This is a genomic window from Streptomyces sp. S07_1.15 (assembly GCF_020739505.1).
Classification (GTDB): Bacteria; Actinomycetota; Actinomycetes; order Streptomycetales; family Streptomycetaceae; genus Streptomyces; species Streptomyces xinghaiensis.
Window position 1 is genome coordinate 2,531,102 of sequence record NZ_JAJBZK010000001.1, and the last position, 113,699, is coordinate 2,644,800.

106 protein-coding genes and 5 pseudogenes (2 of these 111 running past the window's edge) are annotated in these 113,699 nt (G+C 72.0%); 50 read left to right on the top strand and 61 right to left on the bottom strand.

Annotated features, from left to right (window positions below; genetic code table 11):
- The 9 genes from LIX60_RS10685 to LIX60_RS10725 form a co-directional block, all read left to right on the top strand.
- Positions 1-1,354: the 3' portion of an aspartate aminotransferase family protein gene (locus tag LIX60_RS10685; RefSeq protein WP_227958224.1), read on the top strand. Its footprint begins 32 nt before the window's first position; only the last 1,354 of its 1,386 coding nucleotides appear in the window; its start codon lies beyond the left edge, outside the window; the stop codon is at positions 1,352-1,354.
- 167 nt (positions 1,355-1,521) lie between these two features.
- Positions 1,522-3,078 carry a gamma-aminobutyraldehyde dehydrogenase gene (locus LIX60_RS10690; RefSeq protein WP_227958225.1) on the top strand — a complete coding sequence of 519 codons (1,557 nt, stop codon included), beginning with the start codon at positions 1,522-1,524 and terminating at the stop codon, positions 3,076-3,078.
- A 68-nt stretch (positions 3,079-3,146) separates the two neighbouring features.
- Positions 3,147-4,367: a spermidine/putrescine ABC transporter substrate-binding protein gene (locus LIX60_RS10695; RefSeq protein WP_227962707.1), complete on the top strand. Its 1,221-nt coding sequence runs from the start codon at positions 3,147-3,149 to the stop codon at positions 4,365-4,367.
- A 21-nt stretch (positions 4,368-4,388) separates the two neighbouring features.
- Complete coding sequence (locus LIX60_RS10700; protein ID WP_227958226.1) at positions 4,389-5,525, top strand: ABC transporter ATP-binding protein; 1,137 nt, start codon at positions 4,389-4,391, stop codon at positions 5,523-5,525.
- A complete protein-coding gene (locus LIX60_RS10705) occupies positions 5,522-6,460 on the top strand; it encodes an ABC transporter permease (RefSeq protein WP_227958227.1) in 939 nt (312 codons plus the stop codon). Before LIX60_RS10700 ends, LIX60_RS10705 begins: the two co-directional genes overlap by 4 nt.
- Entirely contained in the window at positions 6,460-7,281 is an 822-nt protein-coding gene (locus tag LIX60_RS10710; RefSeq protein WP_227958228.1) for an ABC transporter permease, read from the top strand. Before LIX60_RS10705 ends, LIX60_RS10710 begins: the two co-directional genes overlap by 1 nt.
- Positions 7,278-8,705, top strand: a complete 1,428-nt coding sequence (locus tag LIX60_RS10715; RefSeq protein ID WP_227958229.1) for an FAD-binding oxidoreductase — start codon at positions 7,278-7,280, stop codon at positions 8,703-8,705. The genes LIX60_RS10710 and LIX60_RS10715 overlap by 4 nt, the downstream gene beginning before the upstream one ends.
- Before the next feature lie 155 nt (positions 8,706-8,860).
- Complete coding sequence (locus LIX60_RS10720; RefSeq protein ID WP_019710244.1) at positions 8,861-9,340, top strand: Lrp/AsnC family transcriptional regulator; 480 nt, start codon at positions 8,861-8,863, stop codon at positions 9,338-9,340.
- Complete coding sequence (locus tag LIX60_RS10725) at positions 9,325-10,704, top strand: aspartate aminotransferase family protein (protein WP_227962708.1); 1,380 nt, start codon at positions 9,325-9,327, stop codon at positions 10,702-10,704. The genes LIX60_RS10720 and LIX60_RS10725 overlap by 16 nt, the downstream gene beginning before the upstream one ends.
- Before the next feature lie 43 nt (positions 10,705-10,747).
- Here the strand turns inward: LIX60_RS10725 and LIX60_RS10730 are convergent, their stop codons facing one another.
- The 4 genes from LIX60_RS10730 to LIX60_RS10745 form a co-directional block, all read right to left on the bottom strand.
- Complete coding sequence (locus LIX60_RS10730) at positions 10,748-10,981, bottom strand: hypothetical protein (protein ID WP_227958230.1); 234 nt, start codon at positions 10,979-10,981, stop codon at positions 10,748-10,750.
- The gene (locus LIX60_RS10735; RefSeq protein ID WP_227958231.1) at positions 10,978-11,241 is read right to left on the bottom strand and encodes a hypothetical protein; all 264 of its coding nucleotides are present in this window, start codon (positions 11,239-11,241) and stop codon (positions 10,978-10,980) included. Before LIX60_RS10735 ends, LIX60_RS10730 begins: the two co-directional genes overlap by 4 nt.
- Positions 11,242-11,261: 20 nt before the next feature.
- The gene (locus LIX60_RS10740; protein WP_227958232.1) at positions 11,262-13,148 is read right to left on the bottom strand and encodes a long-chain fatty acid--CoA ligase; all 1,887 of its coding nucleotides are present in this window, start codon (positions 13,146-13,148) and stop codon (positions 11,262-11,264) included.
- Between the two features lie 269 nt (positions 13,149-13,417).
- Positions 13,418-14,398 (bottom strand): helix-turn-helix transcriptional regulator, encoded by a 981-nt coding sequence (locus LIX60_RS10745; RefSeq protein ID WP_227958233.1) that lies wholly within the window; start codon positions 14,396-14,398, stop codon positions 13,418-13,420.
- Positions 14,399-14,620: 222 nt separating this feature from the next.
- On the opposite strand from LIX60_RS10745, the gene LIX60_RS10750 reads away from it, so the two are divergent.
- Positions 14,621-15,526 carry an NADP-dependent oxidoreductase gene (locus tag LIX60_RS10750; protein ID WP_227958234.1) on the top strand — a complete coding sequence of 302 codons (906 nt, stop codon included), beginning with the start codon at positions 14,621-14,623 and terminating at the stop codon, positions 15,524-15,526.
- Positions 15,527-15,711: 185 nt separating this feature from the next.
- Here LIX60_RS10750 and LIX60_RS10755 read toward each other — a convergent pair whose 3' ends face one another.
- The 8 genes from LIX60_RS10755 to LIX60_RS10790 form a co-directional block, all read right to left on the bottom strand.
- On the bottom strand, positions 15,712-15,945 hold the full coding sequence (locus LIX60_RS10755) for a hypothetical protein (protein WP_227958235.1): 234 nt from the start codon (positions 15,943-15,945) through the stop codon (positions 15,712-15,714).
- A 96-nt stretch (positions 15,946-16,041) separates the two neighbouring features.
- A complete protein-coding gene (locus tag LIX60_RS10760; protein ID WP_227958236.1) occupies positions 16,042-17,040 on the bottom strand; it encodes a serine protease in 999 nt (332 codons plus the stop codon).
- Between the two features lie 168 nt (positions 17,041-17,208).
- Complete coding sequence (locus LIX60_RS10765) at positions 17,209-17,784, bottom strand: hypothetical protein (RefSeq protein WP_227958237.1); 576 nt, start codon at positions 17,782-17,784, stop codon at positions 17,209-17,211.
- Positions 17,781-19,178 carry a hypothetical protein gene (locus LIX60_RS10770; protein WP_227958238.1) on the bottom strand — a complete coding sequence of 466 codons (1,398 nt, stop codon included), beginning with the start codon at positions 19,176-19,178 and terminating at the stop codon, positions 17,781-17,783. The genes LIX60_RS10765 and LIX60_RS10770 overlap by 4 nt, the downstream gene beginning before the upstream one ends.
- Positions 19,175-20,008 (bottom strand): ABC transporter ATP-binding protein, encoded by an 834-nt coding sequence (locus tag LIX60_RS10775; protein ID WP_227958239.1) that lies wholly within the window; start codon positions 20,006-20,008, stop codon positions 19,175-19,177. Before LIX60_RS10775 ends, LIX60_RS10770 begins: the two co-directional genes overlap by 4 nt.
- Entirely contained in the window at positions 20,005-20,829 is an 825-nt protein-coding gene (locus tag LIX60_RS10780) for a zf-HC2 domain-containing protein (protein ID WP_227958240.1), read from the bottom strand. The genes LIX60_RS10775 and LIX60_RS10780 overlap by 4 nt, the downstream gene beginning before the upstream one ends.
- Entirely contained in the window at positions 20,826-21,329 is a 504-nt protein-coding gene (locus LIX60_RS10785; protein ID WP_227962709.1) for an RNA polymerase sigma factor, read from the bottom strand. The genes LIX60_RS10780 and LIX60_RS10785 overlap by 4 nt, the downstream gene beginning before the upstream one ends.
- 358 nt (positions 21,330-21,687) lie before the next feature.
- Entirely contained in the window at positions 21,688-22,095 is a 408-nt protein-coding gene (locus LIX60_RS10790) for a hypothetical protein (protein ID WP_227958241.1), read from the bottom strand.
- A gap of 379 nt (positions 22,096-22,474) precedes the next feature.
- Between LIX60_RS10790 and LIX60_RS10795 the strand changes: the two genes are divergently transcribed.
- Both LIX60_RS10795 and LIX60_RS10800 read left to right on the top strand, forming a co-directional pair.
- Complete coding sequence (locus LIX60_RS10795) at positions 22,475-23,056, top strand: Uma2 family endonuclease (protein WP_227958242.1); 582 nt, start codon at positions 22,475-22,477, stop codon at positions 23,054-23,056.
- A gap of 153 nt (positions 23,057-23,209) precedes the next feature.
- Positions 23,210-23,473, top strand: a complete 264-nt coding sequence (locus LIX60_RS10800; protein WP_227958243.1) for a type II toxin-antitoxin system RelE/ParE family toxin — start codon at positions 23,210-23,212, stop codon at positions 23,471-23,473.
- Positions 23,474-23,665: 192 nt separating this feature from the next.
- On the opposite strand, the gene ychF is transcribed toward LIX60_RS10800, so the two are convergent.
- Entirely contained in the window at positions 23,666-24,754 is a 1,089-nt protein-coding gene (gene ychF / locus LIX60_RS10805; RefSeq protein WP_019710263.1) for a redox-regulated ATPase YchF, read from the bottom strand.
- 180 nt (positions 24,755-24,934) lie between these two features.
- Here ychF and LIX60_RS10810 point away from each other — a divergent pair, with 180 nt between their 5' ends.
- Positions 24,935-25,729 (top strand): DUF6542 domain-containing protein, encoded by a 795-nt coding sequence (locus tag LIX60_RS10810; RefSeq protein WP_227958244.1) that lies wholly within the window; start codon positions 24,935-24,937, stop codon positions 25,727-25,729.
- Between the two features lie 88 nt (positions 25,730-25,817).
- Here LIX60_RS10810 and ppgK read toward each other — a convergent pair whose 3' ends face one another.
- Positions 25,818-26,621: a polyphosphate--glucose phosphotransferase gene (gene ppgK, locus LIX60_RS10815; RefSeq protein ID WP_227958245.1), complete on the bottom strand. Its 804-nt coding sequence runs from the start codon at positions 26,619-26,621 to the stop codon at positions 25,818-25,820.
- A 151-nt stretch (positions 26,622-26,772) separates the two neighbouring features.
- Positions 26,773-27,834, bottom strand: a complete 1,062-nt coding sequence (locus LIX60_RS10820; protein WP_095756917.1) for a 4-hydroxy-3-methylbut-2-enyl diphosphate reductase — start codon at positions 27,832-27,834, stop codon at positions 26,773-26,775.
- Between the two features lie 144 nt (positions 27,835-27,978).
- Between LIX60_RS10820 and xseA the strand changes: the two genes are divergently transcribed.
- From xseA to LIX60_RS10835, 3 genes are all read left to right on the top strand, one after another.
- Positions 27,979-29,301 (top strand): exodeoxyribonuclease VII large subunit, encoded by a 1,323-nt coding sequence (gene xseA / locus LIX60_RS10825; protein WP_227958246.1) that lies wholly within the window; start codon positions 27,979-27,981, stop codon positions 29,299-29,301.
- Positions 29,302-29,433: 132 nt separating this feature from the next.
- Entirely contained in the window at positions 29,434-29,706 is a 273-nt protein-coding gene (locus LIX60_RS10830) for an exodeoxyribonuclease VII small subunit (protein WP_227958247.1), read from the top strand.
- A gap of 194 nt (positions 29,707-29,900) precedes the next feature.
- Positions 29,901-30,497 (top strand): malonic semialdehyde reductase, encoded by a 597-nt coding sequence (locus LIX60_RS10835; protein ID WP_227958248.1) that lies wholly within the window; start codon positions 29,901-29,903, stop codon positions 30,495-30,497.
- A gap of 80 nt (positions 30,498-30,577) precedes the next feature.
- Here LIX60_RS10835 and LIX60_RS10840 read toward each other — a convergent pair whose 3' ends face one another.
- Entirely contained in the window at positions 30,578-31,102 is a 525-nt protein-coding gene (locus LIX60_RS10840) for a DUF4245 domain-containing protein (protein WP_227958249.1), read from the bottom strand.
- Between the two features lie 208 nt (positions 31,103-31,310).
- On the opposite strand from LIX60_RS10840, the gene glpX reads away from it, so the two are divergent.
- On the top strand, positions 31,311-32,345 hold the full coding sequence (glpX, locus tag LIX60_RS10845) for a class II fructose-bisphosphatase (protein WP_019710269.1): 1,035 nt from the start codon (positions 31,311-31,313) through the stop codon (positions 32,343-32,345).
- 122 nt (positions 32,346-32,467) lie between these two features.
- Here the strand turns inward: glpX and LIX60_RS10850 are convergent, their stop codons facing one another.
- Complete coding sequence (locus LIX60_RS10850) at positions 32,468-32,842, bottom strand: WhiB family transcriptional regulator (protein ID WP_043473664.1); 375 nt, start codon at positions 32,840-32,842, stop codon at positions 32,468-32,470.
- A gap of 156 nt (positions 32,843-32,998) precedes the next feature.
- Complete coding sequence (locus LIX60_RS10855; RefSeq protein ID WP_374117970.1) at positions 32,999-33,706, bottom strand: DUF1707 domain-containing protein; 708 nt, start codon at positions 33,704-33,706, stop codon at positions 32,999-33,001.
- A gap of 505 nt (positions 33,707-34,211) precedes the next feature.
- On the opposite strand from LIX60_RS10855, the gene LIX60_RS10860 reads away from it, so the two are divergent.
- The 4 genes from LIX60_RS10860 to LIX60_RS10875 all read left to right on the top strand — a co-directional run bounded on the left by LIX60_RS10860 (position 34,212) and on the right by LIX60_RS10875 (position 41,182).
- A complete protein-coding gene (locus tag LIX60_RS10860; RefSeq protein ID WP_227958251.1) occupies positions 34,212-35,885 on the top strand; it encodes a fumarate hydratase in 1,674 nt (557 codons plus the stop codon).
- A 339-nt stretch (positions 35,886-36,224) separates the two neighbouring features.
- Positions 36,225-37,682 carry an aspartate ammonia-lyase gene (locus tag LIX60_RS10865; RefSeq protein ID WP_227958252.1) on the top strand — a complete coding sequence of 486 codons (1,458 nt, stop codon included), beginning with the start codon at positions 36,225-36,227 and terminating at the stop codon, positions 37,680-37,682.
- Positions 37,683-37,917: 235 nt separating this feature from the next.
- Complete coding sequence (locus tag LIX60_RS10870; RefSeq protein ID WP_227958253.1) at positions 37,918-38,625, top strand: bifunctional 2-polyprenyl-6-hydroxyphenol methylase/3-demethylubiquinol 3-O-methyltransferase UbiG; 708 nt, start codon at positions 37,918-37,920, stop codon at positions 38,623-38,625.
- A 46-nt stretch (positions 38,626-38,671) separates the two neighbouring features.
- Complete coding sequence (locus LIX60_RS10875; protein ID WP_227958254.1) at positions 38,672-41,182, top strand: ATP-binding SpoIIE family protein phosphatase; 2,511 nt, start codon at positions 38,672-38,674, stop codon at positions 41,180-41,182.
- A 95-nt stretch (positions 41,183-41,277) separates the two neighbouring features.
- Here LIX60_RS10875 and LIX60_RS10880 read toward each other — a convergent pair whose 3' ends face one another.
- Positions 41,278-41,742 carry an SRPBCC family protein gene (locus LIX60_RS10880; protein WP_227958255.1) on the bottom strand — a complete coding sequence of 155 codons (465 nt, stop codon included), beginning with the start codon at positions 41,740-41,742 and terminating at the stop codon, positions 41,278-41,280.
- Between the two features lie 80 nt (positions 41,743-41,822).
- Entirely contained in the window at positions 41,823-44,060 is a 2,238-nt protein-coding gene (locus LIX60_RS10885; RefSeq protein ID WP_227958256.1) for a transglycosylase domain-containing protein, read from the bottom strand.
- Positions 44,061-44,288: 228 nt separating this feature from the next.
- Between LIX60_RS10885 and LIX60_RS10890 the strand changes: the two genes are divergently transcribed.
- Positions 44,289-45,281, top strand: a complete 993-nt coding sequence (locus LIX60_RS10890; protein WP_374117839.1) for an SPFH domain-containing protein — start codon at positions 44,289-44,291, stop codon at positions 45,279-45,281.
- Between the two features lie 299 nt (positions 45,282-45,580).
- Entirely contained in the window at positions 45,581-45,805 is a 225-nt protein-coding gene (locus LIX60_RS10895) for a hypothetical protein (RefSeq protein WP_227962710.1), read from the top strand.
- A gap of 13 nt (positions 45,806-45,818) precedes the next feature.
- Here LIX60_RS10895 and LIX60_RS10900 read toward each other — a convergent pair whose 3' ends face one another.
- The 3 genes from LIX60_RS10900 to LIX60_RS10910 all read right to left on the bottom strand — a co-directional run bounded on the left by LIX60_RS10900 (position 45,819) and on the right by LIX60_RS10910 (position 48,467).
- A complete protein-coding gene (locus tag LIX60_RS10900; protein ID WP_227958257.1) occupies positions 45,819-46,643 on the bottom strand; it encodes an HNH endonuclease in 825 nt (274 codons plus the stop codon).
- Positions 46,640-47,902 (bottom strand): AAA family ATPase, encoded by a 1,263-nt coding sequence (locus LIX60_RS10905; RefSeq protein WP_227958258.1) that lies wholly within the window; start codon positions 47,900-47,902, stop codon positions 46,640-46,642. Before LIX60_RS10905 ends, LIX60_RS10900 begins: the two co-directional genes overlap by 4 nt.
- A 112-nt stretch (positions 47,903-48,014) precedes the next feature.
- Positions 48,015-48,467: a hypothetical protein gene (locus tag LIX60_RS10910; protein ID WP_227958259.1), complete on the bottom strand. Its 453-nt coding sequence runs from the start codon at positions 48,465-48,467 to the stop codon at positions 48,015-48,017.
- Between the two features lie 121 nt (positions 48,468-48,588).
- On the opposite strand from LIX60_RS10910, the gene LIX60_RS10915 reads away from it, so the two are divergent.
- Genes LIX60_RS10915 through LIX60_RS10925 form a run of 3 tightly spaced genes read left to right on the top strand, consistent with a single transcriptional unit; the run spans position 48,589 to position 49,836 of the window.
- Positions 48,589-49,401 (top strand): helix-turn-helix transcriptional regulator, encoded by an 813-nt coding sequence (locus LIX60_RS10915; RefSeq protein ID WP_227958260.1) that lies wholly within the window; start codon positions 48,589-48,591, stop codon positions 49,399-49,401.
- A complete protein-coding gene (locus LIX60_RS10920) occupies positions 49,398-49,613 on the top strand; it encodes a DUF397 domain-containing protein (protein WP_227958261.1) in 216 nt (71 codons plus the stop codon). The genes LIX60_RS10915 and LIX60_RS10920 overlap by 4 nt, the downstream gene beginning before the upstream one ends.
- Before the next feature lie 13 nt (positions 49,614-49,626).
- The gene (locus LIX60_RS10925) at positions 49,627-49,836 is read left to right on the top strand and encodes a DUF397 domain-containing protein (protein ID WP_227958262.1); all 210 of its coding nucleotides are present in this window, start codon (positions 49,627-49,629) and stop codon (positions 49,834-49,836) included.
- 33 nt (positions 49,837-49,869) lie between these two features.
- On the opposite strand, the gene LIX60_RS10930 is transcribed toward LIX60_RS10925, so the two are convergent.
- Positions 49,870-50,070, bottom strand: a complete 201-nt coding sequence (locus LIX60_RS10930; RefSeq protein WP_030544906.1) for a hypothetical protein — start codon at positions 50,068-50,070, stop codon at positions 49,870-49,872.
- A 179-nt stretch (positions 50,071-50,249) separates the two neighbouring features.
- Here LIX60_RS10930 and LIX60_RS10935 point away from each other — a divergent pair, with 179 nt between their 5' ends.
- The 4 genes from LIX60_RS10935 (at position 50,250) to LIX60_RS10950 (ending at position 54,636) form a co-directional block, all read left to right on the top strand.
- On the top strand, positions 50,250-50,870 hold the full coding sequence (locus tag LIX60_RS10935; RefSeq protein ID WP_227958263.1) for a Uma2 family endonuclease: 621 nt from the start codon (positions 50,250-50,252) through the stop codon (positions 50,868-50,870).
- A gap of 108 nt (positions 50,871-50,978) precedes the next feature.
- Positions 50,979-51,503 (top strand): PadR family transcriptional regulator, encoded by a 525-nt coding sequence (locus tag LIX60_RS10940; protein WP_227958264.1) that lies wholly within the window; start codon positions 50,979-50,981, stop codon positions 51,501-51,503.
- Complete coding sequence (locus LIX60_RS10945; RefSeq protein WP_227958265.1) at positions 51,500-52,228, top strand: ABC transporter ATP-binding protein; 729 nt, start codon at positions 51,500-51,502, stop codon at positions 52,226-52,228. Before LIX60_RS10940 ends, LIX60_RS10945 begins: the two co-directional genes overlap by 4 nt.
- Positions 52,225-54,636: an FtsX-like permease family protein gene (locus tag LIX60_RS10950; RefSeq protein WP_227958266.1), complete on the top strand. Its 2,412-nt coding sequence runs from the start codon at positions 52,225-52,227 to the stop codon at positions 54,634-54,636. Before LIX60_RS10945 ends, LIX60_RS10950 begins: the two co-directional genes overlap by 4 nt.
- A 173-nt stretch (positions 54,637-54,809) precedes the next feature.
- Here the strand turns inward: LIX60_RS10950 and LIX60_RS10955 are convergent, their stop codons facing one another.
- A complete protein-coding gene (locus LIX60_RS10955; RefSeq protein ID WP_227958267.1) occupies positions 54,810-55,796 on the bottom strand; it encodes a hydrogen peroxide-inducible genes activator in 987 nt (328 codons plus the stop codon).
- Between the two features lie 150 nt (positions 55,797-55,946).
- On the opposite strand from LIX60_RS10955, the gene LIX60_RS10960 reads away from it, so the two are divergent.
- Both LIX60_RS10960 and LIX60_RS10965 read left to right on the top strand, forming a co-directional pair.
- Positions 55,947-56,501 (top strand): peroxiredoxin, encoded by a 555-nt coding sequence (locus tag LIX60_RS10960; protein WP_227958268.1) that lies wholly within the window; start codon positions 55,947-55,949, stop codon positions 56,499-56,501.
- A 6-nt stretch (positions 56,502-56,507) separates the two neighbouring features.
- A complete protein-coding gene (locus LIX60_RS10965) occupies positions 56,508-57,044 on the top strand; it encodes an alkyl hydroperoxide reductase (RefSeq protein WP_227958269.1) in 537 nt (178 codons plus the stop codon).
- A gap of 134 nt (positions 57,045-57,178) precedes the next feature.
- Here the strand turns inward: LIX60_RS10965 and LIX60_RS10970 are convergent, their stop codons facing one another.
- The 4 genes from LIX60_RS10970 to LIX60_RS10985 all read right to left on the bottom strand — a co-directional run bounded on the left by LIX60_RS10970 (position 57,179) and on the right by LIX60_RS10985 (position 62,592).
- Positions 57,179-58,615: an AI-2E family transporter gene (locus tag LIX60_RS10970; RefSeq protein ID WP_227958270.1), complete on the bottom strand. Its 1,437-nt coding sequence runs from the start codon at positions 58,613-58,615 to the stop codon at positions 57,179-57,181.
- 133 nt (positions 58,616-58,748) lie between these two features.
- Positions 58,749-59,465, bottom strand: a complete 717-nt coding sequence (locus LIX60_RS10975) for a transglycosylase SLT domain-containing protein (protein ID WP_227958271.1) — start codon at positions 59,463-59,465, stop codon at positions 58,749-58,751.
- Between the two features lie 469 nt (positions 59,466-59,934).
- Positions 59,935-61,272, bottom strand: a complete 1,338-nt coding sequence (locus LIX60_RS10980) for a PhoH family protein (RefSeq protein ID WP_019710291.1) — start codon at positions 61,270-61,272, stop codon at positions 59,935-59,937.
- Between the two features lie 564 nt (positions 61,273-61,836).
- A complete protein-coding gene (locus LIX60_RS10985) occupies positions 61,837-62,592 on the bottom strand; it encodes an isoprenyl transferase (protein ID WP_019710293.1) in 756 nt (251 codons plus the stop codon).
- 173 nt (positions 62,593-62,765) lie between these two features.
- On the opposite strand from LIX60_RS10985, the gene mgrA reads away from it, so the two are divergent.
- Positions 62,766-63,812, top strand: a complete 1,047-nt coding sequence (gene mgrA, locus LIX60_RS10990) for an L-glyceraldehyde 3-phosphate reductase (protein WP_227958272.1) — start codon at positions 62,766-62,768, stop codon at positions 63,810-63,812.
- Positions 63,813-63,963: 151 nt separating this feature from the next.
- Here mgrA and LIX60_RS10995 read toward each other — a convergent pair whose 3' ends face one another.
- Both LIX60_RS10995 and LIX60_RS11000 read right to left on the bottom strand, forming a co-directional pair.
- On the bottom strand, positions 63,964-64,740 hold the full coding sequence (locus LIX60_RS10995; RefSeq protein ID WP_227958273.1) for a hypothetical protein: 777 nt from the start codon (positions 64,738-64,740) through the stop codon (positions 63,964-63,966).
- A 449-nt stretch (positions 64,741-65,189) separates the two neighbouring features.
- Complete coding sequence (locus LIX60_RS11000; protein WP_227958274.1) at positions 65,190-66,053, bottom strand: A24 family peptidase; 864 nt, start codon at positions 66,051-66,053, stop codon at positions 65,190-65,192.
- A 470-nt stretch (positions 66,054-66,523) separates the two neighbouring features.
- On the opposite strand from LIX60_RS11000, the gene LIX60_RS11005 reads away from it, so the two are divergent.
- Positions 66,524-66,865, top strand: a complete 342-nt coding sequence (locus LIX60_RS11005; RefSeq protein ID WP_227962711.1) for a DUF192 domain-containing protein — start codon at positions 66,524-66,526, stop codon at positions 66,863-66,865.
- Between the two features lie 111 nt (positions 66,866-66,976).
- Here the strand turns inward: LIX60_RS11005 and LIX60_RS11010 are convergent, their stop codons facing one another.
- The 15 genes from LIX60_RS11010 to LIX60_RS11080 form a co-directional block, all read right to left on the bottom strand.
- Entirely contained in the window at positions 66,977-67,831 is an 855-nt protein-coding gene (locus tag LIX60_RS11010) for an SDR family oxidoreductase (protein ID WP_227958275.1), read from the bottom strand.
- A gap of 260 nt (positions 67,832-68,091) precedes the next feature.
- Positions 68,092-68,763, bottom strand: coding sequence for an OmpA family protein (locus LIX60_RS11015; RefSeq protein WP_227958276.1), 672 nt, complete (start codon positions 68,761-68,763; stop codon positions 68,092-68,094).
- Between the two features lie 7 nt (positions 68,764-68,770).
- A complete protein-coding gene (locus LIX60_RS11020; protein ID WP_227958277.1) occupies positions 68,771-69,367 on the bottom strand; it encodes a hypothetical protein in 597 nt (198 codons plus the stop codon).
- 32 nt (positions 69,368-69,399) lie between these two features.
- Positions 69,400-69,999, bottom strand: coding sequence for a pilus assembly protein TadG-related protein (locus LIX60_RS11025; protein ID WP_265584834.1), 600 nt, complete (start codon positions 69,997-69,999; stop codon positions 69,400-69,402).
- Positions 69,996-70,250: a hypothetical protein gene (locus tag LIX60_RS11030; RefSeq protein ID WP_019710301.1), complete on the bottom strand. Its 255-nt coding sequence runs from the start codon at positions 70,248-70,250 to the stop codon at positions 69,996-69,998. Before LIX60_RS11030 ends, LIX60_RS11025 begins: the two co-directional genes overlap by 4 nt.
- A gap of 221 nt (positions 70,251-70,471) precedes the next feature.
- Positions 70,472-71,461, bottom strand: a complete 990-nt coding sequence (locus LIX60_RS11035) for a response regulator (protein WP_374117841.1) — start codon at positions 71,459-71,461, stop codon at positions 70,472-70,474.
- Positions 71,442-73,358, bottom strand: coding sequence for a sensor histidine kinase (locus LIX60_RS11040; RefSeq protein WP_227958279.1), 1,917 nt, complete (start codon positions 73,356-73,358; stop codon positions 71,442-71,444). The genes LIX60_RS11035 and LIX60_RS11040 overlap by 20 nt, the downstream gene beginning before the upstream one ends.
- 70 nt (positions 73,359-73,428) lie before the next feature.
- Complete coding sequence (locus tag LIX60_RS11045) at positions 73,429-74,316, bottom strand: DUF5936 domain-containing protein (protein ID WP_227958280.1); 888 nt, start codon at positions 74,314-74,316, stop codon at positions 73,429-73,431.
- A 73-nt stretch (positions 74,317-74,389) separates the two neighbouring features.
- Entirely contained in the window at positions 74,390-75,340 is a 951-nt protein-coding gene (locus LIX60_RS11050) for a type II secretion system F family protein (RefSeq protein WP_227958281.1), read from the bottom strand.
- Positions 75,341-75,345: 5 nt separating this feature from the next.
- On the bottom strand, positions 75,346-76,683 hold the full coding sequence (locus tag LIX60_RS11055; RefSeq protein ID WP_227958282.1) for a CpaF family protein: 1,338 nt from the start codon (positions 76,681-76,683) through the stop codon (positions 75,346-75,348).
- 95 nt (positions 76,684-76,778) lie between these two features.
- Positions 76,779-77,240: a TadE/TadG family type IV pilus assembly protein gene (locus LIX60_RS11060; RefSeq protein ID WP_227958283.1), complete on the bottom strand. Its 462-nt coding sequence runs from the start codon at positions 77,238-77,240 to the stop codon at positions 76,779-76,781.
- Positions 77,237-78,919, bottom strand: a complete 1,683-nt coding sequence (locus tag LIX60_RS11065; protein WP_227958284.1) for an AAA family ATPase — start codon at positions 78,917-78,919, stop codon at positions 77,237-77,239. The genes LIX60_RS11060 and LIX60_RS11065 overlap by 4 nt, the downstream gene beginning before the upstream one ends.
- A 7-nt stretch (positions 78,920-78,926) precedes the next feature.
- Positions 78,927-79,637, bottom strand: a complete 711-nt coding sequence (gene cpaB / locus LIX60_RS11070) for a Flp pilus assembly protein CpaB (protein WP_227958285.1) — start codon at positions 79,635-79,637, stop codon at positions 78,927-78,929.
- A gap of 88 nt (positions 79,638-79,725) precedes the next feature.
- The gene (locus tag LIX60_RS11075; protein WP_227958286.1) at positions 79,726-80,574 is read right to left on the bottom strand and encodes a hypothetical protein; all 849 of its coding nucleotides are present in this window, start codon (positions 80,572-80,574) and stop codon (positions 79,726-79,728) included.
- Positions 80,575-80,789: 215 nt separating this feature from the next.
- Positions 80,790-82,223 carry an Nramp family divalent metal transporter gene (locus LIX60_RS11080; protein WP_227958287.1) on the bottom strand — a complete coding sequence of 478 codons (1,434 nt, stop codon included), beginning with the start codon at positions 82,221-82,223 and terminating at the stop codon, positions 80,790-80,792.
- Positions 82,224-82,551: 328 nt separating this feature from the next.
- Here LIX60_RS11080 and LIX60_RS11085 point away from each other — a divergent pair, with 328 nt between their 5' ends.
- The 5 genes from LIX60_RS11085 (at position 82,552) to LIX60_RS11105 (ending at position 89,052) form a co-directional block, all read left to right on the top strand.
- Positions 82,552-83,817 (top strand): APC family permease, encoded by a 1,266-nt coding sequence (locus tag LIX60_RS11085; RefSeq protein WP_227958288.1) that lies wholly within the window; start codon positions 82,552-82,554, stop codon positions 83,815-83,817.
- Between the two features lie 159 nt (positions 83,818-83,976).
- Positions 83,977-85,329: a M14 family metallopeptidase gene (locus tag LIX60_RS11090; protein WP_265584835.1), complete on the top strand. Its 1,353-nt coding sequence runs from the start codon at positions 83,977-83,979 to the stop codon at positions 85,327-85,329.
- Positions 85,330-85,499: 170 nt separating this feature from the next.
- Positions 85,500-86,795: an amino acid deaminase gene (locus LIX60_RS11095; protein ID WP_227958289.1), complete on the top strand. Its 1,296-nt coding sequence runs from the start codon at positions 85,500-85,502 to the stop codon at positions 86,793-86,795.
- Between the two features lie 455 nt (positions 86,796-87,250).
- A complete protein-coding gene (locus LIX60_RS11100; protein WP_227958290.1) occupies positions 87,251-88,462 on the top strand; it encodes a pyridoxal phosphate-dependent aminotransferase in 1,212 nt (403 codons plus the stop codon).
- 152 nt (positions 88,463-88,614) lie between these two features.
- Positions 88,615-89,052, top strand: coding sequence for a hypothetical protein (locus LIX60_RS11105; RefSeq protein ID WP_227958291.1), 438 nt, complete (start codon positions 88,615-88,617; stop codon positions 89,050-89,052).
- Between the two features lie 193 nt (positions 89,053-89,245).
- On the opposite strand, the gene LIX60_RS11110 is transcribed toward LIX60_RS11105, so the two are convergent.
- The gene (locus LIX60_RS11110; protein ID WP_227962713.1) at positions 89,246-91,051 is read right to left on the bottom strand and encodes a phosphoenolpyruvate carboxykinase (GTP); all 1,806 of its coding nucleotides are present in this window, start codon (positions 91,049-91,051) and stop codon (positions 89,246-89,248) included.
- Between the two features lie 328 nt (positions 91,052-91,379).
- Here LIX60_RS11110 and LIX60_RS11115 point away from each other — a divergent pair, with 328 nt between their 5' ends.
- Positions 91,380-92,102 (top strand): hemolysin III family protein, encoded by a 723-nt coding sequence (locus tag LIX60_RS11115; protein WP_227958292.1) that lies wholly within the window; start codon positions 91,380-91,382, stop codon positions 92,100-92,102.
- Positions 92,103-92,414: 312 nt separating this feature from the next.
- On the opposite strand, the gene LIX60_RS11120 is transcribed toward LIX60_RS11115, so the two are convergent.
- Both LIX60_RS11120 and LIX60_RS11125 read right to left on the bottom strand, forming a co-directional pair.
- The gene (locus LIX60_RS11120; protein ID WP_227958293.1) at positions 92,415-94,523 is read right to left on the bottom strand and encodes a thioredoxin domain-containing protein; all 2,109 of its coding nucleotides are present in this window, start codon (positions 94,521-94,523) and stop codon (positions 92,415-92,417) included.
- Positions 94,524-94,624: 101 nt separating this feature from the next.
- The gene (locus tag LIX60_RS11125) at positions 94,625-95,074 is read right to left on the bottom strand and encodes a hypothetical protein (RefSeq protein ID WP_227958294.1); all 450 of its coding nucleotides are present in this window, start codon (positions 95,072-95,074) and stop codon (positions 94,625-94,627) included.
- Between the two features lie 119 nt (positions 95,075-95,193).
- Here LIX60_RS11125 and LIX60_RS11130 point away from each other — a divergent pair, with 119 nt between their 5' ends.
- The 4 genes from LIX60_RS11130 to LIX60_RS11145 all read left to right on the top strand — a co-directional run bounded on the left by LIX60_RS11130 (position 95,194) and on the right by LIX60_RS11145 (position 99,669).
- The gene (locus LIX60_RS11130; RefSeq protein ID WP_227958295.1) at positions 95,194-97,683 is read left to right on the top strand and encodes an RHS repeat-associated core domain-containing protein; all 2,490 of its coding nucleotides are present in this window, start codon (positions 95,194-95,196) and stop codon (positions 97,681-97,683) included.
- Positions 97,677-98,003: a hypothetical protein gene (locus tag LIX60_RS11135; protein ID WP_227958296.1), complete on the top strand. Its 327-nt coding sequence runs from the start codon at positions 97,677-97,679 to the stop codon at positions 98,001-98,003. The genes LIX60_RS11130 and LIX60_RS11135 overlap by 7 nt, the downstream gene beginning before the upstream one ends.
- Positions 98,004-98,770: 767 nt before the next feature.
- The gene (locus LIX60_RS11140) at positions 98,771-99,163 is read left to right on the top strand and encodes a hypothetical protein (protein WP_227958297.1); all 393 of its coding nucleotides are present in this window, start codon (positions 98,771-98,773) and stop codon (positions 99,161-99,163) included.
- Positions 99,163-99,669: an SUKH-3 domain-containing protein gene (locus LIX60_RS11145; RefSeq protein WP_227958298.1), complete on the top strand. Its 507-nt coding sequence runs from the start codon at positions 99,163-99,165 to the stop codon at positions 99,667-99,669. Before LIX60_RS11140 ends, LIX60_RS11145 begins: the two co-directional genes overlap by 1 nt.
- Positions 99,670-99,863: 194 nt before the next feature.
- On the opposite strand, the pseudogene LIX60_RS11150 reads toward LIX60_RS11145, so the two are convergent.
- Both LIX60_RS11150 and LIX60_RS11155 read right to left on the bottom strand, forming a co-directional pair.
- Positions 99,864-100,175 (bottom strand): annotated as a pseudogene (locus LIX60_RS11150) (tyrosine-type recombinase/integrase); the annotation flags it as partial.
- A 207-nt stretch (positions 100,176-100,382) separates the two neighbouring features.
- A pseudogene (locus LIX60_RS11155) lies at positions 100,383-100,808 on the bottom strand (transposase); the annotation flags it as partial.
- A gap of 209 nt (positions 100,809-101,017) precedes the next feature.
- Between LIX60_RS11155 and LIX60_RS11160 the strand changes: the two are divergent.
- Entirely contained in the window at positions 101,018-101,698 is a 681-nt protein-coding gene (locus LIX60_RS11160; RefSeq protein WP_227958299.1) for a DUF6193 family natural product biosynthesis protein, read from the top strand.
- A gap of 87 nt (positions 101,699-101,785) precedes the next feature.
- Here LIX60_RS11160 and LIX60_RS11165 read toward each other — a convergent pair.
- Positions 101,786-102,544: pseudogene (locus LIX60_RS11165) on the bottom strand (tyrosine-type recombinase/integrase); the annotation flags it as partial.
- Here LIX60_RS11165 and LIX60_RS31745 point away from each other — a divergent pair.
- Positions 102,545-102,796: pseudogene (locus LIX60_RS31745) on the top strand (transposase); the annotation flags it as partial.
- 141 nt (positions 102,797-102,937) lie between these two features.
- On the opposite strand, the gene LIX60_RS11170 reads toward LIX60_RS31745, so the two are convergent.
- The 5 genes from LIX60_RS11170 to mca all read right to left on the bottom strand — a co-directional run bounded on the left by LIX60_RS11170 (position 102,938) and on the right by mca (position 106,555).
- Positions 102,938-103,297: a hypothetical protein gene (locus LIX60_RS11170; RefSeq protein WP_227958300.1), complete on the bottom strand. Its 360-nt coding sequence runs from the start codon at positions 103,295-103,297 to the stop codon at positions 102,938-102,940.
- The gene (locus LIX60_RS11175; RefSeq protein WP_227958301.1) at positions 103,291-103,602 is read right to left on the bottom strand and encodes a hypothetical protein; all 312 of its coding nucleotides are present in this window, start codon (positions 103,600-103,602) and stop codon (positions 103,291-103,293) included. Before LIX60_RS11175 ends, LIX60_RS11170 begins: the two co-directional genes overlap by 7 nt.
- 178 nt (positions 103,603-103,780) lie before the next feature.
- A complete protein-coding gene (locus LIX60_RS11180) occupies positions 103,781-104,977 on the bottom strand; it encodes a helix-turn-helix domain-containing protein (protein WP_227958302.1) in 1,197 nt (398 codons plus the stop codon).
- 347 nt (positions 104,978-105,324) lie between these two features.
- Entirely contained in the window at positions 105,325-105,678 is a 354-nt protein-coding gene (locus tag LIX60_RS11185) for a hypothetical protein (protein WP_227958303.1), read from the bottom strand.
- Between the two features lie 4 nt (positions 105,679-105,682).
- Positions 105,683-106,555, bottom strand: a complete 873-nt coding sequence (gene mca / locus LIX60_RS11190) for a mycothiol conjugate amidase Mca (protein WP_043465358.1) — start codon at positions 106,553-106,555, stop codon at positions 105,683-105,685.
- 116 nt (positions 106,556-106,671) lie between these two features.
- Here mca and LIX60_RS11195 point away from each other — a divergent pair, with 116 nt between their 5' ends.
- Complete coding sequence (locus tag LIX60_RS11195; RefSeq protein WP_227958304.1) at positions 106,672-107,082, top strand: DUF4307 domain-containing protein; 411 nt, start codon at positions 106,672-106,674, stop codon at positions 107,080-107,082.
- A gap of 143 nt (positions 107,083-107,225) precedes the next feature.
- Entirely contained in the window at positions 107,226-107,726 is a 501-nt protein-coding gene (gene greA, locus LIX60_RS11200; RefSeq protein ID WP_019710334.1) for a transcription elongation factor GreA, read from the top strand.
- A gap of 127 nt (positions 107,727-107,853) precedes the next feature.
- Here the strand turns inward: greA and LIX60_RS11205 are convergent, their stop codons facing one another.
- From LIX60_RS11205 to ilvA, 3 genes are all read right to left on the bottom strand, one after another.
- Positions 107,854-108,714, bottom strand: a complete 861-nt coding sequence (locus LIX60_RS11205; protein ID WP_227958305.1) for an ABC transporter permease — start codon at positions 108,712-108,714, stop codon at positions 107,854-107,856.
- The gene (locus tag LIX60_RS11210; protein WP_125626441.1) at positions 108,711-109,694 is read right to left on the bottom strand and encodes an ATP-binding cassette domain-containing protein; all 984 of its coding nucleotides are present in this window, start codon (positions 109,692-109,694) and stop codon (positions 108,711-108,713) included. The genes LIX60_RS11205 and LIX60_RS11210 overlap by 4 nt, the downstream gene beginning before the upstream one ends.
- Before the next feature lie 317 nt (positions 109,695-110,011).
- On the bottom strand, positions 110,012-111,262 hold the full coding sequence (gene ilvA / locus LIX60_RS11215; protein ID WP_227958306.1) for a threonine ammonia-lyase: 1,251 nt from the start codon (positions 111,260-111,262) through the stop codon (positions 110,012-110,014).
- A gap of 153 nt (positions 111,263-111,415) precedes the next feature.
- On the opposite strand from ilvA, the gene LIX60_RS11220 reads away from it, so the two are divergent.
- Complete coding sequence (locus tag LIX60_RS11220; RefSeq protein WP_227958307.1) at positions 111,416-111,937, top strand: MarR family winged helix-turn-helix transcriptional regulator; 522 nt, start codon at positions 111,416-111,418, stop codon at positions 111,935-111,937.
- Positions 111,938-112,083: 146 nt separating this feature from the next.
- Positions 112,084-112,521 (top strand): annotated as a pseudogene (locus LIX60_RS11225) (sigma factor-like helix-turn-helix DNA-binding protein); the annotation flags it as partial.
- Positions 112,522-113,098: 577 nt separating this feature from the next.
- Here the strand turns inward: LIX60_RS11225 and LIX60_RS11235 are convergent.
- On the bottom strand, positions 113,099-113,699 hold the 3' portion of the coding sequence (locus LIX60_RS11235) for a cystathionine gamma-synthase (protein WP_227958308.1). The gene runs 563 nt beyond the window's last position; 601 of the gene's 1,164 nt are visible here — the last part of the coding sequence; its start codon lies beyond the right edge, outside the window — the gene reads right to left on this strand; its stop codon occupies positions 113,099-113,101.

Genomic DNA, 113,699 nt, shown 5'->3' on the forward strand with positions numbered 1-113,699 from the left:
CGCGGCGCACCATCTGATGCTGCACTTCTCGGCGCAGCGCATCGACGATCTGCTCGTCCTCGAACGCGGTGAGGGGCCATACGTCTTCGACACCCGCGGCAAGCGCTACATCGACGCCCTGTCCAGCCTGTTCTGCTCGCAGCTGGGCTACTCCTACGGCGCCGAGATGGCCGAGGCCGCGACCGCACAGCTCACCCGGCTGGCGTTCAACACCACGTGGGGCACCGCGCACCCGCCCGCGATCGAGCTGGCCGAGCGCCTCACCGCGCTGGCACCCGAGGGCATGACCCGGGTGTTCTTCACCTCCGGCGGCTCGGAGGCCGTGGAGGCGGCGTGGAAGATCGCACGCGAATACCACCTGGCGAACGGGGAGCCGCGGCGCACCAAGGCCATAGCCCGGGAGACCGCCTACCACGGGGTCACCCTGGGCGCGCTGTCGTTCACCGGGCTGCCGAGGTTCAAGGAGCCGTTCGGGCGGGCGCCCGTGGACGTCACGCACGTGTCCGCCACCAACGCGTTCCGGGCGCCCGACGGCGGCGACCCGGCGGCCTTCCGCACCCGCCTGCTGGCCGAGGTGGAGGACGCGATCATCGCCGCGGGCCCCGACGAGGTGGCGCTGATCATCGCCGAGCCGGTGCAGAACGCCGGCGGCTGCTTCACCCCGCCGCCCGGCTACTGGCGCGGGCTGCGCGCACTGGCCGACCGGTACGGGGCGCTGCTCATGGCGGACGAGGTCATCACCGGTTGCGGGCGGCTCGGCGAGTGGTTCGGCATCGCGCGGGAGGGCGTCACCCCCGACCTCGTCAGCCTGGCCAAGGGGCTGACGTCCGCGTACGCGCCGATGGGTGCCGTCGTCGTGGCGGAGCGGGTCGCGGCCGCGCTCACCGGCACCGGGCGGCCCCTGCGGCACGGCGTCACCTTCGGCGGGCATCCGCTGTCGGCGGCCGTGGCGCTGCGCAACATCGAGATCTTCGAGCGGGACGGCGTGCTGGAGAACGTGCGCGCGCTGAGCCCGTACCTGGAGAGCCGGCTGGCCGGGCTGCGGTCCCTGCCGATCGTCGGCGACGTGCGCGGCGCGGGCTTCTTCTGGGCCCTGGAGCTGGTCAAGGACGAGGCGAACACCCGCTTCGACGCCGCGGAGCGGGACCGGCTGCTGCGCGGCGTGCTGCCCCGGCGGCTGCGCGAGGCGGGGATCATCGCCCGGCCCGACGACCGGGGCGACAGCGTGCTGCAGATCGCGCCGCCGCTGATCTGCGACCGCGCGGTGCTGGACGAGATCGTCGACGGTCTCGCGGAGGTCCTCACGGACGTGCTCACGGACGCGCTCACGGACGCGCTCACGGACGCTGTGTGACGCAGCGCGCCCGCACGGTGGGGACGCGTTACCCAGGAATCACGATTTCGTTGCCGCAGGAAAATTCTGGCACGGAATCCCTTGTTGAAACCCATGCTGACTGCCAGGATCGGCGCTCATCCCCGGTCCAGCCGCAGCGTTCAGCGCAACAGCGGGAGAGATGCCCCATGGCCGACCAGCCTTCCCAGCAGCCGTCTCAGCAGCCGTCCGGCCGGCCGCAGTCCGACGTGACCGCCCCCTTCGCGGAGGGCGCCCAGTACATCGCGGGCCGCCGCGCCGCCGGCACCTCCGGGCACCGGCAGGCGGTCACCGACCCCGCCACCGGCGAGCGGCTGCTGGAGTACGAACTGGCCGGCCCCGCGGACGTCGACGCGGCCGTGAGCGCCGCCGGACGGGCCCTGCCCAAGTGGTCCGGCGCCACCCCGGCCGAGCGCTCCGAGGCCCTCCACCGGCTGCGGGCGGTGCTCGACGGCCGGGCGGAGGAGCTGGTGCGGGCGGAGTCGCTGCAGTGCGGCAAGCCCGTGCGGCTCTGCCGGGAGTTCGACGTACCCGGATCGATCGACAACGTCGCGTTCTTCGCGGGCGCCGCCCGCCGTCTGGACGGCATGGCCGCCGCCGAGTACAGCGGCGACCACACCTCGTACGTCCGCCGCGAGCCGCTCGGCGTCATCGGGTCCGTCGCCCCCTGGAACTACCCGCTCCAGATGGCCGCGTGGAAGATCCTCCCGGCCGTCGCGGCGGGCAACACCGTCGTGCTCAAGCCCTCCGAGCTCACCCCGCTCACCTCGGTGATGTTCGCCGAGGCCGCGCGCGAGGCGGGCCTGCCCGACGGGGTGATCAACATCGTCAGCGGAGCGGGGCCCGGGGCCGGGGAGCACCTGGTGGGCCACCCCGACGTGGCCATGGTGTCCTTCACCGGCTCCACGGCCGTCGGCAAGCGCGTGGCCCGGCTCGCCACCGAGGGCGTCAAGCGGCTCCACCTGGAACTCGGCGGCAAGGCGCCGTTCGTGGTGTTCGACGACGCCGACCTGGAGGCGGCCGTGCACGGCGCGGTGGCCGCGGCCCTCATCAACTCCGGCCAGGACTGCACCGCCGCCACCCGGGCCTACGTCCAGCGGCCGCTGTACGAGGCGTTCACCGCGGGCGTGGCCGACCTGATGGGCATGGTGGTCCTCGGGGACCCGTCGGACCCGGCGACCGACCTCGGGCCGCTGGTCTCGCACGCGCACCGCGACCGCGTCGCGGGATTCGTCGACCAGGCCCGCGCCGACGGGGCCCGTGTCACCACCGGCGGCCGCGCCCCGGGCGGCGACCTCGCCGCCGGCGCCTACTACCTGCCCACGCTCGTCACCGGCGCGGCCCAGCACAGCGAGATCGTGCAGAGCGAGGTCTTCGGCCCCGTCCTCACCGTGCTGCCCTTCGACGCGGAAGACGAGGGCCTCGCGCTGGCCAACGACACCCCCTACGGCCTGGCCGCCTCCGTCTGGAGCCGGGACGTCTACCGCACCGGGCGCGGCGCGCGGGAGCTGCGGGCGGGCTGTGTGTGGGTCAACGACCACATCCCCATCATCAGCGAGATGCCGCACGGCGGTTATCGCGCCTCCGGCTACGGCAAGGACATGTCGGCCTACTCCTTCGAGGAGTACACCCAGGTCAAGCACGTCATGTCCGACACCACCGGAGTGGCCCGCAAGGACTGGCACCGCACCGTCCTCGCCCTCTGAGGACCCCGATCAGCCACCTCCCCCTTTCCGACGATCACCCGGAGGCCCCCGTGAACCCCTACGACGGCATGCCCGAGCCGGTGCGCAAGGCCTGGCAGCGCAGCCTCACGAACGGCCGGGCCGCCATGACCCGGCGGCGGCTGCTGCGCACCGGCGGACTGGCCGCCGGCGGCGCGGCCCTGGCCGCCTGCGGCATCCCGCCCGCGAACACCGGCGCGTCCGGCAAGGAGGAGCGCGAGAAGGACCGCTCGCAGCAGGAGAAGGTGCTGGCCTTCTCCAACTGGCCGCTGTACATCGATGTCGACGACGACGACGAGAACGTGCGGCCCACGCTGCGGGAGTTCCAGCGCGAGAGCGGCATCAAGGTCAAGTACATCGAGGACGTCAACGACAACAACGAGTTCTACAGCAAGATCAAACCGCAGCTCGCCGCGGGCCAGAAGACCGGCCGGGACCTGGTGTGCCTGACCGACTGGATGGCCGGACGCCTGATCCGCGCGGGCTGGGCGCAGCGCCTGGACCAGGCCAACCTGCCGAACGCCGTGACGAATCTGGAGGGCCGCTTCCGCGCCGCCCCCCACGACCCCGGCCGGCAGTACAGCTACCCGTGGGCCGGAACCGCGGCCGTCATCGCCTACAACCGGAAGGCCACCGGCGGGCGGAAGGTCACCAGCGTCGAGCAGCTGCTGACCGACCCGAAGCTCAAGGGCCGCGTCTCCCTGCTCACCGAGATGCAGGACACCATGGGCCTGGTCATGCTCGGCATGGGAGCGGACTCCTCGTCCTTCACCGACGACGACTTCGACGCCGCCGTCGACCTGGTCCAGAAGGCCGTCGACCGGGGCCAGATACGCCGCTTCACCGGCAACGACTACATGGACGGGCTCAACAAGGGCGACATCGCCGCCTGCGTCGGCTGGGCCGGCGACATCGTGCAGCTCGGCTTCGACAACCCGGATGTGCGCTTCCATCTGCCGGAGACCGGCTACCTGTTCGGCACCGACGACCTGCTGGTGCCGGCCGGGGCGCAGCACCGCGCCAACGCCGAGGCGTTCATCGACTACTACTACCGGCCGAAGGTCGCCGCCGAGCTGGCCGCCTGGGTCAACTACATCTGCCCCGTCACCGGCGCCCAGCAGGAGATGCGGAAGATCGACGAGGAGCTGGCGGAGAACAAGCTGATCTTCCCCGACGAGGAAATGATCGCGAAGGGCCACAACTTCCGGCCGCTCAGCGCCAAGGAAGAGGAGCGCTACGAGACCAAGTTCGCCAAGCTCATCGGCGCCTGAACCCACCGGAGACACGCACGCATGACGATCCAGCTCACCGGGGTCAGCAAGACGTTCGGCGACTTCACCGCCGTCCACCCGCTGGACCTCACCATCCCCGAGGGCTCCTTCTTCGCCCTCCTCGGCGCCTCCGGCTGCGGCAAGACCACCACCCTCCGCATGATCGCCGGGCTGGAGGACCCCTCCGCCGGGCACATCCTGCTCGACGGCGCCGACATCACCGCGCTGCCCCCGCACCGCCGCCCCGTCAACACCGTCTTCCAGAACTACGCGCTCTTCCCCCACCTCGACGTCCACGACAACGTGGCCTTCGGACTGCGCCGCCGCGGGATGAAGCAGGTGAAGAGCCAGGTCGCGGAGATGCTGGAGCTCGTCGAGCTCGGCCATCTGGCCCGCCGCCGGCCGCACCAGCTCTCCGGCGGGCAGCAGCAGCGCGTCGCGCTGGCCCGCGCCCTCGTCAACAAGCCGCAGGTCCTGCTGCTCGACGAACCGCTGGGCGCCCTCGACCTCAAGCTGCGCCGGCAGATGCAGCTGGAGCTCAAGCGCATCCAGACCGAGGTCGGCATCACCTTCGTGCATGTGACGCACGATCAGGAGGAGGCCATGGCGATGGCCGACACCGTGGCCGTGATGCGCGCCGGACGCGTGGAGCAGCTCGGCGCCCCGGCCGAGCTGTACGAGCACCCGCGCACCGCCTTCGTCGCCAACTTCCTCGGCACCTCCAACCTCGTCGAGGCGGAGGTGACGGCCGCCGGCGGCGGGGAGGCCGAGGTCAAGGCCGCCGGCAGCCCGCTGCGGCTGCCGTCCGCGCGGATGCCGGAGGGGACCGGCGCCGGGGACGGGGTGCTGGTCGGGGTGCGTCCGGAGAAGATCTCCCTCACCCCGGCGGACGACGCCGGCGGCGTGCCCGCCGGCCGCAACCGGCTCACCGGCCGCATCACGGAGGCCAGTTACCTCGGTGTCTCCGTGCAGTACCTGGTGGAGACCCCCGCCTGCCCCGGGTTCGCCGTCTACCAGCAGAACGTGGAACGCGACCCGCGGCTCGTCGCCGGCGCCGAGGTCGTCCTGCACTGGAACCCCGCACACACCTTCGGGCTGGAACCGGGCCGCGACCCCGGCCGGGAGATCGCCGCCGGCACCGGCGAGGAGGCGCTGTGACGGCCCTGGCCACCGCCCCGCCGCCGGCGGCCGGCGAGTCCGGCGGTCCGGCCCCGGCGGCCGTCCGCGCGCCGCGCCGCCGCCTCACCCCGTACTGGCTGCTGCTCCCGGCCGGGCTGTGGCTCGCGGTCTTCTTCGTCGCCCCGCTCGTCTACCAGGCGTCCACCTCGGTGCAGACCGGTTCACTGGAGGAGGGCTACCGCGTCACCTGGCACTTCGCCACCTACGGTGAGGCGCTGCGGGACTACGGCGTCCACTTCCTGCGCTCCTTCGGCTACGCGGCCACGGCCACCGCGCTGTGCCTGGTCATCGGCTACCCGCTCGCGTACACCCTGGCCTTCCGCGCCGGACGCTGGCGGAACGTGCTGCTGGTGATGGTGATCGCGCCGTTCTTCACCAGCTTCCTCATCCGCACCCTCGCCTGGAAGACGATCCTGTCCGACGGCGGCCCGGTGGTCGGCGCCCTGGAGGCGCTGCACGTCCTGGACGTCACGGCCTGGCTCGGCCTGACGAGCGGTGAACGGCTGCTCGCCACCCCGCTGGCGGTCGTCTGCGGTCTGACGTACAACTTCCTGCCGTTCATGATCCTGCCGCTCTACGCCTCCCTGGAGCGGATCAGCCCGTCCCTGCACGAGGCGGCCCGCGACCTCTACGCCGGCCCCGCCACCACCTTCCGCCGCGTCACCTTCCCGCTCTCGCTGCCCGGGGTCGTCGCCGGCACCCTGCTCACCTTCATCCCGGCTTCCGGGGACTACATCAACGCCCAGCTCCTGGGCTCCCCCTCGGAGCAGATGGTGGGCAACGCGATCCAGCAGCAGTTCCTCAAGGTGCTTGACTACCCGACCGCCGCCGCCATGTCGTTCCTGCTCATGGCCCTCATCCTGATCATGGTCACCGTCTATATGCGCAAGGCCGGAACGGAGGAGCTGGTCTGATGACCGCCGTGACCTCATGGGCGCCCCTGCGCTGGCTGCGCCGCAACGCCGTCGTCCTCGCCGGCCTCGCCGGCCTGCTCTATCTGCTGCTGCCGAACGCGGTGGTGATGCTGTTCTCGTTCAACAACCCGGCGGGGCGCTTCAACTACGAGTGGCGCACCTTCTCCACCGAGGCCTGGACCAACCCGTGCGGGGTCGCCGACATGTGCGGCTCGCTCACGCTGAGCCTGCGGATCGCCGTCCTCGCCACGCTCGGCGCGACGGCCTTCGGCACCCTGGCCGCCTTCGCCCTGGCCCGCCACCGCTTCCGCGGCAGGGGCGCGGCGAACGGACTGATCTTCCTGCCGATGGCCATGCCCGAGGTGGTGATGGCCGCCTCGCTCGGCACGCTGTTCCTCAACATGCGCGTCGGCTTCGGCTTCACCACCATCCTCATCGCGCACATCATGTTCTGCCTGAGCTTCGTCGTCGTCGCGGTCAAGGCGCGGGTGGCGAGCATGGACCCGCGGCTGGAGGAGGCCGCCCGGGACCTCTACGCCGGGCCGCTCCAGACGTTCCTGCGGGTCACGCTGCCGCTGGCCGCCCCCGGCATCGCGGCGGGCGCCCTGCTCAGCTTCGCGCTGTCCTTCGACGACTTCGTCGTCACCCAGTTCAACGCGGGCCCCTCGACCGTCACCTTCCCCATGTTCGTGTGGGGCGCCGCCCAGCGCGGAGTGCCCGTGCAGGTCAATGTGATCGGGACGGCCATGTTCCTGATCGCCGTCGGCATCGTGCTGGCCGGGCAGCTCACGGCGCGCCGCCGGGGAAGGAGCACCGCATGACCAGCCGCGGCACCCCGGCGGCGGACGCCGCCCTGCACGCCCTGGCGGGCGCCCGGCCCGTGCCCTTCTGGCTGGACGACCCCGCACGCCGGCCCGCCGCCGCCCCGGCCCTGGTCGGCGAGGAGAGCTGTGATCTGCTCGTCGTCGGCGCCGGCTACAGCGGGCTGTGGACCGCGCTGCTCGCCAAGGAGCGGGACCCGGACCGGGACGTCGTCGTCATCGAGGCCCGGGAGACCGGCTGGGCCGCCTCCGGACGCAACGGCGGCTTCTGTGCGGCCTCCCTCACCCACGGCCTGGCCAACGGCGTGGCCCGCTGGCCGGACGAGATCGCCGTCCTGGAGAAGCTGGGCCGGGCCAACCTCGACGCCATCGAGCAGGCCGTGCACCGGTACGCGCTCGACTGCGACTTCGAACGCACCGGCGAGATCGACGTCGCCACCGAGCCCCACCAGATCGCCGAACTGCGCGAGACGGCCGCCGAGGCCGAGCGGCTGGGCCTGGGCGGGATGACCTTCCTGGACCAGGAGGCCGTACGCGCCGAGGTGGACTCCCCCGCGTTCCTGGCGGGTTTGCGGGACCGCGACGGCGTGGCCCTGCTCAACCCCGCCCGCCTCGCCTGGGGACTGCGGCGGGCCTGCCTCGACGCGGGCGTCCGCCTCTACGAGCACACCCCCGCCGAGGCGCTCGCGGGCGACGGCGGGCGCATGGCCGTACGCACCCCCTACGGGCGGGTGCGGGCGCGCCGGGTCGCGCTCGGCACCAACGCCTTCCCGTCCCTGGTGCGGCGGGTGCGTCCGTACGTCGTCCCCGTCTACGACTACGCGCTGATGACCGAGCCGCTCACCGCCGCGCAGCTCGCCGCGATCGGCTGGCGCGGGCGGCAGGGGCTCAGCGACAGCGCGAACCACTTCCACTACTTCCGCCGCACCGCCGACGACCGCATCCTGTGGGGCGGTTACGACGTGCTGTACCACTTCGGCAGCCGTATCCATCCGGACCTCGACCAGCGCCCGGAGACCTTCGCCACGCTCGCCCGGCACTTCTTCACCTGCTTCCCCCAGCTGGAGGGGGTGCGCTTCACCCACCGCTGGGGCGGCGTCATCGACACCTGCTCCCGCTTCGCGCCGTTCTTCGGCACGGCGCACGGCGGCCGCGTCGCCTACGCGGCCGGCTACACGGGGCTCGGCGTCGGGGCCACCCGCTTCGGCGCGGAGGTGATGCTGGACCTGCTGGACGGGGTGGAGAGCGAGCGCACCGCGCTGGAGATGGTCCGGACGAAGCCGCTGCCCTTCCCGCCCGAGCCGGTGCGCTGGGCGGGCATCGGCCTCACCCAGTGGTCACTGGCCCGGGCCGACGCCCGCGGAGGGCACCGCAATCTGTGGCTGCGGGCGCTGGACCGCCTGGGGCTGGGCTTCGACAGCTGACGGCCTGCAGCGGTCAGCCTAAGGCTCCTCGGAGCCACGAATCCGACTGATTATTCATCTGAAACCTCCGGAATCAGTTGTGGAACTTCGTTCTGAGAACCGATTACGTCGCCAGAGGGTTGCGCGACGGAGGTCCCCCGAGGGAGAGTGAAGCCATGGCCCGTGACGACAGGAAAGCGAACGGCGGCCCGGCGATGGACGCCGTGTCGCTCGCCATCATCGAGCAGCTCCAGGAGGACGGGCGCCGCCCGTACGCCGCCATCGGCAAGGCCGTGGGCCTGTCCGAGGCGGCGGTGCGGCAGCGGGTCCAGAAGCTGCTCGACCAGGGCGCCATGCAGATCGTCGCCGTCACCGATCCGCTGACCGTCGGCCTGCTGCGGCAGGCGATGCTGGGCATCAACGTCGAGGGCGACCTCGAACCGGTGGCCGACGCCCTCGCCGAGATGGAGGAGGTCGCCTACGCCGTCATCACGGCGGGCTCCTTCGACCTCATCGTGGAGGTCGTCTGCGAGGACGACGCCCATCTGCACGAAGTCATCAACAAGCGGATCCGGACGCTGCCCGGCGTCCGCTCCACCGAGAGCTTCGTCTACCTCAAGCTGCGGAAGCAGACCTATACCTGGGGAACCCGATAACCGTGAGCAAGGACCTGTCCCGTACCGCGTACGACCACCTGTGGATGCACTTCACCCGGATGTCGTCGTACGAGAACGCCCCCGTCCCCACCATCGTGCGCGGTGAGGGCACCCACGTCTTCGACGACCGGGGCAAGCGCTACCTCGACGGCCTCTCCGGGCTGTTCGTCGTCCAGGCCGGGCACGGCCGCGCCGAACTCGCCGAGGCCGCGCAGAAGCAGGCCCGGGAGCTCGCCTTCTTCCCCATCTGGTCCTACGCCCACCCCAGGGCCGTCGAACTGGCGGAGCGGCTGGCCGGCTACGCGCCGGGGGACCTCAACAAGGTCTTCTTCACCACCGGCGGCGGCGAGGCCGTGGAGACCGCCTGGAAGCTGGCGAAGCAGTACCACAAGCTCACCGGCAACCACACCAAGTACAAGGTGATATCCCGCGCCGTGGCCTACCACGGCACCCCGCAGGGCGCCCTGTCCATCACCGGACTCCCCGCGCTGAAGGCCCCGTTCGAGCCGCTGGTGCCCGGCGCGCACAAGGTCCCCAACACCAACTTCTACCGGGCGCCGGTCCACGCCGACGACCCGGAGGCCTTCGGCCGCTGGGCCGCCGACCAGATCGAGCAGGAGATCCTCTTCGAGGGGCCGGAGACCGTCGCCGCGGTGTTCCTGGAGCCGGTGCAGAACGCCGGCGGCTGCTTCCCGCCGCCGCCCGGCTACTTCCAACGCGTGCGCGAGATCTGCGACCGCCACGACGTGCTCCTCGTCTCGGACGAGGTCATCTGCGCCTTCGGCCGCCTCGGCACGATGTTCGCCTGTGACAAGTTCGACTACGTGCCGGACATCATCACCTGCGCCAAGGGCATGACCTCCGGATACTCCCCGATCGGCGCCGCGATCATCTCCGACCGCCTCGCCGAGCCCTTCTACCGGGGCGACAGCACCTTCCTGCACGGCTACACCTTCGGCGGCCACCCGGTCTCCGCCGCCGTGGCGCTGGCCAACCTCGACATCTTCGAGCGCGAGGGCCTCAACCAGCACGTGCTCGACCAGGAGAACGCCTTCCTCACCACCCTGCAGCGCCTGCACGACCTGCCCATCGTCGGCGACGTGCGCGGCAACGGCTTCTTCTACGGCATCGAACTGGTCAAGGACAAGGCCACCAAGGAGACGTTCACCGACGAGGAGACCGAGCGCGTTCTGTACGGCTTCCTCTCCCCCGCACTGTTCGAGAACGGCCTGTACTGCCGCGCCGACGACCGCGGCGACCCGGTCGTCCAGCTCGCCCCGCCGCTCATCTCCGACCAGCGCACCTTCGACGAGATCGAGCAGATCCTCCGCACCGTCCTGACGGAGGCGTGGACGAAGCTCTGACACCCCGCGGCCGGGCGGCGGTGAGCGGAAGCGGCGGCGAGGCTCAGTCGTCCTCCTCCATCGGCGCCGGCTCGGCGTTCTCCATCCGTTCGGGGGTCCAGTACTCCCGGACGGCGGACGGGTCCTCCTGGACCTCGGAGACCGACGTCCCGCCGTCCGGGGCGGGGGACGGGCCCGGTGCCTCCGCGGCGGCGTCCGGGCGCAGGGCGATCGCGCCGGCGATCGCGGCGGCCACCCCCGCGAGGAGGAGAAGCTTGCGCGGTGCGGAACCTTTCACGTCAATGACCTCCTGCGAGGTTCGGAAGCGCTGCGGGGAGCCCGCTCGGCCAGTCTAGCCGCGGCGGCCGAGCGGGCACCCGGTGCTGCGGGGAGCCGCTGTGCCGCGCCGCCCTGGTCGTCGAACATCTGCTTGACACTGTCCCCGAAGTGGGAACTCCGGTGCCGGCCTTCGCTGTTGATGGTGCTGGTGACCCCGTTGGGGTGGCCGGGTCCGCTGCTCTCGTCGAACCGCCGCATCCGGATCCTGCCGTCGAGCACGCCGGCCCGGCGGATGGGGATCAGGCTTCGCGGGACCCCTCGTACATCGCTTCGACGGCCTCGGCGTAGGTGCGCTCCACGACGGCGCGCTTGATCTTGAGGCTCGGGGTGAGCTCGCCGTGCTCGACGTCGAGGTCGCGCGGCAGCACCGAGAACTTCTTGATGGTCTGCCACCGCTGCAGGTCGCCGTTGACCCGCTGGACGAAGCCGTCGATCAGCTCGCGGACCTGCGGCGAGGAGACGACTTCGGCGTAGCTGCGGCCGCCGAGGTGGTGGGAGGCCGCCCAGGGCATGAGGACGGTCTCGTCGAGGGCGATCAGGGCGGTGCAGTAGTTGCGGCCGTTGCCGATGACCAGGATGTTGCTGACGAACGGGCAGACGGCTTTGAAGCGGCCCTCGATCTCGGTGGGCGCCACGTACTTGCCGCCCGAGGTCTTGAAGACGTCCTTCTTGCGGTCGGTGATACGGAGGAAGCCGTCCTGGTCCACCTCACCGATGTCGCCGGTGTGGAACCACCCGTCGCTCTCCAGGACTTCGGCCGTCTTCTCCGGAAGGTTGTGGTAGCCGCGCATGACTCCGGGACCTCTCAGGAGGACCTCGCCGTCCTGGGCGATACGCACCTCGGTGCCGGGCAGCGGCCTGCCCACCGTGCCGACCCGATAGCCCTCGGCGGGGTTGACGGTGCAGGCCGCGCTGGTCTCCGTCAGGCCGTAGCCCTCGAAGACGTGCACGCCGGCGCCGGAGAAGAAGTAGCCGATGTCCGGGGCGAGGGCGGCGCTGCCGGAGACGCTGCCGCGCAGCCGGCCTCCGAAAGCCGCGCGGATCCTGCCGTACACCAGTCTGTCGGCGAGGGCGTGCTGAACGGCGAGTGACAGGGGCACCCGGGGTCGTCCGGTCGCCGCCGTGCTCTCCTGTCCCGTCCTGGCGTAGTCGCGGGCGACCTTCGCCGCCCAGAGGAAGACCCTGTACTTGGCGCCGCCCTCGGCTCTCGCTCGACCGGCGATGCCGTTGTAGACCTTTTCGAAGATCCGCGGCGCGGACGCCATCACGGTGGGCCGGACCGTGGGCAGGTTGGTGATGATGCGGTCGACGCGCCCGTCCACCGCCATCACATGACCGGTCCTGATCTGCCCGGAGACCAGGGCCTTCCCGAAGACGTGGGACAAGGGCAGCCACAGGAACTGCACGTCGTCGGAGCGCAGCAGTCCGCTGACCTCTTGCGCGACGCCCTGGTACGACCAGCAGTCGTGAACCAGGCGGACGCCCTTGGGCCTGCCGGTCGTGCCCGAGGTGTAGATGAGGGTGGCGAGATGCTCCCTGTCGGTCGCCCGGACCGCCTGCTCGATCGCCTCCGGGTGCTCTTCCAGGTACACGGCCCCGAGCTTCTCCAGCTCGGCGAGGGAGAGCACCTCCAGACCGTCCACCCGAGGGGCGCCCGCCCCGCCGTCGAAGAGGATCGCGTGTCCGAGCTCGGGCAGGCGGGCCGCGTGGGCGGCCACCTTGGCCAGCTGTGCGGCGTCCTCGACGAATATCGCCCGGCTGCCGGAGTCGGAGAGGATGTACGCCGTCTCATCGGCATGGGTGCTGGGGTAGACGGCGGTGGCGGCGGCGCCCGCGCACATCACGCCCAGGTCGGCCAGGATCCACTCCACCCGCGTGGAGGAGGAGATCGCCACCCGCTCCTCGCGGCGGATTCCGAGGGCGAGCAGCCCGGCCGCGATCGCCCTGACGCGCCCGGCGGTCTGCGCCCAGGTCAGCGAGTGCCATGGCTCAGCGCCGGAAGCGCCGTCGCCGGCCGGCGCGGGATAGCGGTAGGCCACGGCGTCGGGCGTGGCCTCGGCTCTCGCGAGAAACAGGTGCGCCACGGAAACCGGGCGGTCTTCGAGAAGGGACTGCGCAGAATTCACATCGGCCTCCGGGGGCCCTGGGGTGCCCGTCAGCGACTTGTCGGCTGACGGGTGACTCGGACGTGGGGTGCGACCGGAGGTGGGTCCGCCGGCGTGGAAGGGATGTGGAAGGGATGAGGACGCTGAGCAAGGGCCCCGGGCCACCCCTGGTGCTCGACCGCGTGCGGCGACAGGGCGCGATCGGCCCGGCGCCGGAGCCGGCGCCCGGACTGCCGGCACCATCGCCTCGCGTACGCCCCGCCACGGGCGCCTCCGGACCTGCGCGCGGTTCAGGGACCCGGCGACGAGCGGCCATGACGGGCCGCGTGGGACGGCGGATCGGTGGCCGACGGGCGGGCGGCGGGCCGCGCCGTCCAACTGCCGAGCAGCCGCAGCGCGCCTTCCGCACGCGGGTCCGGCGCGGTGAAGACGACCAGGGACCGGCCCTCGTCACCGGGCAGTGACAGGGTCTCGTACGCCAGGTCGAGGTCGCCGACCAGCGGATGACGGAAGCTCTTCGTGCCGTACGACTTCTCGCGCACCTCCTGCGCCGCCCACAGCTCCCGGAACTCCGGGCTGCGGCGGCTCAGTTCCGTGACGACCCGGCCCAGCCGCGCGTCCCCGGGGCGGCGGCCGGCGGAGAGGCGCAGGAACCCCACGGTCTGCCGCGCCACGTCGTCCCACCGCGGGAACAGGTCGCGGGCGGAGGCATCGAGGAAGACGAGACGCGCGAGGTTCGACCGCCCTGGTGAGCCTCCGCCGAGGCCGCCCAGCAGAGCGTGAGCCAGGTCGTTGGCGGCGAGGACGTCCATCGCGGGCCCCAGGAGGTAGGCGGGGACGGCCCCCACGGCGGCGAGGAGACGCCGCAGGTCCTCCCGCACGGGCACGCCGGGCACGGCTTCGGCGTCGCCGGTGTCCCCGGGCCCCTCGAAGCCCCCTTGACCGGCGGTGCCCGGGAAGCGGCCGGCCGCCGAGGGCGGGGCGGCCCGGCGGACGGCCCGGCGCGCGAGGTCGTACAGATGCGCCCGTTCGGTCGGGTCGAGACGGAGCACGCGTGCCAGGGCGTCCAGCACGGCGTCGGACGGATTACGGGCGCGCCCCTGCTCCAGTCGCGTGTAGTAGACGGCGCTGACGCCCGCGAGCTCGGCCACCTCCTCCCGGCGCAGCCCCGCGACCCGGCGCCGGCCGATGACGGGGAGACCGGCCGATCCGGGGGTCACGCGGGAGCGCCGGGACTTCAGGAAGGCGCCGAGCTCGCTGGCTGAGTTCATGCGCGCCAGTATGCGCCGGGGCGGCGCCCGTCAGCCTGTCCCTGCCGGTACCCCCCTGGGGCCCGCGCGGTCCCGCTCCGCTCCCGGCCTGGTATTCGCGGAGTAATGGCTCCGTGGCCACCGTGCCGCGACGGTGGAACCGGGTGCGGATCCGCACCGCGCCGCCCGGCGTCCCGACGGTGCGGGCGGCGCAAGGACTTCGATACGGCAGGAGCGGGTTCGATGCGCGCGGTGGTCTTCTCCCGATATGGCGACGAGAGCGTCCTGGAACTCACGGAACGACCGGACCCGGCTCCGGCGGACGGAGACGTCCTGGTGGAGGTCAGGGCGGCGGGAGTGAACCCGGTCGACTGGAAGCACCGCGAAGGAGCCGTCCGCAACGACCGCCCCTTCCCGCTGGGCATGGGCTGGGACGTCGCGGGCGTGGTGCGAGGCACCGTGCCGGGCGGCCCGGCGGTCGGTGAGGCGGTGTACGGCATGCTTCCCCTGCCGTACGGAGGCGCCTACCAGGAACTGGCCGTCCTGCCCGCCTCCGCCGTGGCGCCCAAGCCGGCCCGCCTCTCCTACGCGGAGGCCGCCGCCGTGCCCCTGGCCGCCCTGACCGCCTGGCAGGCGCTGGAGGCGGCGGGGTCCACCGCCGGCCTGCGCGTCCTGGTGCACGCGGGCGCGGGTGGCGTGGGGCACTTCGCCGTGCAGTTCGCCCGGCACCTCGGGGCGCACGTCACCGCCACCGCGTCCGCCCGCAACCTGGAGTTCCTTCGCGGGCTCGGCGTCCACGAGCCGGTGGACCGCGCGACGGCGGACCTGGCCGCCGGGGAACCGTTCGACATGGTCCTGGACACCGTCGGCGGCCCGGTACAGCACGCGTCGTGGCGGCTCCTGCGCCCCGGCGGCACTCTGATCACGCTGCCGGAACCGGTGGATGAGGCGCACCGGCTCCCCCGCGTCACGGCGCGCCGCGTCATCGTCACGCCCGACGGCGACGCGCTCCGCAGGATCGGTGCGCTCATCGACTCCGGCGCCGTCCACGTCGAGGTCCAGTCGGTGCTCCCGCTGCGGATGGCCGCGGAGGCCCACCGGACGAGCCGGGACGGCGGGGTGCGCGGAAAGCTGGTCCTCGGCCTCTGAGGTCCGGGCCCGGCGGGGATGGCCTCCCGCCGGGCCCGGAGTGACGTGCTCCGGGCCGGAGTCGGCCACCGCCGCCCACCGACAGGGCCCGCGGCGGTGTGCGCGGCGGCGTCACCGAAGTCGGGAGTGACCGTTCCCGCGTTGTGCCGGAAGAGGCCTGGACGAAGCTGTGTTCCCTCGACGGCTCAGCCGTCTTCCTCCATCGGCGCCGGCTCGGCGTTCTCCATCCGTTCGGGGGTCCAGTACTCCCGGACGGCGGACGGGTCCTCCTGGATCTCGGAGACCGATGTCCCGCCGTCCGGGGCGGGGGACGGAACCGGTGCCTCCGCGGCGGCGTCCGGGCGCAGGGCGATCGCGCCGGCGACCGCGGCGGCCACCCCCGCGAGGAGGAGAAGCTTGCGCGGTGCGGAACCTTTCACGTCAATGACCTCCTGCGAGGCTCGGAAGCGCTGCGGGGAGCCCGCTCGGCCACTCCAGCCGCGGCGGCCGAGCGGGCTCCGTGCGCGGGCGAGCGGCTACGTCGCGCCGCCCTGGTCGTCGAACATCTGCTTGACGCTGTCCCCGAAGTAGGAACTCCGGTTCCAGCCTTCGCTGTTGATGGTGCTGGTGACCCCGTTGGTGTAGCCGAGACCACTGCTCTCGTCGAACTGCCGCATCCAGGGACCGCCGCTCGAGCCGCCGCCGAAGTCGCAGCGGAGCTGGATCCTGCCGTCGAGCACGCCGACCCGCTGGGTCGTTCCCTGGCAGTACCACTGGCGCTGGCCGTTGTCCCGGTCTCCGGGATAGCCGTTCACCGTCACGGCCTGCTCGCGCGAGTAGTTGTAGCTCAGACCGTTGCCGCCGGTGACATTGACGAGCTTCCGGCTGTTCAGCGGCCAGGTGGTCACCATGGCCACGTCCCAGTCGAAACTGCCGTCGTTGATCCAGCCGTTGAACGCCCGGTACTGCTTGGCCGCGAAGGTTCCGAACGGCCGGTTGCCGTCCCGGTAGCGGGGCACATAGGCCCAGTTCCGCATCCAGTCACCGCCGTTGCCCTCGTGCACACAGTGCCCCGCGGTGATCGCCATCTGCTTGGACGAGCTGTTGAGGGCGCTCGCGGAGCAGACGTAGTCCTTGCCGTCGCTGGGCTTGGTGAAGAAGACCTTGCCGGCGACGGCCGTCTCGGTGATGGTGGGCCGGACCATGTCCTTCCGCGGTGGTGCGGACGGGGTGGAGCGGGCCGGCCCCTCGGAGGTGTCTCCGGTCACGCCCCCCGCACGCTGCGCGGTGCCTTCGACGGATACCGGTATCGCGTTGCGCATGCGCTCCGGGGTCCAGTAACGCTCCAGTTCTTCAGCGGTGTCGGCGGAGTTGATCCGCGCACCGGTGTCCAGCCGGGCCGTCGCGGTGACGGTCGCTCCCGGATCCGGCGACGGCTGCCCGGAGGACGGAGACTGCGCCGAGGCGGTCTCCAGGCCGGCCAGAAGGACGACTGCCGCTGCGGATAAAGAGAGGAATGTGCGTCTGAGCCGCATCACGTGCTCTCGCTTCCTAGAGAGTGCGAAATGACGCTGGGCAGAGCGAAATGTAGGAGTACGCCATGTTGGCGTCAATAACGCCTATTCGGGCCATCACACGGGCGATTCCGGCCTTGTCCGGCTTGGCTGGGCCGTCCGGCGCTCACCAGCCGCTCCCCGGCCCGGTCACCGTCTCGGTCCCGCGACGGCGTAGGCCGCGGTGCCGGCGACGGTGAGGGCCAGGGCCGTCCAGGCGCCCGCCGCCGTGCCCGGCGGCAGCAGCATCCAGGTCGCCACCCGCATCGGCGCACTCGTGGCGGGCGGGGCGAAGAAGGAGAAGGCGAGCCAGGCGAACGGCAGCGTCCATGCGTGCCGGCCGCCCAGAAGCGCCGCGCCCAGGGCGGCCAGTCCCATCAGGCCCGCGCTGTCCCGGACGACGAACGCGGTGGTGGCCAGGGACTCGCCCATCGTCTGCACGGTCAGCAGCACCGTGCCGACGACCGCGCCGGCGAGCAGGACATGCGCCGCTCTGCGGGGCACCCAGCGGATCGCGGCCGTCCGGTCCAGCGCGAGGTCCTGCCCGCCAAGCCCGGTCGAGGCCGCCATCACCCCCGCGGCGAGGACGAGTACGGGCAGCCGGGGATCACCGGGCCCTTCGTCCCCGCCCCGGGAGAGGGCCCACACCGCCACCGCGCTGATCACCACCGCGGCGAGTGACGCGGGTACCCGACGCGAGCGCGCGTACAGCGTCAGCCATCTCACCGGGACGCACCGCCGGACAGCACGTCGAACGCCTCGCCCTCGCAGGAGTGCGCGGCGGTGCGCATCGCCGTGATCCGTGAGATCTGCTCGTTCCGCGGAAGCGCTGTGAGTTCCTTCCACACCGGGCGGGCCTCGGCGTCGACCTGGCGGCGCATATCTGCCGACATGGCGCCGGGAAGCGGCCTGAGCTCCCCGAGGACCCAGCCCACCGCGACAGCCCGCGCGAACTCGTCTCCCCCGAAGCTGCTCCAGCCGGCGGGGGTGCAGCCGGGAACCATGCCCTTGGCGATCAGGGCCCGGGTCAGCTCCTCGCCCTCCGCGCCGGCGATGATGCCGTCGTCGAAGTCGAAGGCCACGGTCTCGCGGGACCACCGCGGCGTGGAGCCGTCCGGCAGGACCGCGGTGTTCTCCCGGACCGAGACCGGCGCCCGGCCGCCCAGGGCGTCCCGCAGCAGGCGCAGCGCCTCCTTGCCGGGACCGGCCAGGCCGGCGAGGCGCGCCTGGTGCGTCCTCGTCACGCACACCGGGCCGTCGCACACCGGTTCCGCGGCGGCCTCGTCGACGACATACATCCGGCGCGGGTCGGAGGGGAGGACGAGCAGAGCGAGCACCGCACCCGCCAGGACGGGCGCCAGGGCGACCAGCCGGGCGCGCGGGGTCGCGGCGACCAGCAGCGCGAAGCCGGTCGCGGCCATGCCGAGCAGCCAGATCGTCTGTCCGACGTGCACGGAGGCGGAGAGCGTGACGAGTACATCGCGCACCTCCTCCACCGCCGGTGACAGGAGCGAGACCGGTTTCGGCTCCGTGATCGTGAGCCCCGACGCCGTGACCGTCTCCGTCCGGCCCAACGACATGTGCATGAGGGCCGTGAACACGAAGGCGGCCATGGCCAGCGCGGGCGGGGTGAGCACGGACGGCAGGGCCCGCCCGGCCCCCATGCCCAGCACGGCCCCCGCGACGAGGGAGAGTGCCCCCACCAGCGAGATCGGCAGCCATCCGAGGTGCGTGTACTCGGTGTTGGCGAGCACCTGGACCGCGCCCACGAGGACGGGGAGGGCGAAGGCCGCGGCCAGGGTGATCGCCGTCGCGCCCGCCGTCGCGCCCGCGCGGTGCCGGGCGGGCCGCGGCGTGCTCGTCAGCAGCTCGGACATCTTCGAGCGGTGGTCGCGCAACCCCTGGAGAGCGCCGAGCCCCACGGCGAGCGGCCACAGGTAGAACAGCAGGCCGCGGGTCCACAGGGCCAGGGACGTCCACTGGGCCGTCCACGCCGTGGTGCCGCTCCACCACCCGCCGTTCACCAGGTACAGGAACGCCAGAGTGCTGGTCAGGACCACGGCGCCGGCCCACGGGGCGACGGAGCGCTTCAGCTCGATGCGCAGGACGCGGACGTTCACCAGGCGCCCCCTTCCCGGGCGGGGCCCTGCAGCAGCGCCGAGTAGCCGCGCTCCAGGGGGCTGTCGCCCACGTGCCCGGGTCCGCCCGCCGCGGCCAGCTCGTCCGGGGTGCCCTGGAAGACCCGCCGACCCTCGGCGAGGAGCACCACGTCGGTGCAGGCGGCGGCGACGTCCTCCACCAGATGGGTCGAGACGAGCACGCAGGTGTCCGTGCCCAGTTCCTGCAGCAGTTCGCGGAAGCGCAGCCGCTGCGCCGGGTCCAGGCCGACCGTCGGCTCGTCCAGCAGCAGGATCGCCGGGTCGTTGACGACGGCCTGGGCGATGCCCACGCGCCGCACCATGCCGCCCGACAGGTTCTTCATCCGCTCGTCGGCGCGGTCCGCCAGGCCCACCCGCTCCACCGCTCGCTGCACCGCCGCGGGGATGTCCGCCTTCGGCACCTCCTTCAGCCAGGCCATGTACTCGACGAACTCGCGCACCGTGAAGCGCTTGTAGTAGCCGAACTCCTGCGGCAGGTAGCCGATCCGGCGGCGCAGCGCACGGTGCTCGCCCATGCCGCCCGCGGATTCGCCGAGCAGCTCCAGGGTGCCGCCGGTGGGGCGCAGTACGGTGGCCAGCGCGCGGATGAGGGTGGTCTTGCCCGCCCCGTTGGGGCCGAGGAGTCCGTGCACGCCGGTGCCCAGTGACAGGTCGAGGCCGTCGACGGCCATCCGTTTCCTGCCGACCCGGACCTTCAGCCCGGTGGCCCGGATCTCCCAGGCGTAGGGCGTCGGCGCGAGGTCGGCCGCGTTCACGGCGGACGTCATGTGGTGTTCCTTTCCGATTGTCATCGATGGGCTCCCAGCACGGAGTAGGCGCCTCTGCGGGCGATCACGACACCGATGCCGAGGGCGAGGATCAGCCCCCACGCGGGCAGACCACCGGTCTGCAGGGCGAAGGCCGTACGGCTGGTGGCCAGGGTCGGCGCCACGACCACGGCGGCCCACACGGCGGCCAGTACGACGGCGGCGCGGGTCACCCCGACGGCACCACCGAGCGCCAGCGCCGCCGCCGTGAAGGCCAGGCAGGGCAGCAGCCACTGAGCCACCATCACCCCCGTCACCCACCCGCACACCAGCAGCGCCGGGACGACCACGGCGAGCACGGCCGCGGTGCGCCGCAGCACCAGGGGGAGCCCGGCGCGGGGCACCGAGGCCGTCAGCTCGTACGCCGGGTCCAGACCGCGCGACCAGGACGCCGCGACACCGAGCACGGGCAGGACCGGCGCGAACAGCAGCACCAGCGACACGTCGCCGGAACCGGTACCGGTGCCCACCAGGTCGAGCAGCAGGGCCAGCAGCGTCACGCCCACGACCATGGCCAGCCACGGCACCATCACGGGCGTCATCCACCGGGACAGCCGCGCCGGCCGGCGCCGGCCGCGCGGCATCGTGGCGGTGACCGCCAGCCGGGGTTCGAGACCGGACCAGACGGAGTCGACCAGCGCCGCCACGGCGGGCACCTCGGCACCGACGACGGCGGACAGCCGGTCACGGCACACCCGGCACGTCTCCAGATGGGCCTCCACGGCCCACACCTCGTCGGCGGCGAGGTCCGCGCCGCCGTGCGCGTACCCCTCGATGATCCGCGTCGACGCGTGTTCCACCCTCATGCCAGCGCCCTCCGCATCTCGGTCCGGGCCCGGCGGGCACGGGTCTTGACCGTGCCCTCGGGCAGCCCGAGCAGCACCGCGGTCTCCCGGACGGACAGCCCGTCGAGCACCATGGCCTGCAGTACCTGTCTCAGCTCCGGCGCGAGGCACCGCAGCGCGTCCCCGACATCCCCGCCGACGGTCGCCGCGAGCGCCTCCTCCTCGGCAGCGGGCGCCGCGCCGGGCACGGCGGCGGCCGGCGGGGGCTCCGCGTGGTGGGCCCTGCGCCGGAAGGCGTCGACCAGGCGGCGCGCCGCGATCGTCCACAGCCACCCCGTGGCCGTCCCTCCGACCGCGGCCCCGGCGAAGGCACCCGCCGCGCGCCACACCGCCAAGTAGGTCTCCTGCATGACCTCGGCGACGATCTGCTCGTCCGCGCAGCGGCGGCGCAGCCGCACCGCCATCCACGGCGACGTACGCCGGTACAGCTCCTCGAACGCGGCACGGTCGCCTCGCGCCACCAGCCGGACGAGACGCTCCTCGTCCAGCTCGTGCAGCGCTGCCCTCACTGATCTCACACCCGCTAGACGCCCGGGCCGGGCCGCGGGTTTTCCCGGGGGTGTGATCCCCGCCACATACGGGCCCGTCATCAACGTGCTCCGGGCCGTACGCCGGGCGAGCGCCTCGAAGTCCCGGCCCCTGCCGCGGCAACACGGCGCCCGGCGTTGCCGTGGCAGGGGCCACTCGTACCCGCGGGGCACCGGCGAGACGACGGACGAGCGGGGCATGCCCGCTCCGGCTCAAGGACCCATGGTCCTGATCAACACGCCCACGTGTTACGACGACCGCTGGAAACCGCCGGCACCGCGGGGGCCGTCCTCATGGCGCGGAAGTCCGGGCGAAAACCTTCTTCCAGGCCATCCCTCCGAGGACGAACACGAAGAACACATAGCCGGAGTACAGGGCCCAGATCCACAGCAGCACGCCCCACTCGCCCCACGTCACCCCAACCCCCATCACGGTGAACAGTGCCAGGAGAGCGAACGCCAGCCCGGCTCCCGGCCAGAACTCGGAGCGCAGACCGCCATAGCGCCGGAAGGCCGCCACCACGCCGACGACCTCAGCGGCCAGCAGCAACGGCACCAGCACCAGCCGGGTGGTGAAGGTGAGGAACAACCCGTCCGGCTCCTCCGAGATGCCCCAGAGCATGGTCGTGGCCGTGGCGAGCAGCCACGGCACCACGGCCACCCGGATGACCAGCGGAAGCACCACACGCCTGACCGGCATCACAGCAGCCCCCCGAACAGTGTCGATCAACCAGCCCACGGTAGCCCCTGCCCCGCCCCGGCCCCCGCGCAACGGATCGCCTCCGGCCTGCGCAAACGCAGATCAGAGGGCGATGGGGAGAAAGCGGAACTCCACCACAAGCGCTTCGGCCTGCGGAGACCCCGAGATCGGGATCGCGATCCAGCCGGAATCGAGCAGCCGGAACAACGCCGCGGCGGCTCCGGGCGGCTCGGTCCACCGCGGCACACGAGGACACGGTCAAGACCGGTCGCGATCCGTGAGCATCACGGTGCGCTGACCCGCATGCCGGGCAAGGTCTCCTTCGACAGACCCTGACGATCTCGTGACCCAAGCCTCGGCGAGTCGATACGGTTGAGCCATGACCGCACTACCCGACTGGATGCGCCCGCCGCGCGCGGAAGGCTGGTTCGCGGAGGACCTGGACCGCCTCCCCGAGGCGCCTCGCCACACCGAGCTGATCGACGGAGCCCTCGTCTTCATGATGTCGCCCCAGCGGTCCTGGCACGGCCGTCTCGTCACGTCCCTCACCACCACGCTCATGGCGGCCGCGCCCGCTGGTTTCGAGATCGAACGGGAGATGACGATCCGCCTCGACGAGCGCAACCGGCCGGAGCCGGATCTACTCGTGACGACCGCCCCCTACGACCCGGACCGCACGTGGTACGCGCCGGAAGAGGTCCGGCTCGTCGTCGAGGTCGTCTCACCGGAGTCCGCGCACCGCGACCGCACAGTGAAGCTGCACAAGTACGCCGAGGCCAAGATCCCGCACTATTGGTGCGTCGAGGAAGAAGGCGGCACCCCTGTCGTCCACGTCTACGAGCTCGACGCACCGACTGGTGTCTATGCGCCCGCCGGCATCTTCCGGGGCATTCTCAAGCGCCCTGTGCCTTTCGACATCAGCCTGGACCTCGACGGGCTCACCCCACCGCGGAGGCACTAGGAGTCGGTACCGGTCAGCACCGGATCGAGTGGGAGGGCGGGTCGCCCGGCCCTCCTCTCGCACCACCGCACATGAGGTCCGCATCCGGCGGTTCACCGAGCCGGTCTCAACCGTTGCCAGAAGGTCGTCGCGGGGCCGGCGGGCTGTCACGTGATGAACTCAGGCCCCCCGACGCGGCCGAGGCAGGCCGAGCTTCGGAAAGTCCCCCGCGACATGGCGCTGCGCATCCTGGCCAAGCTGACGGAACTGGAGAGTGACCCGCTCGGATTCAGCACCACGGCGCTCGTGTCCCAACCCGACCGCCGTCGCCTCCGGGTCGGCGACTACCGCGTCACCTACACCGTCGACAACGGCGAACTCGTTGTATGGGGCGTTCATGCCGGCCACCGCTCCACGGTCCACGAGTCGCGATCGTGATCCAGCCAGAATCCAGCGGCCGAAAACCCCGCCCAGATTCAACTACCACCCAGCAGTTCCCTGAGCTGCAAAGACATCGCACCGCAGCTTCCGGTCCCAGATCCTCAACGTCCCGCCCCAACGAACGGATCCGAGCAAAGAACCGCCCCCTGACCTGCGTATATGCAGATCAGAGGGCGGTCCCGGACACAACTACACGTTGAAGCGGAACTCCACCACGTCGCCGTCCTGCATGACGTAGTCCTTGCCCTCCATGCGGGCCTTGCCCTTGGCGCGGGCCTCCTGGACGGAGCCGCACTCCACCAGGTCGCCGTAGGAGATGACCTCGGCCTTGATGAAGCCCTTCTGGAAGTCGGTGTGGATGACACCGGCCGCCTCGGGGGCCGTGGCGCCCTTCCTGATGGTCCAGGCGCGGGCCTCCTTCGGGCCCGCCGTGAGGTAGGTCTGCAGGCCCAGGGTGTCGAAGCCGACGCGGGCGAGGGTGGCGAGGCCGGGCTCCTCCTGGCCCATGGACTGGAGGAGCTCCAGCGCCTCGTCGTCCTCCAGTTCGATCAGCTCGGACTCGATCTTCGCGTTGAGGAAGATCGCCTCGGCCGGGGCGACCAGCGCCTGCTGCTCCGCCTTGAAGGCGTCGTCCACCAGCTCGTCCTCGTCGACGTTGAAGACGTAGAGGAACGGCTTGACGGTGAGCAGGTGCAGCTCGTGAAGGAGCCGGCCCTGCTCGGAGTCCTTGGTGATCCCGGCGGCGAAGAGGGTCCGCCCCTCCTCCAGGATCTTCTGCGCGGCCTCCGCGGCCGCGGCGACCTGGGCCTTCTCCTTCTGGAGACGGGACTCCTTGACCAGCCGCGGCAGGGCCTTCTCGATCGACTGCAGGTCCGCCAGGATCAGCTCGGTGTTGATCGTCTCGATGTCGCTCTTCGGGGAGACCTTGCCGTCGACGTGGACGACGTTCTCGTCCTCGAAGGCGCGGATGACCTGGCAGATCGCGTCGGACTCGCGGATGTTCGCCAGGAATTTGTTGCCCAGGCCCTCGCCCTCGGAGGCGCCGCGCACGATGCCCGCGATGTCGACGAAGTCGACGGTGGCCGGGAGCTTCCGCTGGGAGCCGAAGATCTCGGCCAGGGTGTCCAGGCGCGGGTCGGGAACGCCCACGACGCCGACGTTCGGCTCGATGGTGGCGAACGGGTAGTTGGCCGCCAGGACGTCGTTCTTGGTCAGGGCGTTGAACAGGGTCGACTTGCCGACATTCGGCAGGCCGACGATTCCGATCGTGAGCGACACGTGGCGACTTCCAGGAGCGAGGGTGCGGACTGGGGCCCCGGAGCGGGACCGGCCTCCAAGTCTACGGGGCGGCCCGCCCGGCTCCGTCCGGGCGGATGATCGGCTGAAAATACGACCGAGACGGTGGTGGCCGCGTGTCCCACGCCACATTCCGCCCCTCCCCCGACCTACGTTGGTCGCGTGGAGCAACCCCGTACGCGCAGTAACGAGCGCACACCGCGCCGGCCCGCACCGCTGCCCCGCCCCACGCGCGGGGCCCCGCCCGTGGATCCCCGGGAATCACTGGCCAACGCCCCAGGCGGGCCCGGCGGTTCGGCCGCACCCGGTGGCCACGGCCCCGGGCGGACCGGCGCCGCCCCCGGCGCCCCCGCCGGGGCCGACGACGAGTCCGCGGCCGTGTACCGGTCCGGCCGGCCGCGCTCCGTCCCGCCCGTGCTCGCCGCCCTCCAGAAGCTGCGGTGGCTGCGCCGGATGCCCGGGCCCAAGCTCACCGGTCTCGGCTGCGGCCTGCTGGCGCTGCTGCTGATGCTCGCCGCCGGCACCCTGGACCGGCTGCTGCCGGGCGGCCACTCCCCGTCCGCGTACGGGATCGCCTTCCTCGTGACCTCCGCCGTCTGCGCCCTGTGGGTGCGTCCCACCGAACTGACCGCAGCGCCGGTCGCCCTGCCGATCGCCTTCTTCGTCGGTCTGGTGCCGGTCAGCGAGGGAACGGCAGTGGCCGACCGGCTGGTGGACCTGGTCACCGCCCTGGCCCTCGACGCCCTCTGGCTGTACGCGGGGACGCTGCTGGCCGTGCTGACCGTGTCGGCGCGGAAAGTGGTGCTGCTGGCCTCACGGGCCGCCCAGCGCGCGGCGGCCGACGACCGCGGCCCGGCGGGCCCGTCCCGGTCCGCCGCCGCCCCGGCCGCCCCCGGGGCTCCCGGGGCTCCCGCGGCCACGGCACCCGGCACCCCCGGCACCGCGACGGCACCGTAACGGCGGCGGGCGCCGCCCGGCCCCGGATCAGCTGTTCGCCACGGTTCCGGCCCTCGCTCGCTGTTCCGCCCGGCCACGGTCAGCCCGGTCAGCCCCGTTCCGTCCGGTTCCGGGCCGCGGTCATCGCCGCGCCGACGATGCCCGCGTTGTTCCGCAGCTCCGCCGGCACCATCTCGGCCCGTACCCCCTTGATCAGGGGCAGGTACTTCTCGGCCTTGCGGCTCACCCCGCCGCCGATGATGAAGAGGTCCGGGGAGAACAGCATCTCGACATGGCTGAGATAGCGCTCCAGCCGCAGCGCCCAGTCGGCCCAGCTCAGGTCCTCGTCCTCCTTGGCGCGGCTGGCGGCCCGGGTCTCCGCGTCGTGGCCGTCGAGCTCCAGGTGGCCCAGCTCGGTGTTGGGGACGAGCTGCCCGCCGGTGAAGACGGCGCTGCCGATACCGGTGCCGAGGGTCAGCATGATCACCGTGCCGTTCCGGCCGCGGCCCGCGCCGAAGGCCATCTCGGCGACCCCGGCCGCGTCCGCGTCGTTGAGCACGGTCACCGGCAGGCCCAGCCGGTCCGCGAGCAGGCTCCGGGTGTCGCGGCCGATCCAGCCGGGGTCGACGTTCGCGGCCGTGCGCGTGATGCCGCCGGTGACGACACCGGGGAAGGTCACGCCGACCGGGCCGGTCCAGCCGAAGTGACCGGCGACCTCCGCCACGCACTCGACGACCGCCTCGGGCGTCGCCGGCTGCGGGGTCAGCACCTTGTGCCGCTCCTCCGCGAGGTCTCCGCGCTCCAGGTCGACCGGGGCGCCCTTGATGCCGGAGCCGCCGATGTCCACTCCCAGGACCCGTCCGGCCGGTTCTGCGGTTGTCTGGGGGGTCTGCGCCCCGGATGTAGCCACCATGGTCACCAACTTAGGCCCTGGCGCGGCGTGCTCGCCCGCCGCTGCGTCCGGGAGCGCGGAACCGCCCCGGCCCGCCGCGCGGGGCGGGGGACCGGGGCGGGGGGCCTGCCGGCACCACGGGGTACGCGCCGGGCGGGGTCCGGGCGGGGCCTCAGGCGCGGGCGTCCGGCGCGCCGGCGGCGGGTCCGCCGGACAGGGCGGCGGCCTCCGCGCGCAGATCCCGGCGGAGCTCCTTCGGCAGGGAGAAGGTGATGCTCTCCTGCATCGGCTGGACGATCTCGACGTCGGCGTAGCCGCGCTCGGCGAGCCAGTCGAGGACCTCCTCGACGAGCACGTCCGGCACGGAGGCGCCGGAGCTGATGCCGACCGTGTCCACCCCCGCCAGCCACGCCTCGTCGATCTCCCCGGCGTTGTCCACCAGATGACCGGCGCGGGCGCCCGCGCCGAGGGCGACCTCGACCAGGCGCACCGAGTTGGAGGAGTTCTTGGAGCCGACCACGAGGACCAGGTCGGAGTCGGCCGCCACCTGCTTGACCGCGATCTGCCGGTTCTGCGTGGCGTAGCAGATGTCGTCGCTGGGCGGGCTGATGAGCTGGGGGAAGCGGTCCTTGAGGGCGTCGACCGTCTCCATGGTCTCGTCGACGGAGAGGGTGGTCTGGGAGAGCCAGACGACCTTCGACGGGTCGCGCACCTCGACGTTCTTCACGTCGTCCGGGCCGTCGACCAGGGTGATGTGCTCGGGGGCCTCGCCGCTGGTGCCGATGACCTCCTCGTGGCCCTCGTGGCCGATGAGGAGGATGTCGTAGTCGTCCTTGGCGAACCGGACGGCCTCCTTGTGCACCTTGGTGACCAGCGGGCAGGTGGCGTCGATGGTCGCCAGCTTGCGGGCCGAGGCCTCCTCGTGGACCACGGGGGCGACGCCGTGCGCGGAGAAGATCACGATGGAGCCCTCGGGGACGTCCTCCGTCTCCTCGACGAAGACGGCGCCCTTCTTCTCCAGCGTCCGCACGACGAACTTGTTGTGGACGATCTCCTTGCGCACGTAGACCGGCGCGCCGTACTGCTCCAGAGCCTTCTCGACGGCGATCACGGCGCGGTCCACGCCCGCGCAGTATCCGCGGGGTGCGGCGAGCAGGACGCGCTTGCGGGCACCGCCGTCCGGGGTGTCCCCGGACGGGGCGGCGTCGGGCGACGGGCTGGGCGTAGCAGTCATGGGGCCATCGTAAAGGCCGGGCGGGGACCGGGCGGGCTCCGGGCGGGGGCCGGGTGGCGGGGCACCCGCTCCGGTCCGGCGAGCCGCGGCCACCGGAACCCGGGTACCGGCATCGATGTCGGTGCGCCCGGCTAGCCTCCTCCCATGGCACTCAACACCTCGGCCGAGACGCCGATCCCCGTCGGCGAGGTGTCGCGGCTCATCGGCGGCTGGATCGACCGGCTCGGCGCCGTCTGGGTGGAGGGGCAGATCACCCAGCTGTCGCGGCGCCCCGGGGCGGGCGTGGTCTTCCTGACCCTGCGCGACCCGTCGTACGACATCTCGCTGAGCGTCACGTGCTTCCGCTCGGTCTTCGACCGGGTCGCGGACGCGGTGTCCGAGGGCGCCCGGGTCGTGGTGCAGGCCAAGCCCGAGTGGTACGCGCCGCGCGGCCAGCTCTCGCTGCGCGCGGCCGAGATCAGACCGGTCGGGGTCGGTGAGCTGCTGGCCCGGCTGGAGCAGCTCAAGAAGTCCCTGGCCGCCGAAGGGCTGTTCGCGGCCGAGCGCAAGCATCCGCTGCCGTTCCTGCCGCAGCTCATAGGGCTGGTGTGCGGGCGGGCCTCGGCGGCGGAGCGTGACGTCCTGGAGAACGCCCGGCTGCGCTGGCCGGCCGTCCGCTTCGAGGTGCGCAATGTCCCCGTGCAGGGGGTGCACGCCGTCACCCGGGTGGTGGAGGCGGTGCGGGAGCTGGACGCCCATCCCGGGGTGGACGTGATCATCGTGGCCCGGGGCGGCGGCAGCGTCGAGGATCTGCTGCCCTTCTCGGACGAGCAGCTGGTGCGGACGGTGGCGGCGTGCCGCACCCCGGTCGTCTCGGCGATCGGGCACGAGCCGGACACACCGCTGCTGGACCTGGTCGCCGATCTGCGCGCCTCCACTCCCACCGACGCGGCCAAGCAGGTGGTGCCGGACGTCGGCGAGGAGCTCCACCGCATCCAGCAGCTGCGCGAGCGGGCGCTGCGCGCGGTGGGCGGCCTGCTGGACCGCGAGGAGCGCGGGCTGGCGGCGGCCCGCGCCCGGCCCTGCATGGAGCGGCCGCACCGGATGGTCGAGGAGCGGGAGGAGCAGATCACGGCGCTGCGCGACCGCGGCCGCCGCACCCTGGGGCATCTGCTGGACCGGGCGGACTCCGAGCTGGCCCACACCCGGGCGCGGGTCGTCGCGCTCTCGCCCGCCGCCACGCTGGAGCGGGGTTACGCGGTGCTGCAGCGGCCGGACGGTTCGGTCGTCCGGGCGGCGCGCGAGGTGCCGGAGGGCGAGCGGCTGCGGGCCCGGGTGGCCGAGGGGGAGCTGACGGTCGTGGCGGCCGGCGGCAGCGGCGCGGACCCGGACGGTGCCGCGGCGGACGGCGCCGGGACGGACGGTGCCGGGGCGGCGGCCACCGGGCCGGGCACGGGCGGGACGGCGGACGGCGCCGGCCCGGAGTGAAGGGCGCCGGCCCGGGGGGCCAGGGCGCCAGGGCCGGAGCGAAGGGCGCCCGGCCGGGCGGTGCCGGAGCCGCCGCTCCGGGAACCGCCCGCCGCGGGGCCCGCTGTCGGTGCCGGACCGTAGGCTGACCGCATGACGGAGACCGGGACCGGGGCGGCCGCGCCGAGTGACGCGCTGGGCTATGAGCAGGCGCGGGACGAACTGATCGATGTCGTACGCCGGCTGGAGGCGGGCGGCACGACGCTGGAGGAGTCGCTCGCCCTGTGGGAGCGCGGCGAGGAACTCTCGAAGATCTGCCGCCGCTGGCTGGACGGCGCCCGGGCGCGGCTGGACGCGGCGCTCGCCGAGTCCTCGGAGGAGGGCTCCGGGCCCTCCGGCGGCGCTCCCCGCGGCTCCGGGGACTGAGAGACGGTCCGGGCCGCACCCCCGGAGGCCCTCCGGCAACCGTTCGGCGTGCGTCCTGCGGGGGCCGCACCCACCGGCAGCTGACGTGACGGGAGTCACATCGAGAGCGGGCATAAGAATATTTAGTTGAAGGTTAATACACCTTGTCAGCGTGCGGGTCTCCCCCGCACACCCCCATGAACAAGGTGTTCCTTATGACTCTCGCCCTCGATGCCGCCGCCCAGGACCTGCTGTTCCGGGAGGCCCGTACCGCCAACGCCTTCACCGACGAGCCGGTGACCGAGGAGCAGGTCCAGGCCATCTACGACCTGGTCAAGTACGCGCCGACCGCCTTCAACCAGCAGCCCCTGCGCGTGGTGCTGGTCCGCTCCCCCGAGGCGCGGCAGCGCCTGGTGGGGCATCTGATGGAGGGCAACCAGGCGAAGACCGCCGCCGCGCCGCTGACCGCGATCCTCGCCGTGGACCACGAGTTCCACGAGGAGCTGCCGCGGCTGATGCCCTTCGTGCCGGACCTCAAGGACACGTTCTTCGCGGAGCGCCCGGTGCGCGAGCAGGTCGGCTCCTTCAACGCCACACTCCAGGCGGGCTACTTCATCCTCGGCGTCCGCGCCGCCGGCCTGGCCGCCGGCCCGATGACGGGCTACGACGCCGACGGCATCAACAAGGACTTCTTCCCCGAGGGCGACCACGCCGTGCTGACCGTGGTCAACATCGGCCGGCCCGCCGAGAACGCCTGGTTCCCCGAGCGCCTGCCGCGGCTGTCCTACGACGAGGCCGTCACCACCGTCTGACCGTCCGACCGGGCCGCACCGGCAGCGCGACCCGGCCACGGTCACCGGCCGCCCGCTCCGGGCCTCCCGAACCCCCGGGTTCAGGAGGTCCTGAGCGCGGCGGCCATCGTCGTGAGGCGCTCGTACGAGGCGGTGCCGAGGACGACGGTCGTGTGGTCGTCCTCCTCGCGCACCAGGGCGTCGTACTGCTCGCCCTCGTAGCGCACCCACTCCTCGCCGTTGATCCGCTGGGTCCGGTCGGTGCGCTCCGCGCCACGGCTCACGCTCGTCACGAACGTCTCCGGCTTGCCGTCGCTCTGCTCCACCGCCACGTACTCCCGGTCGGGGTCGAGGAAGCCCAGATGCCAGGCGGCGCCGTGCCGGCCGTCGCCCCGGTACCTCACCGAGGTGGCCTTCCACGTCTCCGGCAGCCCCTGCGGGGCCGCGAGCGGATACGGAGCCGCGCGGCCGGCCGACTTCAGTTCCATCGAGTAGTCGACCCGCTGGAGCGGGTCCTTTGAGTCGTCGTGCGGGATGAATACGTAGATGACGGCAGCGAAGAGCACGATCACCGTCATCGACAGCACCATGTCCCGCACCGTCTGCCTGCCACGTCCACTTGCCACCCGCCCATGGTCCCTCATGCGCCGCGGTGGTCCGCCCCCGCCCCCCCGGGGTGCGGACCGGCGGCTCCCGGGAACCGCACCCCGTGGGCACCGGGCGGAGCCAGGGGATGCGCTCAAACGTGGGGCGCTCTGCTCAGATTGCCAATGAGCGGATAAAGTCTCATTACCCTCAGCATCCGGCCGTCGCCGTACAGAAAGGTGCGCTCCGATGACCGAAAACAACCATCTACCGCCCGCTCTTGATGTCCAGCCCGAGCACCCCGACCGCAACCTCGCCCTGGAACTGGTCCGGGTCACCGAGGCCGCCGCGATGGCCGCGGGGCGGTGGGTCGGCCGCGGCGACAAGAACGGCGCGGACGGTGCCGCCGTCAAGGCCATGCGCACCCTGGTGCACACGGTCTCCATGAACGGCGTGGTCGTGATCGGCGAAGGCGAGAAGGACGAGGCGCCGATGCTGTTCAACGGCGAGCGCGTCGGCGACGGGACCGGCGCGGAGTGCGACGTCGCCGTGGACCCCGTCGACGGCACGACGCTCACCGCCAAGGGCATGAGCAACGCCGTCTCCGTGCTGGCCGTGGCCGACCGCGGCACGATGTTCGACCCGTCCGCCGTCTTCTACATGGACAAGCTGGTCACCGGCCCCGAGGCCGCCGACTACGTGGACATCACCGCCCCGCCCGCGGTGAACATCCGCCGGGTCGCCAAGGCCAAGCGGAGCGAGCCCGAGGACGTCACCGTCGTCGTGCTGGACCGGCCGCGGCACGACGGGATCGTCCAGGAGATCCGGGAGACCGGCGCCCGCATCAAGTTCATCTCGGACGGCGACGTGGCCGGCGCGATCATGGCCGTACGGGAGGGCACCGGCGTCGACTTGCTGATGGGCATCGGCGGCACGCCGGAGGGCATCATCGCGGCCTGCGCCATCAAGTGCCTCGGCGGCACCATCCAGGGCAAGCTGTGGCCGAAGGACGACGAGGAGCGGCAGCGCGCCCTCGACGCGGGCCACGACCTGGACCGGGTGCTCCACACCTCCGACCTGGTCAGCGGCGAGAACGTGTTCTTCGTCGCCACCGGCATCACGGACGGCGAGCTGCTGCGCGGCGTGCGGTACCGCGCGGAGACGGCCACCACCCAGTCCCTGGTGATGCGTTCGAAGTCGGGCACCATCCGGCAGATCGACTCCACGCACCGGCTGAAGAAGCTGCGCGCCTACAGCGCGGTGGACTTCGACCGGGCCCGCTGACGGAGCCGCCCCCGCCCTCCGGGGCGGCCGGCGGAGGACAAGCAGAAGAGGAGGATCGCCCCGTGCGGGGGGCGTTCCTCCTCTCCACCGGCCCTTCTGCCGGGGCCGTATCCGGCCGGCCTTCAGCCGGCCGCGGCGATGTGCGGTATCGCCGGTCGCGCGGCCTTCTGCAGCTCCGCGTCGCGCCGCCGGCGGCGGGCGAGCACGACCCGGCGCTCGGCGGCGGTGAGGCCGCCCCACACGCCGTAGGGCTCCGGCTGCAGCAGAGCGTGCTCCCGGCATTCGACCAGCACCGGGCAGCGCGCGCAGACTCTCTTCGCGGCCTCCTCGCGCGACAGCCTCGCGGCCGTCGGTTCCTTGGACGGCGCGAAGAACAGTCCTGCCTCGTCCCGGCGGCACACCGCCTCCGAATGCCAGGGGCCGTCCTGGTCCCGCGCGGTCACACGCTGGGACGGCACGACGGCGGCCTGCGGGGGCTGATGCGGCGAATGCAGCACGGTCCACTCCTGACGACAGCTACGCGAAAGGGTCACCCTTGCCCGTCTCCCTTCGCACGACCGTTTGCACCCCCATGCCGCACGAGAGACGACTCGACTCTCCCTACCCGCTGTACGCGCGCCTATTCACACCGTGGCGGACCGATCCGGGCGGGCTCAGCCGCCCGGTTCCCGGCGCATGCGATCGCGAAGATCCCTGAGCAGCTTGCCGCGCTTCGGGCGGGCATCGACCCCGCCGAAGACGGCGAAGCCGGTGACGACCACGATCGGCGCGTCGGGGTCGTCGGCCTCGCGGTTCCTGGCGTCGAAGCCGCCGAAGATCCCGGTGCCCGTGCAGCGCAGCGTCACGTTCTCCGGCACCCGGATCTCCACCCCGCCGAAGATCGCCACGGCATTGACGACGATCTCCTGCTGCTGGAAGACGGCCTCCGTCAGATCGATCTCGACCCCGCCGAACAGGGCGAAGGCCGTGGTGCGCGGACCCACCCGCCAGCGTCCCTTGCGGGTGGAGCCGCCGAAGACCGCGACGAGGTGCTCCGAGGCCGCGCCGGCCGCCGAGGGCGGCGCTCCACCGGGGCGCGGCGCGGCGCGGTCCGGCCCCCGGTCCGGGCCGCTCTGCGCCGGCAAGTCGCCGACCAGCGGCTCCAGTTCGCCGACGGTCCGGGCCCGGTAGGCCAGGTCGATCCGCTCGGAGTGCTCCTCCGCGGTCAGCCGGCCCTCGGCCAGCGCCTCACGCAGGATGTCCGCGATCCGGTCCCGGTCCCGGTCGGAGGCGCGCATCCCGGCGGGGGACGGTGCCGGGACGGCGGTCGCGGGCGCGGTGTCCGGGGCCGCCGGGACCGGTCCGTTCTTCCGGAGGTCCAGAGGGGCGGGCTCCGGCTCGCGCATCTCCCGCCACCCGGGCCGCGGCGAGCCGTGCCCGGCCGCGCGACGGCCGGCCTCGCCGTCCCGCGCCCGGGGCGGCACCGGGGGGTCCGGTGCGGCGGGCGGCCCGGGAGGGGCCGGCGCCGGCCCGGGCGCGGCGGGCGGCTCCGGCGCGGCCGGGGCCACGGGCGGTTCGGGCGCGTCGGGGGCGGGCCCCCGTGCTGATGCGGCATCCACGTCCGTCAGCCTACCCAGACGCGATAGATCGCGACTAGTGCCCGGGGCTGGACGCCCGGGGACGGATGCCCGGCGGACCGCCTCCCGCGGGACCGCGGCCGGCCCCTTCCGCCCGCCCTTCCGCCCACCCTCTCCGTCGGCCACCGCCGCCCCGCCGCCCCACCGCCCCGCCGCCCCGCGGTGAGCCCTACCTCACAGGCCCGCTGTCCGCGCGGCGTCTTAGGCTGGACGGGCCCCAGCCGGCCCGCCGAGACGAGGAACCCCGACCATGCCCGAGTTCGCGTACACCGACCTCCTCCCCCTGGGTGAGGACACCACGCCGTACCGCCTGGTGACCTCCGAGGGTGTGAGCACCGTCGAGGCGGACGGCCGTACGTTCCTCAAGGTCGAGCCGGAGGCGCTGCGCAAGCTGGCCGCCGAGGCCATGCACGACATCTCGCACTACCTCCGCCCCGCCCACCTCGCCCAGCTGCGCCGCATCCTGGACGACCCCGAGGCGTCCCCCAACGACCGCTTCGTCGCGCTGGACCTGCTGAAGAACGCCAACATCGCCGCGGCCGGCGTGCTGCCGATGTGCCAGGACACCGGCACCGCCATCGTCATGGGCAAGCGCGGGCAGAACGTCCTCACCTCCGGGCGGGACGAGGAGGCGCTCTCCCGCGGCATCTACGACGCGTACACCCAGCTCAACCTGCGCTACTCCCAGATGGCTCCGCTGACCATGTGGGAGGAGAAGAACACCGGCTCCAACCTCCCGGCGCAGATCGAGCTGTACGCGACCGACGGCGGCGCCTACAAGTTCCTCTTCATGGCCAAGGGCGGCGGCTCCGCGAACAAGTCCTTCCTCTACCAGGAGACGAAGGCCGTGCTCAACGAGAAGAGCATGATGAGGTTCCTGGAGGAGAAGATCCGTTCGCTGGGCACCGCCGCTTGCCCGCCGTACCACCTGGCGATCGTCGTCGGCGGCACCTCCGCCGAGTACGCCCTGAAGACCGCCAAGTACGCCTCCGCGCACTACCTCGACGAGCTGCCCGCTTCGGGCTCCCCCACCGGGCACGGCTTCCGGGACAAGGAGCTGGAGGAGAAGGTCTTCGAGCTGACGCAGAAGATCGGCATCGGCGCCCAGTTCGGCGGCAAGTACTTCTGCCACGACGTGCGCGTGGTGCGCCTCCCGCGGCACGGCGCCTCCTGCCCGGTCGCCATCGCCGTCTCCTGCTCCGCCGACCGCCAGGCCGTCGCGAAGATCACCGCCGAAGGCGTCTTCCTGGAGCAGCTGGAGACCGACCCGGCGCGTTTCCTCCCCGACACCACCGAGGAGCAGCTCACCGAGGGCGCGGGCCCGGATCTGGAGGCGGTGCGGATCGATCTCCGCCGCCCCATGGACGAGATCCTGGCCGAGCTCACCAAGCACCCGGTCAAGACCCGGCTCTCGCTCACCGGCACGCTCGTCGTCGCCCGTGACATCGCGCACGCCAAGATCAAGGAGCGGCTGGACGCGGGCGAGGAGATGCCGCAGTACCTCAAGGACCACCCGGTCTACTACGCCGGCCCGGCCAAGACCCCCGAGGGCTACGCCTCCGGCTCCTTCGGCCCGACCACCGCCGGCCGGATGGACGCCTACGTCGAGCAGTTCCAGGCGGCGGGCGGCTCCAAGGTGATGCTCGCCAAGGGCAACCGCTCACGGCAGGTCACCGACGCCTGCGCCGCGCACGGCGGCTTCTACCTCGGCTCGATCGGCGGCCCGGCGGCCCGGCTCGCCCAGGACTGCATCAAGAAGGTCGAGGTCCTGGAGTACGAGGAGCTGGGCATGGAGGCGGTCTGGAAGATCGAGGTGGAGGACTTCCCCGCGTTCATCGTCGTGGACGACAAGGGCAACGACTTCTTCGCCGATCCGGCGCCGGAGCAGCCGTTCGTGACGAGCATCCCGGTGCGCGGGGCGTAACGCCTCCCGCGCGGTACGGAGAGTACGCAGAGCAGGTGCGGGCCCCGCGGTGTGACGGCGGGGCCCGCCGCCCGTCCCGGGGGGCACCACCGCGATACGGCACCCCGCCCGCGCTCCGGCGCCGCCCGGCCCGTCCCGTACCGCCGCTCCGTCGTACCGCCGTCCCTACCGCCGTCCCGTACCGCCGCCCGCCGCCGGGAGTCCGCCCCGGCGCGCGGAACGGCCGCTTTCCCCTCACCGGGCCCCTCCGCGGATTAACTGGCGGGGTGCGGCCCGTTGGTGACACCGGGGGCCGGGCAGGCGCTGAGTACACGAGGACGAGCGAGGGAGGCACGCGGCATGGCCGAGGCACAGGACGCGGCGCGCGGCGGAGCGGACGGCGGAACAGGCGGCGGACGCCCCTCCGGCGGCGGCGGGTACCGCACCGAGCACGACTCGATGGGCGAGGTGCGGGTCCCCGCGCACGCCAAGTGGCGGGCCCAGACGCAGCGCGCGGTGGAGAACTTCCCCGTCTCCGGGCAGCGGCTGGAGCGGGCGCACATCGCGGCGCTGGCCCGGATCAAGGGGGCCGCGGCCCAGGTCAACGCCGAGCTGGGCGTGCTCGACCCGAAGACGGCCGCCGCGATCGCGGAGGCGGCCGGGGAGGTGGCCGAGGGCCGCTGGGACGAGCACTTCCCGGTGGACGTCTTCCAGACCGGCTCGGGCACCTCCTCGAACATGAACATCAACGAGGTGCTGGCCACCCTGGCGAGCGAGCGGCTGGGGGGCGCCCCCGTCCACCCCAACGACCACGTCAACGCAGGCCAGTCCTCCAACGACGTCTTCCCCTCCTCGATCCACATCGCCGCGACGGCGGCCGTGACCGCCGACCTCGTTCCGGCCCTCGGGCATCTCGCGGCGGCGCTGGAGGAGAAGTCGGCCGAGTTCGCCGAGGTGGTGAAGTCCGGCCGGACCCATCTGATGGACGCCACGCCGGTCACGCTCGGCCAGGAGTTCGGCGGCTACGCGGCCCAGGTCCGCTACGGCGTCGAGCGGCTGGAGTCCGCCCTGCCGCGGCTGGCCGAACTGCCGCTGGGCGGCACGGCCGTGGGCACCGGCATCAACACCCCGCCCGGCTTCCCCGCCGCGGTGATCGCCGAGCTGGCCCGCACCACGGGGCTGCCGCTGACCGAGGCCCGGGACCACTTCGAGGCGCAGGGCGCCCGGGACGCCCTGGTGGAGACCTCCGGGCAGCTCCGCACGATCGCCGTCGGCCTCACCAAGATCTGCAACGATCTGCGCTGGATGGCCTCCGGCCCGCGCACCGGGCTGGCCGAGATCAACCTGCCGGATCTGCAGCCCGGTTCGTCGATCATGCCGGGGAAGGTCAACCCCGTGGTCCCGGAGGCGGTGCTGATGGTGGCCGCGCAGGTCACCGGCAACGACACCACGGTCGCCGTGGCGGGCGCGTCCGGCAACTTCGAGCTGAACGTCATGCTGCCGGTGATCGGCAAGAATCTGCTGGAGTCCGTCCGGCTGCTCTCGTCGGCCGCCCGCCTGCTCGCGGACCGCACCGTGCGGGGCATCACCGCCAACACCGAGCGGGCCCGCGAGTACGCGGAGTCCTCCCCCTCCGTCGTCACCCCGCTCAACCGCTATATCGGCTACGAGGAGGCGGCCAAGGTCGCCAAGCGCTCCCTGGCCGAGCGGCGCACCATCCGTGAGGTGGTCCTGGACTCCGGATACGTGGAGCGCGGGCTGCTGACGGTGGAACAATTGGACGAGGCGCTCGACGTGCTGCGGATGACGCGGCCGTGACGCGCGGCGGCCCGCCGGAGCCCACCGGGGCGGCCCGCCCGGGCGGCGTACCGCGCGGGATGTCGGCGCGAGCGGTGGACTGCCGGGCCGGGCGCTGGTGTGATGGGGCGTGATCCTCTTGTAGCACCCCCCATGCAGGAAACGTAGGATCGCCTCCTGGCGATTCGCGGCCACAACTCCGCCCATCCGGACGGAAAGTGACCGTCAGTCACACGAGCCACCGGAGGGGACGACCATGAGCGGAGACGGCCGGCAGGGCGCACCGGCGGCTGCCGACGGCTACGAGGGATACGACCGGACCGCCATCGACCGCTCCGGGCAGGCGGAGGCGTTCGACGCCATCGCCACCCGCTACACCGAGGCCTTTCCGCACCGGGAGGGCCAGGTCGCCGCCGGCGCCTGGCTGGCCGGGGAGCTGCCGCCGGGCTCCCGGGTGCTGGACGTCGGCTGCGGCACCGGAGTGCCGACGGCCGCGCAGCTCGCGGAGGCCGGGCACCGGGTGGTGGGCGTCGACCTGTCGGCCACCATGGTCGCGCTCTGCCGGGAGAACGTGCCCAAGGCCGAGTTCCACCAGCTCGATCTGGCCGATCTCGGGCCGGGCCGCCCGGGTCATCTCGGTGTCTTCGACGGCGCCGCCGCCTTCTTCTCCCTGCTGATGCTGCCGCGCGCCGAGATCCCGCACGCCCTGCGGATGCTGCACGGCCTGCTGCGGCCCGGCGGTCCGCTGGTGCTGTCGATGGTCGAAGCCGATGTGGACGACGCGGTGATTCCGTTCCTGGGCAGCCCGATCCGGGTATCGGGTTATCTACGGGACGAGTTGCGGCAGGTCGTGCGCGGAGCGGGTTTCGAGATCGCCGGGGAGGACTCGTACGCGTACGCGCCGGCCAGCACCGAAGTACCCCCCGAGATCCAACTCTTCCTGCAGTGCCGACGGAGCGCCTGACCACTGGCGCGCCCGACGCCAGCCCCGGACGGATGGAACCCCACGCGTGACGGAGTACCCGACCTCCAACGACGGCCGCCAGGCCGCCACCCAGCCCGGGCACGCCCCGGCAGGCGCCGCTGCCCCGGGCCAGGAGCCCGCGGGCCGGCCCCGCCCGGCGGCCCGCCGCGCGGGCGACCGCGACGGCGCTTCGGCCGCCGCGCGGCGTTCCCGGCCCCGCCCGCGCGGTGACGGGACGGACGGCGACCCGGAGCCGCCCCCGGCCGAGGCGGACCCCGACGACAAAGGCCGCGGTGCCCGCCCGGCACCGCGGCGGTCCGGCGGTGAGCAGCCGGAGGACCCCCGGACGGCGATGGCCCGGCCGGGCGGCCGTGCGCGCGGCACCGCGGCGGCCCGTACCGGCCGCGAGGAGGGCCGGGACGCCGCGGCGAACGCGGCCCGGGGCGGGCGGCCGCGCGGTGCCACCGTGGCCGTCGGCATGGCGGCGACCCGCAAGGGCGACCTGCCGCAGGACTCCACCGCCGCCGACCGCGAGGCCGCGGCGGCGGCGGCCCGGCGCAACCGGCCCGGCGGCCGGTCCCGCCGCCCGGCCGCCGCGGGCCCCGAGAGCGCGCCGCAGCCGCCGGCCCAGCGGACGGAGACGCATGAACGAGCGGACGCGGCGGGCGGTCCGGGCGGTGACGGCGGCGTGGTGCTGACCGCGGCCGAGATGGCCGCCCGGCACCAGCGGGACGGCGACCGGCTGCGGTTCATCGGCGCCGCCACCCGCCGGATCGCGCGCGGTATCGACCTCGACGAGATCGTGCTCGGCCTCTGCCGGGCCACCGTGCCGACCTTCGCCGACGTCATCCTCGTCTATCTGCGCGACCCGCTGCCGGTCGGCGACGAGCGGCCCGTGGACCCGTTCGTGCTGCGGCTGCGCCGCAGCGACCGGCTGCCGCCCGGGCGCGGCGGCTCCACCGGCGGTATGACGGCCTCCGGTACGGAGCGGGGGACGACGGCCGGCGAGCACACGGACCGAACCGAACGCACGCAGCGCACTGGACGCGAGGAGCGCGAGGGGCGTCCCGAGGGCGCGGCGGAGCCGGATCCGGTGCGCCCGCCGGGATCCGCGGCCGGCCCCGGGCTGCTGCCCGCCGTCAAGCTCGCGGAGGTGGCGCCGGGCGGGCCGCTGGCGGAGGTGCTGCGGGGCGTGCGCCCGGTGTTCGGCGACTCCGAGGCGGCCGTGGACGCCGTCCCGGAGCTGCTCGGGCCCGACTATCCCGTCCCGCCGGGCCGGCGCGCCGTGCTGGCGCCGCTGCGCGGTCGCCGCCGGGTGATCGGCGCGGCGGTGTTCCTGCGCCTCACCGACCGGCCGGCGTTCGAGGCGGACGATCTGCTGGTCGCCGCCCAGCTGGCGACCCATACGGCGCTCGGTGTGGACAAGGCCGTGCTGTACGGGCGCGAGGCGTACATCGCCGACGCCCTGCAGCGCTCCATGCTCCCGGACTCGCTCCCCCAGCCCACGGGCGTCCGGCTCGCCAGCCGCTACCTCCCGGCGGCGGAGACGGCCCGGGTCGGCGGCGACTGGTACGACGCGATCCCGCTGCCCGGCAGCCGGGTCGCCCTGGTCGTCGGTGACGTCATGGGCCATTCCATGACCTCGGCCGCGATCATGGGGCAGCTCCGCACGACGGCGCAGACGCTGGCCCAGCTCGACCTGCCGCCGCAGGAGGTGCTGCACCACCTCGACGAGCAGGCCCAGCGGCTGGGCAGCGACCGGATGGCGACCTGCATCTACGCGGTGTACGACCCGGTGGCGCACCGGATCGTCGTCGCCAACGCGGGCCATCCGCCGCCGGTGCTGCTCCATCTCGGCGGCCGGGCGGAGGTGCTGCGCGTCCCGCCGGGCGCGCCGATCGGCGTGGGCGGGGTGGACTTCGAGGCGGTGGAGCTGGACGCGCCCGCCGGGGCGACGCTGCTGCTCTACACCGACGGCCTGGTCGAGTCCCGGCTGCGCGACGTGTGGACGGGTATCGAGCAGCTCCGCGAGAAGCTGGTGGCGACGGCGCGGCTGACCGGCCCGGACCACCCGCCGCCGCTGGAGCCGCTCTGCGACGAGGTGCTGGACATGCTCGGCCCGGGCGACCGGGACGACGACATCGCCCTGCTCGCGGCCCGGTTCGACGGCATACCGCCGAGCGACGTGGCGTACTGGTTCCTCGATCCGCAGGAGCGGGCGCCCAGCAAGGCGCGCCGGCTGGCCCGGCGGGCGCTGGCCCGGTGGGGCCTGGAGGAGCTGTCGGATTCGGTGGAGCTCCTCGTCAGCGAGATCGTGACGAACGCCGTCCGGTACGCCGAACGCCCCATCACGCTGCGGCTGCTCCGTACCGACGTGCTGCGCTGCGAGGTCGGCGACGACGTGCCGCAGCTGCCGAGGCTGCGGCAGGCACGGCCGTCGGACGAGGGCGGGCGCGGGCTGTACCTGGTCAACAAGGTGGCGCGGCGGTGGGGGGCGACCCGGCTGAGCACGGGCAAGGTCGTCTGGTTCGAACTGCCCTTCACAAACGGGGGCTAGCGGGGCCGCGGCCCCGTTCCGTCCGCTGCCATCGTTGGCGGGAACGGGGCCGGGGCCGGGGCCGCGCAAGAGCAGGAGAGTCGACCTCCTCGCCGTCAGGATCCGGCAGCCGGCCCGTGGCGGGCCAGCTCGGCGGCCAGGCGCCGCATGACCGTGCGGTTGGCGCGCCGCATCGCGGCCCGGACGACGGGCGCCGCCAGACGGTCGGCGAGCGGGGCACGCACCCAGCCGTAGGTGAACGAGACGCGGCTCCCGCCGGCCGGCAGCGGTTCGATGGTGTAGGTGCCGTGGGCCAGGCGCCGGCCGGCCGCGCTGACGTTCCGTTCGACGATGCGCCGCGGCGGGTCGGCCTCGACGACCTCGATGGTGACGTCGGTCCTGGTGCCGCCCAGCGCGGCCGTGACCGTGGCGCGCGATCCCGTGCCGCGCTCGGGGCCGCTGTAGCGCCAGCCGGTCAGATAGTGATCCGTGAAGCGCTCGTGGTGCGCCATGACATCGAGGAAGTCGTAGACCTGCTCGGGCGGGTGCGGGACGTCGGTCGACACGATGACGGGCCTCATCCGCCCCACGGTACCGAGACCGGGCGGCAGGGGCGCCCCCTCCGGGACGCCCCTCAACGGCCGGGGTTGTCACGGTCCTTCTACGGGCCGTCCCCCGGGCCGGTGTCCGTCCCGGCGGCCGTGCGGGCACCGCCGTCGCCCGTGCCGTCCCCCGGGGGAACGGGCAGGGTGGAGGCGGAGGGCGGTGCCGTGTCCGGCGGCGGAGAGGTGGTGACGGGCGGCGGGAGGGTGCCGGCCGGCGGCGGGGTGGAGGTCTCCGGCAGACCGGGCACCGTGGTCTGCGGCGGTTCCGACGACTCCGGGGTCTCGCTCTCGCTCGCCGAGGGGCTGGGCGAGAAACTCGGCTCGGGCGCCTCCATGACGTCCAGGTCGAACTGGGCCGCGGGCTTGCCGCTCAGGGCGAGCCGGTTGTACTCGGCCCAGATCTGGGCCGGATAGCCGCCGCCGTTGACGCGGCCGCCGCCCCCCGTCCCCTGGAGGGAGACCTGCTTGCCGCCCTCGCCCTCGCCGAAGAGGCCGACGGTGGTGACCAGGTCGGGGGTGTAACCGGCGAACCAGGCCGACTTGTTGTCGTCGGAGGTGCCGGTCTTGCCCGCGAAGTTGAGCGTGTCGGAGCGGATCCCCTTGGCCGTGCCGTCGTTGACGACGCCCCGCAGCACGGAGGTGACGGTGTCCGCGGTCTGCCGTTCGATCATCTGCTCGCCGATCGGGTCGGGCAGTTCGACCACGCGGTCGCCGCGCTTGGCGGATTTCACCAGCCGGGGTTTGACCTGCTCACCGTGGTTGGCGAGGGTGGCGTAGACGGCGGCCATGTCCAGCGGGCTGGCGCCCATGACGCCGAGGGACATGGCGGGCTTGACGTCGAAGCCGCTCGCGTCGCCCTTCATGCCGAGCTCGATGCCGGTCTGCTTGGTCCGCTCCAGCCCGGCGTCCACCGCCATCTGCGCGAACACGGAGTTGACGGAGTTGTTCATGGCCTGCTGGACCGTGATCGGGCCGTAGTCCACATCGCCCTGGTTCGGCGGGGCGAAGGGGGTGTCGCTGCCCTCGACGGGGCGCTCGCTGGTGCCGTCGTACACCGTGTTCGGCGTGATCGGCTGCCCGTCCTGGGTGTCGGCGGCCGTCTCGAAGGCCGTGGCGAGGACGACCGGCTTGAAGGTGGAGGCCGGCTGGTAGTCCTGGCGGGTGGCGTTGTTGATGAAGTGCTCGACGTAGCTCCGGCCGCCGTACATCGCGACCACCGCCCCCGTTTCCGGATCGACCGAGACGGCGCCCGGCTGGGCCTGCGCGTCGGTCTCCCGCTGCTCCGGGTCGAGGTCGTCCAGCAGCGCCGCCTTGACGGCCTTCTCCAGGTCGCGCTGCTTCTTCTTGTCGATGTTGAGTTCGATGGTCCAGCCCCGGGCGGCGAGCTCCTGCTCGTCCACGCCCGCGGCGATCAGCTCGGCCTTCGCCGCCTCGACGAAGTAGCCGGCCTGGCCCTCCAGCCCCGGGTTGGGCTCGGGCTTCCCGGGCTCGGGGAAGGCCATCTCCCGGCGCTCGACGGGGCTGAGCCACTTCATCTCGACCATGTTGTCGAGGACGAAGTGCCAGCGGTCGGTGACCAGCTGCCGGGCCTTCGGGCTGGCGACGGCCAGGTCGTACTGGCTGGGCGCCTGGAGCAGCGCGGCGAGGTAGGCGCTCTGCTCGACGGTGAGGTCGTCGACGTCGGTGTCGTAGTACGCCTTGGCCGCGGCCTGGATGCCGTAGGCGCCGCGCCCGAAGTAGCTGGTGTTCATGTAGCCGGCCAGTATCTCGTCCTTGGACTGCTGCTGGTCGACCTTGAGCGCGATGATCAGTTCCTTGGCCTTGCGGGTGACCGTCTGCTCCTGGCTGAGGAAGTAGTTCTTCACATACTGCTGGGTGATGGTCGACCCGCCCTGCTTCTTCCCCATCGCGGTGGAGACGAGGGCGCGGGTGAGGCCCTTCACGTCGACGCCGGGGTCCTGGTAGAAGCTCTTGTTCTCGGCGGCCACGAACGCGTACTGGGTGTCCTTGGGGATCCGGCTGATCGGCACCAGCTCGCGGTTGAAGTCGCCCTCGCGGGCGATGAGCGCGCCGTCACTGAAGGTGAAGGCGTTGCTCTGGGCCGTCGCCTCCGGGTTGCCGCCGTCGGGTACGTCGACGAGCAGGTAGAGCACGAAGAAGGAGCCCACCGCGAGCGCTCCGAGCAGCACGAAGGTGCCCAGCACCTTCTTCAGCGAGAAGAGCCGGCGGAAGAACCCGCCCCGTTCTTCACGGGCCCACTGCTGCTGGGCCCGTCGGTAGTCCGCGCGTCCCATAGATCCGAGCTCCAGTCCTCATGCCCCGGGAAACGACAAAAGCTAACACCCTATACGCACGGGAGGCCCCGGAGTTCTCGCCTCCGGGGCCGTGAGAATCAGCACCCGCCGGGAGGGCAACCACCGGGCCTCGCGCCGCGTCGAAAAAAGTGTTATCACTTTGCTAGAACACCGCAGGCGCCGATCGAGCACCGATCGAGCACCGACCGAACGAGACGGGGACCCGCCATGCCGAAGACTCCACCCACCACCACGCCCGACCACGCGGCCACGGCGGCAGCGGCGAACGGACCCGCCGACGGCAGCGACCTGCCGGAGATGCCGAAGCCGCGGGTGAGGGAGTTCGCCGCCAACAGCATCGGCGGCGGCCTGGCCCTGCTGCTCGGCCTGATCGGGCTGCTCGCGGGCGCGGGGCTGGTCGTCCTGGGCGCCGGGGCCGGGAGCGACGGCTCGACCGGGGCCGCGGTCGGTCTGATCATCCTCGGGGTGCTGGTCTTCCTCGGCTCGATCTTCGCCATGGCGGGGCTCAACATGGTCGCGCCGGGCGAAGCCCGCGTCGTCCAGCTCTTCGGCCGCTACACCGGCACCATCCGCACCGACGGCCTGCGCTGGGTCAACCCGCTCACCACGCGGCAGAAGGTCTCCACCCGGGTCCGCAACCACGAGACGGCCGTCCTCAAGGTCAACGACGCCTACGGCAACCCGGTCGAGCTGGCCGCGGTCGTCGTCTGGAAGGTCGAGGACACCGCGCAGGCGGTCTTCGAGGTGGACGACTTCCTGGAGTTCGTCTCCACCCAGACCGAGGCCGCCGTCCGGCACATCGCCATCGAGTACCCGTACGACGCCTACGACGAGGAGGCGCTCTCGCTCCGGGGAAACGCCGAGGAGATCACCGAGAAGCTGGCGGTTGAGCTCTCCGCCCGCGTCCAGGCCGCGGGGGTCCGGATCATCGAGTCCCGCTTCACGCACCTCGCCTACGCCCCGGAGATCGCCTCGGCCATGCTCCAGCGGCAGCAGGCGGGCGCGGTCGTGGCGGCCCGGCGGCAGATCGTGGACGGCGCGGTCGGCATGGTCGAGGCGGCGCTCAACCGGATCAGCGAGCAGGGCATCGTCGAACTGGACGACGAACGGCGCGCGGCCATGGTCAGCAATCTGATGGTGGTCCTCTGCGGTGACCGCTCCCCGCAGCCGGTCCTCAACACGGGCGGCCTGTACCAGTGACCCCGGACCGGGACGAGACCGCCGACCGGGCCGAACCCGATCCGCAGCCCCCTCCCGGGCCCGGCCCCGCCGAACCCACCACTCCCCCCGGGCCGGCCACCGGCCCGGGGCGGGGCACCGCTCCCCGGACGGACACCGCCCCGGGGGAGGACACCGACCCGGAGCCGGAGCCGGACACCGCCTCCGCCTCCGCCAACACAGGGCGATCGAGCCCTGCCCCCGAGGCCGTCGCCCCAGAGGCCGCCCCCGCGGCGGCCACGGCACCCGCTCAGCGACGGCCGCGGCAGCAGCGCAAACAGGTGCTGCTGCGGCTCGACCCGGCCGTCCACGACGCCCTCGCCGCCTGGGCCGCCGCCGAACTGCGCTCCACCAACGCCCAGATCGAGTTCCTCCTCCGCCGCGCCCTCTCGGACGCCGGCCGCCTCCCGAAAACGGTCCGCCCGATCCCGAAACGGGGCCGGCCGCCGAAGTCCGGCCAGGAGGACGTCGGCCCGGAACAGATTCCGGACGCCGGACCGGGGTGACGGGAGGAGCGCCTCAGCCGGTGCCTCCCTCAGCTTCCGCGCAACCGGCCGATGGTGCCGCAGTCCTCTCGGCCGTGGTGACGCCGCCTGGCCGGGCCGTCGGGATGGTGACGCGGTACGGAAGGGCTGCGCCGTCCACGAGACTGTGGAGTGCCGCGACCACCTGCGCCCCCATGACGAGGGGCGCCCCGGGCTCGTGCATGACCCGGACCATCGCGTAGAGCACGTCAGCGAACGGATGCACCCCCAGCGCCCGGGCCACGTCCCCCGCCTCGGACTTCTCGCCGCTCCGGCACAGTCCGTCGTAGTCGCGGAGCATGGACTTGCAGCGGACGTAGGCATGGGCCCTGCCCCGCTTCAGCACCTCCCGGTCCAGCCCGAACGTGCGGATCGTCTCGGCGCCCTTCTCCGTGCGCGGGCGGTACTCGCCGGTCGGCAGGATCAGCCGGAGATGATCGGCCGGGTCCTCGCGGCAGGGGTCCACCAGCAGACAGGAACCGTCGGGCCCGCACGGATAACGGTCGCGTTTCTCATTGCTGTTGCAGTGCGAGCAGGCGAGGAGATGGTTGAGCCAGTCGAAGGCACGCAGCGGGGCACGAGCGAGCGGTTCGAAGTGGTCGATGGCTGTCCCTTCGCTGTCACCGCAGTACATGCACCGGGTGATCCCGGGAGCGACGGTTTCCAGCAGTTCCAGCAGCGAGCTGCGCACGGCGCGGGCCCGGCGCCACTCCTGCCGCGCCTCGGCGGCTCCGGCCACCCGTTCCCTCAGCGCGGCGGCGCGGCGCGACAAGCGGTCGCGTAACTCCTGCTCCAGAGGAGGCCGGCGGAGCGGGATCATCCGCAGCGCCTCGCGAGCCGGGCCGACACCTCGTCCACGCGGGCGGCGGCCGAGCTGGTCAGGATCTCGCTGAGCTGCTGGTACTCCTCCACCTGATCGGGCGTCGCCTCCCCGGAGAGAACCAGCCCCTCCAAGTCGCCAACTCTGCGGCGCAGTTCCTCGGCCCGGTCCGAGTAAGGGCTGTCCAGCCCGAACAGATCGGAGAGCACCGCGTCGTCACCGCTGCCGTACACGACCCTGCGGTAGAGGTCCTCGTCCACGGTGTGCGGCGGCTCCTGCTCGTCCGGGCCCGCCAGCCGGATGAGACCGCCGGGGTCGGCCGACTGGCAGATGTACGGGCTGTGGGTGGTGACGATGAACTGGATCCGGGGGAAGTGCGCCGTGAGCCAGCCGCCGATCCGCTTCTGCCAGCTCACATGGAGATGCGCGTCCACCTCGTCGATGAGGACGACCCCCGGGAGCGTGACGGCCGGGACATCGCCGGAGGTGTCCAGCGGCAGTTCGCCGTAGCAGAGCTGGAGGTGCCGCAGCAGGTCCACCACGACAGCGGTGACCGTGCGGTATCCGTCGCTCATCTCGCGGAGCGGGAACTCACGGCCGCCCCGGCGCACCCACAGCCCTTCGGAATCCACCCGCACGACGCGGTAGTCGTCGGGCAGCAGACCGTCTCCGAGCAAGGCGAAGACCGCATCGATCAACTCCTGTGCCCCCGAACGGCCTTCGAGCCGTCTGAGGTGCTGCTGGATCAGCCAGGCGACGCTCTCCCCCAGCGCTGCGCCCTCCTGGAAGAGAGTGGCCACGCGCTGGGCGGACACAGCGGATGCGGGCACTTCGACCGTGCCGCCCGTGAGACGCCGGTGCGGTCCGTAGCCGGCACAGAAGTCATGTGGGACCGAGGACGGTGTGATCGGGGTGTGCACCTCATAGGACCAGCTCAGAGCGGGTTCGCCCGTCGACTGCCCGGCCCCGATGCGACAAGTCGTGTGGAACCCCTCGGCCACCATGTCCACCGCGATCAGGGGGTCACTCCGCGATGACGACGCCGACCAAGCCTCCGGACCGCCTGTCAAGGACCCGTGCTTCTCGTTGAGAAACGCCATCGCCAGGGCGCGCAGCAGCGTGGTCTTGCCGGAGCCGTTGCGGCCCGCGAGCACGGTCCAGCCTGCGTGGCTTCCGTCCGGGCGCACCAAGCCCAGATCGACCCGGCGTTGGCCGTGGAACCCGCGGACACCGTCAACTCGCAGCCTGGACACGTACATCGCGGCCTCCCGCCTCACCGACCGGACCAGGTTAGGCCCTGGGCGGGCGAAGTCCGCGTCCACGGGAGAGCGTTCGGGAGCATGTCCGCGCGGTGGCGTCACGGTCATGTGGTCAGCCCTCCGCCGCACGGCCGGCGTCCATGTCGTTCTCTTCGACGGTCAGGAGATCGTCGGGGCTGAGCAGGACCGGTCCGCCGTGCTCGGCTTCGCCGGATTCGCTGCCGCCGGGACGGCCGAGGGGATCCGCCCGCTCGGCCGGTCGCCCGGGGATCGCCGAGCGAGTCCCCCTGGTGACCAGTTCGGCCAGTTCCGTCACCACGTCCGGGCGGGCCCGGCCGAGTTCGACCAGCGGGCGGCCGGTGATGACCGGCCATTGGTCGACGCCGAGCGACGGCAGTGTCAGCCCGGCCCCGTCGAGGGCTTCGGCGAGCGCCTGCGCCGCGTCCTCCGCCTCCTCCCAGGGGTCCGGACGCCACTTCGGGACCAGTCCGTCTCCGCCTCGGCGCCCCTGGCTGTCCGCGCCCGTCATCTCCATGTGCCGTCGCCCGTCCCTGCGTTGCTTCACCGGCCGCACTCCCTTCGAGTGAGCCGTGACGTTCCGTGCTCCCATCGTCGCGGTGCGCGGCTAGCGTGACCAGGGCTGATGGTTGACGGCCCGGGCCGTCAAGAGGGGAGGACCTTCACCGATGTCCGCTGCCGACGAACTCGACCCGACCTCGTCCGTCCTGGCCTTCTTCGCCTCGGAGCTGCGGCGTGTCCGCCTAGAGGCAGGGGTCCCCCAGAAGGAACTGGCCAGGCGGGCTTATATCACCCCGTCGCTGCTGTGCAAGATCGAGTCGGCCTGCCGGGTGCCGTCACAGGACCTGGCGGAGCAGTTCGACCAAGTGCTGGGCACGGAAGGACACTTCGTGCGGCTCTGGCCGCTGGTCATCAAGCACGCGTATCCGTCGTGGTTCCGGCCGTATGTGGAACTGGAGCGTGCCGCCACAGTCATCCGCTCGTTCCAGGTCCAGTTCGTGCACGGACTCCTGCAGACGGAGGACTATGCGAGGGCCGTGCTGGCTGCGGGTCGCCCGGACTGCGTTGAGGATCTACTCACCGCACGGCTTGAGCGGCAGCGTGTTCTCAACCGCGAGACACCACCTCAGCTGTGGCTCATCCTCGATGAGACCGTGCTGCGCCGGGTGATCGGCAGTCCAGCCGTGATGCACGCGCAGTTGAGCAGGCTTTTGGAGGCAGCTGAGCGGCCACGGAACGTCATCCAGGTCGTGCCGTACGCTGCGGGCGCACACGCGGGTTTCGGGCCGTTCACCGTACTTTCCTTCGCTGAAGGCGCAGATGTCGTACACGAGGACGGCTTCTCCCGCGGCCAACTTCTGGCCGATCCGGGGGACGTCAACGCGGCCGTGCGCTCCTATGATCTGCTCAGGGCCGTCGCCCTGTCGCCCAGCGCGTCCGTAGAGCTGATCACCGCTGCCATGAAGGAACTGAGCCCATGACGACGACCGTTCCACGGGACCTCTCCAGCCTGACGTGGCGCAAGAGCAGCCACAGCAGCGGCAACGGCGGTGAGTGCCTCGAAGTCGCCGACGGCTTCCCAGACACCGTCCCAGTCCGTGACAGCAAGGACCCGCAAGGCCCCGCCCTAACTTTCCCGGCCACCGCTTGGACCGCCTTTGTCACCGGCATCAGGACGGGCCGCCTCTTCTGAAGGGCCAACTCTCATGGCTGAGACGACAGGTGCCCCCGACGCGGCATGGCGCAAGAGCAGCTACAGCAGCGGCAACGGCGGCGCCTGCGTCGAAGTGGCGGACGGAGCCACGAACACCGTCCCCGTCCGCGACAGCAAGAACCCGCACGGCCCCACCCTCGCCTTCGAGGCCGCCGCCTGGGCCGCCTTCGTCACCGGCGTGAAGACCGGCCGCCTCTCCTGACGCGGCGGCCGGTCAACCCGCCGACCGTTCCGCTCAGCCCTCCTGCCGGGGCGGCTCCGCTTCCCGGACCCGGTTCGGGTCCTCCACGCCGCCGGTGCGGGCCTCGGTGCGACGGCCCCGGGCGAGATAGTCCCGGACGATCAGCTCCACCGCGTCCTGCGGGTTCTTCGTGCCCGACAGCAGCATCACCTCGATCACGAGATCCGCGTCGAGCGTTACCGTCACCTTCGCCATGGTGGGCCCTCCCCTTCCGACCGGAGCACAGCATCCCCCGGTCCGGCGCTTTCGGCCAGCGCCGAGCCGGCCTCCGGCTGATCACACTTTCGGGTGAGGCGTCCCCGCCCTGGGGCAACTGCCGGACTCGGCAACCAGAATGGTGGCCCCTGGGCCCTCGGATCAGAGCAGGAGCCTTCTTGTCCGATCGCGCGCCTGCGGCCGAACCCGGAAGCCACAACCGTACGGCCCTGCTGGACGAGGCGGAATGGATCTCCCAGCGGCTGCCCGGGTGCCGCGTCGAGATCCTTGACGGCGAGATCACCGTGACGCCTCTGGCGGGCGCGGCGCACGCCGAAGCACTGACCGATGTCACTGTTCAGCTCATCCATCTGCGCGATCGGCGGACGCGTGTGGTGCAGCGGGTCGGCCTGTGGCTCCCCGGCGGGCCGTCCGACTTCGCGGTGCCCGATCTGTCCGTCATCGACGGCGACTACACCAACCACCTGGTCGCGTACAACTGCTACGCCCCGGCCGCCTTCCGGCTGGTCCTTGAAGTCACCGCGCACAACTACGGCAACGAGCGCCGGAAGACTGCCGCGTACGCGGCCGCCGGTATTCCCGTGTACGTACTCGCCGACCGCGCGGAGCGCCAGGTACACGTGCTCACCGACCCTTGCGAAGGGCGGTACCGGAAGCGCGCGACGTACCGGCCCGGCGAGTCGTTCGCGCTCCCCGAAGCCGTCGGCGAGCCCGTTCGCCTCTCCGCCGACAGCGCGCTCGGCCCTCGTGAGACGCCCGGTCCGGCGGGCCCCCGATAACCCCAACCCAGCGACCGGGCACCGGCGTTGACCCCGCTGAGCTGCGAGAACGGCGTCGCCCACCACATCTATACATCCCGTGTATACACCTGGTGTACAGTGCTCCGCATGTCCATTGGTCACACTCTGCTCGGGCTGCTGGAGTCCGGGCCGCGCCACGGTTACGACCTCAAGCGCGCCTTCGACGAACGCTTCGGCCACGACCGGCCGCTGCACTACGGCCAGGTCTACTCGACCATGTCCCGCCTGCTGAAGAACGGCCTCGTGGAGGTCGACGGCATCGAGCCCGGCGGCGGGCCCGAGCGGAAGCGGTACGCCATCACCGACGCCGGGATCACCGACGTCGGCACGTGGCTCGCCTCGCCCGAGAAGCCGGAGCCGTATCTCCAGTCGACCCTCTACACCAAGGTCGTCCTCGCGCTGCTGACCCACCGCGACGCCACCGAACTCCTCGACCGGCAGCGGTCGGAGCATCTGCGGCTGATGCGCGAGCTGACCCGGCGCAAGACGAGCGGCGACCTCGCCGACCAGCTCATCTGCGACCACGCCCTCTTCCATCTCGAAGCCGATCTGCGCTGGCTGGAACTGACCGCCGCCCGGCTCGACGCGCTCGCCTCGGAGGTCCGCGCATGAACCCCGGAACCACCCCCACACCCGCGCAGGGCACCGCGCCAGATGAGGCCGACGCCCTGCTGGCCGCGGAGGATCTGCACAAGACCTACGGCACCACCCCCGCCCTCGACGGGGCCTCCTTCGCCATCCGGCCCGGAGAGATCGTCGCCGTCATGGGCCCCTCCGGCTCCGGCAAGTCGACGCTGCTCCACTGCCTCGCCGGGATCATCACGCCGGACTCCGGCCAGGTCCTCTACCGGGGCCGGAACATGTCGGCCATGCCGGACGCCGAGCGGAGCGCGCTGCGGCGCGGGGAGTTCGGGTTCGTGTTCCAGTTCGGGCAGCTCGTGCCGGAGCTGACCTGCGTCGAGAACGTCGCCCTGCCGCTCCGCCTGCACGGCACGGGACGCAAGGAGGCCGAGTCCCGCGCCGCCGCCTGGATGGACCGGCTGGAGGTGAGCGACGTCCGGGACAAGCGGCCCGGCGAGGTCTCCGGCGGCCAGGGGCAGCGCGTGGCCGTGGCCCGCGCGCTGGTGAGCGGGCCGCGCGTGCTCTTCGCCGACGAGCCGACCGGCGCCCTGGACTCCCTCAACGGCGAGCGCGTCATGCAGCTCCTCACCGAGGCCGCCCGCTCCACCAACGCCGCCGTCGTCCTCGTCACCCACGAGGCGCGGGTGGCCGCCTACTCCGACCGCGAGGTCGTCGTACGGGACGGCGTCGCCCGGGACATGGCGGGTGCGGTATGAGCACCGACACGGAGATACGCAGGAAGCCGGACGCCGCCCAGCCGCCGCCCGGTACCGACTCCCGTTCGACCCCGTCCCGCTGGGCTGCGGACCTCCTCATGGGCGCCCGTTTCGCGTTCACCGGCGGGCGCGAGGGCTGGATCCGCGCGGTGCTCACCGCCGTCGGCGTCGGCCTCGGTGCCGCGCTGCTCCTCGCGGCGGCCTCCGTTCCGGAGATCATGGCCAACCGGGACGCGCGCGGCGCCGAACGTTCCGCCTCCAGCTTCGGCGAGGAGGTGGCGCCCGGACCGGGCACCATCGAGGTCGGCCAGGCCAACACCGAATACCGTGGTGAGGACATCAACGGCCTGCTGGTGCGGCCCGACGGGGACGAGCCGCCGGTGCCGCCCGGCCTCTCGGAACTCCCCGGCCCCGGCGAGATGGCGGTCTCCCCGGCTCTCCGGAAGCTGCTGGAGTCCCCCGACGGGGAGTTGCTGCGGGAACGCCTGGACCACCGGATCACCGCCACCGTCGGCCGGGAGGGACTGCTCGGCCCGAGCGACCTGGTCTACTACGCGGGCGCCACCGAGGAGGACTTCGCCACCGGGCACACGTACCGCCTGGACTCCTTCGGCTACGAGGCGGAGAGCGAGCCCCTGCCCGCCGAGCTGCTGCTGCTGGTCATCATTATCTGCGTGGTGCTGCTGCTCCCCGTGATGACCTTCATCGGGACGGCGGTGCGCTTCGGTGGCGAGCGGCGCGACCGGCGGCTGGCCGCCCTGCGGCTGGTCGGCGCGGACGGCCGGATGGTCCGGCGGATCGCCGCCGGTGAGGCCATGGCGGGCGCGTTGCTGGGGCTCGCCGTCGGGGCCGTGCTGTTCCTGCTGGTGCGGACGTCGATCGAGTCGGTGGTGCTGTTCGACGTCAGCACCTTCGCCTCCGACCTCCGGCCGTCGCCACTGCTGGCCGCCCTCATCGTGCTGGCCGTGCCGGCGTCCGCGGTGGTCGTCACCCTGCTGGTGCTGCGCGGGGTCGTCATCGAACCGCTCGGTGTGGTGCGCAGCGCCGTCCCGCGCCGCCGCCGGCTGTGGTGGCGGCTGCTGCTGCCCGGTCTGGGCCTCGCCCTGTTGCTGCCGATGGTGGGCGGCTGGACCGAGGACGGCCCGGGGAGCGGTGACTGGGAGACGTACCAGGTCGCCGCGGGCACGGTGCTCGTGCTCACCGGGGTCGCCGGGCTGCTGCCGTGGCTGGTCGAGTCGGTGGTGCACCGGATGTCCGGCGGGCCCGTCCCCTGGCAGCTCGCGGTCCGCAGGCTCCAGCTCAGCAGCGGCACCGCGGCCCGTGCGGTCAGCGGGATCACCGTGGCCGTGGCCGGTGCCATCGCGATCCAGATGCTGTTCGCCAGTGCCGAGGCACAGAACACGAAGGAGACGGGCCACGACCTCAGCCGGGCCCAGATGTGGGTCTCCGTCAGCGAGGGCGAGGGCGGCCTGGCCCGGGAGCTGACCGGGCGGTTCCGCGCCACCGAGGGCGTCACCGGAGTGATCAGCTACTCCCAGAGCCATGTCACCGAGCCCAAGGCCGAGGTCCGGGAATCGCCGCGGTACACACAGATCACCGTCGCCGGCTGCGCCACGCTCCGCGAGCTGATCACGATCGACGGGCGCTGTGAGGACGGCGACACGTTCGTCACCCCGGCCGGCGACGAGTTCGAGCAGTTCGCCCGGCCCGGCACCACGCTCGACCTCCGCACGGACGAGAACGGTGAACCGACCGACGACCCGCTGCTGTGGACGGTGCCCGAGACGGCCAGGGAGGCCGGCTACCGCGTGGACCCGCAAGGCGGGCGGCAGCCCGGCGTCTTCGCCACCCCGTCCGCCCTGGATGTGAACAAGCTGCAGGAGCCGCAGGTCATGGCCGATCTGCGGCTGGACCCGCGCGTTCCGGACGCGGCCGAGCACGTCCGCACCACCATGGCCGAGGTGGCCCCGCTGGGCGAGGTGTACACCCTGCGCAGCACGGTGCAGGGCGAACGGTTCACCGCCATCAGCCGCGCGCTGTTCGCCGGAGCGACCGCCACGCTGCTGCTCATCGGCGCGAGCATGATCGTCTCCACCCTGGAGCAGCTCCGGGAGCGCCGCAGGCTGCTCTCCGTCCTCGTGGCCTTCGGCACCCGGCGCCGGACGCTCGCCTGGTCGGTGCTGTGGCAGACGGCGGTGCCGGTGGCGCTCGGACTGGCGCTCGCCGCCGCCGGCGGGGTCGGGCTGGGGGCCATTCTGCTGAAGATGGTCAACACCCCGGTGTCCGTGGACTGGTCGAGCCTGGGCCTGATGACGGGGGTCGGCGCCGGCCTGGTGCTGCTGGTGACCCTGCTGAGCCTGCCGCCGCTGTGGCGGATGATGCGGCCGGACGGGCTCCGCACGGAGTAGCGCCGAGTAGCGCCCCCCGCACACCGGTGTGGGGACCCGGCGCCGTCCGGTATGCCGTCCGCAGGGGGACGGTATGCCGGACGGTGCCGCGTTCCGTCGCGGCACCGCTGGGCCCGCCGAGCGGTGGCCGGCGCGGAGGGCCGCGGGCCCCGTGCCGAAGCAAGCGAGGCGGGTTACGCCCGCCCAGGCGGCGGCGCCTGCGCCGGCAGGATCCGTACCGGCAGCTCCGTCAATGCCTCGCGCAGCGCGTCCGCGAACGCCTCGAACTCCTCCTGCCGGGCCGCCCCGGTGCGCAGGGCGAGGGCGATCCGGCGGGACGGGGCCGGGTCCGCGAAGGAGCCGGCCGCCAGCCGTGTGGAGCGCCCGGTCTCCACGCACAGCGCGGTGCGCGGCAGCAGGGTGACGCCGAGTCCGCCGGCGACGAGCTGGACCAGGGTGGAGAGCCCGGCCGCGCTGGTGGTGGCCCGCGCGCCGTCCCGGCGGCCCGCTTCCCGGCAGACGTCCAGCGCCTGGTCGCGCAGGCAGTGCCCCTCGTCGAGCAGCAGGAGGTCGAGGTCGCGCAGCGCCTGCCGGGGGATGCCGGAGCGGTCGGCGAGCGGGTGCCCGCTCGGGGTGACGAGCACGAAGTCCTCGTCGAACAGCGGGAGTTCGGTCACCCCGGAGGCGCCGAGGGGCACCGCGAGCAGCAGCAGGTCCAGCCGGCCCCGGCCGAGGCCGTGCAGCAGGGAGGCGGTCTGCTCCTCGTGGACCTGGAGGTCCAGGTCCGGGTAGCGGTCGCGGACCAGCCTCAGCACCGTGGGCAGCAGGTAGGGCGCCACGGTGGGGATCACGCCGAGGCGCAGGGTGCCGGTGAACGGGGCCCGCGCGGCCTCGGCCTCCTCCAGCAGTTCGCCGACGCCTTCCAGGACGGTGCGGGCGCGGGCGGCCAGCCGGGCGCCGGCGGGTGTCAGCAGCACCTTGCGTGTCGTACGCTCCAGAAGCCGCACCCCGAGCACCTCCTCCAGCGCGGACACGGCGCCGGAGAGGGCGGGTTGGCTCATTCCGATGTCAGCGGCCGCGTCGCGGAAGTGCAGATGCTCGGCCACGGCGGCAAAGGCCCGCAGCTGCGCGAGAGTTGGCTGACGTGCGCCGTTGCGCCCCGGCCCGCGTACGGCGTGCACCGATCACCCTCCTCCTGTCAATAGGTGGATCCTATCAATATGCCGGCGCGTGTCGATTTCTTTGATCAATAGCGGCTATGAAAAGGTGAGGCACGTCCAACCCACAGGAAAGCACCCAAAAGGCGCTTTCCGCCTTCGCAAGGAGATCGCGTGCTCACCGTCGGTGACCAGTTCCCCACCTACGACCTGACAGCCTGTGTCGACCTCGACGCGGACAAGGCCTTCGCGCAGATCAACCACAAGTCCTACGAGGGCAAGTGGCGCGTCGTCTTCTTCTGGCCAAAGGACTTCACCTTCGTCTGTCCCACCGAGATCGCCGCGTTCGGCAAGCTGAACGACGAGTTCGCCGACCGCGACACGCAGATCCTGGGCGTCTCCGGCGACTCCGAGTTCGTGCACCACGCCTGGCGCAAGGACCACGCCGACCTGCGTGACCTGCCCTTCCCGATGCTCGCCGACGCCAAGCACGAGCTGATGCGCGACTGCGGCGTCGAGGGCGAGGACGGCTACGCGCAGCGCGCCGTCTTCATCGTGGACCCCAACAACGAGATCCAGTTCACCATGGTGACCGCCGGCTCCGTCGGCCGTAACCCCAAGGAGGTCCTGCGGGTGCTCGACGCCCTGCAGACCGACGAGCTCTGCCCGTGCAACTGGAAGCAGGGCGACGAGACCCTGGACCCGGTCAAGCTCCTCTCGGGTGAGTGATCCGGCATGGCACTGGACGCACTGAAGTCCGCCCTCCCGGACTACGCCAAGGACCTGAAGCTGAACCTCGGCTCGGTCATCGGTAACTCCGACCTCCCGCAGCAGCAGCTCTGGGGCACCGTGCTCGCCTGCGCGATCGCCTCGCGCTCCCCGATCGTGCTCCGCGAGCTGGAGCCGGAGGCCCGGTCGTACCTCAAGCCCGAGGCGTACACCGCCGCCAAGGCGGCCGCCGCCGTCATGGCGATGAACAACGTCTACTACCGCACCCGGCACCTGCTGTCGGACCCGGAGTACGGCACGATGCGCGCGGGCCTGCGGATGAACGTCATCGGCAACCCGGGCGTGGAGAAGACCGACTTCGAGCTCTGGTCGCTCGCCGTCTCCGCGATCAACGGCTGCGGCGCCTGCCTCGACTCGCACGAGCAGGTCGTGCGCAAGGGCGGCGTGGACCGGGAGACGGTCCAGGAGGCGTTCAAGATCGCCTCGGTCATTCAGGCCGTCGCCGCGACCCTGGACGCCGAAGAGGTCCTGGCCGCGCTCTGATCCGGCCCGCGCGACGCGCGGCGAGTCCGACGGAGGGCGCCCCACCGTTCCCCGGTGGGGCGCCCTCCGTGCGTGCGTCCGCGGCAGCGGGGGCCCGTACAGCCGGGCCCAGACGGGCCGTTCGCACCGTCCCGCTATTCAGCGGGCCTCTCCGGCGTCCGGGGCCCCTCGTCCTCCGGAGGCGTCCCCCCGGCCCCGGGGGCCCGCGCCGGCATCGTGCCCGCCGGCACCGCGGCGACGCCGGCGCCCAGCGACGCCTGGGTGGCGGCCCGCCGTTCCGCGTGCCGGTAGAGGTAGCCGACGACCGTGTTGGTGACGGCCACCAGCGGCACCGCCACCACCGCGCCGCCGATGCCCGCGATCAGCCCGCCCGCCGTGACGGCGAGCACCACGGCCAGCGGATGCACCCGGACCGCGCGGCCCAGGATGAACGGCTGCAGCACATGGCCCTCGATCTGCTGCACCGCCAGCACCACCAGCAGCACCATGAACGCGGTGAACACCCCGTTGGTGACGATGGCGATGACCACCGCGAGCGCGCCGGAGACCACCGCGCCCACCAGCGGGACGAACGCGCTGAGGAAGATGATGACGGCCAGCGGCACCGCCATCGGCACATCGAGGAAGTAGATCCCGAGACCGATGAAGATGGCGTCGATCATGGCCACCAGCACCGTGCCCCGCACATACGCGGTGAGGGTCAGCCAGGCGCGCGGCCCGGCGCCCGCCACCCCGTCGCGCGCCGGAGCCGGTACCAGCTTCAGCAGCCACTCCCAGATCCTGCGGCCGTCGTAGAGCAGGAAGAGCGTGGAGAACATGGCGAGCAGCAGCCCGGAGATCACCTCGATGACGACGGTGACGCCCTCCAGACCGGCGGAGGTGATGGCCTCGGTGTTGGTGCCGACCGCGTCGCTGAGGTTCTCGGCGATGTCGTTGATCTGCGCTTCGGTCACATGGAAGGGGCTGTTGAGCAGCCACTCCTTCAACTCCTGGATACCGCTCTGGAGCTGGCCGGAGAGATTGTCGATGTTCTCCATGACCTGCCAGACCACGAACCAGCCCACCAGGCCCATGACGACGAAGCCGGTGATGAAGGTGACGGCCGTGGCCAGACCGCGTGGCAGGCCCCGTTTGCGGAGCCGGGCGACCGTCGGCTGGAGCAGCGCGGTGATCAGCAGGGCGACGACGAAGGAGAGCACCACCAGCCGCACGGTGCTGATGACCCGCATCAGTACCCAGAGCGTCCCGGCCAGCACCAGCAGCCGCCAGCCGACCTCGGCCGCCACCCGCATGCTCCAGGGCACGGCGGCCGCCGGCACGCGGTGTGCGGCGACGGCGGGCGCGTACGGGGGCGGGGGTGGCACCAGCAGGCTCTGCCCGACAGGGTTCTCGCCCCGCTCCGCCCCCGTCGTTCCGGCTGCCTCGAGGGCGGGGGCGCCGTGCGCGGCGGCCTCGGCCTCCCCGGCCGCGGCGGCGCGTTCCTCGGCGCGGGCCCGGCGTTCCTTCATCCGGGCGGCGATCTTCGTCAGCCCGGAACCCGCGTCCCCGAGCCAGTCAGACAGTCTCGACATGTCACTCCCACTTCCCCCAGTCCCCCGAGGCAGTCGGAATGACGTTACACGCGTGCGGCCCCCGGCCCGTAGTGACGGGGGCCGGGGGCCGCACGCGTGAGGTGGACGGGATACCCGCCCGTGAGGACTCCCTCTAGTACCAGTTGTTGGCCTGCCAGAACTCCCAGGCGCCGCACGGGCTGCCGTAGCGGTCGTTCATGTAGCCGAGGCCCCACTTGATCTGGGTGGCCGGGTTGGTCTGCCAGTCGGCTCCGGCGGAGGCCATCTTGCCGGCCGGCAGGGCCTGGACGAGACCGTAGGCGCCCGAGGAGGGGTTGGTGGCCCGGTAGTTCCAGCTGCTCTCGTGGTCCACGATGTTGCTGAAGCACTGGAACTGGTCGCCCGGGACCATCTGCCGCGCCATGGCCTGGACCTCGGCGACGGTGTACGAGCTCTTGACCCCGAAGTCGGACGCGTCGGCGCGGGCCTCGGAACGGGCGGCCTTGTTCTCGGCCTCCTCGCGCTCCTGGGCGAGCTTCTCCGCCTTCTCCGCGGCCGCCTTCTCCGCTTCGGCCTTCTTGGCCGCCGCGTCCTTCGCCGCCTGCTTGCGTGCGGCTTCCTCAGCGGACTTCTGCGCCTCCGTCTCGGCAGCGAGGGACTGGGCGTCCGCCTGCTGGGTCAGGGAAGCGGTCTGCGCCTGGGCGTGATTCCCGGCGGGTATGTCTGCGAGGAGCGTCGCGTCGGCAGCGGTGGCCTCGACCGGTTCGGTCGAAGTCTGAGTGCCGCCCGAAGCCACACCGACGACAGCGCCGACGGTGGTGACCGCGGTGGCGGACGCCACGGCGAATCCCCGGACCGAAATCCGGCTCACACGGTTTCCTTCCAGCACCGCCCGCTTAGGTGACCTCGCGGGCGCAATCGTGCCCCTGGCACTGGCCTCCATTGTCCGGCTCCCCAAGTGCGGGAGCCGGCTGGTCACGGGAGGCGCGGACCCGGTGCGTCCTCCCCGGGGGGAGTTCCGCGTGGTGCTCGGGCGGCGTACGGCGGCGCTCTTCAGTTCTGGCGGTGCGCACCGGGGCGGTGTGCTCCGCTTCCCGGTCCCGGCCCGAAGGCGTTCCCGGGGGATGGTGCTCGTGGTGCCGTACGCGGGGCCTGACAGAACCCACACCCTGCCGGACGGCGACGTGTTGAGGCAATTCCCCGTTGCGTGGGAAAGCTCACATCGTGTTTGCGCTCTCTTTTTATCGGAAAAGGAGGTGCGCCACGACGCCGCGGCGCTAAGCTCCTTGGCTCTTCGCGCGGCGTCGTGACGCATAGGGCGCAAGCGCCCTGAACTGCCCTCAGATGTGCGGTTCTTCGAGCATTTCGGTCACCAGGGCGGCAATCGGCGATCGTTCCGACCGGTTGAGGGTGATATGGGCGAAGAGCGGGTGGCCCTTCAGCTTCTCGACGACAGCGACCACACCGTCGTACCGGCCGACCCGCAGATTGTCCCGCTGGGCCACGTCATGGGTCAGCACCACCCGGGAGTTGGCGCCGATCCGGGACAGCACGGTCAGCAGGACGTTGCGCTCCAGCGACTGCGCCTCGTCGACGATCACGAAGGCGTCGTGCAGCGAACGTCCGCGGATGTGCGTCAGCGGCAGCACCTCCAGCATGCCGCGCTCCACCACCTCCTCGATCACATCGGCGGAGGTCACCGCGGAGAGGGTGTCGAAGACGGCCTGCGCCCAGGGCCCCATCTTCTCGGCCTCGGTGCCGGGCAGATAGCCCAACTCCTGCCCGCCCACCGCGTACAGCGGCCGGAAGACCATCACCTTGCGGTGCTGCCGGCGCTCCAGGACGGCCTCCAGCCCCGCGCAGAGCGCCAGCGCCGACTTGCCCGTACCGGCCCGGCCGCCCATCGAGACGATGCCGACCTCCTGGTCCAGCAGGATGTCGAGCGCGATGCGCTGCTCGGCGCTGCGGCCGTGGATGCCGAAGGCTTCCCGGTCGCCGCGGACCAGCCGGACCCGCCCGTCCGCGGTGACCCGGCCGAGCGCCTTGCCGCGCTCGGACTGGAGCACCAGACCGGTGTGGACGGGCAGTTTCTCCGCTTCGGCCACATACGCGCTCTCGGCGGCGAAGAGTTCGTCCACCTCCTCCGGGGCCACGGCCAGCTCCGCCATGCCGGTCCAGCCGGAGTCGGTGATGGCGAGTTCGGCGCGGTACTCCTCGGCCAGCAGGCCGACCGAGGACGCCTTGATCCGCAGCGGCAGGTCCTTGGAGACGACCGTGACGTCGTACCCCTCGGCCTGGAGATTCCTGGCCACCGCCAGGATGCGGGTGTCGTTGGATCCGAGTCCGCCGCCCGGGGCGAGGAAGGACGGCGGGAGTACGGAGAGGTCGGAGTGGTTCAACTCGACCCGCAGGGTTCCGCCCAGCTCTCCGATCGGGATGGGCGCGTCCAGACGGCCGTGGCGGATCCGGTACTCGTCCAGCAGGCGCAGGGCCTGCCGGGCGAAGTAACCGAGCTCCGGATGGTGCCGCTTGGCTTCGAGTTCCGACACCACGACCACGGGCAGCACGACTTCGTGCTCCTCGAAACGGCTCATGGCGGACGGGTCGGCCAGCAGGACGCTGGTGTCGATGACATAGGTGCGCCGGTCGTTCGGGCGGCGCTTCGTGCTGGTCACCACGGGTGGACGAACCCCCTCGGATGAGGTCGGGGTGCGACGGCGTCGCGGGGGACTGGGCCGGTGCCGGCCGCGCTGCACGGGCCGGGGACCGGCCCTCCGCGGCTCCCGTCCGTGGAAAGCCCGGCCGGAGCCGGTCGTTCCGCGCGGTCGTCCGTGTGCAAAGGGCCTCCCGGGCGGACAGCCTCCGAGCCGCCCGCTGCGTTCGACACCCGTGGACCGGGCGTCGATCTGGTGGTGATATTCCCTCCAAGGAGCGACGCCATGCCCCGATGCGCGTGTCGCCGGAGCGAACACCTCCTCCCCGTACCGGGAGAGTTGGTGCCGAGTACCGGGAGAGTTGGTGCCGAGTACCGGGAGAGTTGGTGCCGATCGTGTGGAGCCGGTGGTGCGGACGTGGAGATTCCGGTCGGCCCCGGGGCGGATGGAGGGGACGGGGCGGAGGGTGCTACCCGGCGGCGAACGGCCGCTGCGGCAGCGGGTGTTCTGACCGGCGGCACGGAGGGCGGCACCGGTGCGCCGGCACCGGTGCCGCCCTCCGCCTTCCGGCCGGGAAGCGGCGGGGCGTCAGCCGCCGTACCGCCGGTGGCGTGCCGCGTAGTCGCGCAGCGCACGCAGGAAGTCCACCTTGCGGAACGCGGGCCAGAAGACCTCGCAGAAGTAGTACTCCGAGTGGGCGCTCTGCCAGAGCATGAAGCCGGAGAGCCGCTGCTCGCCGCTGGTGCGGATCACCAGGTCGGGGTCGGGCTGGCCGCGGGTGTAGAGGTGCTGGGAGATGTGCTCGATGTCGAGCTTCTCCGCCAGCTCCGGGAGGGAGGTGCCCCGCTCGGCCTCCGCGGTGAGGAGGGAGCGCACGGCGTCGGTGATCTCCTGACGGCCGCCGTAGCCGACGGCGACGTTGACGAGTATCCCCTCGATGTGGGCGGTGGCCTCCTCGGCCTCCTTGATCACGGTCTGCGTGCGGTCCGGCAGCAGGTCCATCGTGCCCACGTGGTGCACCCGCCAGCGGCCGTCGGCGGCAAGGTCGCGCACCGCGTCCTCGATGATGCCGAGCAGCGGGACGAGCTCCTTCTCCGGGCGGTCGAAGTTGTCCGTGGAGAGCAGCCAGAGCGTGACCACCTCGACATCCGTCTCGGTGCACCAGCCCAGCAGTTCCCGGATCTTCCCGGCGCCGGCGCGGTGCCCCTGCTCGGCGGTGCCGCCGGAGGCGCGGGCCCAGCGCCGGTTGCCGTCCAGGATCACGCCGATGTGCTTGGGACCCCGGGCGGTGTCGAGCCGCCGTTCGACCCTGCGCGCGTAGAGCCCGTACACGAGTTCACGCACTGCCGCGTAGGGTCCGCGGCGCCGCCGCTCGGTCTCGCTCTGCCCCCCGGCATTACGCAGCATCGCCTTCTTCAGCCCCTCCGAGCAGTGCCAGCACCGAAACCAGCACATTACTGTGCCCACGGCCGAGCGGGCCAACCGTGTCCCGCGACAGCCGTGATAGGGAGGAGGACGTGACGCACTCCCTCCCCGGTTCCCCCCACCGCGCCGCCGACGGACGCTACGACGCCATGTCCTACCGGCGGACCGGCCGCAGCGGTCTCAAGCTCCCCGCGATCTCCCTCGGACTCTGGCACAACTTCGGCGACGACCGGAGCCTCGCCTCCCAGCAGGCGATCCTGCGCCGGGCCTTCGACCTCGGGATCACCCACTTCGACCTGGCCAACAACTACGGCCCGCCGGCCGGCGCCGCCGAGACCAACTTCGGCAGGCTCCTCGCCCGGGACTTCCGTCCGTACCGCGACGAACTGGTGCTCTCCACCAAGGCCGGCTACCTCATGCACCCCGGCCCGTACGGCGAGTGGGGCTCACGGAAGTACCTGCTCTCCTCGCTGGACGCCTCGCTGCGCCGGATGGGTGTCGACTACGTCGACATCTTCTACTCGCACCGCTTCGACGCCTCCACCCCGCTGGAGGAGACGATGGGCGCCCTCGCCACCGCCGTACGGCAGGGCAAGGCGCTGTACGCCGGTGTCTCCTCGTACACCGCGGAGCAGACGAGGGAGGCCGCGCGCCTGCTGCGCTCCATGGGCGTCCCGGCGCTGATCCACCAGCCGTCCTACTCCATGATCAACCGCTGGACGGAGGACGACCGGCTGCTGGACACCCTGGAGGCGGAGGGCATGGGCTGCATCTCCTTCGCGCCGCTCGCACAGGGGATGCTCACCGACAAGTACCTCGACGGCATCCCGGAGGACTCGCGCGCCGCCCAGGGCAAGTCCCTCGACCCGGGCCTGCTCACGGACGACGTCGTGCGGCGGCTGCGCGGGCTGGACGCCATCGCGCGGCGGCGCGGCCAGTCGCTGGCCCAGCTCGCCCTGACCTGGGTGCTGCGCGACGAGCGGATGACGTCCGCGCTGATCGGGGCGTCGAGCGTGCGGCAGCTGGAGGCCAATGTGGCGGCGCTGGACGGGCCGGAGCTCACCGGGGAGGAGCTGGCGGAGATCGACACCTTCGCCGTGACCACGCCGGGGGTCAACATCTGGGCGCTGCGGAGCTGAGGGGTCAAGGGCTCGCGGGCGGGGCGAGGGGGCGCGGGGCAGGGCTCGGGCGCTGGGGCAGGGCACGGCCGCGCGGCTCGCCGCTCGCTCCGGATCGCCCGAGGGTCCGTACGCCGGCACGGTGACATGCCTCGCAGGCCCCGCCGCGGACTCAGGTGCGCAGTCGCACCCCGAAGCGCGTGCGCAGCCGGTGCAGCTCCCACACCGAGATGACGCTGACGGTGACCGGGCCGCCGAGCAGGGCCGCGAGCTGGGCCTGGAGCGGCCCGTTGTGCGGCATGCCGTCGGCGAGGACGCTGATGCCCGCCAGCGCCCACACCAGGGAGATCGTCAGGACGGCCGGCAGATAGGCGTGCACGGTCGCGGCGTTGAAGGCGTAGCGGGCCGTGTTCAGCAGCGCGAAGAACAGGAACGGCAGCATCCAGGCCAGGGCCGCGAGCCCCACCAGGCCGGCGAGGATGTTCCAGGGCGACACCACCTGCTCCGTCACCCAGAAGATCCCGACGAGGGCGGAGACGCAGACCAGGTAGGAGCCGAAGAACCAGCCGACGGTCTTCGCCGGCAGCCACAGCCGTGAGCGCAGCACCGGCCGGTAGCGCGGCGGGGCCTGCCGGATGAACAGGGTGACCACCAGCGGCCCGAGCAGGACGAGCAGCAGAGGCGCCGTCACGAGCCGGAACACGCCGTCGTCGAGGAGCTCGCTCCAGCCGCCGTCGGTCCCGTAGGCGTGGACCAGGGCGACCGTCGAGACGGCACCCGCCGCGGTGCGCCACAGCTGGGCCTGGCGCACGGTGGGGTCCTCGACGCGGCCGGGGCCCGGCCGGTTGAACAGCGCGTCCGCCCAGGCGCGCCCCGTGCGCAGCGCGCCCAGGGACAGCCGGAAGCGCGCCCGGGGCGGCGGGAGAGGTAACGGCGGAGGCGGCACCACGGGCACACCGGGGACGGGGGCGTACGGGTGGCCCGGTGGAGCGTGCGGGTGGCCCGGCGGCGGAGCGTACGGGCCCGCGCCCGGCACCGGGGCACCGGAGGGCGGCGGCCCCCAGGGATGCCCCTGCCGCGGTCCGTACGGATTGCCCTGCCCGGGCGCGGGCGGCGGCCCCCATCCCCCGTTCGACACACTTCCCCCGTCTCGTCCACGGCGCTGCCGCGCACGGTCGTCGACGGGGGAATTCTACGAAGCGGGGGCGGGCGCCGTGCGGGAAAAAGAGAAGCGGGCCGGTCCGTGGGGGGATACGGACCGGCCCGAGGGGGGGTTTCCACCATAGCCCGTGGAACGGGGTGATCCGCGCACCGAAGGGACGCTCGGCGCATCTGCGGACGGGAGCGCTGTTACCCGGCAAAGGGCACCGAACCCCGCGTCATGGCCGTTCGCGCCGGTCAGGACCGGGCCAGACCGCCCAGCAGCAGCCCCAGAAAAGTGCCGCACATCATAAAAGGCCCGAAGGGAAGAGCCGTCTTGCGTCCGGCGCGTCGCAGCACCACCAAGGCCGCTCCGTAGACCGCCCCGAACAGGAATCCGGCGAACGCGCCGGCGAACAGCACGCCCCAGCCGTACCACCCGAGGGCGATCCCCGCGGTCAGCGCCAGCTTGACGTCACCGAAGCCCATGCCGGCCGGATGGATCAGGAACAGCACCAGATACGCGCCGCCGAGCGCCGCCCCGCCCAGCAGCGCACCGGTCCAGGAGCCGCCGGACCCGGGCAGCGGCGCGGCCCCGCCCAGCAGGGCGGCGGTGGCGGCGGGCAGCGTCAGGGTGAGCACGTCCGGCAAACGGTGCACGGCCGCGTCGACATAGCCGAGGACGAGCGCGAACGGCACCAGCAGCAGCCACACGGCCAGCTCGGGCCGCGCCCCGGTGGCCGCGGCGAGCCCGCCGCACGCGAGCGCGGAGAGCAGGGCCGCGCCGGCGGAACGCGGGCCGAACCAGGCACCCGGACGGGCCGGGGCCCCGTCCGGGCCCGGCTCCGGGGACGTACCGGTGGAGAGCGGAGCGCTCGGGGGCGCGGGCGCCGACAGCGCCCCGGCGGGCGGCACCGCACCGCTCCGGTCACCGGCCGCGCAGAGCGCGCAGCGGCCGAGGCCCGCCCAGCCCCGCGCCGGACCGGTCAGCGGATGCCCGCCGGGGCAGCCGGCCCGCCAGGGCTCCCCGGCTTCGACGGCCAGCCGGTAGGCCGCGCGGGGGACCAGCAGTCCGGCGGCGGCGCCGTACAGGGCGGCGAGAACGGTCAGCGGCAGGGACACGTCCCGACTGTACGGAGCGCGGTGCGGCGGGTCATGGGCCCGTGGGCCCACACGGAGCGGACGGGCGGGCTCCGGACCGGACGGGCGGGACCGGACGAGCGGGACCGGACGGGCCGGCCTTCTCCGGGTCTTCCGTATCCGGTGTCCGGTGGCCGGTGTCTGGTAGAACGCAAGGAGCGTCGCCGGGCCGAACGCCCGGGACGCGCAGAGCGTTTGAGAGCTCACCGAAAGGTTTGACGGCAGGGAGGAGCGGGGCCGGACCGCCGGCCGTCGCACCTCTGTACGACCAGCAACCAGCGACCGGCGACCGGCGACGGCCAGGAGACAGCGGCGTGGAACACCTGCGCGACGGCACCACCGTCCTGACCGTCACCCCGCCGGTCACCTCAGACAACACCGGCTCCGATGACGCCGACACCGACGACGCCGGCACCGCGGGCCACGGCATTGCGGTCGCCTGTACCGCTGCCGTGGGCCGTGACGGTACGGACACCGGACCGCCGCCGGCCGGCCGGGCCGTCCCCCTGGAGGTCGCCGCCTCCCTGCGGGCCCGCACCCGGGGCCTGCTCGGCCGGGACGGCATCGACGGGGCGATCCTGCTGACCCCGGCGAACAGCGTGCACACGTTCCGGATGCGCTTCCCGATCGACGTCGCCTATCTGAGCCGGGACTTCCGGGTGCTCGCCGTCCGCACCATGCGCCCGGGGCGGCTGGGCCTGCCCCGCTTCCGTGCCCGCCATGTCCTGGAGGCGGAGGCGGGTGCGATGCGGGAGTGGGGGCTGGTCCGCGGCGGACGGGTTCGCATCGGCTGACGAGGACGGGGGCGGTGGTGCCGGTGCGGCGGCCGGGCGCTGTGCGGACCGCGCCCGGGAGGGCCTGCCCTCACCCGCTCTTCCTTCGGTCCCCGTCCAGCTCTCTCCGGTTCACTCTCCGCCGGTCCGCCCCCGCTCCGGGTCCCGCCCGGTGGGCCTCCGGCCCGCCAGGAAATCCTCGAAGGTGATCCGGCCGAGGGTGTTTCCGTCCTCTCCGGCCACCACCAGGTTGGCTCCCGCACGCAGTTCCCGCCCCGCCTTACCGGGCAACGGCAGTGGCAGTACGGCCCGCCGCCGGCCGGTGGCCCGCAGCCAGGCTCGGGTGAGGTCCGTGTGCGCACGCGCCTCCGGCCCGCCCAGGTCGGGGACCCGGCCGGCCGGGAAGCCGTCCGCCAGTTCGACGAGGCGCCCGGCCACTTCCGTCACGTCGACGGGCTGGAAACGCACCCCGGCGAGGGCCGTCGGCGCGGGCAGCCGGCGCTGCGCGGAGGCGATGCGGGCGATCAGATCGTGGAACTGCGTGGCGCGCAGGATCGTCCACGGCACCTGCGAGGACTCGATGATCCGTTCGGCCTCCAGCTTGGCCCGGTAGTAACCGAGCGGAATCCGGTCGATGCCCACGATGGAGATGTGGACGAGATGCGGGCTGCCGTCCGGCTGCCGGGCCACCGCGTCCGTCAGCCGCCGGGTGGCCTCGACGTCCCCGCGTCCGAGCGTCGTGGCGCAGTGGATGACGACGTCCGCCCCGGTGACTGCCGCGTCGATGCCCTCACCGCTGCGCAGATCGCCGGTGGCCCAGTCGTACGGCCGGTCGTCGGCTGCGGAACGGGACCGTCTGCTCAGTACGCGTACGGCGGGACGGCCGTCGGTGAGCCGCGCACCGGCGGGCGCGGCGTCCAGGAGCCGCTGGACGACGGCCCTGCCGAGCGTGCCGGTGCCACCGGTCACGAGTACGGATTGCTCCACCACCACGCGCCTCCTCCGCGGGACGGCGGGGCGCCGCCCCCTCCCCGGCATGATGCCCGCGCGCGTGGAGAGCGCCCAGACCGCGACGCGCGGAGCACCCCGGCGCCCGTGGCGTGCGAGGGCGTGCGAGGGCGAGCGCGAGGAGTGGAGGAAAACCGGTCGCGCTCGAACGGACCGGAGCGGTGTCCGCCGCGGAGGGGGTACGACGCCGAGATATCCGCCGGCTCAGTGGGGTGTAGTGGCAGAACCTGGGGAGACGGTCAATCGGCGCTGCTGTCGGTGCGGGGGAAGGAGACCTCGACGCGGCGGTTCTTCTTGCGGCCCTCTTCGGTGGAGTTGTCCGCGATCGGGAACTGCTCGCCGTAGCCGCGGATGTCGAAGGCGACGCCGGAGTCGAGATCCTTGGCGAGCTGCTTGTGGACGGCGTTGGCGCGCTTCTTGGACAGGACGTCGCCGTGGGCCGAGGAGCCGAGATTGTCCGTGAAGCCGAAGACCTGGACCCGCTTGGCGTCCTGCTTCTTGATTTCCTCCGCGATGGTGGCGATCCGAGCGTTCGCCTTGCCGTCGAGTTTGGCGCTGTCCCTGCCGAAAAGCACCTCGGCCTGAAGGGCGAAGGTGACGTCGGCGTTGGTGTCCTCGCGGCGCTCCTCGCCACCGAGGTCCTCCACCACGGACTTGATGTCGAGCACTTTGGCATCCGCGAGCTGGGCCCCGGCCACCATCTTGAGATCCGGGTCGTCGGCGTCGATCTCGACGGGCGGCGACGGAGTGATCGCCGAACCGGGCCCGCCGGGCGCTCCGGGCCCCTCGTCGGCGCGGGCACCACCGGCCGTGTGCACACCGAGGGCGGAGAGGGCGAGGGCCAGAACGACGGCGGTGGGGGCCGTCAGGGCGCGGGGCAGGGGCCTGGGGTGAGGACGAGTCGAGGTCATGGCGGACTCACTCGGTGATCTCTACGGTGGCGGAGTCGAACGTGGGCAGGGAGAACTCCACCTCGGTGGTGCCTTCGGGCGGGGCGGGGAACTGCACGAATACGGGGATTTCCTCGCCTGGTTCGACCTTGGTGACGCCTGTCGTGCAGAGGCAGCGCCCTTCGGTGTCCCGGAGCACGTAGTAGCGCTTCTTGCCCTTCTGGTCGACAAGAGCGGCACCGCCCAGCGAGTACCCGTTGGACACGAGTTCCTTCTCATTGCCTCGCCATGCAGGCGTGTCGAAGTACCCCTTCTTGCCCGTGTTCTTCACGGCTCCGGTCACGGTGACGAACCCGCCGGCATCCCGGTTCACGGAGTGAATGAACAACTGCATCCCGTTCTCACCCCCCAGTTCGGCGATGGGCTCGGTCGTCTTGGAGTCCTCGGACCCTCCTCCTTCCGCCTCGGACGTCGGCTCGTCCGCGGAGGCCGATCGCTCGGAAGGATTCCCTTCGGGCTGCCCCTCATCGCCACCGCCGCAACCGGCCACGGCGAGGGCAAAGCCCGCCGCGAGCGCTACTGCGGCGGCTCCTCTTCGGGCCTTCGCTGTGTGCCGAATGCTCATGAAGTGCGTTCCTTTACTGGTGTGGTCCGTGCTCATTCGGTCAGATAGACGGAGAACAGATCCGCTGCTTCCGGCAGCACGTCCGAATCGTCCAGATCATCCGGATCAATGATCCAGTCCTCGCCGTCGCAGGAGAACTCGATGGAGTCCGTGTCGCCGGTTTCGACGCGGCAGCGCGGCTCCACGACCGCTGTCGCATCCGCTTCTCCGCGCGTGCCCTCCGTACCGGGCACGATGGTCTTTCCGATCGAGGAGTCGGTGTGGACCGCCACCGTGCACTCTTCCTCGGAGCACTGACACGGGTTGACGCTGGAGCTGTTCCTGGCTGCGAAGTCGGCCGCTTGGGCGCAGGCGGCACCCTCGTCCACGCCCGTGAGGCCGCCGCCACCGAGCCAGTCCTCCCAGGCGTCCTCCTCCTCGACGGCATCCAGGAAACCGTCGTACATCTGATCGCGGACGTCTTGGGCCGCGGCCAGCGCGGCTGCGTCCGCCGCCGTCTGGGCACCATTGCGTAGGGCGGCGGCCTGGCCGACCGCGAAGTAGGCGAAAGCAAGAAAGAGCAGGCCCGCCACCACCGTGATGTAGATGGGGAAGGCCTGCCCTGCATCGCCCCGCAGGCGGTGGCGAATCAACCGGAGTTGATGCTGGAAATCGCTTCCATGATTCTGCTGAGAATCGCACTGCCGATCCCCGAGCCCGCGATGGCTCCGATGATCAGTACGACCACCAAGATGATGCCCAGGTATTCGAGTGCCGTCTGCCCCCGGTCCGCGCCTCCCGTCCTCGCCGTTCGGGCGGTGAGGGATTCGATCGCGGTGTTCCGCCAGCCGTGCACGCGGATCCTGGTGTCGGCCGCGGCCTTCGCCAAGGTCTTGTTCGACATGGGACTGTCCTCCCGTGCTGGCCGGTCGCGCCTCGACCGACGCATAGGTCTCCGCCGGACCGTACGGCGCCGTGCCGGGGCCGGGCGAGGGCCCGTGGGCCCACATGCGGGCCCAGAGCGCGGGGTTCGAGCCCGCGGCGGGAAGGGACCGTAACCGCGTGAAGCGCGTGCGCGGGTGCCGGCGGTCCCGGTGCGGAATGGGCATCGTCCGTGTCCCCCGTTCAGCCATGGCCGCCCCCGGCCGGTCCCCGTTCCCGTCGTCCTCTGCCGAGCCAGGTCAGTATGGCTTCGGAGCGGCTGGTCGAGGAGAGTTTCGCGAAGATCCGGTTGATGTGGTTCTTGACGGTCTTCTCGCTGATGAAACAGGTGGCCGCGATGTCGCGGTTGCTGAGGCCCGAAGCGATCAGGTCCATCACTTCCGCCTCCCGGTGGCTCAGTCCGAACTCGTCCCGTGGTGCCCGCCGTTGGGGTCGCCCGACCAACGACTGTCCCATAAATAGTTGCGCTTGCGAAGAGGGTTGTTGACGTTCGGCCGATTCCGTCAAGGCTCTGCTTCGGCTTTGTAGGGAGTATGGGTGAAATGAGGACGGATTCAAGTGTGCAGAAGCATCGGCTTTGTGTTTGCCGCTGGAGGGGTCCATGCGGTTGCGGGAGGCCGCCGCCCGGCCCTGCGCGCGGAGGCGTCCGGCCGCCGTGCGCCGGCTCCGCCCGGACCCGCTGCCGGGTGCCGGGTCGGGGGCCGGTTCCCGGCGGCCGGGGGCGGGTTCCCGGCGCAGATGGGCCACCAGGGCGTTCACGGCGGTCGTGGTCATCGGGGAGTGGCCGGCGCGGATGTCCCGTACGGCGGCGACCAGTCCGTCGGCGGTGAACTCACCGTGGACGAGATAGCCGCCCGCGCCCAGCCGCAGGCACTCGCGGACGGTTTCGCTCTCCCGGCTGTAGGTGAGCATCAGCACCGGCGCGACCGGCACGAGATGCGGCAGCGCGTCGATGCCGTCGGCCCCCGGCATCCGGACGTCCAGCAGCACCACGTCCGGGCGGTGTTCGCGGGCGGCGCGCAGGGCCTGGTCGCCGTCCGCCGCCTGGGCGACGACCCGGATGTCGTCCCGGCCGTCGAGCAGGGCGGCCAGTCCGGCCCGTACCACCGGGTTGTCGTCGGCGACGACGATCCTCAGCAGTGCCGCGGGGCGGTCAGGGACCGGCGAGTTCACGGTTGGGTGGTCTTCCGGCATGGCCGGGCCTCCTCTCGGTGTTCGGGGATACCGGGCCTCCTCGGCCCGGCGGCTGTTCGGGGACGCCGTCCAGCAGCGGGCCCGGCTCGGCGGCGGGACGCTCCGGGACGGGGACGGGGACGGGGACGGAGGGGGAGACGGGAACGGGGACGGGGAGGCGCCCGGCGGCGCGGCCGGGGGCGGGTGGTGGCGGCCCGGTGGGCGGTACCGGCACCGCTTCCAGCGGGAGTTCGAGCCGGACTTCCGTGCCGGTCCCCCGGGGTCCGCTGCCGATACGGAGCCGCGCGCCGATGCCGGCCGCCCGCTCGGCCATGCCCAGCAGCCCGAAGTGGCCGTCGCGGCAGAGGGTTTCCAGGTCGGTACCGGGACACAGGCCGCAGCCGTCGTCGAGGACCCCGATGTGGAGGGTGCGGACGGTTCGTCCGCCGCCGGGCCCCGGGTTCCGGGGGGCGGGGCTCTCCGTGATGCCCGCCTCCACCGTGACCCGTTCCGCGTGCGCGTGGCGCCCCGCGTTCTCCAGGGCCTCGGCCGTGATCCTCAGCAATTCCCGGGTTACGGCGGGCGGCAGGGCGGGCAGCGGGGCTCCGTCCGCCACCCGGACGTCGGCCGGGATGCCGGTGCTCCGGGACCAGTCGGCGGTACGGGCGGCCAGTTCCCGGCCGAGGGAGACGCCGCCGGACTCCCCCGGGTCCCGGTCCGGGTCCGCGCCGTCCGGGGCACGGCGCAGATCGGACAGGAGTTCGCGGGACTCGGCGGCAGCGCACCGGGCGGCGTGGGCCACCAGTTCCGCGCGCTCCCGCACGGTCCCCGGGTCCGTACGGTCCACCGAGGCGGCCAGGCCCTCCGCCGCCAGGGCCAGGCCGTGCAGGGTCTTGGCGACCGAGTCGTGCATCTCCCGTGCCAGGCGGGCCCGTTCACCGCAGACGGCCTCCGCGGCGGCCAGCCGGGCCCGGGTCTCGGCGAGGGCACGGCCCGCCGCACCGAAGCGGAGTAGTAGATTCCGCAGGACCACTCCGGCGGCACCGGCGATGACGCAGAAACCGGGGAGGACCAGGCGTGAGGCCAGTCCGCCGCCCAGAGAGGGGTTGGCGCCGTACGCGGCCGCGAGGACGAGGATCTGGAGTCCGGCGAAGACACCGGCGCCGCGCCAGCCGTAGCAGAGTCCGGCCAGCAGCGGGGTGCAGACGGTGACGTAGCCGAGGGTGGACACGGGGGTCGCGGTCAGGAGCAGCAGTGCGCCGAACAGCAGATCGATGCCCAGCAGCGCGGGGTGCCGGAGCAGCAGCGGGCCGAAGCGCTCCCAGTCGCGGAAGAGAACGTACGAGCCCATGAAGGTGCACACGACGGCCGAGCCGATGAGCCAGGTCGCGGGGCCGGGTGCGGTGCGGTGGAGGGCGAAGGGGGTGCCGAGAGCGATCATGGCGAGGCGGAAACCGAACACATGACGGGCCAGTGCCTGGAGGGCGTTGAGCTGGAGACGGAGGCCTTGTTCGTCGTCGGCCACGGGGACATGGGCCGTCGTCGCGTCCCCGTCCTCCCCCGGCACGGGCTCCGCGGCCCGCCCGGCGGCCGCGCCGGTGCCCGCACCCGTGCGCGTGCCCGCACCGGCGCCCGTGCCCGGCGGCGCGGACCGGGTCGCCGGCCCGGGGTCCCCGGAGCGTGACGGCCGGACGGCTCCCTCCGGGCCCGGCGGCCCCGCGACCTCCGGCGCACGCCGCGCCGTACCGGGTGCACCGCCCGTACCGGGTGCACCGCCCGTGCCTGCCGGTCCCGCCGTACGGGGCGCCGCCGCCGTACCGGGCTCTGCCGGCGCCGTACCGGCCGCCGGCAGGGGTCCCGCCGCGCGCGTCCCCGTCGCGGTCCGTTCCCGTCCCATCGCTTTCACCTCCTCCTCCCCCGTCCTTCTCTCCCCGTCCTTCTCTCCGCGTCCTTCTCTCCCCCGCCGGTCAGCCCGTGATGGCTCCGAAGTCGACCCCCGAGCCGAAGACGAAGCCCGCCACCAGCAGGATGAGCGTCCCCGGGAGCATGAACGTGGTGACGGCGAGCGTGGCCTTGGGGACGGCCCGGGCGGCGCGGCGGCGGGCGTTCTGGGCGTCGGTGCGGCGCATGTCGTCGGCGATCTGGATGAGCGTGTCGACGATGGGCGCGCCCAGATCCTCGCCCTGCTGCAGCGCGGTGACGAACATGGCGACCTGGTCGCTGTCGTTGCGGCGGCGCAGTTCGTCGAACGCCTCGCGCCGGCTGACGCCCATGTCCATCCGGCGCAGCGCGATCCGCAGTTCGTCCGACCAGGGGCCCCGGTATTTCTCGGAGACCCGTTCGAGCGCCTGCCGGAAGCCGAGTCCGGCGCTCACGACGACGGCGAGGACGTCGAGGAAGTCGGGGAGCGTCCGTTCGATGTCGGCCTTGCGCTGCTGGACCGCGGCCCAGATGCCGGCCTCGACCCAGAAGAGGCCGAAGAGGACGAGCAGCGCCGCGATGACGAACTGGCCGCGCAGCAGCATCGCCAGCGCCCCGGCGAAGCCGAGGAAGCCGTAGACGGCGCGGCGCGCGGCGTAGCGGTCGAGGGTGAGGCCGCCGGGGTTGCCGGCCCGGTCGATCCGGCGGCGCACCGCGCCGGCGCGCCGGGGCCCCATCATGCGCAGCACCAGGGGCGCGTAACGCATACCGAGCCGGTCGACGGCGGAGCCGACGGCGGTGGTGCGGGTGGCGCCCACCTCCAGGGCCACCTTGAGGTCGCCGGGCAGCTCGGCCTCGCGGCGGTAGAGCGCGATGCCGTAGCCGATGCCGGCGGCGCTCAGGGCGGCGACGGAGGCGAGCAGCAGAGCGGTCATCGGTGGTCGTCCTCCTCTCGCGGTTCCGGGGCGGGGGCCGCGGCCGGGGTCTCCGTCATGGTCGTCACGGTCCTCAGACGTCGATCTTGGACATGCGGCGGATCAGCACGAACCCCAGCGCGTACAGGCCCAGGCTGACGATCACCGCGGCCTGCCCGTAGAAGGAGTCGGTCATCCGTTCCAGCGCCCCCGGCATCACGCGGTCCAGCAGCAGCAGCGCACCGAGGCCGAAGGCCGGGACGGCGTAGGCGGTGACGGTGATCTGGGAGAGCTGGGTGCGGACCTCGCGCCGGGTCTCCTTCCGTTCCTCCAGGGTCTTGGTCAGATTGCGCAGTGAGGCGACGACGGTGCCGCCGGCCCGGTTGGAGAGGATCAGGGTGGTGACGAGGACGGAGAGCTCCCGGGAGGGCAGCCGTTCGGCCAGTTCCCCGAGCGCGTCGTCGATCGAGTGTCCGACGCCCAGCTTGTCGGCGACCCGCGCGAGTTCCTCCCCGGCCGGTGCCTCCAGTTCCTCGGCGGCCATGGCGAGTGCGGTGCGGAGGGCCAGTCCGGCCTGGGTGGCGTTGGCCAGGACCCGCGCGAGTTCCGGCAGTTGATTGATGAACTTCTCGTTCCGCCGGGCGCTCTGCCAGCTGAGGAAGGCGCGGGCGGCCCAGAGGCCGATGAGGCCCGCCACGGGGCCGAAGAAGGCGGCGAGCAGGGAGGCCGCGATCAGCCAGAGGGCGGCGATCCCGCCGGCCACGCAGACGAAGAACTCGCCGGGGGTGACGTCCAGTCCGGTGGCCGCCAGCCGCCGTTCCAGCCGGTTGCCGAAGCGGGTCCGCCGCAGCTTCCGGTCGACGGTGCGGAAGCGGCGCTCCCGGCCGCCGCCCGCGGGCGGCTTGCCCGGCGAGGTGAGCCGGTCGATGAGGTCCCGGCGCTGCGCCCGGCCGGCCGCGTAGGCGTGCACACCGGCGACGCCCAGCACGCAGCACAGCAGGGCGGTGCCGAGCGTCAGCAGCGGAAGGTTGGCCTCCAGGTCCATGGCGGTCAGCTCGCCTCCCGGATCGTGAGCTGGTCCTCGGAGGCGGCGATCCCGTAGCCGGGCGGCACCGGCTCGCCCGCCAGATGGAGCCGGTCCGCGACGCGGCGGGGCAGCGGGAAGTAGCCGAAGGTGCCGCGCACCACCCGGTCGGCGCCCACGGGCCGGGGCTCGAAGCGCGCGACGGTGGCGATCCGGTACGTCTCCCGGCCGTGCGAGGAGAGCAGGACGATCTCGCCGACCTTGCGGCTGCCGTCGGCGTGCCGGGAGAGCTGGACGATGCAGTCGACCGCGCTGTTGATCTGGTCCCGCAGCGCCTCGTAGGGGATCTTCACCTCGGACATGGAGGCCAGGGTCTGCAGCCGCATCAGGGCGTCCTCGGCGCTGTTGGCGTGCACGGTGGCCAGGGAGCCGTCGTGGCCGGTGGACATGGCCTGGAGCATGTCGAGGGTCTCGCCGCCGCGGACCTCGCCGACGATGATCCGGTCCGGGCGCATGCGGAGGGAGTTGCGCACCAGGTCGCGGATGGTGATCCGGCCCTTGCCCTCGACGTTGGGCGGGCGGGTCTCCAGCCGGATGACGTGGGACTGCTGGAGCTGGAGTTCGGCCGCGTCCTCGACGGTGATGATGCGTTCGCCCTCCGGGATGAGGCCGGAGAGGGCGTTGAGGAGGGTGGTCTTCCCGGAGCCGGTGGCGCCGGAGACGATCACGTTGAACTTGGCCCGGACCAGGCCGGAGAGGAGCATCACCATCCGTTCGTCGAGGGTGCCGAGGCCGATCAGCTCCTCGAGCCGGTAGGCGCGCGGGAAGCGGCGGATGGTGAGGGTGGCGCCGCTGAGGGAGAGCGGCGGGATGATGACGTTGACGCGCTCGCCGGAGGGGAGGCGGGCGTCGACCATCGGATTGGCCTCGTCCACGCGGCGGTTGACGGTGGAGACGATGCGTTCGATGGTCTGCATCAGCTGCTCGTGCGAGGCGAAGCGCACGGGCACCCGTTCGACCCGGCCGGCGCGTTCGACGTAGACCTGGTCGGGGCCGTTGACCATGATCTCGGTCACGGACGGGTCTTCGAGCAGCGGTTCGAGCACGCCGAGGCCGAGGGCCTCGTCCACCACGCGCCGGATGAGCTGGGCGCGTTCGGAGGTGGAGAGGACCGGGCCTTCCCGGCTGATGATGTGCCCGAGGACGCGTTCGAGGCGGGCCCGGCGCTCGGCGGCGGCCAGCGCGGACATCTCGGCGAGGTCGATCTCCTCCAGCAGCTTGGCGCGGTAGACGGCGACGAGGTGCCCGTCCTCGCGGGTGCCGCCGTTGTCCTCGGGTGAGGTGACGCGCGCCCTCAGGCTCATGTGTGCTCCTCGTCGTCCGTGCCGTGCTGGTCCGTGCCGTGCTGGTCCGTGCGGTGCCGCGGCCGTCGGGGCGCTCCGGGGCGCCGTGCGGGCGGTCAGTCGCGGGGCATGGTGGCCCTCTTGGTGACGGTGCCGAAGTCGCCCACCCCGGGGATGAGCGAGGGGATGGTGACGGTGGCGGTGGCGATGGCCTCCTCGTCGCCGCCGCCGATGCCGATGCTGGTGCCGTCGGCGAGCCAGCTGCTGACCGCGGCCCGTCCGGCCGCCGACGGGTCGGCGTCGGCCTCCTCGTAGGAGGCGGTGCGGGCGGCGGCCCGGGCGGCCGTGCCGGCCTGGGAGACCGTGTGGGCGACCACGCCGAGCTGGATCGCGGCGAACGCCACCAGCAGCAGGATGGGGACGAAGCCGATGAACTCCACGGCCACCTGGCCGCGTTCGCGTGCGGCGCCGCGGGCGGTCCGGGCCCGTCCCGCGCCCGCGTTCGCCGCCGTGCCGTTCACCGCCGTACGGTTCACTGTCGTGCCGTTCACCGCCGCGCTGTCCACCGCCGTCGTCATGGCCTGCCCTCCTCCGCCGCGCCGGCGCTGCCGTTCACGGTGACCGGGAAGGCCACCGCGCCCGGGAAGAGCACCGGCACCTCCAGCCCGACATCGGCCTTCCACAGCCCGCCCTCGCGCGCACAGCTCACGGAGGCCCCGCTCCGCCACGCCCCCGGCAGGTCCTCCACCGCGGCCGTCTCGCACGCCCCCGCGCTCTGGGCGGCGGTGGCGGTGCGCGCTCCCTGGTCGGCCGCGTGGCCCGCGAGTGAGTAGGTGTAGCCGAGCAGCGCGCACTGCCAGCACAGGATCAGCACCACGGCGAGCAGCGGCACCATGCCGAGGAACTCCACCGCGACCTGCCCGCTGTCGCCGCCCCGGCCGCCCCGGCTGCCCCAGCCGCCCCGACCGCCCCGGCCGCCCTTCGGCCCGCCCCGCCGGCGCCGCAGGCTCAGCGCGCCGCGGTCGCCGTACTTCTCGACCGCCCGCCCCCGCGCGCCCCGGCCGGGGCGTCCCCCGCCGCCCGCGGCATCGCCCGCCAGGCCGAGTTCGGCGGCGAGGGCCCACAGCGCCTGCTTGACGGAGGACCGGTCGTCGAGGTCCTGGAGGCGCCCGGCGTCCACGGCCGGCTGGAGTTCCTTGAAGCCGGCCGGCACGGCGGTCCGGGCGGCCCGTGTGCCGGTGATCCGTTCGACCAGCGGCGGCTGGATCTCGGTGGCGCGCGTATGCCGGTTGACAAGCGTCAGGGTCTCCTCCGCCTTGCGGATCTGGAGCCGGTCCCAGAGCCGTACCAGGCGTTTGGCGGCCCGGACCGCGACCACGTCCGGGGTGGTCACCATCAGCGCGGTGTCGGACATCTCGACGGCGGCCGCGTTGGCCCCGTTCATCTGGGTGCCGCAGTCGATGACGACGACCTCGTAGCGGGTCCGCAGCGAGCTGACGATCTGCCGGGCCGCCCGGTCGGTGACCTCCTCGCCCCGTTCGCCGTCCGCCGGGGCGAGCAGCAGCCCCAGACCGGTCGCGTGGTCGCAGACCGCGTCCTGGAGGACGCGCGGCGAGATGTCGTTGATCTGCGCCAGGTCCACCACCGAGCGCCGGAACTGCACATCGAGGTAGGAGGCGATGTCGCCGGACTGGAGGTCCATGTCGACCAGCGCGGTGGACCGCCCGGAGGCGCGGGCGGCCAGCGCCAGCTGCACGGCCGTGACGGTCGTCCCGACACCGCCCTTGGCCCCGGTGACGCTGACGACGGTGCCGCCGGGCCCGCCGGGCGTCTCCGGACCGGCCCCGAGATGGCGCCGGACCCCGGCGGCCCACTGGGCGGCGCCCTGCACCCGGGCGGACAGCTCCTCGTAGTTCAGCGGCAGCGCGACGAGCCCCCGGGCGCCCGCGTCCATGGCGGCCTGGAAGAGCTGCGGCCCGGCGTCGGCCGAGACGAGCACCACCCCGACCGCCGGGAAGCGGAGCACGGTCTCCCGGATGAGGTCGAGCGCGGGCACCGGCCCGATCCGTTCATGGACGACGACGACCTCGGGGAGTTCCCCGACCGACTCCCCCGCGAGCCGCGCGAGGGTGTCGAGGAGGGTGGTGGAATCGGGGACGGGCGGCGCCGGTTCGGCGTCGGGGAGCTGGCTGAGCAGGGTGGTGAGGGAGCGGGCGGCCTCGGGGTCGCCCGCCGCGGGGAGGATTCTCGTGGTCATCCGTGCCTCACTTGTCCCCGTCGAGGGTGTACGTGCGGTCGCGCGGGCGAATGGGCTCGGTACCGCCGGGTGCGACGAGGGCGAGCCGGACGTGGGAGGCGAAGGACTCGGCGTAGGCGACCCGCTGGGCGTCGAGGGTGCCGAGGGCGAAGGTGATCGGCACGGCCTCGGTGGTCTGCCCGCGCCGCCGGGCGTCGTCGTCGCGGTCGAAGGGGGTGAGTTCGCCGACGTCGAGGACCTCGGCACCCTCGACGATCACCTTGGACTGCGGCTCGGCGTCCCCGTCCCGGCCGTCGAAGGTGGCGTAGATGTTGACCCGGGCGCCGGGGCGGATCTTGCCGGCCACCCCGGTGGCGGCGTCGATCATGATGGCGATCTCCTGTTCGCCCTCCTCCAGCGCCGGGCGTTCGACGATCATGTCGCGCTGGAGCAGCGAGCCCTTGCGGAGCGGAGTGAGCGCGATCTTGCCGGTGAGGTCGCGCAGATCGGTGACCGCGGTCTCCGGGAGCCAGCGCTCCGGCATGGTGATCTCGTCGAACTTGGCCGCGGACAGCTCCTCGTAGGGCTGTATGTCGGACCTGACCTCGTAGGCCGTGGTCTCCGGGCCGACCTTGGACCGTACGTCGCCTATCACCATCAGGACTCCGACGAAGGCACCGGCCGCGCAGAGGACGGAGAGCAGGAGCAGGATCACTCCGCGGCGCTGACGTGAGTTCATCGGCGTAGAACCTCGTTCAGGGACGTGTCCGGGGCGGACGGGGACTGGAGCGGGGCGGGCACGGGGCGGGTGGGTCCGGGGCGGCCGGCTAGGTGGCGGCGCCGGAGGTGAGGGCCGCGCTCCCGGCGGCCACCGGGGAGCAGCAGAACGCGCAGCGGTCGCCGATGAGTTCGAGACCGCACCAGCGGCACTCGGTGGTGCGGACCGAGGCGACGAGCTGGTAGAGGATCGACAGATCGGGGATGGCCGCGGCGAACTCGACGAGCCGGCCGCTGCCCCACCAGCGGGCGGAGTCGGCGGGCAGGGTGGCCTCCCGCACGCTGTGCACGCGCCAGGCGGGGACGAGGGTGCTGAACACCCAGTCGGATGGGGACTGGCCGCGGGCGACCACCAGTTCGGTGCCGTACTGGGGGCCGCCGGGGACCGTGCCGCCGGGGGTGGCGCGTGTGAGCCGCGGCTCGGGGCTCGCGAGGACGGCGAACTGGCTGCCGGGAACCCAGGACGTGGCGTGCTCCCGAAGGCCCACGGGCACATGGTCGAGACGGGAGACGGAGGAGAGCAGCGCGCCGGCGTGGACGTAGTGGGTGAGCAGCCGGACGGCCGAGCCGAGGATGCCGGGGCTGAAGTCGCAGAGCGAGAGACGGCGCAGCTGGTGGGCGACGACGGCCACGGCCAGCGGGGGTAACTCCAGGCGGAGCAGGGCGATCCGGTCGCTCTCCAGGATGGAGCGCACGCCGTGCAGCCGGCGGTGGACGGCACCGGGCACCGAGGACGGGTAGAGGACGATCAGATAGCCGTGGCTCTCGATCAGTCCGTAGGTCCGGGCGAGCGCGTCCTCCAGCGGTATCTCCGGCGCGAGGACGGTGGCGGGCGGCGTCTGCCGGTCGAGGGCCGGGAGAACGAGGTCGGGGGCGGTGACTGCTATCGCGGTGTGCACGTCAGGTTTCCCCGTTCACTCCGGCGGCCGGGCTGCGGACGCCGTGGACCAACACTGCGCAGCGCAACTGCTTCGCTACTGTCACAGCACTTTATCCGTGTCGTCTGCATTGGAGAACAGTTCGCCGGTATCGGGGAATTCGATCTTCAACTGACACGGGGGCATCTTCCGCCTCTTCTGTGGACGAACCGTCGGGCCCCTCGCCCGGCCCCCGCTCACCAGGGGAGTTCCCGGACCTGCTGGACGCAGAGCACGACGAAGAGCAGCCCCGCGGCGGTCAGCATGACGTTGCTGAGCGGGCCGTTGCGCCACTCGCGCGGGGTGCGGCCGGAGTTGAGCAGCCACACCAGCGTCAGGGCGAGGAACGGCATGAAGAAGGCGCCCAGGACGCCGTAGACGATCACCAGTCCGAACGGCCGGTCGAGGAAGAGCAGGCTGATGGGCGGGAAGGTCAGCCAGAGCAGATAGGCCCGGAAGGGCAGCGACTGCTCCGCCGCTCCGGTGGCGAGTCCGGTGACGGCGGGGTCGGGCTTCCCGGTGACGCCCGTGCCGGCGGTCGTGCCGGCGGCGGCGGTCGTGCCCGCGGCAGCCGTGTCGTCCGCCGGTGCGGCGGGCTCGGGGACGGGCGCGGGCGCCGCCGCGCGGCCGGCCGCACGGTCGGCAGCACGGTCGCGGCGGATGCGCTCCACAAAGTCGGTGAACAGCAGGCTGACGCCGTGCCAGACGCCGATGAGCGAGGAGAAGGAGGCGGCGAAGAAGCCGATCAGGAAGAGCTTGGCGGTGGTGGCGCCGAAGCGTGCCTCCAGCACCTCGCCCAGGGCGAGCAGGCCCTTGTCGCCGCTCGCCAGCGCGATGTTGGCGGAATGCAGCAGCTCCGCGCCGGTGATCAGCATCGCGATCACGAAGACGCCGGTCGTCACATAGGCGACGCGGTTGTCGAGCCGCATCACCTTCATCCAGCCGGGGCCGGTCCAGCCCTTGGCGTTGACCCAGTACCCGTACGCGGCCATGGTGATGGTGCCGCCGACGCCGCCGATCAGGCCGAGGGTGTAGAGCAGCGAGCCGTCCGGCAGCACGGGCACCAGTCCGGCGACGGCCGCGGGGACGTCCGGGCCGACCCGCAGCGCCACGTACACGACCACCACGAACATCACGCCGACGAGCACGGTCATGGTCTTCTCGAAGACGGCGTAGTGGTTGAACCAGACGAACACCAGGCCGATCAGACCGGTGATCACCGCCCAGCTCTTGAGACCGAGGAAGTCCGGGAAGAGCGCGGCGAGCGGCAGGGCGCTGGAGGACATGGCGGTCGCGCCGTAGACGAAGCCCCAGATGACGACATAGCCGGCGAAGTAGACGGTGGTCCACGAGCCGAGGCTGCGCCAGCCCTCGAACAGGGTCTGCCCGGTGGCCAGATGCCAGCGTCCGGCGGCCTCGGCGAGGGAGATCTTGACGACGCATCCGATGACGGCGGCCCACAGCAGGGTGTAGCCGAACCGGCTGCCCGCGATCAGCGTGGCGACGAGGTCACCGGCGCCGACGCCCGTCGCGGCGACGACGATGCCGGGGCCGATGTACCGCCAACTCGACCTGCGCGGCCGTCCGGTGACGGGCCCGGCGCTCTCCCCCGCCTCGTCCGTACGTGTCACTGGCCCGCCTCCGCGTCCCTACCGCCGCTGCCGTCACTGCTGTTGCTGTCCATGCCGTTGTGCTGTCACTGCCGTCGCCGTCGCCGTCGCCGCTGCACTGCTGCCACCGCTGTCGTTGCCGTCACCGCTGCCGGCCGGCGCGGGAGACCGGCCGGGGCGCGGGCGCACAAGAAGTGCCATTCCCCGCGGGCGTCCGCTCCACTCCCGCGCCGGCCCCGCTCCCCGGCCCGTCCCCGACCGCCCCCCGCGCGCCCCCGCGCCCGGGCCCCCGCCGGTGCGCCTCGTGCCCGTCGGCGGGCCGTAACCCGCGCCCGCTAGGGTCCCGGCCATGAACAGCACCTCTCCGGACGAGGCCCCGGCCCTGCGGCGGCGGCTCGGGCTCTTCGACGCCGTCGTGATCGGTCTGGGCGCCATGGTGGGCGCGGGCATCTTCGCCGCGCTCGCGCCCGCCGCCGCGGCGGCCGGCTCGGGGCTGCTGCCGGCGCTGGCGGTCGCGGCGGTCGTCGCGTACTGCAACGCCACGTCCTCCGCGCGGCTCGCGGCCCGCTACCCGGAGTCGGGCGGCACGTACGTCTACGGGCGGGAGCGGCTCGGACCGTTCTGGGGCCATCTGGCCGGCTGGGCGTTCGTGGCGGGCAAGACGGCGTCCTGCGCGGCGATGGCCCTGACCGTGGGCGCGTACGCGTGGCCGGGGCACGACCGGGAGGTGGCGGTGGCGGCCGTGGTGGCGCTGACGGCCGTGAACTACCGGGGGGTCCAGAAGTCGGCCTGGCTGACCCGGGCGATCGTCGCGGTGGTGCTCGCCGTGCTGGCGGCCGTGGTGACGGCCGGGCTGACCTCGCCGGAGGCCGACGGAGCGCGGCTGGCGCTCGGCGGCGACGCCTCGCCGGCCGGGGTGCTGGGCGCGGCGGGGCTGCTGTTCTTCGCCTTCGCCGGATACGCGCGGATCGCCACGCTCGGCGAGGAGGTGCGCGATCCGGCGCGCACCATCCCGCGTGCGATCCCGCTGGCGCTCGGCATCACGCTCGCCGTGTACGCGGCCGTGGCCGTCGCGGTGCTCGCGGTACTCGGCCCCGACGGGCTGGCGGACGCCGGCGCGCCGCTCGCCGAGGCCGTACGGGCGGCGGGCGTGCCGGAGCTGGCGCCAGTGGTGCGCGCCGGCGCGGCCGTCGCGGCGCTGGGGTCGCTGCTCGCGCTGGTGCTCGGTGTGTCCCGGACGACGCTGGCCATGGCCCGGGACGGGCATCTGCCGTCGGTCCTGGCCGCCGTCCACCCGCGGTTCCGGGTGCCGCACCGGGCCGAACTGGCGGTCGGCGCGGTGGTCGCCGTGCTGGCGGCGACGGCGGATCTGCGCGGGGCGATCGGCTTCTCCTCGTTCGGGGTGCTCGTCTACTACGCGATCGCCAACGCCTCCGCCCGGACGCTGAGCCGGGAGGAGGGCCGGCCGCCGCGCGCCGTCCCGGTCGTCGGGCTGGCGGGCTGTCTGCTGCTCGCCGTCACGCTGCCGCTGCCGTCGGTGGTCACGGGCGCCGCCGTGCTGGCGGCGGGCGCGGTGCTGTACGGCGTGCGGCGGGGCGCACGGCGCGCGGGCTGAGAGCCGCGGAACGCGGGCCCGCCGGCGCCGGGCTCTCGGCCGTCTGTGCGAGATCGTCCGGCCGTCCGGGCGAGACCGCACGGCCGGAACCGGCGTGGCCTCTTCCGGTCGGCGCGGCACCATTGACCCGCCCATGCCAAGGCCCCAGCATGACGCAGCATGCGACTGCCATCACGCGGCCAACGGGTCACCGCCCTCGCCGCTCTTCTGACACTCGCGCTGGCCGTTCCCCTGACCCAGGCCGGCACGACTCCCCCCACCGACCGTGCGGACGCGCTCACCAGCGTCGCGTCCGCCGAAGAGACCCCCCGTCAGTACGAGGTCGCGGGCCCCGCCACCGCGGCCCAGCGCACCCGCCTGCTCGCCACCGGCGCCTCCGTCGACGAGGTGCGCGACCACTCCGTCGTCGTCTCCGCGGACTCCGGGCAGGCCCGCGAGCTCCGCGCCCTCGGCTACACGCTGGAACCGCTGCCCGCTCCCCCGTCCCGGCGGGCGGGCGAACAGAGCCTCCGCGCGGCGGACTTCCCGCCGGCCGACGCGAAGTACCACAACTACGCCGAGGCCACGGCGGAGATCAACTCCCGTGTCGCCGCCCACCCGGACATCATGAGCAAGCGGGTGATCGGCACGTCCCACGAGGGCCGCGACATCGTCGCCGTCAAGATCAGCGACAACGTGAGGACGGACGAGGACGAGCCCGAGGTCCTCTTCACCCACCACCAGCACGCCCGCGAGCACCTCACCGTCGAGATGGCGCTCTACCTCCTGCGCGAACTGGGCGAGGACTACGGCACCGACGCGCGCGTCACCAAGGCCGTGAACGACCGCGAGATCTGGATCCTGCCGGACCTCAACCCGGACGGCGGCGAGTACGACATCGCCACCGGCTCCTACCGCTCGTGGCGCAAGAACCGGCAGCCCAACGCCGGCTCCTCGGCCGTCGGCACCGACATCAACCGCAACTGGCCCTACCAGTGGGGCTGCTGCGGCGGCTCCTCCGGCAGCACCTCCTCGGACACCTACCGGGGCCCCTCGGCCGAGTCCGCCCCCGAGGTGAAGACCGTCACCGACTTCGTCCGGAGCAGGGTCGTCGGCGGCAAGCAGCAGATCAAGGCCGGCATCGACTTCCACACCTACAGCGAGCTGGTGCTCTGGCCGTACGGCTACACCTACTCCGACACCGCGGGCGGCATGACCCGGGACGACCGCGACGCCTTCGCCGCCATCGGCCGGAAGATGGCCGCGAGCAACGGCTACACCCCGCAGCAGTCGAGCGATCTCTACATCACCGACGGCAGCGTCAACGACTGGATGTGGGGCGACCAGAAGATCTTCTCGTACACCTACGAGATGTATCCGTCCTCGGCCTCCGGCGGCGGCTTCTACCCGCCCGACGAGGTGATCGAGCGGGAGACCGGCCGGAACCGGGACGCGGTGCTCCAGCTGATCGAGAACGCGGACTGCATGTACCGCTCCATCGGCAAGGAGGCCCAGTACTGCGCCTCCGGCTGAGCCGGTGACGACGGCGCGCCCCCGGGGGAAGGACCCGGGGGCGCGTCCGCCGTGCCGGGGCCTTTCGGCGCGCGGCCGGGCACGGGATCCGTCACCGCGGCGCACACCGCCGCCCGCCGATGCGGGAGGATTCCGGGAGTCCCACCCGCACCGCAGCCCGCGGAGGCCCGATGACCGCCGAGCACCCCACCGACCGTGCCGCCGCCCGCCTGGCCGGGGAACGGGTCGACCACCGTTTCAAGGGACTGCCGCCGGACGCCGCCGGCCTGACCGTCCGCGAACTGGCCGACCAGCGCCGTTCCTTGTTCGGCGGCGGCTTCACCACGCCGGTCCTGGCCCTCTCCGCCGAGGCGCTGGAGCACAATCTGGCCCTGATGGGCCGCTACGCCGCCCGGCACGGGCTGGCCCTCGCCCCGCACGGCAAGACCTCCATGGCCCCGGCCCTCTTCGAACGCCAGTTGGAGCACGGCGCCTGGGGCATCACCGCCGCCGTACCGCACCAGGCCCGCGTCTACCGGGCGTTCGGCGTCCGCCGGATCTTCCTCGCCAACCAGCTCGTCGATCCGGCCGCCCTCCGCTGGCTCGCGGGGGAGCTCGACGCCGACCCGGAGTTCCGCTGCGTCGTCTACGCCGACTCGGTGCGCGGGGTCGAACTGATGGACGCCGCCCTGAGCGCCTGCGGTGCCACCCGGCCCGTCGAGGTCGTGATCGAACTGGGTGCCGGACAGGGGGCGCGTACGGGGGCGCGCACGGACGACGACTGCGCGGCGGTCGCCGCGGCCGTCACCGCCGCCCGCACCCTCCGCCTGACCGGCGTCGCCGGGTACGAGGGCGAGGTGCCCGGCGCGGACACCGAGCGGGTCACGGCCTGGCTGCGCCGGCTGGTCGCCCTCGCCGGCGAGCTCGACGCGGCCGGCCACTTCGCGGACACCGAGGAGATCGTCGTCAGCGCGGGCGGCAGCGCCTGGTTCGACGCGGTCGCGCAGGTCTTCGGCGAGATTCCCACCCTGTCCCGGCCGGTGCTCCGGCTGCTGCGCTCCGGCGCGTACGTCTCGCACGACGACGGTCACTACCGCCGCCTCACCCCCTTCAACCGGATCCCGGAGGAGGGCGCGCTGCGGCCCGCCTTCCGGCTGTGGGCGCAGGTCCTCTCCCGCCCCGAGCCGGGCCAGGCGTTCCTCAACGCGGGCAAGCGGGACGCCCCCTGCGACCTGCACCTGCCGGAACCGCAGCTCGTACGGTCCGAGCGGGACGGGACGGAGCGGCCCGCCACCGGCCTCACCGTGACCGCGCTGTCCGACCAGCACGCCTGGCTGGACGTCGCGGAGGAGGGCCGGGCTCTGGAAGTCGGCGACTGGGTGGGGCTGGGGCTGTCGCATCCCTGCACGGTCTTCGACAAGTGGCAGCTGATCCCGGTGGTGACGGAGGACGGCACCGTCACGGACTTCGTCCGCACCTTCTTCTGACGGCGCGGTCCCGCGGCCGAGCGCCCCGGCCGGAGGCGCTGACGGCCGTCCCCGTGAGGTTCGGTGCGGCACGGACGGGCGTGCGAACGCCCACCCCGGCGCGTGCCGAACACCCGCGCGACCAGGCGTGGCGGAGCTCACATCGCCCTCCGCGCAGGCGCCCCCACCGCTCCGCACCCGCCCGGCCCCGTCTCCCGTCCGCCGTCGCCGGCCCCCCGGCCGTCGGCCTCCGCTTCCACTTTCGAAGCCGTGCGGACTCTTCCGGCCGGTGTTCCGCATGTGCCGGACGGCGGCCGCTTCCGCATCGAAGACGACTGCCGGACGGGCCCTCCGGCAGCTCCCCCCGGTCCGCGTCCACCGGGCGACGCGCAGCTCACAGGGTCCTCCGGCGGGGCGCCCCCCGCGTGGCGGAAAACACCGAGCGGCCCCACCCGGGCGGCCGTATGGTGGCGAACATGCAGGTGATCCAGTCAACGAAGCTCGCCAATGTCTGCTACGAGATCCGGGGTCCGGTTCTCGAGGAGGCCATGCGGCTGGAGGCCGCGGGTCACCGCATCCTCAAGCTCAACACCGGCAACCCGGCGCCGTTCGGCTTCGAGTGCCCGCCCGAGATCCTGGAGGACATGCTCCGGACGCTGGGCGACGCGCACGGCTACGGCGACGCCAAGGGCCTGCTGACGGCCCGGCGCGCGGTGATGCAGCACTACCAGACCAAGGGCATCGAGCTGGACGTCGAGGACATCTACCTCGGCAACGGCGCCTCCGAGCTGATCCAGATGTCGATGCAGGCGCTGCTCGACGACGGCGACGAGGTGCTGGTCCCCTCCCCCGACTACCCGCTGTGGACGGCCGCCGTCTCGCTCTCCGGCGGGACGGCCGTGCACTACCGCTGCGACGAGCAGTCCGACTGGATGCCGGACCTCGCCGACATCGAACGCAAGGTGACCGACCGCACCAAGGCGATCGTCGTCATCAACCCGAACAACCCCACCGGCGCCGTCTACGACGACGAACTGGTGCGCGGGATCGCCGAGATCGCCCGCCGCCACAACCTGATCGTCTGCTCCGACGAGATCTACGACAAGATCCTCTACGACGGCGCCACCCACACCCCCACCGCCGCTCTCGCCCCGGACCTGCTCGTCCTCACCTTCAACGGCCTGTCCAAGGCGTACCGGGTGGCGGGCTACCGCAGCGGCTGGCTGGCGGTCTGCGGTCCGAAGGAGCACGCCTCCAGCTACATGGAGGGGCTGACGATCCTCGCCAATATGCGGCTGTGCGCCAATGTCCCGGCGCAGCACGCGGTGGCGGTCGCCCTCGGCGGCCGGCAGTCGATCAACGAACTGGTGCTGCCGGGCGGCCGGCTGCTGGAGCAGCGCGACGCGGCGTACGAGGCGCTGACGCGGATCCCGGGCGTGAGCTGCGTCAAGCCGAAGGGCGCGCTGTACGCCTTCCCGCGGCTGGATCCCGAGGTCTACAAGATCAAGGACGACCGGCAGATGGTGCTGGACCTGCTCCGCGCCGAGAAGATCATGATCGTGCAGGGTACGGGCTTCAACTGGCCCGAGCCGGACCACTTCCGGCTGGTCACCCTGCCATACAAGGAGGATCTGGCGGACGCCATCACCCGGATCGGGGAGTTCCTGGACGGCTACAGCCAGTTCTGAGCCCGACGGCACCGGCCCGTACGGGGCCGGCACGGGGGCCGGAGGCGCCGGCACGGGGACGGAACCGGGCCCGCCGGCATTCCGGATGCGAACAGAGTCAACTTTAGACAGAATCCAAGCTAGGATGGTCCCCTCACATGAGGAGGCCATCCATGTACGAACCGATCCGCTCCAATTCGGTCCACGCCATGGGAGAGCCGACGCCGCTGCCCCGCCGGCCGCGCCAGGAGGAGCTGGACATCCAGCTCGCCGGGCATCTGGCCGCGCTGCTGACCGTGACCGACGAGCTGCGGGCCCTCGCCCCGGATCCGTCCCTGGACCGGGCCGCGCAGCGGCTCACCGAGCGCGTCACCCGGCTCCGCGACGGCTCCCGGCCGGCCCGCTCCGCCACCGCTCCCGCACAGGAGCGGCCGGACGCCGACCGGGTCGCGTCGCTGCACCGCCGCGCGCACACGCTCGCCGGGCGCGCCCTGGTCGTGGCCGCGTCGCGCGCGGACACCGGTGCCGCGATCCTCTCCGCCGAGCGCATGGACGCGCACGCCGCCGCCCTGGACGGCGCCGGTTCCGCCCTCTCGGGGGCGGCCCACTGACGCGCCGGGGCCGCGCCCCGCATCAGCGCCCGCGGCCCCGGCGCAACCACCGAAGAAAACCCGTTGGCCGGGTGCGGCACGAAGCCGCACCCGGCCATCGGTGCGTCGGGTCGGGGCCGTCCCCCGGACCGCGCGGGCCCGCGGTCATCGGACCCGCGGTCGTCCGGCCCGCGCCGTACGGGAACCGGTGCCGTCAGCCCAGACGGCGGACGAGAGCGCGGTACTCGTCCCACATCTCCTTGGGCGTGTGGTCGCCGAAGGTGCTCAGGTGCTCCGGGACCAGGGAGGCCTCGTCGCGCCAGGTGTCGAGGTCCACGCTGAGCAGGAAGTCGAGGTCCTCCTCGGCCAGGTCGAGCCCCTCGGTGTCGAGGGAACCCTTGGCCGGCAGGACGCCGATCGGCGTCTCGACGCCCTCGGCCCCGCCCTCCAGCCGCTCGACGATCCACTTGAGCACGCGGCTGTTCTCGCCGAAGCCGGGCCACACGAAGCGGCCGTCGGCGTCCTTGCGGAACCAGTTGACGTAGTAGATCTTCGGCAGCTTCTCCGCGTCCGCCCGCTGGCCGACCTTCACCCAGTGGGCCATGTAGTCGCCCATGTTGTAGCCGCAGAAGGGCAGCATGGCGAACGGGTCGCGGCGCAGCTCGCCGACCTTGCCCTCGGCGGCGGCGGTCTTCTCGGAGGCGACGTTCGCACCGAGGAAGACGCCGTGCTGCCAGTCGAAGGACTCCGTCACCAGCGGCACGGCCGAGGCGCGGCGGCCGCCGAAGAGAATGGCCGAGATCGGCACGCCCTTCGGGTCCTCCCACTCGGGCGCGATGATCGGGCACTGGCCGGCCGGGACGGTGAAGCGGGCGTTGGGGTGCGCCGCCGGGGTCCCCGACTCCGGGGTCCAGTCGTTGCCCTTCCAGTCCGTCAGATGCGCCGGGGACTCCTCGGTCATGCCCTCCCACCAGACGTCACCGTCGTCGGTGAGCGCCACGTTGGTGAAGACGGCGTTGCCCCAGAGGGTCTTCATGGCGTTGGCGTTGGTGTGCTCGCCGGTGCCGGGGGCGACGCCGAAGAAGCCGGCCTCCGGGTTGATCGCGTAGAGCCGGCCGTCCTCGCCGAAGCGCATCCAGGCGATGTCGTCGCCGATGGTCTCCACGGTCCAGCCGGGGATCGTGGGCTCCAGCATGGCGAGGTTGGTCTTGCCGCAGGCCGAGGGGAAGGCGGCGGCGACGTACTTGGACTCACCGCGCGGCGGGGTGAGTTTGAGGATCAGCATGTGCTCGGCGAGCCAGCCCTCGTCGCGCGCCATGACGGAGGCGATGCGCAGGGCGTAGCACTTCTTGCCGAGCAGGGCGTTGCCGCCGTAGCCGGAGCCGTAGGACCAGATCTCGCGGGACTCCGGGAAGTGCGAGATGTACTTGGTCGTGTTGCAGGGCCACGGCACGTCGGCCTCGCCCTCGGCCAGCGGGGCGCCCAGGGTGTGCACGGCCTTGACGAAGAAGCCGTCGGAGCCGAGCTCGTCGAGGACGGGCTGTCCCATCCGGGTCATGGTCCGCATGGAGACCGCGACATACGCGGAGTCGGTGATCTCGACGCCGATCGCGGACAGCGGCGAGCCGAGCGGGCCCATGCAGAAGGGCACGACGTACATCGTCCGGCCGCGCATGGAGCCGCGGAAGACCCCGTCCTCACCGGTGAAGATCTCCCGCATCTCGGCGGGGTCCTTCCAGTGGTTCGTGGGGCCGGCGTCCTCCTCCTTCTCGGAGCAGATGAAGGTGCGGTCCTCGACGCGCGCCACATCGCTCGGGTCGGAGGCGGCGTGGTACGAGTTCGGCCGCTTGATCGGGTCGAGCTTGGTGAAGGTCCCCTTGGCGACCAGCTCTTCGCAGAGGCGTTCGTACTCGGCCTCGGAGCCGTCACACCACACGATCCGGTCCGGCTGGGTGACGGCGGCGATCTCGCCGACCCAGGAGACCAGTTCCTGGTGGTTGGTGGGTGGGTTGGTGGCCACGGGGGTCTGGGGGTCGCCCCCGGGAGACACAGCGCTGAGCGCCACGATCACTCCGTTCCGCCGGAACCGCGCCGCTCCGGCGTCAGATAGCGAGGGTCATACGGGCATCACTGTCCCTGATACCCGTATATGTCATTAGTTGCCCCGTGGGGGCTGCGACCCGGATGCGTCCTGTGCGCTCATCCGGTGCCGACCGCACTCATTTGATCATCCGCCTGTGTGGCTCATCTGTCCAGAGGGCAGCCCACGTGAGCATCGCCACTCGCACCCGCCTGATTCGGGCCACTCGGACCCCCGCAAGTTACGGTCCCGTAGCTAGCATTGGCCCATGACTGCCACATCCGGCGCCTCACGCGAGGCCGTGCACCACGACGACAACGCGCCCTCCGAGACCTCCGGTGTGCTCCCGCAGGCCCTTTCCAAACCCGTCAAGCCGCGGCTGCGGGGCTGGCTCCACGCGGGCATGTTCCCGGCGGTCCTGATCTCCGGCGTCTTCCTGACCGCGCTGGCCGACACCGACCCCGGCCGGATCGCCTGCGCCGTCTTCACCCTCACCGCCTGCCTGCTCTTCGGGGTGAGCGCGCTCTACCACCGCGGCAACTGGGGGCCGCGCGCCAACGCCGTCCTGCGCAGACTCGACCACGCGAACATCTTCCTGATCATCGCGGGCACCTACACCCCGCTCACGATCCTGTTGCTCCCCGACGGCACCCGGGAGACGCTGCTGTGGGCGATCTGGGCCGCCGCGCTGATCGGCATCGCCTTCCGCGTCTTCTGGGTGGGTGCCCCGCGGTGGCTCTACACCCCCTGCTACATCGCGATGGGGTGGGCGGCCGTCTTCTTCCTGCCCGACTTCCTGCGCGAGGGCGGGATCGCGGTGCTGCTGCTCGTGATCACCGGCGGGCTGCTCTACAGCGCCGGCGGTGTCATCTACGCACTCCAGCGCCCCAATCCGTCACCGCGGTTCTTCGGCTTCCACGAGGTGTTCCACTCGCTCACCCTGGCGGCCTTCATCGCGCACTACATCGGCATCTCGCTGGTGGCGATCTGACGACGGCGGACGCCGCGCAGGGCCACCGCGGGTCGCGGTGCGGAAGCGGGGGGCGACGGCTCGCTGATGGCCCCGGGCCCCCTTGCCCCGCTCTTGCCCCGCTGCCGACCGTCCGCCGGCCGCGCCGCGGCCCCGTGGCGGGCCTCGCCACCGGGCCGTAGCGGACCTCGCCGCCGGCCCCGGGGCCGGCCCCGCCGCCCCGGCCCTGTCACGGCCGGGGCGTCGGCGTCCCCGTGCGCCCGGGGCCGCCCCGGGCAGCCGCACGCCCGGGGGTGCCCCGGGCCGTGCCCGCACCACCGTTCCCCCGCCGGGTCACTCCCCGGCGTCGTGGGACCCGCCGAGCCGGCCGGCGAGAGCCTCCGGCTCGGTCACCGGCGCGTCGCAGGTGAAGTGGCGGCAGACGTACGCCGCCGGCCGGCCGTCCCGCAACGGGCGGTCCCGCAGCAGCGGCGGATGCTCCGCACCGGGCTCCCCGAGCGCCACGACCGCGCCGGGCGCGGTGCCCAGCAGCGCCGTACGGTGCAGAGCGGCCGTCGCCGGATCCTCCCGCGGGCCGATGACGGCCACCTCGCGCGGTCCGTCCAGCGCCGCCTCCGCGACGGCCAGCCCCCAGCCGGTGTGCCGGGGAACGCGGGGAGCCAGCGCCCGCACCACACCGAGCGCCCCCTCCGCCGCGCTGCGGTGCTCGGCGCTGCCGGTGTACGCGGCATACGACAGGAGCGCGCCGGCCGCGGCGGACCAGCCGGAGGGGGTGGCCTCGTCGGTCGGGTCCTGCGGGCGGCGGATCAGCCGCTCGCCGTCGTCGGCGGTGTCATAGAGCGCGCCGTCCTCGCCGCGGAAGTGCCGCAGCACGGTGTCCAGGAGCAGCCCGGCGAACGTCACCCAGACGCCGTCACCGGTGACGGCCGAGAGGGCAAGGAAACCCTCGGCGACATCCGCGTAGTCCTCCAGGACTCCCGCGTTGGCCCCGGCGGTGCCGTCGCGCGAGGTCCGGGCGAGCCGGCCGGTGCCGTCCATGTGGACCCGTACCAGCAGATCGGCCGCGGCGGTCGCCGCCTCGACGAGGTCGGGGCGGTCGAAGTAGGCGCCGGTCTCGGCGAGGGCCGCGATGGCGAGTCCGTTCCAGGCGGCGACCACCTTGTCGTCCCGCCCCGGCCGGGGCCTCTTGGCGCGCGCCTCGGCCAGGCGCTCGCGGATGGAGGCGATGCGGTCTCCATCGGTGAGCCCCTCCCCGGGGAGCTGGAGCACGGAGGCGCCCTCCTCGAAGGTGCCCTCCTCGGTGACGCCGAAGTATCCGGCCGCCAGCCGGGCGTCCTCCTCGCCGAGGACCTCCCGGAGCTGGGCGGGCGTCCAGACGTAGTAGGCGCCCTCGGCGTGCCGGGCGTGGCCGCCGGCCCCTTCCCCGGCACCCGCGTCCTCGGCACCGGCCGGGCCGCCCCGGCCGTCCGGTACCTCGCTGTCGGCGTCCAGCGCGGAGGCGAACCCGCCCTCGGACGTGCGCAGTTCGCGCAGCAGGAAGTCGGCGGTCTCCAGCGCCACGCGCCGGGCCAGGCCGGAGCCGGTGGCCCGCCACAGATGCGCGTAGACGCGGAGCAGCAGCGCGTTGTCGTACAGCATCTTCTCGAAGTGGGGCACCACCCAGCGCCGGTCGACGGAGTAGCGGGCGAAGCCCCCGCCGAGCTGGTCGTACAGCCCGCCGCGCGCCATGGCCTCGCAGGTGTCGGAGGCCATCTGGAGGGCGCCCTCGGAGCCGGTGCGGGCGTGGTGCCGCAGCAGGAACTCCAGCACCATCGACGGCGGGAACTTGGGGGCGCCGCCGAACCCGCCGCGGGCCGCGTCGTAGTCACGGGTCAGGGCCAGCAGCGCGGCGTGCAGCTCCTCCTCGCCGGGCGGGCGGGCGTCATCCCCGCCGCCGAGCGCGAGCGAGCGCGAGGAGAGTTCGCCGACGATCCGCCCGGCCACCTCGCCGACCTCCTCGCGGCGGTCGCTCCAGGCGGCGTGCACCCCTTCCAGCACCTGGCGGAAGGAGGGGATGCCGTAGCGGGCCTCGGGCGGGAAGTAGGTGCCGAAGTAGAACGGCTCGGCGTCCGGCGTGAGGAATACGGTCATCGGCCAGCCGCCCTGGCCCGTCGCCGCCTGGACGGCCTCCATGTAGACCGCGTCCACGTCCGGCCGCTCCTCGCGGTCCACTTTGACGGACACGAAGTGGGCGTTGAGATAGGCGGCGGTCTCCGCGTCCTCGAAGGACTCGCGGGCCATCACATGGCACCAGTGGCACGCCGAGTAGCCAACCGACAGCAAAACGGGTACATCGCGCCGCCGCGCTTCCTCGAAAGCCTCCGGCTCCCAGGGCCACCAGTCGACCGGATTCTCGGCATGCTGCAGCAAATAAGGCGAGGTCACGCCAGCCAGCCTGTTCATGCGATCCAGCCTCTCACGATGCTCAACCCTGCCAGCGAGTCCCGCGCGGCTCTGTTCCGCTTCGGCCGAGCCGCACCGGCGTGCCGGGCCGGAACCTCGCCTCAGCCGATCTTGCCGAGCTGTGCCATCACGAACTCTGCCGGGAGGGTGAAGTCGTGACCTTGCTTGCTCTCGGGGAAGACCGCCGGGAAATAGGCCAGGGTGGCGCCCTTTCGGGCAACGATGACCTTCATGGGTGTCCTGGAGCCGTCAGCGGCCGTAACGGTCACTTCCAGCCCCATGGCCTCGTCCGCCCCTGCAGGGGCGAGGGTCTTGGTTACTTTGCGGACTTTCAGGTCGCGGCCGTCGGCTGTGTATGTGAATCCCTTGTGGCAGGCCTCGGCCGCGGTGTTGAGCTCGTTCACGGCCTTGAGAGCGTCGTCCTGGGAATAGGAGGCCAGGGTGAGGTGGACGGATGTGGGGCCGGTGGTCTCGCTCTTTGCGGACTTGTCCGCCTTCCCTGCTTTCCTCGTCCATTCGCGCTGCGCCGCCGCGGTGGGATTGCCGAGCACGGCCCCGGACTGCACGTAGGCCAGCGGAACACGACCCCCGGCTGGACGAGAACAAGGACGCCACCACCACCTACAGCTACGGCAAGAGCGACGGCAGCCAGCCGCACACGCTGACGGGCATGGAGTCGACCTTCGTCACGGACGCGGGTGCGCAGGTCACCGAGACCTCCGCACTCGAGTACGACGCGGCGGGCAACACCATCTCCCGCTCCACGGGCGGGGACGAACAGGCCCTGTCGTGGACCTGGGACGGGAGGGTGGAGACGGTCACCGGCTTCGGCGCCTCGGGCTCCGGTGCGTTCGTCAACACTCCCTCGGGGCTGTGCGCGGACCTGCAGTCCTCCTCACTGACCGACGGCACACCACTGCAGGTGTGGTCGTGCAACGGCACCAAGGCCCAGAAGCTGAGGATCGATCCCGCTTCCGAGAGCACCCCGGCCACCGGGGCGCTGAAGGTGCTGGGCCGCTGCGTCATGCCGCTGGACGGAGCGAGCACCACCGGCACGGCCGTGGTGGCCGAGGACTGCACCGGGGCCGCGGACCAGAAGTGGACCGCCACCTCCAGCGGCACACTCAAGCACGTCGCCTCCGGCCTGTGCGCGGCCCTGCCCGGCGGCAGCACCGCCTACGGCACCGACATGGAGCTGGCCGCGTGCGACGGCACGAACGGGCAGGTGTGGGAACCGGCCGACGAGACCCGCTACATCTACGGCCCCACCGGCGAGCGCCTGCTGTCGGTCTCGGGTGGTGAGCGTGTGCTCCACCTGGGCGACACCACCGTGGCCACCACCGCGTCCGGCGGCCCGGCCTACACCGAGCGCTACTACTCCCAGCCCGGCGCGTCCACGGTGATGCGCTATGACGCCAACAACACCGCTGACCTGCTGTCGGTCCAGGTGTCCGACCAGAACGGCACCGCCTACACCGATATCGACCTCGCCCAGGGCAACCGGGTGAAGTTCTCCCGTACCACTCCCTACGGCACGTCTCGTACCGAGCATGCCGGCTGGCGCTCTCACCGTGACTATGTGGGTGGCACCGACGACGCGGCCACCGGCCTCGTTCACCTGGGGGCCCGCGAGTACGACCCGGCCAGCGGGCGGTTCCTGTCGGCCGACCCCATCGTCGATCTGGGTGACCCCGTCCAGCTCAACGGCTACACCTACAGCGAGAACAACCCCGTCACCTACGCAGACCCCTCCGGGCTGTCCTCCGGGATCTCCGCCGACGACTTCTACGACGGCCCTTCCGCCGGCGCGGTCGCCGGTGCGAACGCGACCATGAACCGCACGCTCGCTGACGTGATCCGCTCGGTGGGCTGGGCGGTCCTCAAGGAGTTCATCGGCTGGAACGACATGGTCAGCTGCTTCTCCCGCGGTGACCTGTGGGCCTGCGGCAGCCTGATCATGGACGCCATCCCCTGGACCTCCGTCATCTCCAAGGGCAAGAAGATCCTGCGGGCCATCTCCGCGATCTCCTCGGCCATCAGCGCCTGGCAGAAAGCCCAGGAACGCGCCCGCAAGATCATCGCAGCGGCCAAGGCCGCCTGGGCGGCCGCCGAGAAAGCCGCGGCCGCCGCCAAGGCCGCCGCGAAACGAGCAGCACAAGCCGCCAAGAAGAGGGCTGCCGCCGCGAAGGCCGCAGCGACAAGAGCCGCGAAACGCCAGCAGAAGAACACGGGCAACGCAGTCCAGAAAACCGCCCGTTCCAACGTCCAGAAAACCGCCGCCGGCAAGAAGAGCACCACCGCCAGCAAACAGTCCAAAGGCGCAGGAAACGGCACCAGCAGCAAGGAAACCGACCAGGGCGAACCCGCCGCCTGCACCGTCAACAGTTTCGTCCCCGGCACCAAGGTCCTCATGGCCGATGGCACCGCCAAACCCATCGAGGACGTCGACAACGGCGACACCGTCCAGGCCACCGACCCCGAAACCGGCGACACCACCACCCAGACCGTCACCGCCGAGATCAAGGGCGAAGGCCTCAAACACCTCGTCAGCATCACCATCGACACCGACGGCGAGAAGGGCACCAGGACGGCAACCGTCACCGCCACCGACGGCCACCCCTTCTGGGTCCCCGAACTCCACGACTGGATCGACGCCACCGACCTCACACCAGGCCAATGGCTCCGCACCAGCGCCGGCACCCACGTCCAAATCACCGCAGTCAAACGCCGCACCACCACCTCCGCCACCGTCCACAACCTCACCATCACCAACACCCACACGTACTACGTGCTGGCGGGGGCCACGCCGGTACTGGTTCACAATTGCAATCCGAAGGTCTATCGGACTCCCAATGCGGGGAACAAGGGTGCGGAAGCCAGCGGCCTCAATCCGGATCTGCATCAGAGTGGAGACCAGAGTGCGTATCTTGGAGAAAGGTCCGTCGTCCGGGATCACTATGCCGGGCAAGCCGGCTACGAGCATGGGTACTATGAGTACGAAATGCATTCGGATTTCGAGGTGGAATTCGGCAAGTACAGGCGCCCTCATGACGGTGGTTCGGGATTTCAGTGGCAAATCCCTGCATCGAAAATTCCGCGCTTCAATGAGTTGACCATCAATCAGCGCTGGGTGAACTCCTACGGAGGTTACGAGTGGTAGAGGATGACCTTGAACTGCAGCAGCGAACCGGGCTACACCGCGGGATGCCGGTTGATGTCCGCGTAACCGGCCACCGTGACAGGTTCGGGATTGAGGTCGAGGTCATCTCGGGGGGGCTTGGATTTCCGGCCTTCATCGATGCGGCCCTAATTTCGGATCGATGGGCGCGAACCTCGAAGGAAGAGTTCCCTGAAATGGGGCTCAAAATGAAGGCGATCGTGATTGCCTTCATGCCCAACGGGGAGCTCAGGCTGGATGCTCGATCTTCTATGATCAAGCTGTGGGCCGAAGGTGAGAGTAGACCGCCAAGCAGTACGTAGTGCTCGCTACAGCAAATAGGAGGGCCCCGCCGACCGGTCTGGCGGGGCCCTTAGCGCTCTCTGACGGCAGTAGCTGACGGCAACGTCAGTGGACGAGGACGACGCGGGGTGGCGGTTCGTCATCGTCCGGGCTGCCCATTTCGGTGGGCTCCGGGCTGTCGAGTGCGGTGCTGAGGGTGTTGATGGCGTCGTGCGGAAGACCCAAACGAGCGGTGTAACCAGTGTGGTCGGGATTACTGGCGGGCTGCGGAGAGTCGGCCGTCGACCCGGCCCGCTCTCGGCTCCGCCACCGCGGGCCGGCCAGCGACCAGGCCGCGCAGAAACGCGTAGCGGACCACCGGAAGCGCGGAGGAAGCCGGACGCGCCCGCACGCGAACGCCAGGCCGACGGCGAGGCGACGGCGGGGAGTTGGCCGGGGCGGAGGCCCGGAGATGGGGGCGGTCGGCTCCGTGGGCTCTACCCACCTCCCCGGGCCGGGGCCCGCGTCGGGCAAGGCCAGGGGGCCACCCGTTCAAATTCCGGGCAGGATCACGACCTTCCCGAGTTGCCGGGCCAGCGTACGGCCCCCTGACCATGCCCGACCCCAACCCGGACAGGACACCGGCCAAAGCCCACTCCGCCGCCCTCACTCGCGTAGCCGTCTGACGGCAACGCCGACGGCAACACGGGCGTACGCCAGGGCACTTCCACGCACACCCACGAACAGGCCAGAATTCGCTGACCAGCAGAAATGCAGGTGACGCCCGCCGAGCGAGCACACGTACTATGTGCTGGCGGGCGCCACGCCGGTCCTGGTCCATAACTGCGGTGAGGCATCCCTCGACGCACAGGCCGATGCGGGCGAGATTCGGGGAAGCGACTTCGCCGCCGAATACGAATCTCGGAGCGGCCATGTCTACCGATCGGACAACAAGGAGCCTGTCACCGCTCCGGATGAAATGGCGGAGATCTTCGAGCAGCAGGCCCACCCGATGAACGGTGGATGTGCGGAGATTCAGTGCCTGAGCAAGGCGTATGCAAGAGAAGGCGAACCGGGTATCCGAGGCGGGAACATGGCTGCGGTGCATGTGAGCGATACGCCCAAGGGTGATCACGGTGCTCCTGCCACCCCGTGCAAGGCATGCCGCCGAGTGATGGACAGCTTGGGAGTGAATTACTAGTGAGCGGCGAACCGGAGGATTTCACCTCCCGATTGAACCCGGCAACGGTTTCCGCCCTGCGGCAGGCTGGCTGGTACCCCGGGCGACACCTCGACGTGTCCTCCGACATCCAGTCTCTGGAGGCGCAGGGGTACATCCCGAGCCCATTGGCAACCGCCTTCCTCGAATCGTTCCGGGGCCTGAAGATTGGGCCGGCCCATGAGGACGGCCCCAACTTCATCAACGGCGAACCGTTTCTCGTCGATGCCGTGGGGGCTGGCGGCAGGCATCAGGACGAATCCTCGGCGATCGGCTCAGCCCTCGGCGGTTCATGGCTTCCCGTCGGCTGGTGGCTCAGCTATTCGCATGTCTTCATGCGGCCGGACGGGGCTGTGGCTGCTTACGCGAACGGCCTGATCTGGCGCATCGGAAGCACACCCTACGAGGGCTTGGACCTTATGGTGAGCGCGGATCGCCCGTTGATCTGCGTTCATGGGCCCGAGGGGATGAAGCCGTGGCCCAAGTAGGGCTCAGGCGCCCATCGGGAAGTGTGGATGAGCCATCAATCAGAACAAAGTCCGAGGAGTGGCTCTCAGAAGGCAGCGCCCAGAACGTTCTTCTGATTCCACGGGAATAGCCTAGAAGTGTGAATTCAAAAGCCCCACCGGCAATGGTGCCGGTGGGGCTTTTGGTTGCCTTGACGGCAACGGTGACGGCAACGTCAGCGGACTTCGACTGCGGCGGGTGGGTCGCCAGGATCATTGTCCCCGGTGCCGAGGGCATCTCCCAGGGCGTCGATGGCTTGGCGCTGGAGGCGGAGCCGGACGTGGGCGTAGACACCTGCGGTGACGCCGGTATGGGCGTGGCCGAGGAGTTCCTTGATGACGACGAGGTCGATGCCCTGCTCCAGGAGCAGAGTTGCGGTTGAGTGGCGCGGGTCGTGGAACCGGACGCGGCGGAGCCCGGCACGGCGGAGGAGTCGGCCGAAGCAGCGGGTGTGTCCAGTCCCAGTTGATGTTTGACGTTGTAGTCCCAGGTGCTGCTTGACGGTGGGCCTAGAACATCGGAAACCTTGTAGGGCTAGCCTCCCTGTTTCGCTTCGCCTGGCTGAGCTGGTCGGATCGCGGTGAAGCGGTGGTTTCGGTTGCTCGTGGCCGGGTGGGCATGGCCGGGGCCCGACGCGCGGGTCGGGTTCTCCAGGGTTCCTTGGGTCGTGGGTGGTCAGGGATGGTGCGGCGGTTCAGGTGGCCGGCCGTGGCAGGGCCGTGAGGCGGGCGAATGCGCTGGTCAGCTCGTTTCGCCAGGGCCAGGTCGCGGAGATCCGTAGGTGCAGGCGGCGACCGCCGCGGGTGATCCGGGCAGCTGTGTGCAGCAGCCGGTAGCGGAGCTTCTTCGGCTCGGCGGTGGCCAGTTCGCCTTCCAGCAGCAGGGTGCGCGTCCAGGCGAGTAGGTCGATGGCGGTCAGGGACAACTCCAGCCAGGCGGTGTTGATGCCGAAGTGTCGCGAGGGGAAGCGGCCGAAGCCGGTGGTCTTGCCGCAGCGGATGCGGTCCTCGACGCGGGCGTGCGCCCGGTGGCGGACTTCCAGATACTGCGGCGAGCCCTGGCCGTAGGGGGTGTCGGTGAGGAAGACCTGGTGGCGCATGCCTTCGTCGAGGTCGAACAGGAGATGGGCTGGATCGCCAGAGCTGTCGCTAATGGCGAACGGTCATGGCCCTCCATCAACTTCTACCGATCGAACGCGAAGAGGGCTCTTGAAAGAGTCGATGTCGCGGAACCAGATTGGGCCAATTTCGGTAGGCTCCGGCCCTTCATATCGGATGCAGGGAAGTTCTGTGGCTGCTAGCAAAACGAACCGAAGAAGGGCTCACGAGCATGGACGCGCTTGGCTCTGGTCTCTACCCAGACCTCTTCGCTGCGGGCGGCCTCATCTCGACGATGGAGCTAGTGTCGGAGGAGAATAATCTCGACCTAGGGCGGCTCTACAGTCACTACGCATCGGGACCTGGCCTGCTAACCACGGCTGAGCTGGATTCGAGTCGCGGAAGGGCCTCTGTTCAGCTCGGCAGCCAAAGCAGGACCTTCTACGTGGCAATTCAGGGGCAGGGGTTCACATGGGCTGAGGGCGCCACTGATGATCTAGACGATCTGATTGAGGCATTGGCTGCCTGGCGGGATGGCATTTCGGTGGATGACTTCGCGGGAAGGTTCCCATTCATGATGCCGGGGCGGCTGGCGAGAACCCACGAGTCGGGAGACTCGGTATCCGCTCAGTGGAATTGGTTGCGGACTGCTGAGGAATTCTCCGAGGAGCGCCCGCTAGTGGAAGCGGCCTACGCAGATGGTCGGTTCGGCTATTTCTTCCCAACTCTCAGTCATGGAACGCTACGGCTTAGATCGATGCGCCGACAGCGAGAGGCCCAGGAAGTGAGCATTACTCCACTTTCTGGAGGTTCCTACCGTGTGGAGAATCCTCGATTGCTCGACCCGACGGTCGTAGATTCTTTGAGGGAGGCTCTTACTGTGGCTTCTGAAGCTCTCACGAGTAACGAATGACACGTTCACTTCAGTAAATGAGGAGCCCCGCCGACCTTGGTCCGGCGTGGCTCCTGCGTTGGGTGACAGCAGTAGTTGACGGCAACGTCAGCGCACGAGAGCGGGGCAGGGCGGCGGTTCGTCGTCGTTGCTGTTGACCGTCTTGGCGAGCTCCGGGGTGCCGAAAACGGTGCTGAGGGTGTCGATGGCGTCGCGCTGGAGGCGGAGCCTTACGTGGGCGTAGACAGTGGCGGTGACGCCGATGTGGGCGTGGCCGAGGAGTTCCTTGATCACGACGAGTTCGACTCCCTGTTCCAGGAGCCGGGTGGCGGTCGAATGTCTGAGGTCGTGGAAGCGGATGCGGTGGAGGCCGGCCTTGCGGAGGAGCGTGATGAAGGTGCGTGTGATGTTGGTCGGGTCGATCGGTCGGCCTTGCGCGGTGGTGAACACGTGCCCGTCGTGCAGCCAAGAGGAGCCCGCGGTTTCCTGCTCGTGCTGCTGCTCCTGATGGAGCTTCAGGGACTGGACGCAGCGGTTGGGGAGGGCGATGCGGCGCTCGGAGGCCCGGGGCTTGGTGGGCACCGTGGTGAGCCCGCCGGTGCTGGTGCGCTGGAATGTGCGGCGGATTGCGGCGGTGCCCGCGTTGAGGCCGAGATTTTCCCAGCGCAGGCCGGGGAGTTCGCCCTTGCGGAGTCCGGTGTGGAGAGCGAGTTCGAACAGAGCGTGCAACCGGTGTCGGCGCGTGGCCTCGAGGAACTTGCGGGCTTCGTCGGCGGTGAGGGGTTCGAAGCGCCGGGGCCGTGGGGTGCCGGTACGGACGTTTCGCGCGACGTTGCGCGTGATCTCCTCCTCGGGCACGGCGTGCTCCTCGCCGAAGACCTACGCCGCCACTGGGAACGCCCCGTGAAGACCGAACAGCTCTCCCCGGCCCGCGTCCGGCGAGGGTTTCGCAACCTTCGCCGGAAGACGGCCCGTCCCACAGCTGCACCGAGACCGGGCAGGCCCGGCCCTGGACGTCCGCCCGGCAGCCGCAACCAGCACAAGGCCCACGTCCGGGACGTCGGCAAGACCGTGAAACGCGCCGAAACGATCAAGGAACACGAACAGCAGCGAGGTTGAACGTCAAGCTGAGGTACGCCCCCCGAGGCAGGGCAATCCCCGGAGTGGCCGTAGCCTCCGAGGACTCATAGGGTGCGATCCGCTCCGGCCAGGGCGCGACAGCTGCGCGGCCGGAACGGAACGCGTATGGCGGCGGCCAGGTCAGGCGCGCTGGGTCGGTTGCGAGGCGTTCAGCTCGTCGTCCTCGTCGACGATGGCGTCGAGGTCTTGGTAAGCCGGCGAGGGCAGGCGCTCGCCCCGGCTCACCGCGATCCGATGCACATTGGCCAGTGCCTCGATCAACTGGACCGTCAGCAGGTGCAGTTCACCTTGCGTCCACTGCCGATCATCCAGAACACGTTGTGCTTCCTGGATGACTTCACGGGCCAGACCGAGCTGGGCCGACTCCACGTTGTCCGCGAGCCGGGACAGGTACCCGGTTCCCTCACCCGCGAGATAGCACGGCTTGCCGTCCGATCCGGCCCAGGGCAGCAGACGCAGCTGACCCGCCGGGCTCACCATGCCCGTACCCCAACTCCGCCGACCAGCCCGGCCTCGATGTCGACGCCGTGTACGGCCAGCCGCACGACACGTCGCCGTGCCCGTCGGTGCTGTTGCTCCCGGCGCTCGTGCTCGACCAGGTACGGGCGAACCAGCCCGATTTCCTCACCCGGCAGTACCGGGGAAGTTGATGCGCGGGACGGACGCGCGATCGGCGCCTCCACAGAGAGGCCGGTAGATGGTTGATCGGGGCTGCGATGGCGGCCCGGCGCGGGCAACAGCAGCCGCAGCAGCGGCTCGAAGATACGGGCGATACAGTGCGGCACGTCGACGCTCCTTGTCAGCGTTGACCATGCCCCCGGACCGTTCTTTCCCCAAGCTCTCAACTTCGTTCGAGCAGGGGAGACCCCAATGGTCTCGGGGGTCCTGACGAGACGTCAGCCTGCCGACCGGCGGTGCACGGCGGTTGCACCAAGAAGTGCAATCGCCCTTGCTCGGGATCTGCTATATCCCGACCCACTCCGCGTACTGCGCCAGCGAATTGCTCCGCGTCCGTTCCTGCCGCCTCAGGGCGAGTACCGTCTCTCGAACGGTCGGGTGGTAGCGGGTCTGCTGCGGGGCGATACGCCGGGCCTGGTGCAGGCAGTCCAGCGCCCGCTCCGGGTGGCCTGACCAGGCATGGGCACGGCCGAGGTCCATCCAGTGGTGCCCTGCCCGGGAACGGGTCCAGCCGCGCGGAATGCGGACATCCTCGGCGAGTTCGATCGCACGTCCGAAGTCGTCGGCCTCCGAGGCGATGGCCACAGCGTGAACGCCGACGTTCACCGGTCCCCAGCTGACGCCGAAGTCGGGCAACTCCCCTGTGGCCAGGGCGAGGGCACGGGCTTCGGTGAGGCGGGCGTCGGCGTGGTTCCGGTCCTTCATACGACCCGCGATCGTCGCGGCGCGCAGGTGCAGCATGCCCCGCATGGCCTCAATACCTGCCGGTCGGCGTGACTCCTGGCCATCGAGGTCCCGTAGGGCCCGGTCGACCACCCGCAGACCCACGTCGTACCGCCCGGACGACATCGTGGTCTGCGCACGCAGGACGGCATGCATCGCGACCAGGCCCGGCTCGTCGGCGCGCGGCGCGGTCCACGCCAGCCGGTCCAGCGCGACGGTCGCGAGATCGAGGAAGCCGAGCTTCCATGCCACGGTGAACACACAGCGGAACGTCTCCGCCAGACACTCGTAGGCCAGCCGCTGCTCTTCCCCCGTACTGGTGTGCACGGCATGCACCGACTCATCGATGAGAACGGGCAGATCGCGCACCATGTCCGTGTACTGCGCCTGGCGGCGCTGCTCCAGAGAACGCTGGACATCCGCCCAGATCAAGGCAGCCGGACGCGGAGCTGTCTCCCAGTCCAGCGCGATGTCCCAGTTCTCCAGACCTTCACGGATCGGCTGGATCAGCGCGTCCATCCGGTCCCGGCGCAGTTCCTCGGCGTACGGCTGCCCCAGCAACTCGGACGGGGAAACACCCAGCGCGCGGGCACAGGCAGCGACAAGAGCCGGGGAGGAGGGTTTCTGCCCGCATTCCACCTTCGACACCAGCGACTTCGACACATGTGCCCGCATCGCCAGTCCCTGCTGCGTCAGACCGCGCTGCTTCCGGATACGGGCGATCCGAGCACCAGCGTGCTCCTCAGTGCTCTGCGACACGGCGAACTCCGTTCTGCGGCAACACTCCGACGGTACCCCCGCCAAACCGCCCGGGATCAGCCGAACAAGGATCACCCGGACGGCCACCTGAGCCGCATCTGCCAGCCCGAGCATCCGACCACACCCCAGCCGAACGACCAGCCGACGGCCACGGCGTACCACCAAAGCGGCCCTAGCGTGGAGGCGTCGCTGGTTGAACCAGTCGATGTACTCGGCGACGGCCATCTCGACATCGTTGATGCCGGTCCAGGGCGCGGTTCAGCGCGCGGTCCGCCCCGGGTCTCCGTCCCCTCTGCCGTCTGTGCGGAAGGGAGCGGCGGCCGGCGCGGACCGCGCCGGGCCCGGTGTCAGTCCCCGGTACCGGCGGCGGGGCGGTCGGCCCCGCCGGTGCCGGTGCCGGTGGTCCCGCCCGTCCCGGAAGCCGTGCCGGAAGCCGTGTCCGAGCCGGCCGCCTTGCGGGCGGCCGGGACGGTCTCCCCCTCGCCGGCGGTGTCCCCCTCCTGGAAGTCGATCTTGGTGAACTGCTTGCTCATGTTCTTCATCAGCAGCCAGACGGCCCCGCCGAGAAGAGCGAAGACGATGAAGCCGAGGACACCGGGCGTCACCTTGTTCTCGTCCAGCTCCTTCGCGAGCGGGACGAGCTGGGTCATGGCCTGGTTGCCCCAGGCGGAGGCCAGGGGGAGGGTGCTGTCGATCGTCATGGGGTCAATTCTCCCGGATGCCCGCGAAGAGGTCGTCCTCGGGGAGGGAAGTCTCCACGTGCGACTTCACGAGCTCGTACTCCTCGGTCGGCCAGACCTCCTGCTGGATCTCCATCGGCACCCGGAACCACCCCCCGTCCGGATCGATCTGGGTGGCGTGCGCGATCAGCGCCTTGTCCCGGACGGGGAAGAACTCGCCGCACGGCACATAGGTGGTCAGGGTCCGGTCCTTGCGGGCGAACTCCTCCCAGCGCTTGAGCCACTCGCCGTAGGGGGACTCCATGCCGCGGTCCAGCAGCGCCTCGTGCAGCGCGAGGGTGCGGGGCTTGTTGAAGCCCTGGTTGTAGTAGAGCTTCAGCGGCTTCCAGGGCTCCCCGGCCTCCGGGTAGCGCTCGGCGTCCCCCGCGGCGTCGAAGGCCACCATCGAGATCTTGTGGGTCATGATGTGGTCGGGGTGCGGATAGCCGCCGTTCTCGTCGTACGTGGTGATCACGTGCGGGCGGAACTCGCGGATGAGCTTCACCAGCGTCCCGGCCGCCTCGTCCACGTCCTGCAGCGCGAAGCAGCCCTCGGGCAGCGGCGGCAGCGGGTCGCCCTCGGGCAGCCCCGAGTCCACGTAGCCCAGCCAGGCCTGTTTCACGCCGAGGATCTGGCGGGCCTCGTCCATCTCCTTGGCCCGGACCTCGTGGATGTGCTCCTCGATATAGGGATCACCCTGCAGCTTGGGGTTGAGGATGGAGCCCCGCTCCCCGCCCGTGCAGGTCGCGACCAGCACGTCCACCCCCTCGGCTACGTACTTCGCCATGGTCGCCGCGCCCTTGCTCGACTCGTCGTCGGGGTGGGCGTGCACCGCCATCAAACGCAGTTGCTCGGTCAAGACTCATCCTCGGTCAGTGGTCTCGGCCCCCTCCGCCGCTCGGAGACGGCGCCTTCTATAGTGACCGAAGCGGGAGCCTATTCATTCCACCGTTCCCGGGCCCCGGAGGAACCACGATGACCGCCACGCGCACCCCCCTCCCCGAGGGCCGGTACGGCCGCTCGGCCGACGAGCGCACCGACCGGGTGCTCAAGGTCACCGGAGCGGTGCTGGGCGCCGGGCTGCTGGCGCTTCTGGGCTGGTTCGGCTACTCCTACGTGTCCGGCCAGGACGTGACCGGTGAGCTGATCAAGTTCCAGGTGGTCTCGGACGACTCCGTGCAGGCCCATCTCGAGGTCCGCAAGGACGCCGCCACGCCCGGCCTGTGCACCCTCCGCTCGCTCTCCGAGTCGGGAGCCGAGGTGGGCTGGAAGGACGTCCGCTTCGACGAGCGCGAGGACCGGATCGACAAGGTCGTGACCGTCCGCACCACGGAGCGCGCCACGGCCGTGGAACTCCTCGGATGCCGCCCCGCGCCCGGCGCCTGAGCTGCGCACACCCGGACGTACCGGTTTTTCTCCCTTCCCTTTTCCGCCGGAATTGTTAGGCTCGTGGTTTCGCCCACCCGTGAAGGCGCAAACCCTACGGGTAGGGCGTTGCTTTGTATTCCCAGCACGGACGAGGAGCACCTGTGACCCAGACCAGCGACAACGTCACCTGGCTCACCCAGGAGGCGTACAACCAGCTCAAGGCCGAGCTGGAGTACCTGTCGGGTCCCGCACGCACCGAGATCGCCAAGAAGATCGAGGCGGCTCGGGAAGAGGGTGACCTGCGGGAGAACGGCGGTTACCACGCGGCCAAGGAGGAGCAGGGAAAGCAGGAGCTTCGCATCCGCCAGCTCACCCAGTTGCTGCAGCACGCCAAGGTCGGTGAGACGCCGCCGGACGACGGCGTGGTGGAGCCGGGCATGGTCGTCACGATCGCCTTCGACGGCGACCCGGACGACACGACCACCTTCCTGCTCGCCTCCCGTGAGTACGCCAGCGCGTCGAGTGTGGAGACGTTCTCCCCGCAGTCCCCGCTGGGCCAGGGAGTGAACGGCAAGCGCGTCGGCGACGAGGCGCAGTACGAGCTGCCCAACGGCAAGATGGCCTCGGTGAAGATCCTGGAGGCCAAGCCCTACAAGGGCTGAGCCCGCCCCCGGCCGCCGCGGCCGGCCCCACGCAGGGCGGAACCCCCGGTGGAAACAACCGGGGGTTCCGCCCTGCGTGGCCCTGTCACGGCGACCGCCGCCCGGCCGGAGCCGGGCGGCGGTCCGTTCAGGCGGCCGCGGAGCGGTACTTCCGCACGGCGAGCGTGCGGAAGACCGCGATGATCAGCACCGACCAGAGGACGGACGCCAGCACCGGGTTCTGCATGGGCCAGGCGTCCGCCACCGGATAGCCGGCCGGGAGGTTGCCGAACAGCTCCCGGCACGCCTGCACCGTCGCGCTGAACGGGTTCCACTCGGCGATGTGCCGGAGGAAGGTCGGCATGTTGTCGGAGGGCACGAAGGCGTTCGAGATGAACGTCAGCGGGAAGAGCCAGATCAGGCCGCCCGAGGTGGCCGCCTCCGGGGTCCGGACGGAGAGCCCGATCAGCGCGCCGATCCAGGAGAAGGCGTAGCCCAGCAACAGCAGCAGGGCGAAGCCCGCCAGCATCTTGAGCACGCCCTCGTGGATCCGCCAGCCGACGATCAGGGCGACGACCGCCAGCACTATGACGGTCAGGGTCGTCTGCACCAGGTCGGCGAGGGTGCGGCCGGTGAGCACCGCGCCCCGCGCCATGGGCAGTGACCGGAAGCGGTCGATGAGGCCCTTGTGCATGTCGTCGGCGATACCGGCACCGGCGCCCGCGGTGGCGAAGGTCACCGTCTGGGCGAAGATGCCCGCCATGAGGAATTCCCGGTACAGCTCCGGGCTGAGGCTGCCGCCCACACTGATGGAGCCGCCGAACACGTAGCTGAACAGCACCACGAACATGATGGGCTGGATCAGCCCGAAGATGACCATCTCCGGGATCCGCATCATGCGGATGAGATTGCGCTTGGCGACGACCAGGGAGTCCTTCGCGGACTGGACGACCCCGCCGCGCGGGCGCGGGGCGGCCGTGGCGGCCGCCGTCTTGGTCACGGCGCTCATGTGGCGGCCTCCTCGGGCTGGGCGTTCTCCTCGGCGCGGCTCTCGGCCGCATGGCCGGTGAGGGAGATGAAGACGTCGTCGAGGGTGGGGCGGCGCAGACCGATGTCGTCGATCTCGACGCCGCGGCCGTCGAGTTCGCGGATGACCTCGGCCAGGAGCTTGGCACCGCCGGTGACCGGAACGGTGATCCTGCGGGTGTGGTCGTCGACGCTGAGCTCTCCCTTGCCGAAGCCGCTCAGCACCTCGGTGGCCGTGGCCACCTGATCCCGCTCGTGTACGACGACCTCGACGCGCTCGCCGCCCGTGCGGGCCTTGAGCTGGTCGGAGGTGCCCCGGGCGATGACCTTGCCGTGGTCGATCACACAGATGTCGTGGGCGAGCTGGTCGGCCTCCTCCAGATACTGCGTGGTGAGCAGGAGGGTGGTGCCGCCGGCGACGAGCTCCTGGATGATCGACCAGAGCTGCTGCCGGTTGCGGGGGTCGAGGCCGGTGGTCGGCTCGTCCATGAACATCACGGGCGGGCTGACGACGAGGGCGGCGGCGAGGTCGAGACGGCGCCGCATACCGCCGGAGTAGGTCTTGGCGGGCCGGTCGGCCGCGTCGCTGAGGTTGAAGCGTTCGAGCAGCTCGACGGCGCGGGTCTTCGCGTCGCGCGCGCTCATCTGGTAGAGCTGCCCGACCATCTGGAGGTTCTCGCGGCCGGTGAGGTATTCGTCGACGGCGGCGAACTGGCCGGACAGGCCGATGGAGCGGCGGACTTCGTTGGGGTGCTTCAGCACGTCGATGCCCGCCACGACCGCGGAACCGCTGTCGGGCCGCAGCAGGGTCGTGAGGACCCGTACCGCGGTGGTCTTCCCGGCACCGTTCGGGCCGAGCAGCCCGAGCACCGTGCCTTCGGGGACGTCGAGGTCAACGCCGTCCAGTGCCCGCACAGCGCCGAAGGTCTTCACCAGACCCTCGGCGTAAATGGCGCCTGGCATGGAAAGTCTCCTGGTGTTATTGACTTTTTAAGATGAATTGTGTGCTCTGCCCGACTCCGCCGGGCGGCGGACAGCCTCCGCGACCCGGCGCCGGGGGGAGAGTGAGCAGAGCGGCGCGGGGACGCCACCTTAGCGCACTCACGATATATCGCGTCAGCCGGACACGTAGGTTCCCGGTCCGGCCCGGCCCCCGGCCGGATCACGACCGTCTCCCCGTTCTCCCCGTTCTCCTCGTTTCCCCGTCCCCCTCACGCGTCTCCCGTTCTCCTCGCGGCCGCCTCCCCGGCCGCGTCACGGGCGGCGCACCGCCCGTCCCCTCACGGCAGGACCGTGTAACCGGCCTCCCGGATCGCCTCCCGTACCTCGGCGCAGTGCTCCGGCCCCTGGGTCTCCAGCCGCAGCTCCACCTCCGCCTCCGAGAGCCCGAGCCGCGGATCGGTCCGGGCATGGCTCACGTCGAGGACGTTAGCGTCCGCCTCTGACAACACCCCGAGAAGCGTCGCGAGCGAACCCGGACGATCCGTGAGCCGCAGCCGCAGCGAGAGATACCGGCCCGCCGCCGCCATGCCGTGCCGCAGGACGTGCTGCAGCAGCAGCGGATCCACGTTCCCCCCGGAGAGCACCGCCACGACCGGGCCCTCGAAGGACTCCGGCTCCGACAGCAGCGCCGCGACCGGGCTCGCGCCGGCCGGTTCCACCACGAGCTTCGCCCGCTCCAGGCACAGCAGCAGCGCCCGGGAGAGCGCGTCCTCGGTGACGGTACGGACTTCGTCCACCAGTTCGCCAACGATTTTGAACGGCACGTCGCCCGGCCGCCCCACCTTGATGCCGTCCGCCATCGTGGACAGCGACCCCAGCGCCACCGGGTGCCCCGCGGCCAGCGAGGGCGGATAGGCCGCCGCGCCGGCCGCCTGGACCCCGACCACCTTCACCCGCGGCTGCAGCGCCTTGACCGCCAGCGCGATCCCCGCCGCCAGCCCGCCGCCGCCCATCCCCACCACGATGGTGCCGACCTCGGGGCACTGCTCCAGGATCTCCAGCCCCACCGTGCCCTGCCCGGCGACGATGTCCCGGTGGTCGAAGGGGTGGATGAACACCGCGCCCGTCTCCCGCGCGTACTCCTGAGCGGCCCGCAGCGTCTCGTCGACGACCTGCCCGTGCGTCCGCACCTCCGCCCCGTACTCGCGGGTCGCCGCCACCTTCGGCAGCGGGGCGCCGACGGGCATGAAGACGGTCGACCGCACGCCCAGCAGGGAGGCCGCCAGCGCGACGCCCTGGGCGTGGTTCCCCGCGCTCGCCGCGACGACGCCGGCCGCGCGCTCCTCCGTCGTCAGCCCCGCGATCCGCACATAGGCGCCGCGCAGCTTGAAGGAACCGGTGCGCTGGAGGTTCTCGCACTTCAGATGGACAGGCGCGCCCACCAGCCGGGACAGATGCCGGCTGCCCTCCATCGCCGTCACCCGGGCGACCCCGGACAGCATCTTGTGCGCGGCGCGCACATCCTCCACGGTGAGCACGGACGGGACGGCGGACTTGTGGTCCGCTTCGCAGCCATTGGTTGCAGCCATGCCGCCAGTCTCGCAGGGCCCCCGGGTCCCCGGCGTCCCACGGATCGCCCGGCGGGCCCCGTACCGCCGGTTCGCCCGGCGCCCGTACGGCATCCGGCCCGGCCGCGTAACCTGTGGCCATCCCATCGCCCCTTCACGAAGTGAGCCCAGGCCATGCCCCCCACTCCGGATGTGACGACTCCCCTCGACCGCGGCCTTCTCGACGACCTCCAGCACCAGGTCGCGGTCTTCGCCCGGCGCGCGGAGCAGACCCGGCTCGGCGGCGTCGGGCAGGTGCGGAACTCGATGGACCGCGCCGCCTACCTCCTGCTCAACCGGCTCGACCGGGAGGGCCCCATGGGGGTCAAGGCCCTCGCCGCCGGCATGGGCATCGACTCCTCGACCGTCACGCGGCAGGTCGCGCCGCTCGTGGACACCGGCCTGGTCAAACGGGCCTCGCACCCCGAGGACGGCCGTGCCGTCGTCCTCGAACTCTCCCCGCGCGGCCAGGCCCGGCTCGACGAGGTGCGCTCCTCCCGCCGGCAGCTGATGGCGCTGCTCACCGAGGACTGGACGGAGGAGGAGCGCACGCTCTTCTGCGGACTGCTCACCCGCTTCAACACCGCGCTGTCCGGTCGCCACCACACGGTCGCGCCCGCGTCTCCGCAGGATGTGCCCGAGGTTCCGTCCTCCTGACCCACGCGGCACCCTCCCCGCGGCCCGCCCCGCCCCGGGCGGGTGCCCCGTCCGGAACCCTCCCGGACCCCTGCCCCGGGGGCACCTTCCCGCCGGCCTCTTGACCGGCCACCCCGGCTGCCGTCCCATGGAGGACGGGAGGCGCTGTGCGAGAGCGGTGGCTGGAGCAGGACCGCCGCCGGGCCCGGGAGTTCGACGCGTTCGTCGCGGGCGCGGCCGGCCGGCTGCTGCACACCGCGACGCTCCTCACCGGCGACCGGGCCGCCGCCGAGCGGCTGCTGACCGCCGCCCTGGCCCGCACCTACGCCGGGTGGGACCGGCTGCGCGGCGACGACCCGTACGACCTGGCCCGCCAGGAGCTCGCCGCCCGCTACGCGAACACCGCCTGGCGCCGGCGCCGCCCGCACGGCGGGGTCCTCGACGGGCTGACCGCGCAGGAGCGGCTGATCGTCGTCCTGCGTCTGCACGAGGGGGTGCCCGAGGAACAGACCGCGGCGCAACTGGGCCTGCCCGCCGACCGGGTGCGCGCGATCTGCCTGCGCTCGGTCTCCCTGCTGCGCTCGTCGTCACGCACGGCCCGGAGAGGCGGGCCGGAGAGAACGGAACGGGCCGCGGACGAACCGGTGGACGGCGGCGCGCCGGGCCGGGCGGCTCCCCGCACCGGGACCGGTGACGCGGGCAGTGACGCGGGCGCGCGGCGCCGCACCGGCGGCCCGGGCGGACGCCCCGCACGCCCGCGCCCGTCCGCGTCCGGGGAGACCCGGGAGAGCCGGGAGAGCTGGGAAAAGGGGAAGAGCGGGGAGAACGGGCCATGAGCCTCCCCGAGCTCCCCGACCTCTCCGGCATACCGGACCACAAGGAGGAGATGGTCCGGCGGATGCTCGACGGTCCGCATCCGCCGGTCCCCCCGGACCTGGGCGCGCGGGCCGCGGCCCGCGGGAAGCGCGCGGTGGCCCGCCGCCGGATGCTGCGCGTGCTGCTGCTCGTCCTCGCGGGTGCGGCGGTCGGCGCCCTCCTGCTCTGGGCGGTCGCCACCCAGCCCTGGTCACCGCCGGAGAGCACCACCCCGCCGGTCGGGGGCCTCACGCCCCGGCACACGCCCCGGCGCGTGTGCCGGGGCGCACGCCCGGCGCATGAACCGGCGCGCGGGCGTCCGAGGGCTCAGCCCAGGGCCCGCGCCAGGTCCGCCAGCAGGTCGTCCGCCGCCTCGATACCGACGGACAGCCGTACGAGATCGGACGGCACCTCCAGCGCGGAGCCCGCCGCCGAGGCATGCGTCATCCGGCCCGGGTGCTCGATCAGCGATTCGACTCCGCCCAGCGACTCGCCGAGGGTGAAGAGCCGCGCCCGGTCGCAGACGTCCACGGCCGCCTGCTCGCCGCCCGCCACCCGGAACGACACCATGCCGCCGAAGCCCCGCATCTGCTTGGCGGCGGTCTCGTGGCCGGGGTGGTCCGGCAGGCCCGGGTAGAGCACCCGCGTCACCTTGGGGTGCGCGGTCAGCATCTCGGCGACGCGCTCGGCGTTGGCGGTGTGCCGGTCCATGCGGACGGCGAGGGTCTTGATCCCGCGCAGCACCAGCCAGGCGTCGAACGGTCCGGCGATGGCCCCCATCGCGTTCTGGTGGAACGCCAGTTCCTCGCCCAGCGCGTCGTCGTTCACCACCAGGGCGCCGCCGACGACGTCCGAGTGCCCGCCCATGTACTTGGTCGTCGAGTGGACGACGACGTCCGCGCCCAGGGCCAGCGGCTGCTGCAGATAC

Coding starts and splice junctions, on each gene's coding strand:
- LIX60_RS10800 (WP_227958243.1), top strand. CDS start 23,210: ATGAACTCAGGCCCCCCGACGCGGCCGAGGCAGGCCGAGCTTCGGAAA.
- LIX60_RS11060 (WP_227958283.1), bottom strand. CDS start 77,240: ATGACGACGGCGGTGGACAGCGCGGCGGTGAACGGCACGACAGTGAAC.
- LIX60_RS10720 (WP_019710244.1), top strand. CDS start 8,861: ATGGCCCGTGACGACAGGAAAGCGAACGGCGGCCCGGCGATGGACGCC.
- LIX60_RS10790 (WP_227958241.1), bottom strand. CDS start 22,095: ATGCCGGTCAGGCGTGTGGTGCTTCCGCTGGTCATCCGGGTGGCCGTG.
- LIX60_RS10945 (WP_227958265.1), top strand. CDS start 51,500: ATGAACCCCGGAACCACCCCCACACCCGCGCAGGGCACCGCGCCAGAT.
- LIX60_RS10820 (WP_095756917.1), bottom strand. CDS start 27,834: ATGACTGCTACGCCCAGCCCGTCGCCCGACGCCGCCCCGTCCGGGGAC.
- xseA (WP_227958246.1), top strand. CDS start 27,979: ATGGCACTCAACACCTCGGCCGAGACGCCGATCCCCGTCGGCGAGGTG.
- LIX60_RS10760 (WP_227958236.1), bottom strand. CDS start 17,040: ATGCGGCTCAGACGCACATTCCTCTCTTTATCCGCAGCGGCAGTCGTC.
- LIX60_RS10950 (WP_227958266.1), top strand. CDS start 52,225: ATGAGCACCGACACGGAGATACGCAGGAAGCCGGACGCCGCCCAGCCG.
- LIX60_RS10930 (WP_030544906.1), bottom strand. CDS start 50,070: ATGGCGAAGGTGACGGTAACGCTCGACGCGGATCTCGTGATCGAGGTG.
- LIX60_RS10870 (WP_227958253.1), top strand. CDS start 37,918: ATGAGCGGAGACGGCCGGCAGGGCGCACCGGCGGCTGCCGACGGCTAC.
- LIX60_RS11205 (WP_227958305.1), bottom strand. CDS start 108,714: ATGAGCGCCGTGACCAAGACGGCGGCCGCCACGGCCGCCCCGCGCCCG.
- glpX (WP_019710269.1), top strand. CDS start 31,311: ATGACCGAAAACAACCATCTACCGCCCGCTCTTGATGTCCAGCCCGAG.
- LIX60_RS10775 (WP_227958239.1), bottom strand. CDS start 20,008: ATGACAATCGGAAAGGAACACCACATGACGTCCGCCGTGAACGCGGCC.
- LIX60_RS11095 (WP_227958289.1), top strand. CDS start 85,500: ATGACCGCCGAGCACCCCACCGACCGTGCCGCCGCCCGCCTGGCCGGG.
- LIX60_RS11220 (WP_227958307.1), top strand. CDS start 111,416: ATGCCCCCCACTCCGGATGTGACGACTCCCCTCGACCGCGGCCTTCTC.
- LIX60_RS11100 (WP_227958290.1), top strand. CDS start 87,251: ATGCAGGTGATCCAGTCAACGAAGCTCGCCAATGTCTGCTACGAGATC.
- LIX60_RS10750 (WP_227958234.1), top strand. CDS start 14,621: ATGCGCGCGGTGGTCTTCTCCCGATATGGCGACGAGAGCGTCCTGGAA.
- LIX60_RS11055 (WP_227958282.1), bottom strand. CDS start 76,683: ATGAGCCTGAGGGCGCGCGTCACCTCACCCGAGGACAACGGCGGCACC.
- LIX60_RS11085 (WP_227958288.1), top strand. CDS start 82,552: ATGAACAGCACCTCTCCGGACGAGGCCCCGGCCCTGCGGCGGCGGCTC.
- LIX60_RS11090 (WP_265584835.1), top strand. CDS start 83,977: ATGCGACTGCCATCACGCGGCCAACGGGTCACCGCCCTCGCCGCTCTT.
- LIX60_RS10885 (WP_227958256.1), bottom strand. CDS start 44,060: ATGGGACGCGCGGACTACCGACGGGCCCAGCAGCAGTGGGCCCGTGAA.
- LIX60_RS10700 (WP_227958226.1), top strand. CDS start 4,389: ATGACGATCCAGCTCACCGGGGTCAGCAAGACGTTCGGCGACTTCACC.
- LIX60_RS11045 (WP_227958280.1), bottom strand. CDS start 74,316: ATGACCGCTCTGCTGCTCGCCTCCGTCGCCGCCCTGAGCGCCGCCGGC.
- LIX60_RS11210 (WP_125626441.1), bottom strand. CDS start 109,694: ATGCCAGGCGCCATTTACGCCGAGGGTCTGGTGAAGACCTTCGGCGCT.
- LIX60_RS11160 (WP_227958299.1), top strand. CDS start 101,018: ATGGACGCGCTTGGCTCTGGTCTCTACCCAGACCTCTTCGCTGCGGGC.
- LIX60_RS10830 (WP_227958247.1), top strand. CDS start 29,434: ATGACGGAGACCGGGACCGGGGCGGCCGCGCCGAGTGACGCGCTGGGC.
- LIX60_RS11015 (WP_227958276.1), bottom strand. CDS start 68,763: ATGACCTCGACTCGTCCTCACCCCAGGCCCCTGCCCCGCGCCCTGACG.
- LIX60_RS10940 (WP_227958264.1), top strand. CDS start 50,979: ATGTCCATTGGTCACACTCTGCTCGGGCTGCTGGAGTCCGGGCCGCGC.
- LIX60_RS10780 (WP_227958240.1), bottom strand. CDS start 20,829: ATGAGGGTGGAACACGCGTCGACGCGGATCATCGAGGGGTACGCGCAC.
- LIX60_RS11195 (WP_227958304.1), top strand. CDS start 106,672: ATGACCGCCACGCGCACCCCCCTCCCCGAGGGCCGGTACGGCCGCTCG.
- LIX60_RS11030 (WP_019710301.1), bottom strand. CDS start 70,250: ATGTCGAACAAGACCTTGGCGAAGGCCGCGGCCGACACCAGGATCCGC.
- LIX60_RS10920 (WP_227958261.1), top strand. CDS start 49,398: ATGACGACGACCGTTCCACGGGACCTCTCCAGCCTGACGTGGCGCAAG.
- LIX60_RS10690 (WP_227958225.1), top strand. CDS start 1,522: ATGGCCGACCAGCCTTCCCAGCAGCCGTCTCAGCAGCCGTCCGGCCGG.
- ppgK (WP_227958245.1), bottom strand. CDS start 26,621: ATGGTGGCTACATCCGGGGCGCAGACCCCCCAGACAACCGCAGAACCG.
- LIX60_RS11065 (WP_227958284.1), bottom strand. CDS start 78,919: ATGACCACGAGAATCCTCCCCGCGGCGGGCGACCCCGAGGCCGCCCGC.
- LIX60_RS11130 (WP_227958295.1), top strand. CDS start 95,194: ATGGAGTCGACCTTCGTCACGGACGCGGGTGCGCAGGTCACCGAGACC.
- LIX60_RS10865 (WP_227958252.1), top strand. CDS start 36,225: ATGGCCGAGGCACAGGACGCGGCGCGCGGCGGAGCGGACGGCGGAACA.
- LIX60_RS11040 (WP_227958279.1), bottom strand. CDS start 73,358: ATGGGACGGGAACGGACCGCGACGGGGACGCGCGCGGCGGGACCCCTG.
- LIX60_RS11115 (WP_227958292.1), top strand. CDS start 91,380: ATGACTGCCACATCCGGCGCCTCACGCGAGGCCGTGCACCACGACGAC.
- LIX60_RS10905 (WP_227958258.1), bottom strand. CDS start 47,902: ATGTACGTGTCCAGGCTGCGAGTTGACGGTGTCCGCGGGTTCCACGGC.
- LIX60_RS10715 (WP_227958229.1), top strand. CDS start 7,278: ATGACCAGCCGCGGCACCCCGGCGGCGGACGCCGCCCTGCACGCCCTG.
- LIX60_RS10695 (WP_227962707.1), top strand. CDS start 3,147: ATGCCCGAGCCGGTGCGCAAGGCCTGGCAGCGCAGCCTCACGAACGGC.
- LIX60_RS10900 (WP_227958257.1), bottom strand. CDS start 46,643: ATGATCCCGCTCCGCCGGCCTCCTCTGGAGCAGGAGTTACGCGACCGC.
- LIX60_RS10915 (WP_227958260.1), top strand. CDS start 48,589: ATGTCCGCTGCCGACGAACTCGACCCGACCTCGTCCGTCCTGGCCTTC.
- LIX60_RS10835 (WP_227958248.1), top strand. CDS start 29,901: ATGACTCTCGCCCTCGATGCCGCCGCCCAGGACCTGCTGTTCCGGGAG.
- LIX60_RS10925 (WP_227958262.1), top strand. CDS start 49,627: ATGGCTGAGACGACAGGTGCCCCCGACGCGGCATGGCGCAAGAGCAGC.
- LIX60_RS10890 (WP_374117839.1), top strand. CDS start 44,289: ATGCCGAAGACTCCACCCACCACCACGCCCGACCACGCGGCCACGGCG.
- LIX60_RS10745 (WP_227958233.1), bottom strand. CDS start 14,398: ATGAACTCAGCCAGCGAGCTCGGCGCCTTCCTGAAGTCCCGGCGCTCC.
- LIX60_RS11050 (WP_227958281.1), bottom strand. CDS start 75,340: ATGGACCTGGAGGCCAACCTTCCGCTGCTGACGCTCGGCACCGCCCTG.
- cpaB (WP_227958285.1), bottom strand. CDS start 79,637: ATGAACTCACGTCAGCGCCGCGGAGTGATCCTGCTCCTGCTCTCCGTC.
- LIX60_RS11185 (WP_227958303.1), bottom strand. CDS start 105,678: ATGACGATCGACAGCACCCTCCCCCTGGCCTCCGCCTGGGGCAACCAG.
- LIX60_RS10795 (WP_227958242.1), top strand. CDS start 22,475: ATGACCGCACTACCCGACTGGATGCGCCCGCCGCGCGCGGAAGGCTGG.
- LIX60_RS10970 (WP_227958270.1), bottom strand. CDS start 58,615: ATGTCGAGACTGTCTGACTGGCTCGGGGACGCGGGTTCCGGGCTGACG.
- LIX60_RS11120 (WP_227958293.1), bottom strand. CDS start 94,523: ATGAACAGGCTGGCTGGCGTGACCTCGCCTTATTTGCTGCAGCATGCC.
- LIX60_RS10710 (WP_227958228.1), top strand. CDS start 6,460: ATGACCGCCGTGACCTCATGGGCGCCCCTGCGCTGGCTGCGCCGCAAC.
- LIX60_RS10860 (WP_227958251.1), top strand. CDS start 34,212: ATGCCCGAGTTCGCGTACACCGACCTCCTCCCCCTGGGTGAGGACACC.
- LIX60_RS10880 (WP_227958255.1), bottom strand. CDS start 41,742: ATGAGGCCCGTCATCGTGTCGACCGACGTCCCGCACCCGCCCGAGCAG.
- LIX60_RS11020 (WP_227958277.1), bottom strand. CDS start 69,367: ATGAGCATTCGGCACACAGCGAAGGCCCGAAGAGGAGCCGCCGCAGTA.
- LIX60_RS11170 (WP_227958300.1), bottom strand. CDS start 103,297: ATGGTGAGCCCGGCGGGTCAGCTGCGTCTGCTGCCCTGGGCCGGATCG.
- LIX60_RS10965 (WP_227958269.1), top strand. CDS start 56,508: ATGGCACTGGACGCACTGAAGTCCGCCCTCCCGGACTACGCCAAGGAC.
- LIX60_RS11105 (WP_227958291.1), top strand. CDS start 88,615: ATGTACGAACCGATCCGCTCCAATTCGGTCCACGCCATGGGAGAGCCG.
- ilvA (WP_227958306.1), bottom strand. CDS start 111,262: ATGGCTGCAACCAATGGCTGCGAAGCGGACCACAAGTCCGCCGTCCCG.